The sequence below is a fragment of the Micromonospora sp. NPDC003944 genome (assembly GCF_053605225.1).
Genome location: NZ_JBSGIV010000001.1, coordinates 171,085 through 257,483 on the forward strand (window position 1 = coordinate 171,085; position 86,399 = coordinate 257,483).

General features: G+C 71.8%; 92 protein-coding genes, 1 tRNA gene, 1 pseudogene and 1 riboswitch (1 of these 95 running past the window's edge). Of the genes and pseudogenes, 35 read left to right on the forward strand and 59 right to left on the reverse strand.

The window, feature by feature from the left end:
* Positions 1 to 436 carry the end of an AraC-like ligand-binding domain-containing protein gene (locus ACWER9_RS00755; RefSeq protein ID WP_452299791.1) on the forward strand. The gene continues 569 nt to the left of window position 1, outside the view, so 436 of the gene's 1,005 nt are visible here — the last part of the coding sequence; the start codon falls outside the window, past its left edge; it ends in the stop codon at positions 434 to 436.
* Between the two features lie 13 nt (positions 437 to 449).
* On the opposite strand, the gene ACWER9_RS00760 is transcribed toward ACWER9_RS00755, so the two are convergent.
* Entirely contained in the window at positions 450 to 914 is a 465-nt protein-coding gene (locus tag ACWER9_RS00760; RefSeq protein ID WP_452299792.1) for a hypothetical protein, read from the reverse strand.
* Positions 915 to 1,031: 117 nt separating this feature from the next.
* Here ACWER9_RS00760 and ACWER9_RS00765 point away from each other — a divergent pair, with 117 nt between their 5' ends.
* The 6 genes from ACWER9_RS00765 (at position 1,032) to ACWER9_RS00790 (ending at position 6,668) form a co-directional block, all read left to right on the forward strand.
* On the forward strand, positions 1,032 to 2,006 hold the full coding sequence (locus ACWER9_RS00765) for an ABC transporter ATP-binding protein (RefSeq protein WP_452299793.1): 975 nt from the start codon (positions 1,032 to 1,034) through the stop codon (positions 2,004 to 2,006).
* Positions 2,007 to 2,023: 17 nt separating this feature from the next.
* Positions 2,024 to 2,782: an ABC transporter permease gene (locus ACWER9_RS00770; protein ID WP_452299794.1), complete on the forward strand. Its 759-nt coding sequence runs from the start codon at positions 2,024 to 2,026 to the stop codon at positions 2,780 to 2,782.
* A gap of 31 nt (positions 2,783 to 2,813) precedes the next feature.
* Positions 2,814 to 3,596 carry an ABC transporter permease gene (locus ACWER9_RS00775; protein ID WP_452299795.1) on the forward strand — a complete coding sequence of 261 codons (783 nt, stop codon included), beginning with the start codon at positions 2,814 to 2,816 and terminating at the stop codon, positions 3,594 to 3,596.
* Positions 3,597 to 3,855: 259 nt separating this feature from the next.
* A complete protein-coding gene (gene rox, locus ACWER9_RS00780) occupies positions 3,856 to 5,319 on the forward strand; it encodes a rifampin monooxygenase (protein WP_452299796.1) in 1,464 nt (487 codons plus the stop codon).
* Positions 5,320 to 5,481: 162 nt separating this feature from the next.
* On the forward strand, positions 5,482 to 5,976 hold the full coding sequence (locus ACWER9_RS00785; RefSeq protein ID WP_452299797.1) for a sigma-70 family RNA polymerase sigma factor: 495 nt from the start codon (positions 5,482 to 5,484) through the stop codon (positions 5,974 to 5,976).
* Positions 5,973 to 6,668, forward strand: coding sequence for a hypothetical protein (locus tag ACWER9_RS00790; RefSeq protein WP_452299798.1), 696 nt, complete (start codon positions 5,973 to 5,975; stop codon positions 6,666 to 6,668). The genes ACWER9_RS00785 and ACWER9_RS00790 overlap by 4 nt, the downstream gene beginning before the upstream one ends.
* A 72-nt stretch (positions 6,669 to 6,740) precedes the next feature.
* Here ACWER9_RS00790 and ACWER9_RS00795 read toward each other — a convergent pair whose 3' ends face one another.
* The 3 genes from ACWER9_RS00795 to ACWER9_RS00805 form a co-directional block, all read right to left on the reverse strand.
* Positions 6,741 to 7,481: a nucleotidyltransferase domain-containing protein gene (locus tag ACWER9_RS00795; protein WP_452299799.1), complete on the reverse strand. Its 741-nt coding sequence runs from the start codon at positions 7,479 to 7,481 to the stop codon at positions 6,741 to 6,743.
* A 237-nt stretch (positions 7,482 to 7,718) separates the two neighbouring features.
* Positions 7,719 to 8,183, reverse strand: a complete 465-nt coding sequence (locus tag ACWER9_RS00800; protein ID WP_452299800.1) for an HNH endonuclease — start codon at positions 8,181 to 8,183, stop codon at positions 7,719 to 7,721.
* A gap of 337 nt (positions 8,184 to 8,520) precedes the next feature.
* The gene (locus ACWER9_RS00805; RefSeq protein WP_452299801.1) at positions 8,521 to 9,453 is read right to left on the reverse strand and encodes a LysR family transcriptional regulator; all 933 of its coding nucleotides are present in this window, start codon (positions 9,451 to 9,453) and stop codon (positions 8,521 to 8,523) included.
* Between the two features lie 79 nt (positions 9,454 to 9,532).
* On the opposite strand from ACWER9_RS00805, the gene ACWER9_RS00810 reads away from it, so the two are divergent.
* Positions 9,533 to 10,819, forward strand: coding sequence for an MFS transporter (locus ACWER9_RS00810; protein ID WP_452299802.1), 1,287 nt, complete (start codon positions 9,533 to 9,535; stop codon positions 10,817 to 10,819).
* Positions 10,819 to 11,391 carry a GNAT family N-acetyltransferase gene (locus ACWER9_RS00815; RefSeq protein ID WP_452299803.1) on the forward strand — a complete coding sequence of 191 codons (573 nt, stop codon included), beginning with the start codon at positions 10,819 to 10,821 and terminating at the stop codon, positions 11,389 to 11,391. The genes ACWER9_RS00810 and ACWER9_RS00815 overlap by 1 nt, the downstream gene beginning before the upstream one ends.
* A 37-nt stretch (positions 11,392 to 11,428) precedes the next feature.
* Here the strand turns inward: ACWER9_RS00815 and ACWER9_RS00820 are convergent, their stop codons facing one another.
* Positions 11,429 to 12,169 (reverse strand): SDR family oxidoreductase, encoded by a 741-nt coding sequence (locus ACWER9_RS00820; RefSeq protein ID WP_452299804.1) that lies wholly within the window; start codon positions 12,167 to 12,169, stop codon positions 11,429 to 11,431.
* A gap of 113 nt (positions 12,170 to 12,282) precedes the next feature.
* Here ACWER9_RS00820 and ACWER9_RS00825 point away from each other — a divergent pair, with 113 nt between their 5' ends.
* Complete coding sequence (locus ACWER9_RS00825) at positions 12,283 to 12,765, forward strand: RrF2 family transcriptional regulator (RefSeq protein WP_452299805.1); 483 nt, start codon at positions 12,283 to 12,285, stop codon at positions 12,763 to 12,765.
* A 13-nt stretch (positions 12,766 to 12,778) separates the two neighbouring features.
* Here ACWER9_RS00825 and ACWER9_RS00830 read toward each other — a convergent pair whose 3' ends face one another.
* Entirely contained in the window at positions 12,779 to 14,332 is a 1,554-nt protein-coding gene (locus ACWER9_RS00830; protein ID WP_452299806.1) for an ArnT family glycosyltransferase, read from the reverse strand.
* 123 nt (positions 14,333 to 14,455) lie between these two features.
* Between ACWER9_RS00830 and ACWER9_RS00835 the strand changes: the two genes are divergently transcribed.
* On the forward strand, positions 14,456 to 15,487 hold the full coding sequence (locus ACWER9_RS00835; protein ID WP_452299807.1) for an aldo/keto reductase: 1,032 nt from the start codon (positions 14,456 to 14,458) through the stop codon (positions 15,485 to 15,487).
* Positions 15,484 to 15,990, forward strand: a complete 507-nt coding sequence (locus ACWER9_RS00840) for a DinB family protein (protein ID WP_452299808.1) — start codon at positions 15,484 to 15,486, stop codon at positions 15,988 to 15,990. Before ACWER9_RS00835 ends, ACWER9_RS00840 begins: the two co-directional genes overlap by 4 nt.
* Before the next feature lie 42 nt (positions 15,991 to 16,032).
* On the opposite strand, the gene ACWER9_RS00845 is transcribed toward ACWER9_RS00840, so the two are convergent.
* On the reverse strand, positions 16,033 to 16,431 hold the full coding sequence (locus ACWER9_RS00845) for a sigma factor (RefSeq protein ID WP_452299870.1): 399 nt from the start codon (positions 16,429 to 16,431) through the stop codon (positions 16,033 to 16,035).
* Positions 16,432 to 16,437: 6 nt separating this feature from the next.
* The gene (locus ACWER9_RS00850) at positions 16,438 to 16,734 is read right to left on the reverse strand and encodes a hypothetical protein (RefSeq protein WP_452299809.1); all 297 of its coding nucleotides are present in this window, start codon (positions 16,732 to 16,734) and stop codon (positions 16,438 to 16,440) included.
* A 203-nt stretch (positions 16,735 to 16,937) separates the two neighbouring features.
* Between ACWER9_RS00850 and ACWER9_RS00855 the strand changes: the two genes are divergently transcribed.
* Positions 16,938 to 17,708 (forward strand): DUF5753 domain-containing protein, encoded by a 771-nt coding sequence (locus ACWER9_RS00855; RefSeq protein WP_452299810.1) that lies wholly within the window; start codon positions 16,938 to 16,940, stop codon positions 17,706 to 17,708.
* Positions 17,699 to 17,890 carry a DUF397 domain-containing protein gene (locus tag ACWER9_RS00860; RefSeq protein WP_452299811.1) on the forward strand — a complete coding sequence of 64 codons (192 nt, stop codon included), beginning with the start codon at positions 17,699 to 17,701 and terminating at the stop codon, positions 17,888 to 17,890. Before ACWER9_RS00855 ends, ACWER9_RS00860 begins: the two co-directional genes overlap by 10 nt.
* Here ACWER9_RS00860 and ACWER9_RS00865 read toward each other — a convergent pair.
* Positions 17,838 to 19,118 (reverse strand): MFS transporter, encoded by a 1,281-nt coding sequence (locus ACWER9_RS00865; RefSeq protein ID WP_452299812.1) that lies wholly within the window; start codon positions 19,116 to 19,118, stop codon positions 17,838 to 17,840. The two genes, ACWER9_RS00860 and ACWER9_RS00865, sit on opposite strands and share 53 nt — an antisense overlap.
* A gap of 69 nt (positions 19,119 to 19,187) precedes the next feature.
* Between ACWER9_RS00865 and ACWER9_RS00870 the strand changes: the two genes are divergently transcribed.
* The 5 genes from ACWER9_RS00870 to ACWER9_RS00890 all read left to right on the forward strand — a co-directional run bounded on the left by ACWER9_RS00870 (position 19,188) and on the right by ACWER9_RS00890 (position 22,672).
* Entirely contained in the window at positions 19,188 to 19,703 is a 516-nt protein-coding gene (locus ACWER9_RS00870) for a MarR family winged helix-turn-helix transcriptional regulator (RefSeq protein WP_452299813.1), read from the forward strand.
* 54 nt (positions 19,704 to 19,757) lie between these two features.
* Complete coding sequence (locus ACWER9_RS00875) at positions 19,758 to 20,273, forward strand: DUF2087 domain-containing protein (protein ID WP_452299814.1); 516 nt, start codon at positions 19,758 to 19,760, stop codon at positions 20,271 to 20,273.
* A gap of 25 nt (positions 20,274 to 20,298) precedes the next feature.
* Positions 20,299 to 21,018 (forward strand): ATP-binding cassette domain-containing protein, encoded by a 720-nt coding sequence (locus ACWER9_RS00880; RefSeq protein ID WP_452299815.1) that lies wholly within the window; start codon positions 20,299 to 20,301, stop codon positions 21,016 to 21,018.
* Between the two features lie 158 nt (positions 21,019 to 21,176).
* Complete coding sequence (locus ACWER9_RS00885; protein ID WP_452299816.1) at positions 21,177 to 21,602, forward strand: Hsp20/alpha crystallin family protein; 426 nt, start codon at positions 21,177 to 21,179, stop codon at positions 21,600 to 21,602.
* Between the two features lie 71 nt (positions 21,603 to 21,673).
* Positions 21,674 to 22,672 (forward strand): tyrosine-type recombinase/integrase, encoded by a 999-nt coding sequence (locus ACWER9_RS00890; RefSeq protein WP_452299817.1) that lies wholly within the window; start codon positions 21,674 to 21,676, stop codon positions 22,670 to 22,672.
* A gap of 18 nt (positions 22,673 to 22,690) precedes the next feature.
* Here the strand turns inward: ACWER9_RS00890 and ACWER9_RS00895 are convergent, their stop codons facing one another.
* Positions 22,691 to 23,857: an outer membrane protein assembly factor BamB family protein gene (locus ACWER9_RS00895; protein WP_452299818.1), complete on the reverse strand. Its 1,167-nt coding sequence runs from the start codon at positions 23,855 to 23,857 to the stop codon at positions 22,691 to 22,693.
* A 31-nt stretch (positions 23,858 to 23,888) separates the two neighbouring features.
* Positions 23,889 to 25,592, reverse strand: a complete 1,704-nt coding sequence (locus tag ACWER9_RS00900) for an acyl-CoA dehydrogenase family protein (protein WP_452299819.1) — start codon at positions 25,590 to 25,592, stop codon at positions 23,889 to 23,891.
* Between the two features lie 146 nt (positions 25,593 to 25,738).
* On the opposite strand from ACWER9_RS00900, the gene ACWER9_RS00905 reads away from it, so the two are divergent.
* Both ACWER9_RS00905 and ACWER9_RS00910 read left to right on the forward strand, forming a co-directional pair.
* Positions 25,739 to 26,197 (forward strand): Rv0361 family membrane protein, encoded by a 459-nt coding sequence (locus ACWER9_RS00905; protein WP_452299820.1) that lies wholly within the window; start codon positions 25,739 to 25,741, stop codon positions 26,195 to 26,197.
* Positions 26,184 to 27,404, forward strand: coding sequence for a low temperature requirement protein A (locus ACWER9_RS00910; protein WP_452299821.1), 1,221 nt, complete (start codon positions 26,184 to 26,186; stop codon positions 27,402 to 27,404). The genes ACWER9_RS00905 and ACWER9_RS00910 overlap by 14 nt, the downstream gene beginning before the upstream one ends.
* Here ACWER9_RS00910 and ACWER9_RS00915 read toward each other — a convergent pair.
* From ACWER9_RS00915 to ACWER9_RS00930, 4 genes are all read right to left on the reverse strand, one after another.
* The gene (locus tag ACWER9_RS00915; protein ID WP_396792520.1) at positions 27,371 to 28,087 is read right to left on the reverse strand and encodes a thymidine kinase; all 717 of its coding nucleotides are present in this window, start codon (positions 28,085 to 28,087) and stop codon (positions 27,371 to 27,373) included. The genes ACWER9_RS00910 and ACWER9_RS00915 overlap by 34 nt on opposite strands.
* A gap of 56 nt (positions 28,088 to 28,143) precedes the next feature.
* Positions 28,144 to 29,538 (reverse strand): MFS transporter, encoded by a 1,395-nt coding sequence (locus ACWER9_RS00920; protein WP_452299822.1) that lies wholly within the window; start codon positions 29,536 to 29,538, stop codon positions 28,144 to 28,146.
* Positions 29,539 to 29,557: 19 nt separating this feature from the next.
* The gene (locus tag ACWER9_RS00925; protein WP_452299823.1) at positions 29,558 to 30,325 is read right to left on the reverse strand and encodes a glycerophosphodiester phosphodiesterase; all 768 of its coding nucleotides are present in this window, start codon (positions 30,323 to 30,325) and stop codon (positions 29,558 to 29,560) included.
* 549 nt (positions 30,326 to 30,874) lie between these two features.
* Positions 30,875 to 31,645, reverse strand: a complete 771-nt coding sequence (locus ACWER9_RS00930) for a lysophospholipid acyltransferase family protein (RefSeq protein WP_452299824.1) — start codon at positions 31,643 to 31,645, stop codon at positions 30,875 to 30,877.
* 151 nt (positions 31,646 to 31,796) lie between these two features.
* On the opposite strand from ACWER9_RS00930, the gene ACWER9_RS00935 reads away from it, so the two are divergent.
* The 3 genes from ACWER9_RS00935 (at position 31,797) to ACWER9_RS00945 (ending at position 35,700) form a co-directional block, all read left to right on the forward strand.
* Positions 31,797 to 33,209 (forward strand): cytochrome ubiquinol oxidase subunit I, encoded by a 1,413-nt coding sequence (locus ACWER9_RS00935; protein WP_452299825.1) that lies wholly within the window; start codon positions 31,797 to 31,799, stop codon positions 33,207 to 33,209.
* Between the two features lie 14 nt (positions 33,210 to 33,223).
* Positions 33,224 to 34,222 carry a cytochrome d ubiquinol oxidase subunit II gene (gene cydB / locus ACWER9_RS00940; RefSeq protein ID WP_452299826.1) on the forward strand — a complete coding sequence of 333 codons (999 nt, stop codon included), beginning with the start codon at positions 33,224 to 33,226 and terminating at the stop codon, positions 34,220 to 34,222.
* Positions 34,223 to 34,512: 290 nt separating this feature from the next.
* Positions 34,513 to 35,700, forward strand: a complete 1,188-nt coding sequence (locus ACWER9_RS00945) for a GNAT family N-acetyltransferase (RefSeq protein WP_452299827.1) — start codon at positions 34,513 to 34,515, stop codon at positions 35,698 to 35,700.
* A gap of 153 nt (positions 35,701 to 35,853) precedes the next feature.
* Here the strand turns inward: ACWER9_RS00945 and ACWER9_RS00950 are convergent, their stop codons facing one another.
* The gene (locus ACWER9_RS00950) at positions 35,854 to 36,294 is read right to left on the reverse strand and encodes a hypothetical protein (protein WP_452299828.1); all 441 of its coding nucleotides are present in this window, start codon (positions 36,292 to 36,294) and stop codon (positions 35,854 to 35,856) included.
* A 97-nt stretch (positions 36,295 to 36,391) separates the two neighbouring features.
* Here ACWER9_RS00950 and ACWER9_RS00955 point away from each other — a divergent pair, with 97 nt between their 5' ends.
* On the forward strand, positions 36,392 to 36,847 hold the full coding sequence (locus tag ACWER9_RS00955; RefSeq protein WP_452299829.1) for a MarR family winged helix-turn-helix transcriptional regulator: 456 nt from the start codon (positions 36,392 to 36,394) through the stop codon (positions 36,845 to 36,847).
* A gap of 28 nt (positions 36,848 to 36,875) precedes the next feature.
* On the opposite strand, the gene ACWER9_RS00960 is transcribed toward ACWER9_RS00955, so the two are convergent.
* The 3 genes from ACWER9_RS00960 to ACWER9_RS00970 form a co-directional block, all read right to left on the reverse strand.
* Positions 36,876 to 37,559: a hypothetical protein gene (locus ACWER9_RS00960; protein ID WP_452299830.1), complete on the reverse strand. Its 684-nt coding sequence runs from the start codon at positions 37,557 to 37,559 to the stop codon at positions 36,876 to 36,878.
* Between the two features lie 64 nt (positions 37,560 to 37,623).
* Positions 37,624 to 38,085, reverse strand: coding sequence for a peroxiredoxin (locus ACWER9_RS00965; RefSeq protein ID WP_357350456.1), 462 nt, complete (start codon positions 38,083 to 38,085; stop codon positions 37,624 to 37,626).
* Between the two features lie 45 nt (positions 38,086 to 38,130).
* Positions 38,131 to 38,964, reverse strand: coding sequence for a patatin-like phospholipase family protein (locus ACWER9_RS00970; RefSeq protein WP_452299831.1), 834 nt, complete (start codon positions 38,962 to 38,964; stop codon positions 38,131 to 38,133).
* Between the two features lie 79 nt (positions 38,965 to 39,043).
* Between ACWER9_RS00970 and ACWER9_RS00975 the strand changes: the two genes are divergently transcribed.
* A complete protein-coding gene (locus ACWER9_RS00975; protein ID WP_452299832.1) occupies positions 39,044 to 39,772 on the forward strand; it encodes an SDR family NAD(P)-dependent oxidoreductase in 729 nt (242 codons plus the stop codon).
* 33 nt (positions 39,773 to 39,805) lie between these two features.
* Here the strand turns inward: ACWER9_RS00975 and ACWER9_RS00980 are convergent, their stop codons facing one another.
* The 3 genes from ACWER9_RS00980 to zwf all read right to left on the reverse strand — a co-directional run bounded on the left by ACWER9_RS00980 (position 39,806) and on the right by zwf (position 42,920).
* Entirely contained in the window at positions 39,806 to 39,931 is a 126-nt protein-coding gene (locus ACWER9_RS00980) for an MFS transporter small subunit (protein ID WP_452299833.1), read from the reverse strand.
* Positions 39,928 to 41,352, reverse strand: a complete 1,425-nt coding sequence (locus tag ACWER9_RS00985) for an OFA family MFS transporter (RefSeq protein ID WP_452299834.1) — start codon at positions 41,350 to 41,352, stop codon at positions 39,928 to 39,930. The genes ACWER9_RS00980 and ACWER9_RS00985 overlap by 4 nt, the downstream gene beginning before the upstream one ends.
* 188 nt (positions 41,353 to 41,540) lie before the next feature.
* The gene (zwf, locus tag ACWER9_RS00990; RefSeq protein ID WP_452299835.1) at positions 41,541 to 42,920 is read right to left on the reverse strand and encodes a glucose-6-phosphate dehydrogenase; all 1,380 of its coding nucleotides are present in this window, start codon (positions 42,918 to 42,920) and stop codon (positions 41,541 to 41,543) included.
* 210 nt (positions 42,921 to 43,130) lie between these two features.
* On the opposite strand from zwf, the gene ACWER9_RS00995 reads away from it, so the two are divergent.
* Positions 43,131 to 44,732 (forward strand): beta-N-acetylhexosaminidase, encoded by a 1,602-nt coding sequence (locus ACWER9_RS00995; protein ID WP_452299836.1) that lies wholly within the window; start codon positions 43,131 to 43,133, stop codon positions 44,730 to 44,732.
* A gap of 232 nt (positions 44,733 to 44,964) precedes the next feature.
* Here the strand turns inward: ACWER9_RS00995 and ACWER9_RS01000 are convergent, their stop codons facing one another.
* The 3 genes from ACWER9_RS01000 to ACWER9_RS01010 all read right to left on the reverse strand — a co-directional run bounded on the left by ACWER9_RS01000 (position 44,965) and on the right by ACWER9_RS01010 (position 49,736).
* Positions 44,965 to 48,228 carry an NACHT domain-containing protein gene (locus ACWER9_RS01000; protein WP_452299871.1) on the reverse strand — a complete coding sequence of 1,088 codons (3,264 nt, stop codon included), beginning with the start codon at positions 48,226 to 48,228 and terminating at the stop codon, positions 44,965 to 44,967.
* A 207-nt stretch (positions 48,229 to 48,435) separates the two neighbouring features.
* Positions 48,436 to 49,188, reverse strand: a complete 753-nt coding sequence (locus ACWER9_RS01005) for a hypothetical protein (protein WP_452299837.1) — start codon at positions 49,186 to 49,188, stop codon at positions 48,436 to 48,438.
* Positions 49,185 to 49,736 (reverse strand): AAA family ATPase, encoded by a 552-nt coding sequence (locus ACWER9_RS01010; protein ID WP_452299838.1) that lies wholly within the window; start codon positions 49,734 to 49,736, stop codon positions 49,185 to 49,187. Before ACWER9_RS01010 ends, ACWER9_RS01005 begins: the two co-directional genes overlap by 4 nt.
* A 59-nt stretch (positions 49,737 to 49,795) precedes the next feature.
* On the opposite strand from ACWER9_RS01010, the gene ACWER9_RS01015 reads away from it, so the two are divergent.
* The gene (locus ACWER9_RS01015) at positions 49,796 to 50,785 is read left to right on the forward strand and encodes a tyrosine-type recombinase/integrase (RefSeq protein ID WP_452299839.1); all 990 of its coding nucleotides are present in this window, start codon (positions 49,796 to 49,798) and stop codon (positions 50,783 to 50,785) included.
* Between the two features lie 6 nt (positions 50,786 to 50,791).
* Here ACWER9_RS01015 and ACWER9_RS01020 read toward each other — a convergent pair whose 3' ends face one another.
* The 4 genes from ACWER9_RS01020 to ACWER9_RS01035 form a co-directional block, all read right to left on the reverse strand.
* Complete coding sequence (locus ACWER9_RS01020; RefSeq protein ID WP_452299840.1) at positions 50,792 to 51,427, reverse strand: fasciclin domain-containing protein; 636 nt, start codon at positions 51,425 to 51,427, stop codon at positions 50,792 to 50,794.
* Between the two features lie 88 nt (positions 51,428 to 51,515).
* Complete coding sequence (locus ACWER9_RS01025) at positions 51,516 to 53,624, reverse strand: M14 family zinc carboxypeptidase (RefSeq protein ID WP_452299841.1); 2,109 nt, start codon at positions 53,622 to 53,624, stop codon at positions 51,516 to 51,518.
* A gap of 165 nt (positions 53,625 to 53,789) precedes the next feature.
* Positions 53,790 to 54,590, reverse strand: a complete 801-nt coding sequence (locus ACWER9_RS01030; protein ID WP_452299842.1) for an alpha/beta hydrolase — start codon at positions 54,588 to 54,590, stop codon at positions 53,790 to 53,792.
* 78 nt (positions 54,591 to 54,668) lie between these two features.
* A complete protein-coding gene (locus ACWER9_RS01035; RefSeq protein ID WP_452299843.1) occupies positions 54,669 to 55,448 on the reverse strand; it encodes an endonuclease/exonuclease/phosphatase family protein in 780 nt (259 codons plus the stop codon).
* A 193-nt stretch (positions 55,449 to 55,641) separates the two neighbouring features.
* Here ACWER9_RS01035 and ACWER9_RS01040 point away from each other — a divergent pair, with 193 nt between their 5' ends.
* Positions 55,642 to 56,403: a sulfite exporter TauE/SafE family protein gene (locus ACWER9_RS01040; RefSeq protein WP_452299844.1), complete on the forward strand. Its 762-nt coding sequence runs from the start codon at positions 55,642 to 55,644 to the stop codon at positions 56,401 to 56,403.
* Here ACWER9_RS01040 and def read toward each other — a convergent pair.
* Together def and ACWER9_RS01050 are read right to left on the reverse strand one after the other, a co-directional pair.
* On the reverse strand, positions 56,400 to 56,909 hold the full coding sequence (def, locus tag ACWER9_RS01045) for a peptide deformylase (RefSeq protein WP_452299845.1): 510 nt from the start codon (positions 56,907 to 56,909) through the stop codon (positions 56,400 to 56,402). The two genes, ACWER9_RS01040 and def, sit on opposite strands and share 4 nt — an antisense overlap.
* A 28-nt stretch (positions 56,910 to 56,937) precedes the next feature.
* Positions 56,938 to 58,146, reverse strand: a complete 1,209-nt coding sequence (locus ACWER9_RS01050) for a chorismate-binding protein (RefSeq protein WP_452299846.1) — start codon at positions 58,144 to 58,146, stop codon at positions 56,938 to 56,940.
* A gap of 123 nt (positions 58,147 to 58,269) precedes the next feature.
* Here ACWER9_RS01050 and ACWER9_RS01055 point away from each other — a divergent pair, with 123 nt between their 5' ends.
* Positions 58,270 to 58,470: a DUF5999 family protein gene (locus tag ACWER9_RS01055; protein ID WP_007460326.1), complete on the forward strand. Its 201-nt coding sequence runs from the start codon at positions 58,270 to 58,272 to the stop codon at positions 58,468 to 58,470.
* 132 nt (positions 58,471 to 58,602) lie between these two features.
* Here the strand turns inward: ACWER9_RS01055 and gcvP are convergent, their stop codons facing one another.
* The 3 genes from gcvP to ACWER9_RS01070 all read right to left on the reverse strand — a co-directional run bounded on the left by gcvP (position 58,603) and on the right by ACWER9_RS01070 (position 63,690).
* Positions 58,603 to 61,425 (reverse strand): aminomethyl-transferring glycine dehydrogenase, encoded by a 2,823-nt coding sequence (gcvP, locus tag ACWER9_RS01060; protein WP_452299847.1) that lies wholly within the window; start codon positions 61,423 to 61,425, stop codon positions 58,603 to 58,605.
* 73 nt (positions 61,426 to 61,498) lie between these two features.
* A riboswitch (glycine riboswitch) is annotated at positions 61,499 to 61,597 on the reverse strand.
* Between the two features lie 75 nt (positions 61,598 to 61,672).
* The gene (locus ACWER9_RS01065; protein ID WP_452299848.1) at positions 61,673 to 62,515 is read right to left on the reverse strand and encodes an NAD-dependent protein deacetylase; all 843 of its coding nucleotides are present in this window, start codon (positions 62,513 to 62,515) and stop codon (positions 61,673 to 61,675) included.
* Positions 62,516 to 62,622: 107 nt separating this feature from the next.
* Positions 62,623 to 63,690, reverse strand: a complete 1,068-nt coding sequence (locus ACWER9_RS01070) for a MerR family transcriptional regulator (RefSeq protein ID WP_452299849.1) — start codon at positions 63,688 to 63,690, stop codon at positions 62,623 to 62,625.
* 100 nt (positions 63,691 to 63,790) lie between these two features.
* Between ACWER9_RS01070 and ACWER9_RS01075 the strand changes: the two genes are divergently transcribed.
* Positions 63,791 to 64,447 (forward strand): NAD(P)H-binding protein, encoded by a 657-nt coding sequence (locus ACWER9_RS01075; RefSeq protein ID WP_452299850.1) that lies wholly within the window; start codon positions 63,791 to 63,793, stop codon positions 64,445 to 64,447.
* Positions 64,448 to 64,517: 70 nt separating this feature from the next.
* Here ACWER9_RS01075 and ACWER9_RS01080 read toward each other — a convergent pair whose 3' ends face one another.
* The 16 genes from ACWER9_RS01080 to ACWER9_RS01155 form a co-directional block, all read right to left on the reverse strand.
* Positions 64,518 to 65,477, reverse strand: a complete 960-nt coding sequence (locus ACWER9_RS01080) for a methyltransferase domain-containing protein (RefSeq protein ID WP_452299851.1) — start codon at positions 65,475 to 65,477, stop codon at positions 64,518 to 64,520.
* A gap of 135 nt (positions 65,478 to 65,612) precedes the next feature.
* Complete coding sequence (locus ACWER9_RS01085; protein ID WP_452299852.1) at positions 65,613 to 66,308, reverse strand: DivIVA domain-containing protein; 696 nt, start codon at positions 66,306 to 66,308, stop codon at positions 65,613 to 65,615.
* A gap of 108 nt (positions 66,309 to 66,416) precedes the next feature.
* Positions 66,417 to 67,598 carry a globin domain-containing protein gene (locus ACWER9_RS01090; protein ID WP_452299853.1) on the reverse strand — a complete coding sequence of 394 codons (1,182 nt, stop codon included), beginning with the start codon at positions 67,596 to 67,598 and terminating at the stop codon, positions 66,417 to 66,419.
* Positions 67,599 to 67,600: 2 nt separating this feature from the next.
* Positions 67,601 to 67,999 (reverse strand): group I truncated hemoglobin, encoded by a 399-nt coding sequence (locus tag ACWER9_RS01095; RefSeq protein WP_452299854.1) that lies wholly within the window; start codon positions 67,997 to 67,999, stop codon positions 67,601 to 67,603.
* A 258-nt stretch (positions 68,000 to 68,257) separates the two neighbouring features.
* Positions 68,258 to 68,848, reverse strand: coding sequence for a MerR family transcriptional regulator (locus tag ACWER9_RS01100; protein WP_452299855.1), 591 nt, complete (start codon positions 68,846 to 68,848; stop codon positions 68,258 to 68,260).
* A 159-nt stretch (positions 68,849 to 69,007) separates the two neighbouring features.
* Positions 69,008 to 69,472 carry a bifunctional nuclease family protein gene (locus tag ACWER9_RS01105; RefSeq protein WP_030327706.1) on the reverse strand — a complete coding sequence of 155 codons (465 nt, stop codon included), beginning with the start codon at positions 69,470 to 69,472 and terminating at the stop codon, positions 69,008 to 69,010.
* Between the two features lie 186 nt (positions 69,473 to 69,658).
* Positions 69,659 to 70,360, reverse strand: a complete 702-nt coding sequence (gene ftsR / locus ACWER9_RS01110; RefSeq protein ID WP_452299856.1) for a transcriptional regulator FtsR — start codon at positions 70,358 to 70,360, stop codon at positions 69,659 to 69,661.
* A gap of 50 nt (positions 70,361 to 70,410) precedes the next feature.
* Positions 70,411 to 70,863 (reverse strand): oxoglutarate dehydrogenase inhibitor Odhl, encoded by a 453-nt coding sequence (gene odhI, locus ACWER9_RS01115; protein ID WP_007071101.1) that lies wholly within the window; start codon positions 70,861 to 70,863, stop codon positions 70,411 to 70,413.
* A gap of 214 nt (positions 70,864 to 71,077) precedes the next feature.
* Positions 71,078 to 71,458, reverse strand: coding sequence for a glycine cleavage system protein GcvH (gene gcvH / locus ACWER9_RS01120; RefSeq protein ID WP_196926700.1), 381 nt, complete (start codon positions 71,456 to 71,458; stop codon positions 71,078 to 71,080).
* Between the two features lie 60 nt (positions 71,459 to 71,518).
* Positions 71,519 to 72,514 (reverse strand): DUF881 domain-containing protein, encoded by a 996-nt coding sequence (locus ACWER9_RS01125; RefSeq protein ID WP_452299857.1) that lies wholly within the window; start codon positions 72,512 to 72,514, stop codon positions 71,519 to 71,521.
* Positions 72,515 to 72,525: 11 nt separating this feature from the next.
* Entirely contained in the window at positions 72,526 to 72,858 is a 333-nt protein-coding gene (locus tag ACWER9_RS01130) for a small basic family protein (protein ID WP_030327710.1), read from the reverse strand.
* The gene (locus ACWER9_RS01135) at positions 72,855 to 73,799 is read right to left on the reverse strand and encodes a DUF881 domain-containing protein (RefSeq protein WP_452299858.1); all 945 of its coding nucleotides are present in this window, start codon (positions 73,797 to 73,799) and stop codon (positions 72,855 to 72,857) included. The genes ACWER9_RS01130 and ACWER9_RS01135 overlap by 4 nt, the downstream gene beginning before the upstream one ends.
* On the reverse strand, positions 73,796 to 74,428 hold the full coding sequence (locus tag ACWER9_RS01140) for a CDP-alcohol phosphatidyltransferase family protein (protein WP_452299859.1): 633 nt from the start codon (positions 74,426 to 74,428) through the stop codon (positions 73,796 to 73,798). The genes ACWER9_RS01135 and ACWER9_RS01140 overlap by 4 nt, the downstream gene beginning before the upstream one ends.
* Before the next feature lie 293 nt (positions 74,429 to 74,721).
* Complete coding sequence (locus ACWER9_RS01145) at positions 74,722 to 75,183, reverse strand: MarR family winged helix-turn-helix transcriptional regulator (protein WP_452299872.1); 462 nt, start codon at positions 75,181 to 75,183, stop codon at positions 74,722 to 74,724.
* A 56-nt stretch (positions 75,184 to 75,239) separates the two neighbouring features.
* The gene (locus tag ACWER9_RS01150; protein ID WP_452299860.1) at positions 75,240 to 76,412 is read right to left on the reverse strand and encodes a PP2C family protein-serine/threonine phosphatase; all 1,173 of its coding nucleotides are present in this window, start codon (positions 76,410 to 76,412) and stop codon (positions 75,240 to 75,242) included.
* Between the two features lie 72 nt (positions 76,413 to 76,484).
* Positions 76,485 to 77,231, reverse strand: a complete 747-nt coding sequence (locus ACWER9_RS01155) for an SAM-dependent methyltransferase (RefSeq protein ID WP_452299861.1) — start codon at positions 77,229 to 77,231, stop codon at positions 76,485 to 76,487.
* Positions 77,232 to 77,347: 116 nt separating this feature from the next.
* On the opposite strand from ACWER9_RS01155, the gene ACWER9_RS01160 reads away from it, so the two are divergent.
* The 3 genes from ACWER9_RS01160 to ACWER9_RS01170 all read left to right on the forward strand — a co-directional run bounded on the left by ACWER9_RS01160 (position 77,348) and on the right by ACWER9_RS01170 (position 79,014).
* Complete coding sequence (locus ACWER9_RS01160) at positions 77,348 to 78,229, forward strand: universal stress protein (protein WP_452299862.1); 882 nt, start codon at positions 77,348 to 77,350, stop codon at positions 78,227 to 78,229.
* Positions 78,230 to 78,328: 99 nt separating this feature from the next.
* Complete coding sequence (locus ACWER9_RS01165) at positions 78,329 to 78,541, forward strand: phosphatidylethanolamine-binding protein (protein WP_088989541.1); 213 nt, start codon at positions 78,329 to 78,331, stop codon at positions 78,539 to 78,541.
* Positions 78,538 to 79,014, forward strand: coding sequence for a hypothetical protein (locus ACWER9_RS01170; RefSeq protein ID WP_357350397.1), 477 nt, complete (start codon positions 78,538 to 78,540; stop codon positions 79,012 to 79,014). Before ACWER9_RS01165 ends, ACWER9_RS01170 begins: the two co-directional genes overlap by 4 nt.
* A 5-nt stretch (positions 79,015 to 79,019) precedes the next feature.
* Here ACWER9_RS01170 and ACWER9_RS01175 read toward each other — a convergent pair whose 3' ends face one another.
* Positions 79,020 to 79,223, reverse strand: a complete 204-nt coding sequence (locus ACWER9_RS01175) for a hypothetical protein (protein WP_278146074.1) — start codon at positions 79,221 to 79,223, stop codon at positions 79,020 to 79,022.
* Positions 79,224 to 79,356: 133 nt separating this feature from the next.
* Between ACWER9_RS01175 and ACWER9_RS01180 the strand changes: the two genes are divergently transcribed.
* On the forward strand, positions 79,357 to 80,007 hold the full coding sequence (locus ACWER9_RS01180) for a hypothetical protein (RefSeq protein WP_452299863.1): 651 nt from the start codon (positions 79,357 to 79,359) through the stop codon (positions 80,005 to 80,007).
* Positions 80,008 to 80,012: 5 nt separating this feature from the next.
* Here ACWER9_RS01180 and ACWER9_RS01185 read toward each other — a convergent pair whose 3' ends face one another.
* The 8 genes and pseudogenes from ACWER9_RS01185 to ACWER9_RS01220 form a co-directional block, all read right to left on the reverse strand.
* Positions 80,013 to 80,198, reverse strand: a complete 186-nt coding sequence (locus tag ACWER9_RS01185) for a hypothetical protein (protein WP_036410487.1) — start codon at positions 80,196 to 80,198, stop codon at positions 80,013 to 80,015.
* Positions 80,199 to 80,271: 73 nt separating this feature from the next.
* Positions 80,272 to 81,549 (reverse strand): hemolysin family protein, encoded by a 1,278-nt coding sequence (locus tag ACWER9_RS01190; protein ID WP_452299864.1) that lies wholly within the window; start codon positions 81,547 to 81,549, stop codon positions 80,272 to 80,274.
* Between the two features lie 80 nt (positions 81,550 to 81,629).
* A complete protein-coding gene (locus ACWER9_RS01195; protein WP_088989536.1) occupies positions 81,630 to 81,827 on the reverse strand; it encodes a hypothetical protein in 198 nt (65 codons plus the stop codon).
* Between the two features lie 65 nt (positions 81,828 to 81,892).
* Entirely contained in the window at positions 81,893 to 83,647 is a 1,755-nt protein-coding gene (gene selB / locus ACWER9_RS01200) for a selenocysteine-specific translation elongation factor (RefSeq protein WP_452299865.1), read from the reverse strand.
* Positions 83,648 to 83,649: 2 nt separating this feature from the next.
* The gene (gene selA / locus ACWER9_RS01205; protein WP_452299866.1) at positions 83,650 to 84,954 is read right to left on the reverse strand and encodes an L-seryl-tRNA(Sec) selenium transferase; all 1,305 of its coding nucleotides are present in this window, start codon (positions 84,952 to 84,954) and stop codon (positions 83,650 to 83,652) included.
* Between the two features lie 23 nt (positions 84,955 to 84,977).
* Positions 84,978 to 85,073, reverse strand: a tRNA-Sec gene (locus ACWER9_RS01210).
* A 13-nt stretch (positions 85,074 to 85,086) separates the two neighbouring features.
* Complete coding sequence (gene nrfD / locus ACWER9_RS01215; RefSeq protein ID WP_452299867.1) at positions 85,087 to 86,229, reverse strand: NrfD/PsrC family molybdoenzyme membrane anchor subunit; 1,143 nt, start codon at positions 86,227 to 86,229, stop codon at positions 85,087 to 85,089.
* A pseudogene (locus ACWER9_RS01220) lies at positions 86,226 to 86,399 on the reverse strand (4Fe-4S dicluster domain-containing protein); the annotation flags it as partial. The gene nrfD and the pseudogene ACWER9_RS01220, both read right to left, overlap by 4 nt.

An 86,399-nucleotide genomic window follows, 5' to 3' on the forward strand; every position in this document is an offset into this window, starting at 1 on the left:
CCAGGCCGAGATCCTGGGCGGGGTGGCACTGGACCTGCTGGCTGCCGCGCTCGCCCAGCAGCTCGACATCGAGGACGCCCTGTCACCGGAGGCCCGGCAGACCACGCTGCGGGCCCGCGTCGTGGACTTCATCGACCGTCACCTCGACAGTGACGACCTCAGCCCTCGCAGTGTCGCCGCCGCCCACCACATCTCGCTGCGATCGCTGCACCGCCTGTTCGAAGCGGAGGCGACGACGGTTGCCGAGCTCATCCGCGCCAAACGCCTGGAGCAGTGCCGGCGTGACCTCGCCAACCCGCTGATGCGCCAACCGGTCCATGTCGTCGCCGCCCGGTGGGGGTTTCCGGACCGGGCCCACTTCAGCCGCCTCTTCCGTGCCCGTTACGGGTGTTCACCGCAGGAGTACCGGACGGCCGTCGCCCACCAGCGCCACTGACCCGCGCCGACACCTATCGCCGGTGGTCGGTCGGGTCGTCGGCGACGAAGTCACGCACGGCGACGCGGATGCTCTCGCCGTACGGGTCCTCGGGTAGCCGCACCAGGTGCTCCCGGGCTCGGGCGAGGTGTTCCCGGGCCGGGCCGACGTTGCCCAGGCGCCGGTGGCAGTCGGCGAGGTTGAGGTACAGCGACGGCAGGAACACCTGGACCTGGAGTGCGGGCAGGTATCGCTGGGCGCGTTCGTCGGTCAGCTCGGACGCGGCGGCCAGGGCACGTTCGTCCCAGCCCAGCTCCGCCTCGGTGGTGTCCTGTAGGTCGGCGAGGTAGTGCGCCAGGGTGCACCGGTGCAGGGCGTCTCCGGTGGGGCCCAGCTCGTCCCAGAGCAGGGTGAGCAGCTCGCGGGCGCGGCCGGGTGCGCCACTCTGGCCGAGCTGTACGGCCTCGATGATGCGGGTCATGGTCGGGTCGTCGGTCATGTCGCCGATGGTCGGGCCTCAACCCGGTCGAGAGTCAAAGCCCGCCACAACGTTCGAAAATTTCCGAGCGCTGTTAAATTCTTGCACTCCACTGTCGACTTTTCGTAGGCTGCCGGGGTGAGCAACCATCCCCTGGTCGAGGCGACAGACCTCACCAAGGTCTATCCACCACGTGGGTCCACAGCGGAGTTCCGGGCCGTCGACGGCATCACCTTCGCCCTCGAACGGGGGGAGTCCTTCGGGCTCCTCGGCCCCAACGGCGCCGGCAAGTCCACGACCATGCGGATGATCGCCGCGACGTCACCGATCAGCGGTGGCAGCCTGCGCGTGCTGGGCATGGACCCGACGAGACAGGGGCCGGAGATCCGCGCCCGGCTGGGTGTCGTCACCCAGGACGACTACCTGGACAACGAGCTCACCGTGCGGGAGAACCTGCACATCTACGGGCGGTACTTCGGCCTGCCGAGGGCCGTCATCCGGGAGCGCACGACCCGCCTGCTCGACTTCGCCCAACTGCGGGAGAAAGCCGGTGACCAGGTCGAGACGCTCTCCGGCGGTATGCGTCGACGGCTCACCATCGCCCGCTCCCTGATCAACGAACCGGACATCCTGCTGCTCGACGAGCCGACCACCGGCCTCGACCCGCAGGCCCGACACATCCTGTGGGACCGGCTCTTCCAGCTCAAACAGCAGGGCGTCACGCTCATCCTCACCACGCACTACATGGACGAGGCCGAGCAACTCTGCGACCGGCTCGTCGTGGTCGACCACGGCCGCATCGTCGCGCAGGGCTCACCCCAGGAACTGATCTCCCGGTACGCCACGCGGGAGGTTCTCGAACTCCGCTTCCGCCTCGACGAACGGGACACCGCAGCGGAGAAGCTCCGCACGTCGGTGCTGGCCACCGGCGGCAACGACGCCGAGGGCCGGGTGGAGCTGCTCCCTGACCGGGTGCTCGTCTACACCGCCGACGGCGAGGCCGCCCTCGCCACGGTGCACGCCATGTCACTGACCCCGCTCACCGCACTGGTCCGCCGCGCGACGTTGGAGGACGTGTTCCTCAAGCTCACCGGCCGATCGCTCATCGAGTAGCAGGGGAGAGAGCACCAGTGCTTCGCGTCTTCCGATACTGGCTCACGCGCTACCGGCGTACCTGGCGGGGCTCGATCGTGATCAACGTGTTGAACCCGTTGCTGTTCCTCATCGGCATCGGGGCCGGCCTGGGCGCCCTCGTCGACGACAACACGCCGGCCCAGATCGCCGGCGTCTCCTACGCGGCGTTCTTCGCCCCGGGCATGCTGGCCGCCGCCGCGATGCAGAACGCGTTCCTGGAAGCGTCCGCAGGGGTCGCCCGGGCTGCGGGCTTCGGGTCGTACCGCAGCGCCGCGCCGACACCGCTGAAACCGGAGCAGCTCGCCGCCGGGCACCTGCTCTTCATCACCTTCCGGGTGCTCATCGCCAGCGGCGCCTTCGTCGTGGTGATGGCCGCGTTCGGGCTGGTCGAGGGCGCGTGGGCGGTCGGCGCCCTGCTCGGCGCGACGCTGACCGGGGTCGCGTTCGCCGCACCCGCCGCCGCGTGGGCGGTCGGCGTCCGCAAGCTGCGCCACATCGACACGGTGTTCCGCTTCGTCATCATGCCGCTCTACATGTTCTCCGGCACGTTCTTCGCCGTCTCGCAGCTGCCCGAGTGGATCCGACCGGTGTCCTACCTACTGCCGCTCTGGCACGGGGTGGAGCTGTGCCGCACGCTCAGCCTCGGCACGGCGACGCTCACCGGCAGCTCCGTGCACATCGCGTACCTGCTGGCGCTCGCGGTCGGCGGTTTCCTGGTCGCCCGGGTCACCTACCGCCGGCGGTTGCACCCGTGACGACACACGTCCAGAGCCTCGTGGAGACACCATGACCACCGTCGCCGTACCCGCCTGGACGAGACGCCGCGCCCTGGCGCTCATCGAACGCAACTTCATGATCTACCGCCGGTCGGTGACGCCGCTGCTCAACGCGCTCGTCGAACCGATCCTGTACCTGCTCTCGATCGGCGTCGGCGTCGGGATGCTCGTCGGCACGGTCCCCGGCGTCGACGTCCCGTACGCCGCCTACGTGGCCCCGGCGATCCTGGCGACCACGGCGATGAACACGGCGTTCAACCAGACCAGCTTCGGCGTCTTCATCCGGATGAGGGTCGAGAAGACCTACGAGGCGATCCTGCCGACCCCGCTCTCCGTCACCGACATCGCCGTCGGCGAGGTGACCAGCGCGATGATCAACGGTCTGTTGACCTCGATCGGCTTCCTGACCGTCATGGCGGTCGGCGGTCTGGTCACCTCGGCCTGGGTGCTGGTGGCCCTACCGGCGTCGGTGCTGATCTCGTACGCGTTCGCCGCCGGCGGACTGGCCGTCACGACGTACCTGCGCGACTTCCCCGACTTCCAGTACATCCAGTTGTTCATGCTGCCGATGTACCTCTTCGCGACGACGTTCTACCCGCTGTCGGTCTACCCGGAGGCGGTGCGGCCCCTGATCCAGGTGCTGCCGCTCTACCACAGCATCGAACTGGTCCGGGAACCCGCGCTGGGCCACCTGAGCTGGGACCTGCTGATCCCGGTGGCCTACCTCCTCGCGTTCGGGTCGATCGCGATGTACGTCGCCACCCGCCGAATGACCCGGGCGATGCTGCGCTGACCCGCACTCCCGCCGGTCACCGCTGGGCCACGATGCTCTCGAGCACCGCGGTACGCCCTCCCGGACCCACCGGGAAAAGACGTCGACGAGATCGCGCCGAGGGTATAGCTTGCAGGTGACCGCGACACCTGCCCGAGGAGGTGAGACCCATGAACGTCGCAGCGATGTGGGTGCTCCCCCTTGCCGTCACGGTCGGGCGATCGACGTAGGTGTCGCCGGGAGTGCCCTGCCAACACGGCACTCCCGAAAGGCCACACCCATGCACCCTCAGACCGCCGACACCGGTCGCGCACCCCGCCCGTACGACGTGATCATCGCCGGTTGCGGGCCGACCGGCGCGATGCTCGCCGCCGAACTACGCCTGCACGACGTACGGGTACTCGTCGTCGAGAAGGAGACCGAACCGACGTCGTTCGTCCGCATCGTCGGCCTGCACATCCGCAGTCTCGAACTGATGGCGATGCGCGGGCTACTGGAGCGCATCCTCCCGCACGGCAGACAGCGTCCGGCCGGCGCCTACTTCGCCGCCATCGCCAAACCCGCGCCCAGCGGCGTGGACTCCCGGTACGCCTACCTGCTGGGCATCCCACAGCCGGTCATCGAACGTCTACTCGAAGAACACGCGACCGAACTGGGCGCGCAGGTCCGGCGCGGCCGCGCCGTCACCGGGTTCCAGCAGGACGACGACGGTGTCACCGTCGAGCTGTCCGACACCGAACGGCTGCGCACCCGCTATCTCGTCGGCTGTGACGGCGGGCGCAGCACGGTGCGCAAACTGCTCGGCGTCGGCTTCCCCGGCGAGCCCGCCCGGACCGAGACGCTGATGGGCGAGATGGAAGTGGGTGTGCCGCAGGCGGAGATCGCGGCCACGATGACCGCCGTCGGTCAGACCCACAAGCCGTTCTGGGTACGGCCGGCGGGCGGTCAGGCCTACAGCGTGCTGGTCCCCGCCGCAGGGCTCAGCGACCGAACGGAGCCGCCCACCATCGCGGATTTCCGCGACCAGTTGCGGGCCATCGCCGGAACCGACTTCGGTGTGCACTCGCCGCGCTGGCTGTCCCGCTTCGGGGACGCCACCCGGCTCGCCGAGCGGTACCGGGTCGGGCGGGTGCTGTTGGCCGGCGACGCCGCGCACATCCATCCACCCATCGGCGGACAGGGCCTCAACCTGGGCGTCCAGGACGCGGTCAACCTGGGGTGGAAACTGGCCGCGCAGGTCCGCGGTTGGGCGCCGGAGACACTACTCGACACCTACCAGGCCGAGCGTCATCCGGTCGCCGCGCAGGTGCTGGACAACACCCGGGCGCAGACGGAACTGCTGTCCACCGAACCGGGCGCCCAGGCCGTGCGGAGGTTGCTCACCGAGCTGATGGACTTCGACGAGGTGAACCTCCACCTCCTTGCGAAGATCACCGCCATCGGCATCCGCTACGACTTCGGCGCGGGCCCCGATCTGCTCGGTCGCCGCCTGCCCGACATCGACGTGAAACAGGGCCACCTCTACGGTCTGCTGCACGGCGGGCGTGGTCTCCTACTGGACCGCACCGAACGCCTGACCGTCGGCGGCTGGTCGGACCGGGTCGACCACCTCGCGGATTCCACTGCCGACCTGGACGCCCCGGGCGTCCTGGTCCGGCCGGACGGTCACGTCGCCTGGGTCGGCGACGACCAGCAGGACCTGGACGAGCACCTGTTCCGGTGGTTCGGCAGACCTGCCCACTGATCTCGCCGACCTGCCAGGTGCCGTGGCGACGTGCCGCTACGCCGGTACGTCGCCACGACACCCCACGGCGTACGGCCCTACGCCGAGCTGACAGGGGCGGGTGTGCAGCGTGGGGTTGCGGCCGATGCGTCTTTCTGGTGAGGAGCACTGACGGGAGCGGGCGTGTCGTTCGAGGACTTCGTGGCGGGGTATGGCCGGTCGCTGGTGCGCCTGGCGTTCGTCCTGAGCGGCGACCGGCAGGTGGCGGAGGATCTCGCCGAGACCGTGCTTGCCGATGCGTACCGGCACTGGAGGCGGGTGCGCGCGGCGGCAGACCCCGAAGCTTATGTACGCCGCATGCTGGTGAACGCGCATCTGAGCTGGCGTCGCCGACGTTGGACGACGGAGCGGCCCGTCGACCTGCGCCAGGAGACCGGCGCCACGGTCGCCGACCCGGCCGACGCGGTCGCCGCCCGGGACCAGATGCGGGTGCTGTTGAGCGGGCTCGCCCCGCGCGCCCGCACGGTGCTTGTCCTGCGGTACTACGCCGACCTAGACGACGCGGCCATCGCCGCGGCCATGGGGGTCAGCGAGAGCTCGGTGCGGGCCACCGCCTCGCGTGCCCTGGCGAGCCTGCGCGGGCCGGCTGCCATCGACGCACAGAGGGAGACCCGATGAACCAGTCGACGGAACGCGAGCTGCGCGAGCTGTTCGCCGCCGAGGCTGCCGACGCTCCCGACGAGCGGGCCGTGGCCGCCGCGGCGGTGCGCCGGGTCCACCGCAGGCGCCGGATTCTGATGGTGGCGGCGGCCTCGACCGCGGTGATCGTCGCGGCGGGTGTGTATGGCGTCCACCGGCCGGCCCCGACGCCACAGGCGCAGCCGCCGGTCACGCCCTCGTTCTCGGCTGGCCCTCCGGCGCCGGCGGCCGATCTGCCAGCCGGGGTCAGGCCGGGCGATCCGCTCGCCTTCGGCGCGGCGCAGTGCGTCAAGCTGTATTCCCCGGAGACGCTCGCCGAGCAGGCCTTCGCCTTCGACGGCACCGTGACCGGCATCGGGCCGGCACGAACCGGGCGCGGTGAGAATCCCCCGCTGGACCTGCGATCGGTGACCTTCCAGGTGCACACCTGGTTCAGGGGTGGGTCTGGGGGCACTGCCGTGGTGGACATGTCGCCGCCCGTCCCGGTCCCCGCGCCGGGCGACGCCACGTCCGAGCATGCCCCCGCCTATCAGGTCGGCACGCGGTTGCTCGTGTCCGGCACGCCCCGCTGGGGTGGCGCACCGCTCACCGACCCGATCGCGTGGACCTGCGGTTTCACCCGGTACTACAGCCCGGCGACGGCGGCCGAATGGGCCACCGCGACGAGATGAGCGGCACGCCGGCCGGCCCCACGGGCGACCTGGCCGGTGGTTCGGAGGACTCCTGGGCAGTCGCGTTGATGGTCATCGTTCTGCGGCGAGTTCGCTGAGAATCGGGCGTAGTCGGTCGGCCAGGGCCGGGTCCGTACGAGTGAGTTCGGTGCTCAGGGCCGCTACGGCGGCCGACAGTGCGCGGCGTAACTCGGTCTCGTCCAGGGAGCGGACAAGTGTCGTTTCGAGCGGGGCGGTGATGGTGGCGGGTAGGAGATGGGCGCCCTTGGCGTAGCTGATGGGGTGGCCCAGACATTGGCAGGCGAGCGCGATCGTCTGCGTCCGCAGCGCGCTGATCCAGTGCTCCGCCTGCCAGTACCTGCCGCGCTCGATGCTGATCCGCGCGTGTAGTGCGTGGTGCCAGGCCAGACCGGCGATGCCGTCGTGGCCGCTCGGCATGACCGGCTGCGCCGGTGTGGATCGTCCGAACACGAGTCGCCAACTCGGGCCGCGAGGCCCGAAGTCGGCTTCCGGGCTGAACGCGAGGTCGACCTCCAGGCCGTGCGGAAGCAGGAACACCCGGTAGATGACAGGCCCGGACGGCAGGTCCCAGTGATGGGCGGCGGCGAAGTCCCGGTACAGGTGTTGCGTCCACCGGTGCATGACGGCGTCGAGTGGTTCGCTGACCGCGAAGGCCAGGTCGACGTCTGACCAGCGGTCCTCGTCGTCAGTGGCGTGGGAGCCGGTGATCGCGGCGGCGACGACAGCGGGGTCGTGTTTGGCGAGGTGCAGGAGCCGTCGTCGGACCAGGTCCCGTTCCGCTGTGGAGAACACCGGCTCAGGCTGCTCTTCGACAGAGCCTCCCGCAACTCCGGTTGCGACCTCGCGAGGATTAACGGTTTACTGGTAACACTAATCCAATAATTACCCACCACATTTCGGGCAAACCGACCATGCACCATAATGACAGTTCTTGTGCGTAAGGATTTGCGCTGGTGTAAGCGTCTGGGACGTCCGGTGCGCGCGTGTTGGCGGGTAACTCAGGTGGCCTCTCGATGCGGCGGAGGGCCGCTACGACGAGCGGCCGTACGTGGCGCGGGCCTGGGCCACGGCGGCGGCCTCGCGTTCACGCCACCGCCGCTGCGCCTCTCGGTTGCACGTCCGGCAGACCCGACGGTATCGGCCGGTCGCCGGGTCGAGCTCACGGTCGTGGCCGTTGCGGCACTGTGCCGGTTGGACTCGGCTGCGGCAGGCGTCGGTCCGGCTGAGCTGTCGCAGATGAGTCGGCTCGATACAGTCGGCGGCGCCGCAGGTCTGGTCGACGTCGAGGGCGGGGTCGTACCCGCCGAGGAAGACGACGTACGCGGCGATGTGCGCCCACGCCCGGCCCGCGACCTTCTGGTGCACCCCGCGGCGCTGCCCGTAACCTTCGACGACCAGGCAGCCGGTCTCGGTGCGGTGTGAGCGCTCCAGCAGGTAGGCGCGCAGCGACTCCTCGGTGTGGTAGCGGGACAGACCCTTCACGGCCGCGAGCACCGTGTCACCGTACCCACGTCACGCACCATCGTCGAACGACGCTGACACGACGGCGCGCCCGTCTGGCGATTGGCCGCGCTCCGGCCGGTGGGCGGTCGTGCTGTCGGCAGACCGCGGCGAGCGGTCGGCGGTGGAGGTCTGCGCGATGTCCACCGCGCAGCCGGTGCGGGCTGGCCGGTGCGGGCAGCAGCGACACGAGTTCGTCACCTGTCGGCGAGGTGCCGCTCATCCTGGTTTCCCCTCTCAGCGGGAGCGTCAGATTTCTCTGACACCCCGTGTCACAGAGGTCTGACAGGGGAGGGTCGCGGACGTCAACCGCCCGATCGGGGTGGGCCGGTCACCGACCCCAGTGCGGCAGCCAGACCTCGGTGGCGGGTGCCTGTGCCCGTCGGGAGTCGAGGTAGTCGCGAAGTGTGCGCAGTGCGGGATGGGGGTTGTCGTCGCGCCAGATGAGCGACAGGGGATAGATCGGCGCGGGGTCGCGCACCGGTACGCGCCGCAGGTCGTAGCTGTCCGGCCACAGATAGCGGGTGCGCTCGCCCGCGAGGGTCGCCAGCTCCGCGGAGTCGGCGATCTCGGCCAGCAGCACCTCGTTGCCGAAGACCGGCCCGACCAGGTCGATGGTGAGGCCGAACGCGGCGGCGAGTTCGTCGTAGTAGTCGGCCCACTCGGTCCCGGGGGCCAGGCCGGGCATCCAGATGCGGTGCTCGGCGAGGTGCGCGGGCGTGACGCTGCCGGCGTTGGCGAGCGCGTGGCGTGGGCCGACGAGCAGCTCGTGGTGCTCGTCGATCACCCGCACGGTCCGGATCGCCGCCGGTAGGTGGCGCGCGGCGACGGTGACGGCGTGGAAGGTGGCGTCGACGGTGCCCGCCTCGACGGCGGCGGTCGCGGCGTGGACGTCGGCGTCGAGGGTGACGACGTCCAGCTCGATGCGGGGGTACGCACGGTGGAAGTCCTGCAACAGCACCGCCGGTGCGATCCGTCGGCTGTGCACGTCGACCCGCAGTGCCCGTCGGCCGGGGCGTACCGAGGCGTCGGCGCGCGCCTCGGCCCGGAGCAATTCACGGGCGTGTGGGAGGAACGTCTGACCGTCGACGGTCAGGTGGGTGCCGCGAGCCGTGCGGGTGAACAGTCGTACGCCGAGGTCCTTCTCCAGGGCGGCGATGCGCTTGGAGACGGCCTGCTGGGTGATCGACAGCGCGACCGCGGCGTCCTGGAACTGGCCGGCGTCGGCGGCGGCGACGAACGTGCGTACGGCGTCGAGATTCACCCGGCAACCCTACGGACACAACGTCGGGTTGTGACTCGCCCCGGCGTCGGTTGTTTGACCTGCGATCACCGGCGTTGCTGTGATCCTCGCGGTCAACGTCGAGTTGTCGGAGCGGGGGTGCGGCGTGTCGCTGGGGCGGCGGTTCGGCTGGTTGTGGGCGTCGTACGCGGTCAGCGCCTACGGCTCTGGGCTGGGGTTCGGAGCGTTGCCGTTGATCGCCGTGCTGGTGCTCCACGCCAGCCCCGCCCAGGTGTCCGTGCTGGCCGCGCTGGGGCCGGCGGTGGGCGCGCTGCTCGCGGTGCCGCTCGGGCCCTGGGTCGAGTTCCACAGCAAGCGGCAGGTGATGATCGCCATGGACCTGATCCGGTTCGCGGTCCTGCTGTCGATCCCCGTCGCGTACGCCCTGGGCCGGCTCAGCTTCGGGCAGTTGCTTGTCGTCTCGGCCGTGGTCGCCACCGCCCGGATCGCCTTCACCGCGGCCAGCGGCGCCCTGCTGAGGTCTCTCGTCCGACCGGATGACCTCCTGGTGGCCAACGCGCGGTTCGAGTCGACGACCTGGAGCGCGATCGCGATCGGGCCGCCGCTGGGCGGCGCGGCGGTCGGCCTGTTCGGGCCGGTCGTCACCGTCGTCGCCGACGCGTTCAGCTACCTGCTCTCGGCGCTGGGCATCACCGCCATCCGCGGCCACGGGGAGCACCCGGGGCGCACCGGCGGCAGCCGGGTCCGGACCGGTGAGCTGCTCGCCGGTTGGCGGCACCTGTTCACCCACCGCGGCCTGCGCGCGCTCTACCTCAACCAACTGCTCGTCAGCGGGCTGATCATGGCCACCGAGCCGCTGCTTGCCGTACTCCTCCTCGGCGAGCTGGGGTTCCCGCCCTGGCAGTACGGCCTCGCCTTCGCCCTGCCCCGCGTCGGCGGTCTCGTCGGGTCCCGTCTGGCCCGCCGGGTCGTGGCGCGCTACGGCCAACACCGGGTCATCCGCACCGTGGGCACGCTGCGCGCGATCTGGTTGATCGGCCTCGCCGTCGTCCAGCCCGGCGTGGTCGGCCTCGCCACGGTGATCGCCGTCGAACTGGCGATCATCATCGGGATGAGCCTGTACAACCCGGTGCTGGCCACCTACCGGCTGGAACAGACCCCGAAGGGTCACATCGTCCGTACCCTGTCGGCCTGGTCGATCGGCAGCGGCGTGGCCATCGCCGTCCTCAGCGCGCTCGGCGGGCTGCTCGCCGAGGCCACCAGCCCTCGCACGGCGATCGCGGTCGCCGGGCTGGTGGTCTTCACCAGCCCGCTGCTGTTGCCCCGCGTCCCTGCCGTCGGTCGGCCGGCGGCCGAGCACCCCGCGCCGGTCTCTACGATCGCGTGATGTTCCGGCCGAGCTACCCGATCCGTACCGCACGGCTCGTCCTGCGCCCGGTGACGATCGACGACCTCGACGACGTGTACGCGTTTCAGCGCCGACCCGACGTCGTGCGCTGGACGCTCGGCGGCGAGCCGCGTACCCGTGCGCAGTCGCGGGCGTCGGTGGTGGCCATGGCGGGCGAGGACGCGTGGCGCGCGGAGGGCGACTGTCTGACGGTGGCGGTGGTCACCGACGCTGGGGTGATCGGGACTGTGGAGTTGGTGTGGCGCAGCCGGCTCGACAGTAGCGCCGAACTCGGGTTCGTCTTCCACCCCGACCACTGTGGTCGCGGGTACGCCACCGAGGCTGCCACGGCACTGCTGGCCTGGGGGTTCGATGAGGTCGGGCTGCACCGGGTCTACGGCCGGTGCCACAGTCGCAACGAGGCGTCGGCCCGGATGATGGCGCGGCTCGGCATGCGGCCGGAGGCCCGCCATGTCGAGAGTTACCTGTTCGACGGGGAGTGGGCCGACGAACTCGTCTTCGCGGTGCTGGCGCGCGAGTGGCGGGCCGCAACCCGCACGCCGCCGTCGTGATCGTCTGCCACGGCGGCGTGCGGGGCGAGTCGACGCCTCAGGCCTGGCGGCTGAGCCACTCCCGGTAGGCGGTGGGCGCGATGACGGCGTCGTCGGCGCCGATGAGCACGTCGCCGGACACGGCGGCGAACATGCCGGCACCGTTGTCGGTGGTCACGGTGCGCTGGTCACCACGGGCGGCCAGGGTGATCCGCCCCAACTCGTCGAGGGCGAAGACGTCCGGGCCGGCGACGTTGCGCACGCCCTTGAGCGGGGCGCCCATGCTGACCTCGGCGACGGCCTGCGCCACGTCGGCGGCGGCCATCGGCTGCACCGGGGTACCGGGCAGCCGCACGGTGGTGTCGTCGGCCGTCCAGGACATGATCGCCTCGACGAACTCGAAGAACTGGGTGGCGCGGACGATCGAGTACGGAACGGGACCCGCCGTGAGGATGTCCTCCTGGAGGGTCTTGGCGCGGTAGTAGTCCAGGCCGGGCACCTGGTCGACGCCGACGATGGAGAGGATCACCGCGTGGCCCACGCCCGCGCGGGCGGCGGCGGCAAGCAGGTTGTCCATGGTCGTCTGGAAGAAGGCGGGGGAGGCCTCGTCGAAGGTCGGCGAGTTCGTCAGGTTGACCACGACCTCGGCGCCGGCGAGCCCGTCGGCCAGGCCCTGCCCGGTGAGCAGGTCCACCCCGGTGGACGGCGAGAGCGGCACCGCGTCGTGCCCCGCGGCCTGCAAGATCTTGACGACCTGCGACCCGATGAGGCCGGTTCCGCCCAGTACGGCGATCTTCATGCCAAGCACCTTCCCGTAACTGTGGGCCCGAGTGGCGAAACTCGGACCTTCCTTGTCCGAGAACTATACTCGGACAGAATGAGTCCGAGTAACGGGGTGACTAGGGTGACGTCATGAAGATGTCCGGCGGCGTGGAGTGGGCGTTGCACTGCTGCGTGGTGCTCACCGCCAGCCACACGCCCGTTCCGGCGGCCAAGCTCGCGGAACTGCACAACGTCTCCAGCAGCTACCTCGCCAAGCAGCTCCAGTCGCTGGCCCGCGCCGGCCTGATCCACTCGGTGCAGGGCAAGTCGGGTGGCTACGTGCTGACCCGCGCGCCGGAGAGCATCACCCTGCTCGACGTGGTCCGCGCCGTCGACGGTCCCGGCCCGAGCTTCGTCTGCACCGAGATCCGCCAGCGCGGCCCCTTCGCGACCCCGGCCGACGCCTGCACCACGCCGTGCCCGGTCGCCCGCGCCATGTGGTCGGCCGAGGACGCGTGGCGTCAGGCGCTCGCCGCGATCACCATCGCCGACCTCGCCCGCGACGTCGACGTCACCTCCGGCCCCGAGGCCCTGGTCGGCATCCAGGCCTGGTTGGGCGGCGGAGCCGGCTGACCGGCAAGGCCGGTCAGCCGGTGTGGCGTACCTCGGTGTCCCAGATCTGCGCCCACGGACGCCGCAGCCCCCGGCACACGAAGATCGGGCCGCCGTTCTCGTCGTTCTCCACCTCGACCCGCTGGTCCACCCGGCCGGCCTGCGTGCAGGTCTCGAACCATTCGTTCAACCGGGCGGGACCGTCCCAACCGACGGCGATGACCACGTCCGCGTCGGCGGGCGGCCGGCCGAAGTCGACCATGCTGTTGTGCCCGGAGTATGCCCGGGGCAGGCCACGTGCCGGCCCGTACCGGGCGACCGCGCCGGCCTCGCCGTAGTTGCCGGTCAGAATGACCGCCCGCGAGCGCTCGTCCTGGGGCAGGCCCCGATGGACGGCGGCGAGCGAGTCGGCGAACTCCGGCCAACCGATCGTCTCGCCAGCGTCGTAGTTGACGTCGACCACGAACCCGGGCAACCGGTCGGCCGGCAGCACCGGCAGCAGCAGCACCACGTTTGGCAGCAGGAACGGCACCACGCCCAGCGCGAGCAACCCGCGACGCCACCAGCGTGACCCGCGCGACGCCCACGCCACGGTGACGACCGCACCGGCGGCGGTGAGCACCAGCAACAGTGGCGCGTCGTAGTAACCCTTGCCGCCGGCGATCAGCACGATGCCGACCACCACCAACCAGGCCCAGCCCACCGCCCGGTAGGCCCGCCACCGCGGCCGACGCAGCAGCGCGACGAGGCCGGCGATCCAGATCGGTACGGCGTACGGGCTGATGATGACGAACTGGAGGGTGAACGCGTCGAGCCGACCACTGTAGGAGCTGTCGCCGTCGGAGATGGACGCGGCCACGCCGAGCTGCGGAAAGCCGTTGGCCGCCTGCCAGATCAGGTTCGGCGCGGCCAGCAGCACGGTGATCCCGGCGGCGGCGAACACCCATGTGTCGCGCAGCAGCCGACGCGGCCCGGCGATCAGCACCCCGGCGACCAGGCCCACGGCCAGCAACGCCGGCAGCAGCTTGCTGAGCATGCCCACACCGAGCGCCAGCCCGATGCCCAGCGCCCAGCGGCTGTCACCGGTGCGCAGCAACCGCACCGCACACCACGCCGCGACCAACCAGACCAGCAGGTCGACGGTGGTGGTGCTGAGCAGGTGCCCGCTGGCGAGCACGATGCCGGACAACCCGGCGAGCACCGCCGCGAACACCTGTGCGCCCCGGCCGGCGCCCAACTCCCGGGCGATGGCGGCGACCAGCAGCACCGCGCCGCCGGCAAGCAACGCCGACGGGGTACGCAGCACCACCAGGTTGCCTGGGGCGATCGCGTCGAGCAGCCGGGCAAGCGCCGGGACCAGCGGCCCCTGGTCGACGTAACCCCAGTCGAGGTGCCGACCGGCGAGCAGGAAGTACAGCTCGTCGCGGTGGTAACCGTAGCGGCCGGCGAGCAGCAGCAACGTCACCGCGGTGGCGGCGGCGACCAGCCACGGGCCGCGCGTACGCGCGCCGGGCTCGGGTGGGACCGCCGTCGGCGGCGACTGGGTGGGCTCGTACGGTCGGTCGATGTCGGTCGCGGACTCGCTCACGCGCCCATGATGACCGTCGACGTCGCCGCGTGGGTGCCCGTGGCGGTGTTCGGCACACTCCCGTATGCGGGTGGCCGGGGTCAGTGCGAAGATCGGCTTTGTCACTCGGACCGAAAGGACGATATGCGCTATCGCACTCTGGGCACCACCGGCACCGTGGTGTCGACCCTGTGTCTGGGCACGATGACGTTCGGCGCGGAGACCGACGAGGCCGGTAGCTTCGCCCAACTGGACCGGTTCGTCGAGGCCGGCGGCACCTTCATCGACACCGCGGACGTCTACTCCACCGGCGTCTCCGAGGACATCATCGGACGCTGGCTGCGCAGCCGGCCCGACGTGCGTGACCGCCTGGTGATCGCCACCAAGGGACGGTTCCCGATGGGGCCCGGGGCGAACGACGCCGGCCTGTCCCGGGTGCACCTCACCCGCGCCCTGGAGGCCAGCCTGCGACGGCTCGGCGTCGAGGCCGTCGACCTCTACCAGGCGCACGCCTGGGACCCGCTTACCCCCCTGCCGGAGACCCTGCGGTTCTTCGACGACGCGGTCAGCGCCGGCAAGATCCGCTACGCGGGTGTCAGCAACTTCACCGGTTGGCAGTTGCAGAAGGCAGCCCTGCTCACCCAGCACCTCAACCTCACCCCGATCGTGACCCTGCAACCGCAGTACAACCTGCTGGCCCGGGAGATCGAGTTCGAGTTGGTGCCGGTCTGCGAGAACGAGGGCATCGGCATCCTGCCGTGGTCACCGCTCGGCGGCGGGTGGCTGACCGGCAAGTACCAGCGCGACAGCACGCCCACCGGCGCGACGCGGCTCGGCGAGAACCCGCAGCGCGGCGTCGAGGCGTACGCGGGTCGCAACGCCGAGGAGCGCACCTGGCGGGTGCTCGACGCGGTCCGCCAGATCGCCGAGGACCGGGCTGTGTCCATGTCGGCGGTGGCGCTGGCCTGGCTGGCGGCCCGACCGGCGGTCACCTCGGTAATCCTCGGCGCGCGGACCACCGAGCAGCTCGACGACAACCTGACCGCCGCCGATCTGGTCCTCGACGCCGAACACCTGCGACTGCTGGACGAGGCGAGCGCCCCGCAGGTGGGCGACTACCCGTACGGCGGCGCGGGTGTGCGCCAGCGGGGCCGCGACCTGCCAACCGGGTCATGACGGCGTTCCCCGAGCCGACCGGCCCGGCCGATAGCCGCACCGAGGTGTTCCTGCGTTACCTGGACTACTTCCGCGAGTCCATGGTGGACAAGGTGTCGGCGCTGCCCGAGCCGGAACTGCGGCGCAGCCGCCTGCCGTCCGGGTGGACCCCACTGGAACTGCTCACGCACCTGCGCCACGTCGAGCTGCGGTGGATCGAGTGGGGTTTCCAGGGTCGGGACGTCGCCGAGCCGTGGGGTGACCGTCGCGACGACCGCTGGTACGTCGCCCCCGGCGAGACCCGCGCGGACCTGGTGGCGGCGCTGCGGGCACAGGGCGCGCACACCACGGCCGTGGTGACGGTACACGACCTGGCCGAGATCGGTGCGCCAGGCCCGCGGTGGAACGGCGCGGACCCGGCGTCGCTGGAGCGGGTGCTGTTCCACCTGATCCAGGAGTACGCCCGCCACCTGGGCCACCTCGACGTGGTCACCGAACTCGCGGGCGGCCCGACCGGCGAGTAGGACCAGTCGGTACGCGCGATCGGGCAGCGGTTCAGGCCCGTATCAGGAACCGACCGGGAGGCTGGTAGCTGTCACGGTGTCGGCGTGGTCGCGGGCGACATCGTCGTGGTCGCCCAGTGACTGCTCCGGACGGCGGGCACGCCACCGCCACCTGTTGATCGACCGATTGACAAGCGCGCGTCGCGCGTACACCTCCGGGCTGCTCTGCACCCGACGCCAGCGCACGTGCACCTGCTCCAGCACCTCCTGAAGCAGGTCCTCCGCAGCGTGCCGGTCCCCGGTTACTCCGCTCCACGCGAGTCCCTCATCTGACCTCCGGCCTCGTCGACAAGCAAGACACCACGGCGGGTCGCGAGGTTTACCGGTCCGGTAACTGCGGGTCCAGCTTGGTGGATTCGGTGACTCGACGCGGCCCAGCCGACGAAGCGCGGGTGCGGCGATCGGGCATCAGACGGCCCGCGGGGTGGCGCGACGTCGGGCCGGCGCGGGCGGGCGTGCCTTACCGGAGGCGCACAACCGCAGGCCCGCGCGCATCACGAACAGTTCCCGCCGGGCGACCGCTTCGCCCTTCGTGTTGAGCTGGTAGGCGTCGAGCCAGAGCCAACCGTCGTACGTGTGCCGGTCGGGGATCTCGCGAATGACGCGGACGACTATCGGTTTCCGGAACTGCACGCTCGCGGCGGTGGTCAGGAGGACCACGTCCCCGGCCCTGAGCCTGCCCGGCTTCTCTACCTTGTCCGGCACCGGTCTTCCCTCTGTTCGGCGTCTGGGAAGGGGCCGCTTCCGGGAGTGCTCGCCCACCGGAAACGGCCCCGCGAACGCGCCCGCCGGGTCGACATCCCTGCCGGCCGCGCCGCCTAAACCGCACTTTGCCGACAGTCGCTGGACAAGCACACAGCGTTACGTTATGTCTTCATCGCAGCCGCTTTGCACCAGGAGAGGACGGCATGAACCACGCTTTTGTCGCAGCGCTCGCCGCAGCGGGTCACACCGCCGAAAGCCTCGCCGACCGGATCGGGGTGCACCCGAAGACCGTCGCCCGGTGGGCGAACCCGGGGCACGTTCCACAGAGTCGGCACCGGGCTACCGTCGCTGACCTTCTCGCCAAGGGCGTCGACACGCTGTGGCCGGATGCGGGCCACCGCCGTGAGCCGGTGTGGTTCCGGCCGTGGGTCGATCTCGAACGCGAGGCGGTGACGCTGCGGTCGTTCGAGTTGGCGTGGGTGCCCGGGTTGTTGCAGACCGAGGCGTACGCGCGCGCGACCCTGGCCGGCGGGATGCTGGCGGCGGAGACGATCGACGAGTTCACCGAGGCACGCCTCCACCGACAGGCGATCCTCGCCGCGGGAGAGGGCGGGCCCCTGCTGGTGGCAGTGCTGGACGAGGGAGTGCTGCGACGGCGCGTCGGCGACGACCGATCCCTGATGGCCACGCAACTCGCGCGCCTGATCGGGCACGCCGAAGCGGGCACCATCCAGTTGCACATAGTCCCGGCGGACGCGCCCAGCTACCCGGGGCTCGACGGGCCGTTCACCATCGCGGACATGCCGGACGGTTCCCGGGTCGCGCACGTGGACAGCGCGGCCCAGGCGCAGATCCTGGACCAGCCATCGGACCTTGTTAATCTGGAGCGACGGTGGGAGCGGATTCGCGGAGAGGCACTGCCCCGAGGGCGTTCCCTGGCACTCCTCAGAGAAGCGGCAGCAGCATGGACATGACCGGCGCGCGCTGGCGGAAGAGCACCAAGAGCGGCGGCAACGGCGGTAACTGTGTCGAGGTCGCCGACAACCTCCCGGGTGTGGTCCTGGTGCGGGACACGAAGGATCGCGATGGCGCGACCTTGGCCTTCAGCCCCGCGTCGTGGCGGTGCTTCGTCGCGCGGGCACGCCACGCCGCCTGACCTCGTCACCGGGGTCGGCCGGTCGCGGTTGCGGGGTGGCCGGCCAGGTGAGCCGACGTACGCCGGGGACGAGCGCGGTGCCCGCGCAGGAGGCGAGGACCAGCAGGCCCGCGACGGCCAGCGGCACGGGTGCGCCGAACGCGTCGGCGGCCAATGGTGCCAGCGCGTAGCCCAGCGGCATGGCGCCCAGCGACACCAACCAGTCGTACGAGGTGACCCGGGCCAGGACCTCCGGTGGAAAGTGGTGCTGCACGACGGTCTCCCACACCGGGTTGAGGTAGCCGAGGGCGGTCAGCGCCACCGCGTAGGCGGCGATGACCGCGGGGGCGGGCGCGGCGATGGCGAGCAGGAACAGCGGCGCGGCGTAGCAGGCCAGCCCGAGGTTGGCCAGCAGCACCGGCCGGTGCAGCCGCACCCGACCGGCCAGCAGCGACCCGGTGAGCATCCCGACCGCGCCGGCCTGCAACAGCAGGACCCAGGTCGTCTCGCCGCCGAGGCGGTCGACGGCGACGGCCGGCCCGAGGGTCATCAGCACGGCGGCGGCACCGTTCCACACGCCGTGCCCGAGCAGGCTGGTCCAGAACCAGTCGCGGGCGCATACCTCGCCGTAGCCGTGCCGCAGGTCGGCGAGGACGGACCGGCGGGGCACCGGGACGTGGCGGACCCGTAGCAGCGCGAGCAGCGCGGCACTGAGCGCGAACGACGCACCATCCAGGATGAATGCCCAGCCGGGCCCGGCGGCCCAGATCAACGCGCCGGCCAGCGCCGGCCCGGCGAGGCGGCTGGTGTTGGCGGTGACCCCCATCAGGGCGTTGGCGCGTTGCCGGTCGGCCGCCTCGACGGTGCCGGCGACAAGCGGAGACGCGGTCGGGATGGCGAACGCCGAGGCGGTGCCGCCGAGCGCGGACGCCACCACCACGCCTGTCAGCGACGGGTCGCCCCCGAGCAACTCCACGCCGACCGCGAGTTGGGTCGCGCAGCGGACCAGGTCGGCGATCAGGGCGACCCGGCGGGCGTCGAACCGATCGGCCACCACACCGCCGAGGGGCAGCAGGAGCAGCCGGGGGACCATCGCCGCGGCGAGGACGACGGCCAGCGCGCCGGTGGAGTCGGTGGCGCGCAGCACCGCGAGGGCCAGCGCGGCGGGCACCACCGCGTCGCCGAGGGCGGAGATGGTGCGGCCCAGGAACAGCAGGCGGAAGGAGTGGTTGCGCAGGGGGTGAGCCATGCCCGACAACATACTTCGGCATCTAATATTTCGGCAACGAATATTTCGGTACTGAGGTAAGCTGACGCGGTGACCACTCCCCAGGACGCCGTCGATCAGCACATCGAGCGCTGGCTGCCCGTGGTTGCCGACCTCGACGCGGACGTCGAGGGGGCGGTGACCAGGATGATCCGGTTGACCCGGCACCTGCGGGCGGTCAAGGAGCGGGTTCTGGTCGACTTCGACCTGCCGGCCCACGAGTACGACACCCTGCACGCCCTGGCCGGCCGCGGTGGTCGGGCCGCACCGTCGGACCTCGCCGGAGACCTCACGATGGCCCCCGCCTCCATCACCGCGCGGGTGGACGCACTGCTGCGGCGGGGCTACGTGCGGCGCATCCCGTCGACAGTCGACCGTCGACGCGTCGACGTGGAGTTGACCGAGGAGGGCCGGGCCGCCTGGTGCGGGGCTATGGAGGTTCAGGGCGCGGAGGAGCACCGTCTACTCGGCGCGCTCACCGCGACCGAGCGACGAGACCTCTCCGACCTGCTGCGCCGGGTGCTGCTCGTCGCCGAGCAGCCGCACAGCGCGCCGGCGGCGGACTGAGCGCGCCGGGAATTGCCTGGCGGCCCGCGTACCGCTGATGCGAGGGTGACCGGCGTGACTGCGCATGCGATGGCCGGCGCCCTGGCCGACGACGGACGGCGACGGATCTTCGCCGCGATCGTGCTGGGTGCGACAAGCGCGACCGAGGTCGCCGAACGCGCCGACCTGCCGGCGCGGGTGGTGCTCACCGGCGTCCGCCGGCTCACCGACGCGGGCCTCGTCACCGGCGCGGACGGCGCGCTCGCGGCCGACGACGCGGCGCTGCGGGCCACCGCGCGCGACAGCCGCCCCGACGACGACGCCGAACCCGGCGTCGACCCGGTGCTGCGGACCTTCCTGCGGGCGGGCGCTCTGGTGGGCATGCCGGCGCAGCGGGGCCGGCGGCGGATCCTGCTGGCGCACATCGCCGAGCAGTCGTTCGAGCCGGGCACCCGCTATCCGGAGCGGGCCGTCGACGACGCGCTCAAGCCGTGGTGCGCCACGGGAGGCTCCGATCACGCGACGCTGCGCCGGTACCTGATCGACGAGCGGTTGCTCACCCGCGAGAACGGCATCTACCAGCGGCTCTGATCGTCCGCTGCGCGCGCCGGGCGTCGTGCAGGCCCTGAACCGGCAGCAGGACGCGCTCCAGGCGCACCGGATCGACGTACCGAAACCGCCGCCGACGCTACGGTTGCCCGACCTCGGCGTACGGTCGGGCGCGCCGCAGGTACGCGCGCAGGGCCTCGCCGTCGACGGGCGGCTCGCTGGTCCGGTCGACCTCACCATCGACGGCGGCGACCGGCTGCTCGTCACCGGGCCCAACGGCGCCGGGAAATCCACACTTCTCGCGGTGCTCGCCGGAGCGCTCGAACCCACCCACGGGTACGCCTGGACGGCGAGCAAGGCACGCGTCGCCCGGCTCACCCAGGAGACCGCCGGGCAGGCCCCCGACCTCGGCCCCGACGAGGTGTACGCCCGCCAGGTCGGACGACTGGTGTCAGCCGGGGTACTGGCCGACGCCGAGGTCGTGTCGCTGGGGTCGCTCGGGCTGCTGGACTCCGCCGCGATGCGCACGCCCGTCGGGCGGATGTCGCAGGGACAGCAGCGCCGCCTCGACCTGGCGCTGGTGCTTGCCGGGCGGCCCACGCTGATCCTGCTCGACGAACCGACAAACCACCTGTCGTCGACAGTGGCCGACGAGCTGACCGCCGCGATCCGCGACACCAGCGCCGCCGTCGTCGTCGCCACCCACGATCGGCAGCTGTTGCGGGACCTGGCCGACTGGCCGCTGCTGCGCATCGGCGAGCACTCGACACCGGGGACGACCGGATAAAGCCGTTGATCGGGCGGTGATGATCGACTGGTGACCGCCGAGCACTGGTTCGAGCAGCAGTTGACGTTCGCCTCCGCACACGCTAAATAAGAAGAGGAAGTTGAGTCACCACGGCTCAACTCATCACCTTCGGCCAGGAGAACCGAGGAGGCATGACCATGTTGATGCGTACCGACCCGTTCCGCGAGATCGACCGGCTCGCCGAGCAGTTCTTCGGTACGGCGGCCCGTCCCGCCACGATGCACCTGGACGCCTACCGCGACGGCGACCACTTCTACGCGGCGTTCGACCTGCCCGGCGTCGACCCCGACAGCATCGACTGCACGGTCGAGCGCAACGTGCTCACCGTCCGCGCCGAGCGACGCCGGCCCGCCGGCGACGGCGTCGAGCTGGTCGCCGCAGAACGCCCGATGGGCACCTTCACCCGGCAACTGTTCCTCGGCGACACGCTGGACACCGACAAGCTGGAGGCGGGCTACGAGAACGGGGTGCTGACGCTGCGCATCCCGGTCGCCGAGCGCGCCAAGCCCCGCCGGGTGACCATCAAGGCCAACGGCGACGGCCGCCGGCAGATCAACGCCTGATCGGCCACGGTGACGGGTGGGACCGGCGCGCCTGCGCGCCGATCCCACCCAGGGCTGAGAGCCTTTCTCACATGGTGTTCTCCGACGCTCCGGTGCTCGCCCGCCCACCCGCGCCACCAGCGCTGCCCAGCGGGCCGGTCGAGGTCACCGAGGCGTGGCTGCGCAACCGGCGGCTGTCCGAGCACACCCGCGACGCGTACCGGCGGGACGTCACCGGCTGGCTCACCTGGTGCGCCGGCCGTGACCTGGACCCGCTGCGGGCCACGTTCCTGCACGTCAACGAGTACGCCCGCGCCCTGGAGAACAACGTCGGCGCCCGCAGTGGGCGCCCCCTGACCCCGGCGACCGTCGCGCGTCGACTCTCGGCACTGTCCAGTTGGTACGACTTCCTGGTCAAACTGGGTGCGGTGCCGGCCAACCCGGTCTCCGGCGCGGACCGCCCCCGCGTCGACCGGGACCACTCCGCCACTGTCGGGCTCACCCCCGAGGAGGTGGACGCCCTCCTCGGCGCCGCCGACGCGGACACCGGCGCGACAGCCGTACGCAACCGGGCGGCGCTCGCGCTCCTCGCCGACCTGGGGCTGCGAGTTGGCGAGCTGATCTCGCTGGACCTCACCGACCTCGGCACCGAACGCGGCCACCGCAGCGTGCGCTTCGTCGGCAAGGGCGGCAAACAACGCCGCCGTGCCCTCACCCCCGGCACCGGGCACGCCCTGGACGCCTACCTGGCCCAGCGGGCCGCCGCCACCGGTGTGCCGGTGCCGCAGCTCACCGGCCCGCTGCTGGTCACCGCCAGCGGTGCCCGACTGGACCGGCACTCGGTGTTCCGGATGGTCCGTCGGCTTGCCCGCGCCGCCGGCATCCCGGCCTGGGCGAAGCTGTCCCCGCACTCGCTGCGGCACGCCTTCGCCACCACGGCGCGCTCGGAGGGCGTGCCGTTGGAGGACGTGCAGGACGCCATGGGGCACGCCGACCCGCGCACCACCCGCCGCTACGACCGGGACCGGCACAACCTCGACCGCGACCCGGCCTACGCGGTGTGGGCGGCCCGGTCACGGCGTCGCGGTTGAGTGGGTGATCAGGTCAGGTCAGGGGTCGTCGAGGGGCCAGAATGTCTGCCGTGCCGTGTCGTCGCGGCAGAGCAGCCCGGCGCCGGCCCGCCGGCAGTCGGTCACACCCGCCGGGAGCACCGCGGACACCCGGTGACCGCCGCGACCCACAGTCGCGACCAGGGAGCGCCTGCCGTCCGCCGCCATCCCCAGCACCAGCAGGGGTTCCGGGGCGCCCCGGGGGCCGGGCACGGTGCGCCAGCGTGCGCCGTCCGGCCACGTCCACAGCCGCGCCCCGGAGCGCGCGTCGATCGCCCAGCGTCCCTGCTCGTCCTGCCCGCAAATCAGCCCCTGGCAGGGCCGCAGGGTCAGCTCGCCGGACTGCGCCGGCACCTGCCAGCGCGGTGCTAGCCCCGGCAGGTCGTACCCGGACAGCGCCACCGCGCTGCCGCTCGGGTGGCGCAGCACCAGGTGCGCCCCGGCGACCTGGGGATTGTCCGGGCCGTAGTCGGCCGGCGGGAGCCGTCCCCGACCGCGCTCGGTGCCGTCATGGGCGTCGAGCAGCCGGGTCAGCCCGTCGTCCTGCACCAGCAGCACCCGCCCGCCGGGAAGCGGTCGCAGCACGGCGGTGGAGGGCAACGGCACCGACCACCGGGTTGCGCCGGTGGTCGGGTCGACGCCGTGCACCGTGCCCTCGACCCGTCGTCCCGGTTCGGAGGCGCTGCGTACCTCGCTCACCGCGACCGCCGCGTCCCCGGCCGCGTACACCCGCTCGGGTCTCCGCCACACCGGCTGGCCGGTCCGCATCGACCGCGCGGTGGTCGCCCGCGCCCCGCGCGCCTGGTCGCGTTCGACAAGCAGCAGCAGGTCACCGGCGGCCTCGGCGAACCAGCCGGCGGCGGGCGGCACGGTGACCCGCCACCGAGGTGGGCCGGCCGGCGCGGCCGGGTCGTAGGCGCTCAGCGTCGGTGGGTTCTGGTCGGGGTCGACGACGAGCAGTAGCGGCCCCGCACCGAGCACCGTCGCCCGGGCGGGCACCGCCGGCCCGACCTGGGGGGTCAGGCGCGCGGCCGGGGCGGCGCCGCCGAGCAGGGCACACGCCGCCACCAGCATCGCCACCCGCCAAGGGCGGGACACCGGCGGCGGTGGCGGGCGCTCGTCAAGAAGCGAGCCCCGGTCGTCTCCCAGCTCGATCAGCACCGACATGCGGGCCCACCCGTCCGTTCGCGCCGGCCGTTCAGCAGAGCAGGCCCAGGTGGTGGTGGGCGTCCTCGGCGATCTCCTCGTGCCGCAGCCAGCGGCGCGCCCACAGCCGGGCGGCCAACTCCGCCTGCTCGTCGCCCCAGGCGGCGTGCTCGACGAGCAACGCGGTGGTCAGCGCGTACGCCAGGCGCAGCGCCAGACCACGCGCGCCGGCGAGCACCGTCGGCGCGCCCGGGTCGACGGTCACCGCGGTGATCGTCTCGGCCAACTGCGCGGCGGCGGTGGCCAGGGTGTCGGCAAGCACCGGCGACAGCGGTCGCGCCAGGTCGACGGCGGCGGCGAGCCGGCTCAGCAGTGGCACCCCGGCGTCCTCCCGGGTCAACGCGCGCAGCACGTCCAGGGCCAGCACGTTGGTGGTGCCCTCCCAGATCGGCAGCACCTGGGCGTCGCGCAGCAGCCGGGGTACGCCGGTGTCCTCCACGTAACCGGCCCCGCCGAAGCTCTCCACGTACTCGCTCGCGGAGCTGACGGCGAGTCGCCCGGTGGCCAGCTTCGCCAGTGGTGCCACGATGCGCAGCTCCGCCGCGGCCTCTGGGTCGGCGCCGACCTCCACCCGTCCGAGCAGGGCGAACGCGTGGCCGGCGAGGGCGAACGCGCCCGCCGCGTCGACCGCGAGGGTGCCCAGGGTGGCCCGGTGCAGGGGCGAGGACGCCAGCGGGCCACCGGCGACGTGCCGCACGTCGGCGTACGCGCGGGCGTAGGCGAGACCCCGTCGCATCCCGCCGGCCGCCGCTGCGGCGTTGTGCACCCGGGTCACCACGACCAGGGTCATCGCCCGCACCAGACCGGGGACCGCCGGGTCACCCAGCGGCAGGGCGTACGCGTCACGCAGGCCGATCTCGGCGGTGGGTAGCGCCCGGGTGCCGAGCTTGTCCTTGAGACGGTGCACGGTGACCCCCGGGGCGGGTGCGCCCGGGGCCGCAGATTCGGACAGGGGTGAGTCGACCGCGTACCGGGGAACGAGGAACGGGGCGAGCACCCGGCTGCCCCGCCCGGCGCCCTCGGGCCGGGCCAGCGCCACCGCCATCGCCGCGTCGGCGGCGGAGCAGAACCACTTCTCGCCGGTCAGCCGCCACGAACCGTCCGCCGCCGGGCGGCCGAGGGTGCTGGAACGGCCCAGGTCGGAGCCGCCCTGCGACTCGGTCATCCACTGCCCGCTGGTGATCGCCGTGGCCGGGTCCGTGGAGGTCAACCGGGGCAGCCACGCGTCGCGGACCGGGGCGTCGACGTCGGGCATGCTGAGCAGCGCCGCCGCGCCGTCGGCCATCGCCACCGGGCAGGAGAACGTCGCCGACTCCGGCCCGTACAGGTGCAGCAGCGCGTGTTGCACGACCCGCGCGGCGGCCCCCCAGGTGCCCCGGGCGTCCGGCAGGTAGGGCAGCGCGACCACGGCGTGGCGGGCGGCGGCGGCGCGCTGCGCCTGCCAGCCGGCGGAGGTGTCGACGCGGTCGACCCGGGCACCCCACGGGTCGTAGCGGACCAGGGTCGGCGGGTGTGCCTCCGCGTCGGCGTGCGCCGCGCGCAGCGGCCCGGTCACGTCGGCGGCCAGGTCGGCGAGGCGGCCCTTCGCGGCGGCGTGCCCGCCCGGCCCGAGGTGACGCTCCAGCCAGGACCTCAGCAGAGCATCGCCGGCGTACGGGTCGACGGGGGGTGGTACCGGCTGCACGAAGCGGCTCATCGATCGGCTCCTGGCACTGCTCGGGGGTGTGCGCCGACGGTAGACGATCCGTGGCCACCGCGAACAGGGCACACCCACTCCTCGGGCGCACCCAGTTTCCGGCTTGTCGCCCGACGGCACGAGCGTGTTCTCTACGGTCGGTAGTCGTGGGTGCCGGCCAGCCGTGGAGCCGACCGGCCCGGCGTCACCGCCCGATGCGCACCGGGTTGGCGTTCGCCGGGTTCGGCGTGGCGCTGTGCTGCGTGGGGGTGGCCGGGCTGGGCGCCTGGAACCTGCAGACCGTCCGGCAGGCCGCCGGCCCGATCCGGGAGACCGCCGACGGTTTCCTCAACGAGGTGGCCCTCGGCGACAGCGACCGGGCGTACGAGCGGCTCTGCGAGGACGCGCGCAGCCGGTGGAGCGCGATCGGCTTCACCAGTTGGGTGCGCACACCGCCGATGGTCACCGACTACGAGATCACCGACGTGTCGGTCGCCACCCGCAGCGGACGACCGCAGGGCACCGTGACGGTGAAGGTGACCCGATCCGGCGGGCTCAGTGAGGAACGTCGCCTGCCGGTCATCCGCGAGGACGGCGACTGGCGGGTGTGCGGTGACCCCTTCTGAGCCCCCGGCCGTCGCCCCGGTACGCCCACAACTGCTGCGACCACGCGAGGGGGTGCAGCCGACCACCTCGACGGAGCTCTTCTTCGACCTGGTCTTCATCTTCACCATCACCCAGTTGTCGCACTACCTGATCGCGCACCTGGACTGGCCGGGCGCCGGGCGTACCGGCCTGCTGCTGGCGCTGGTGTGGCTCGTCTGGGTCTACACCACCTGGCTGACCAACTGGCTGCAACCGGACCAGGGGCCGGTGCGGACGATGCTGATCGGGGTGGGGCTGGGCAGCCTGTTGCTGTCGGCGGCGATCCCGCAGGCGTTCGGCGCGACCGGTCTGCTCTTCGCGGTGGTCTACGTGATCGTGCAGGTGGGTCGCACCGTCTTCGCGTTGTGGGCGGTGCAGGGCAGTCCGTGGCTGGTGGCCGGATTCCAGCAGTCGCTGCCGTGGATCGCCGGGACGTCGCTGCTGGTGCTCCTCGGTGGCCTGGTCGGAAGCCCCGCCCGGGAGGCGGTCTGGGCGGCGGTGATCGTCCTCGAGGTGGTTGGCCTGTCGATCGGCTATCCGCTGCCGGGGCGGGGGCGCAGCCGACCCGAGCGGTGGATGGTGGAGGGTGGGCACCTGGCCGAACGGTGCGCGGCGTTCGTCCTGATCGCGCTGGGGGAGTCGATCCTGGTCACCGGCAGCACCCTCACGTCGCACGTGGATCTGGTGACGTCCGGGGCGTTCCTGTTGGCGTTCGGTGGTTCGGTGGCGCTGTGGTGGGTGTACTTCGCCCGCTCGGCTCCGGCCGCCACGGAGGTCATCGCCCACGCCGGCGAGCGCACCGGCGCGTTGAGCAGGGTCGCGTTCAACTTCCTGCACCCGGTGATCGTCGCCGGTGTCATCGTCGCGTCGGCGGCCGACGAGCGGTTGCTGCGAGAGCCCGGCGCGTCGGCCACCACCGTCGACGTGCTGCTCACCCTCGGCGGTCCCGCGCTGTTCCTGGCCGGGCACGCCGCCTACCAGGCGCTGCTGTGGCGGAGCCTGCCGACGAGTCGACTCACGGCGGTGGTGGTCCTGGCGGCGCTGATGCCTGTCGGTGTGGCGCTTGGCGCACCGGTGGCGGTGTGCGCCGCGGCGGCGTTGGTGGTGACCGTCGCGGTGGTCGTGGCCGACCGGGTGGCGGGGCGGCGGATGTCTCAGTCGCGGGGGCCGAGGTCGCCGCTGCGGTAGTGCCGGCGGCAGAGCACCTGGTAGCGCACCTCGGCGGTGTCGACGGTGTCACCGATGACGACCTGGGCGCCCTCGCGCACGACCCGCCCGTCGACGACCCGGGCGTTGAGCAGCCCTTCACGGCCACACCAGCAGAGCACCTCGACCTGGATGCGGGCCACCTCGTCGGCCAGCTCGAAGAGGCGTTGCGCGGCGGGGAACATCCGCGACCGGAAGTCGGTGGCCAGGCCGAACGCGAACACGTCGACGTCGTAGCTGTCGACCAGCTCGGCCATCTGCTCGACGTGCTCGACGGTGTAGAAGCACGCCTCGTCGCAGATCAGGTAGTCGACGCGTACCCCGTCGGCCCACCGGCCGCGCACCAGGGCCCGCAGGTCCAGGTCGTCGGTGACCTCGATGGCCTCGTGGGCCAGGCCGATGCGGGTGGTGACCTGCGGCCCCAGCGACCTGTCGATGCGGGTGGTGACCAGCCCGCGACGGCCCTGCCGGGCGTGGTTGTAGTTCATCTGCAACGCCATCGTGGACTTGCCGCAGTCCATCGGCCCCCAGAAGAACTTCAACGCCGCCGCGTGCACCGGACGCCCGTCCAGCCCGCGCGCCGCCGCGCACCCGGCCGGAGCGTGCGGCTGGCCGGGGAACGGGTGGGCGAGGCAGGTCGGGGCGGTGGTGGCGTCGTCAGTCACGGTCGGGCAGCCTAGCCGATCGACCGCCCCTGATCTGTCGGGTGCGGGATGCGTGCTCAGAGCACCCGCGGCGGCGTGTTACCCGCGGCGACGATGGCACGGCGGATCGGTACGGCGGCGAGGAGCAGGAACCCGACCACGAAGAAGATCAGCAGTGAGACCAGGCCCACCCGGTACGAGGCGGTGAGTTGGAACACCAGGCCGAAGGCGAGCGGGCCGAGCCAGCTGGTGCCCTTGTCGCTGATCTCGTAGAAGCCGTAGTACTCGCCTTCCTTGCCGGCCGGGATGAGCTGGCTGAACAGCGACCGGCTCAGCGCCTGGCTGCCGCCCAGGACCAGGCCGATGGCCGCGCCGAGGACCATGAACGGCACCGGCGCCTCGGCCGGCAGCCGGAACGCGCCGATGATCACACCGGTCCAGAGGACCAGGCTGAGCAGCACGGTCTTCCAGGCGCCGATGCGCCGGGCCAACGCGCCCAGGCTCAACGCGCCACCGAAGGCGAGGAACTGCACCAGCAGGATGGTGATGATCAGGGTGCTCTGCTCCAGGCGCAGTTCCTCCGTGCCGTACTGGCTGGCCAGGGTGATGACGGTCTGGATGCCGTCGTTGTAGACCAGGAACGCCAGCAGGAAGAAGAGCGTCAACGGGTACGCCTTGATCTCGCGCAGGGTGTGGCCGAGCTGGCGGAACCCGTCGGTGAGCACGTTGCCCCGCCGCCCCGCCGCCGCCGCCACACCGGGGCGTTCCCGCAGCCAGCGCAGCGGCACGAGGGTGAACACTGCCCACCACACCCCGGCCGAGACGATCGACCAGCGGGCCAGGTCCAGGGTGCGCTGCGGGTTGTCGTCCTGGCTGAACAGGGTGACCGCGACCAGGTTGAACGCCAACAGCAGACCACCGCCGAGGTAGCCCAGCGCCCAGCCGCGGCTGGAGATGCCGTCGCGTTCGTCGGGGCCGCCGAGCTGCGGCAGGAACGAGTTGTAGACCACGACGGCCGCGCCGAAGGAGATGTTCGCGACCAGGAAGAGCGCCCCGCCGAGCAGGTAGCGGTCGCCGGTGACGAAGATCATCGCCATGGTGGCCCCGGCGCCGGTGAAGGCGGCGCCACCGAGCAGCCGCTTCTTGTGCGCCGACCGGTCCGCGATCGCCCCGATCACCGGCAGCACGAACACGGTGAGGAACACCGACAGCGAGATCAGGTACGGGTAGTAGGACCCTGCCGCCACCCGGATGCCCAGCGGGTACACGTACCCGTCGCAGGTGTCGGCGCCCAACTCGCAGCCGGCGGCCAACTCCGCGACGGTGGTGATGAACGGACCGAGGAACACCGTGATGACGGTGGTCTGGAACGCGGAGTTCGCCCAGTCGTAGATGTACCAGCCCCGGCGCTCCCGACGGGTGCTCGCGGGAGGCGGGGTGTCGTCCACCGCGGGGGTCACGGTCTCGGCCATCGGGGGTCCTTGGAATGGTTCAGGCGGCCCAGTGGCCGCGGCTGCGGTAGACGTCGCGCAGCACGCCGACGTGATCGGTCATGATGCCATCCACGCCGCGATCCAGTAACTCGTGCATCTGGGCGGGTTCGTCGATCGTCCAGACGTGCACCTGAAGGCCGAGTCGGTGGCAGTAGTCGAGGAACCGGCGGTCCACCACCGGCACCCGCCCGTAGCGCGGTGGCACCTGCGCGGCGACCACCGACGGCGGCAGCCGCAGCGGTCGTCCGTGCAGGGAGGCCAGCCGCAGCCGGGCGACGCCACGCATGCCGAGGCTGGTGGCGACCCGTCCCTGGGTGAGCGCCCGCAGCCGGGTCAGCCGGGCGTCGCTGAACGAGGCGAGCAGCACCCGGTCGCCGGCGGCGGCCCGGGTCACCGTCGCGACCGTCGGCTCGACGCCGCCGTCGGCCTTCACGTCGATGTTGAAGCGGACCTGCGGCCAGGCGTCCAACACCTCGTCGAGCCGGGGTACGACGGCAGCGCCACCGACGCGTACCGAGGCGAGGTCGGCCCAGCTCATGTCGGCGATGCGCCCCGCCTCGCCGGTGACCCGCAGCAGCGTCGGATCGTGGAAGATCACCGCCACGCCGTCGGCGGTGGCGTGCACGTCGGTCTCCACGTACCGGTAACCAAGCCCGACGGCCCGCGCGAACGCCTCGGTGGTGTTCTCGTCACCGTCGGCCGCGCCGCCACGGTGAGCGAACGCCAGCGGCGCCGGCGCGTCGAGGTAGCCGAATCGGGTCAACACGCGACGCAGTATGCCCGCGGTCGGTTGCCGGCGGGTGGCCGGCGGGCGTCTGTCGCCCGCTCGCGCCGCCGCCGTCGGGGATCAGCAGCGGGACGTCGGGGCTGCGGCACGGGTGGCCGGCGTGGTCGGCGGTTGTCCCTGCCCGCAGTGACGGCAGACGCCGCGTCGGCGCAGGTGGTAGGCGATCGTGGCGAGGCCCAGTCCGGCTCCCCACACCGGCCAGAAGAGGCTCGGAACCCACACCGCCCAACTGCCTCGTGCCTCTGCGGTCCACAGCAACATCAGTCCGGCGGGAATGATCGTCAGTGCGACCACCGTCGCCCTCGCCCGGACCGGCCGCGGGCACCCACCCCCGGCCACCCGTTGTTCTTCCTTTGCTCTGCACCCGCATAGGCGACAGTCACCGTGGGCAGGTGGTGCGTCCGCGGGTGCAGAGCAAAGGAAGAGGATGTGAGGTGGGGGTGCGGCCTCGGGGCTGAACTCGGTGCCGCGGGCCCTCGGCACGGACACGCCCTCAGCGTCGCGGCAACCTCGTCGGGAGCGGTGTCTTCAGGGCGAGCGGCGGTGGACGCGACTGAGGTCGGCGGGGCGGCTGGGGTCGACGTACCGGGGCCGGTCCGGCTCGTCGGGGCGCAGTGGGGCGAGGGTGTCGGTGAGCGCGTCGACGATCCGGTCGGTGGCCCGGCGGGCGGCGCCGGGGTTGGCTGCCGCCGTCTCGCCCAGGTCGACGGGCGCGCCGAAGTGCACCCGGATCACCGGTCGGCGCCACAGGGAGCGGGCGATGCCGCGCAGCATGCCGCGGGGCGCCTGGTAGGGCAGCACCTCGTGTGAGCCCCACTGGGCGACCGGGACGACCGGGGCGCCGCAGGCCAGGGCGAGTCGGGCGGCACCGGTCTTGCCGCGTTCGGGCCACATGCCGGGGTCCAGGCCGATGCGCCCCTCGGGGTAGATGAGGATCACCGAGCCGCTGGCGACGGCGGTGGCGGCGTCGTCGAGGGCCTGGTGCACGGCGCTGGTGCCCCGGTCGACCCGGATGTGCCCGGCCCGGCGCATGAGGGTGCCGAGCACCGGCGCGCGGAACAGCCCGGCGGTGGCCATGATCCGCGGGGCGACGCCCCGCGTCTGGCAGGCGGCGGCCAGCACCAGTGGGTCGAACGGGCTGATGTGGTTGGCGGTCAGCACCAGCGGGCCGCGCCGTAGGTGCGCCGGGACGTCGCCGGTGACCTCCAGGCGGGCGAGCAGGCCGACCAGGCCACGGGCCAGCAGCAGGGCGGCGCGCCAGATCAGCGGCGGCTGCCAGGTGGTGTGTGCGGTGTTCATCAGCGCGCCATCGTCGCACGCGGCGGCGGGCCCGCGAGGGCGGGTCGGGTGATCAGGGTCATGGCGTCCGGGCGAGTACGGGCCACCCACCCCTCTACGACGAGCAGTAGTATTTACTACGTCTCGTAGTACGAATGGTTGGGGGTTTCAGGTGGACGCGTTGGACGTTGCCCGCTGGCAGTTCGGTGTCACCACCGTCTACCACTTCCTCTTCGTGCCGCTGACCATCGGCCTCTCCGTGCTGGTGGCCATCCTGCAGACGATGTGGCACCGCACCGGCAACGAGCGCTATCTCAAGCTCACCAAGTTCTACGGCAAGCTGTTCCTGATCAACTTTGCCATGGGCGTGGTCACCGGCATCGTGCAGGAGTTCCAGTTCGGCATGAACTGGAGCGACTACTCCCGCTTCGTCGGCGACGTCTTCGGCGCACCCCTGGCCATCGAGGCACTCGTCGCGTTCTTCCTCGAGTCCACCTTCATCGGCCTGTGGATCTTCGGTTGGGACCGGCTGCCCAAGCGGGCGCACCTGGCCAGCATCTGGGCGGCCGCGATCGGCACCAACCTGTCCGCGTACTTCATCCTCGCGGCGAACTCGTTCATGCAGAACCCGGTCGGCTACCGGATCAACCCCGACAGCGGGCGCGCCGAGCTGACCGACTTCCCGGCCGTACTGACCAACAAGGTCGCCCTGGTCACCTTCCCGCACACCCTGGCCGGCTCGTTCCTGGTCGCCGGGTCGCTGATCGTCGCGGTGGGCCTGTGGCACGTCATCCGCAACCGCGACTCCGCCGACACCGGCGCGTACCGCTTCGCCACGAAGTTCGGCTCCTGGGTGGTCCTGGTCGCCTCCGCCGCCGTGCTCTTCACCGGCGACATCCAAGGCAAGATCATGACCGAGGTGCAGCCGATGAAGATGGCCGCCGCCGAGGGCCTCTACACCACCGAGAGCCCCGCCTCGTTCTCCGTGCTGACCATCGGCAGCCTCGACGGCACACGCGAGGTGTTCGCCCTCAAGATCCCGTACCTGCTGTCGTACCTGGGCACCGGCGACCCGCACGGCACCGTGCACGGCATCAACGACCTGCAGGCCCAGTACGCCACCCAGTACGGCGCCGGCAGCTACACCCCGATCATCCCGGTCACCTACTGGAGCTTCCGCTTCATGATCGCCTTCGGGATGGCGGCCGGCGCGATCGCCCTGCTGGTGCTCTGGAGCCAGCGCAAGGGCCGCACCCCGAGCAGCAGGTGGCTGCTGCGCGCCGGGCTGGCCATGCCGGTGCTGCCGCTGCTGGCCAACTCCTTCGGCTGGATCTTCACCGAGATGGGCCGCCAGCCGTGGATCGTCTTCGGCGAGATGCTCACCCGCAACGGGGTGTCCCGCAGCGTCTCGCTGGCCGAGGTGCTCACCTCCTTCACCGCGTTCACGCTGATCTACGCCACCCTCGCCGTCATCGAGGTCAAGCTGCTGCTGCGCTACGCCAAGGCCGGCGTACCCGACGTCAGCGAAGCGCCCCCCACCGACGACACCGACGACGCCGAGCGCCCGCTCGCCTTCGCCTACTGATCCCGGAGCCCATCGTGGACCTGACCACCATCTGGTTTCTCCTCGTCGCCGTGCTGTTCACCGGGTACTTCATCCTGGAGGGCTTCGACTTCGGCGTCGGCATGCTGCTGCCCGTCCTGGGCCGCGACGACCGTGAACGGCGCGTCCTGATCAACACCATCGGCCCGGTGTGGGACGGCAACGAGGTGTGGCTGATCACCGCCGGCGGCGCCATGTTCGCCGCGTTCCCCGAGTGGTACGCCACGCTGTTCTCCGGCTTCTACCTGCCGCTGCTGCTGATCCTGTTGGCCCTGATCGCCCGGGGCGTCGCCTTCGAGTACCGGCACAAGCGCCCCGAGGCGTCCTGGAAGCGCCGCTGGGACACGGCCATCGTGGTCGGCTCGCTGCTGCCGGCGTTCCTGTGGGGCCTGGTCTTCGCCAACATCCTGCGCGGTGTGCCCCTCGACGCCGACCACGAGTACGTCGGCGGCCTGCTGGACCTGCTGCACCCGTACGCCCTGCTCGGCGGCGCGACCACCCTCGCGCTGTTCCTCACCCACGGCGCGGTGTTCCTCGCCCTGAAGACCACCGGCGACATCCGCGAGCGCGCCGGCGCCCTGGCGGTGCGCCTGGGCGTCGCCGCCGCCGTGCTCGCGGTCGGGTTCCTCACCTGGACACTGAGCGTCCGTTCCAGCGCGGCCGCCGTCGTGCTCGCCGTCGGCGCGGCCCTCGCCCTGCTCGGTGGTCTCGCCGCCGCTCGGGTACGCCGGGAGGGCTGGGCGTTCACCGGCACCGCCGTGGCGATCGGGCTGGCCGTGGCGACCCTGTTCGCGGCGCTGTTCCCGAACGTACTGCCCTCGACCCTGGACCCGGCCGGCACGCTGACGGCCACCAACGCCGCGTCCACCCCGTACACCCTGAAGATCATGACCTGGGTGGCGGTGATCTTCACCCCGGTGGTGCTGGCCTACCAGGGCTGGACCTACTGGGTGTTCCGCAAGCGCATCGGCGTAGCCAACATCCCGCAACACTGACCACCCGCCGAGGCCCGCCCGCCCCCACGCCCCGTCGATCTTGCGCCCCGTCGATCTTGCAGTTGCTGTTGCCGAGATGCGCCGAATGCCCTGTATGCCGCGACAGTAAGTGCAAGATCGACGGGCCGTATTGGTCGATCATGGAGTTGTGGTGCCGATTCTGGTGTGTTTTTAGGTGTTTTGGTGCCCACCACAACTCCTTGATCGACGGGGTGGGGGTGGGGGTCGGGGCGGCGGGAGCTGGTCGAAAATCGGCGGTTGCCGGGAGGCGGTCCCGCTACGGTGTGCCGATGCCCGCCACCCTGCACGTACGCGAACTGACCGCCGACGACCTCGACGCCGCCTGGGAGCTGGGCCGGTTCGCGTTCGGCTCCGACCCGCAGCGTCCCGCGCCCACGTCCACCCCGGTGCCCGGCCTGACCCGTTACGGCGCGTTCGACGACACCGGTCGGCTCGTCGGCAAGGCCATCGACCTGCACCACGACCAGTGGTGGTCCGGGCGGGCGGTGCCGGCCGCCGACGTCGCAGGCGTGGCCGTCGCACCCGAGGCCCGTGGTCGGGGCGTGGCCCGCGCCCTGCTCACCGCACTGCTGCGGGGCGCCCGCGAGCGGGGGGCGGCGATCAGTGCGCTCTACCCGACCGTCGCCGCCCCGTACCGGGCCTGTGGGTGGGAGATCGCCGGGGTGCTGCGCACCGTCGACCTGGCCACCGCCGCGCTGCCCCGGCACCGGCCCGCGTCGCACCTCACCGTCCGGCCCGGTACGCCCGCCGACCTGCCGGCCGTCGCCGCACTGCACGAACGCGTCACCCGGCACCGCAACGGCCTGCTGACCCGCCGGGGCGAGCTGTTCGACGCCCCCGACAGCGGTCTGCCCGGTGATGGGATCACCCTCGTCGAGCACGACGGTGAGCTGGTCGGCTACGCCACCTGGCAGCGGGGTCGCGGCTACGGGGCCGATTCCGTGCTCACCGTCGACGAGGCCCTGGCCGTCAGCGCCGAGGCCGCCCGGGAACTCGTCGGGGTGCTCGGCAGTTGGGCAAGCGTCGCGCCGACCCTGCGACTGTGCCCGCTCGACGGCGACGCCGTCAGCGTCCAGCTGCCGTTGGAGTCGGCCCGCGAGCACGAGCGGGACGTGTGGATGCATCGACCTGTCGACATCGCCCGCGCGGTGAGCGGCCGGGGATGGCCGGCCCATGCCCGGGGCGCCGTCGACTTCAGCCTCACCGACCCGCTCGCCGAGTGGAACACCGGCACCTGGCGGTTGAGCGTCGCCGACGGCGCCGCCGAGCTGACCCCCGTCGACGGCGAGGCGGACCTACGGCTGGACGTCCGCGGCTTCGCCCTGCTGTACGCCGGAGCGGCCGGCGCCCGGTCGGTCGCGCAGGCGGGCCTGCTGCATGCTGCCGGCGACGCCGACCCGGCCGCCCTCGACCTGCTCGGTGTCGGAGGTCCGGCGCAGGTGCTCGACTACTTCTGACCGACGGCCCCGGCAACCGGGTCGCTGCCGACACGCCCGTTCCGACGCCCGCCGGGCGTCGAAGGCCCGCGCCCGCCGCGGCACGGAGCGGACGCCCCGTTGAGCGTGACACTCGACGCCCCCGTCAGTGGGCGCCCGGCAGGAGACGCGTCGTCAGGTCGGGGTTGCGGCCAGTTCGGCGTTCGCCCGCTGGGTGACCAGGGTGAGCGCCCGGGCGGCGGCGTACGCCTCGTCGGTCGGGATGTCCGCGTAGAGGCGGGCGGTGATGCCGGCGACGGCGTTGGCGATGCGGGTCTGCATGGCACGACCGGCGTCGGTGAGTCGCAGCCGTGGCGCGTCGGCGTCGACCTGGGCGAGGTTCGCGTCGACCAGGGAGGTGAGCACCCGCTGTACCTCCGGCTCGTCGACCTTGAGGGTGCTGGTGACCCGCTGGATGAGGTGGGCGCGGTCGACCGGGCCGTTGGCGAGGACGTTGAGGGCGAGCACCTGGTGGAACGCGACGCCCAGGGGAGCGACGGCCCGTTCGAGCAGGGCCCGGGTGGCGTAGTGGGCCTGGCCGATGACCTGGCCGTTGAGGGTGGGGACGGTGGACATGACGCCTCCTTCGAAACGTTGGAGCAACCAACGTTGGCAGAACCAACGTAACAGTCGATCGTGGGTTGCGCCAACGATTACTGGTAGTCTTCCGCCCATGGATCACGCGGCCCCGCAGTCACCCACCGGGCTCAGCACCACCCCGAGCTGGCTGCTGGGTCAGAGCGCCAGCCACGCCGCCCGCCTGATCAGCGAGGGTTTCGCCGCGCACGACCTGCGCGGCTACCACTACCGGCTGCTCGCCACCCTGGCCGAGGCCGGCCCGGCCAGCCAGGCCGACCTCGGCCGACGCTGCGGCATCGACCGCAGCGACGTGGTGGCCGCCATCAACGACCTGGCCGGCCGAGGGCTCGTGGTGCGCGCCCCCGACCCGGCCGACCGCCGCCGCAACGTCATCAGCGTCACCGACGCCGGCGTCGACGAGGCCCGCGCGATGGGCGCGACCGTCGACCGCGTCCAGGCCGACCTGCTCGCCCCACTGTCCACCACCGAGCGCGAGCAGCTGACGCGACTGCTCACCCGACTGCTGGAACACCACCGCAGGCGGGACTGACCCGCCTGCGGCAACCCCACACCCCGCCTCAGCGGGCCTCGCGCAGCTCCGCCAGCCGAGCCTCGATCTCGGCCAGCTCGGCGCGCAGCTTCTCGGCCTGCTGCTCCGCCTCGGCACGCTCGGTGCCGAGGATCTGCTCCACCGCCTCCTGCACCCCCGGCACGTCGACGAGCGCCACCATCTTCAACGCCTCCGCCGGCTTCACCACGTACGGCTTCGCCAGGGCCTTGGTGCCCTGCTGCGCCGCGACGGTCCACTCACCGTCGGCGTACGCCAGGGTCACGGTGAGGCCCGCGGGGCCCTTGGGCTTGACGGCCTTGACCGCCCGCCGCGCCGGCGGCTTCTCCGTCTGCTCCACCTTCGGCTCCTCCTGTCGCTGCGCGGGCACCCGCGGCGTGTCCAACACGAACTGCGGCTCGGGCGCCGCGGGCGGCTCCGGCTCGGGCTCCGGCTTCGGCTCCGCCACCCGACGGGTGACACCCTTGGGCGCCACGGCCAGATCGGCGGGGGAGAACGGCAGCTCGTCGCGACCGAAGCGCACCACCACGAACTCGTCGGACACCTCGGGGTCGGTCAGCTCGACCACCTGACCGACCTGACCGGCGATCTGCCCCGCCGACGCGGTGAACACCACCCGCGGTTTACGCCCGGCCGCCAACGACTCCCGGATGCTCTGCACCTCGCTAGTGGACAAACCCTGGCCGGCATCCATCACAACCCTCTTCCGTACACCTGTTTGATTGCTGTCTTGATACCAGCCCGCTGCGACACCACCCTCAGCCGCCCAGGGCCCGCAGCGCCCGGTCCGCGTGGTCGTTCATGCTGACCTCGCTGTGAATCACCTCGACGACCCGCCGGTCGACACCGATCACAAAGGTCATCCGCTTCATGCTCAACGGCCCCAACGGCACCCGCCGCTTGACCCCGAACTGCTGCGCCACCACGCCGTCGGCGTCCGACAGCAGCGGATAGTCGAAGCCGTGCAGCTTGGAGAACTCGGCCTGCTTCGCCACCGGGTCCCGGCTGATGCCCACCCGCGACGCGCCAAGCGCCGTGAACTCCGCCGCGAGGTCACGGAAGTGGCAGCTCTCCGCGGTGCACCCACGGGTCATCGCCGCCGGGTAGAAGAACAGCACCACCGGCCCGGCCGCCAGGAACTCCGACAGCCGCCGCGGTGTGCCCGTCTCATCCGGCAGCTCGAAGTCCTGCACCACGTCACCGACACCCACACCCGCCACCGCGCACCTCCGTCGTCGAATCGACCGCGCGGTGAGCGTAAGGGATCACGCCCAGAGCGCCGCCACCTCGTCGGCCACCCCATCGGCCTGGGCCCGCCCGGCTCGGGCCGCACCCGCCCGCCGCGCCGGGTCCAGCACGTTACGGCCGATCGCCGTGCGCGCCGCCGCGTCCGGTGTCACCACCACCACCCGCGACCCGGCCTCCCGCAACGCCTGCACCTGCGCCGACAGCCGCGGCATCGGCCCGAACGCCGCCGACGTCGGCGCGAGCACCAGCACCTGGCGCGCGCCCGCCGCCAGGTCGGCGTTCACCGTCGAGCGCATCCCACCGTCGACGAAACGGCGCGCGCCGATCGTCACCGGCGGCCACACCCCGGGCACCGCGCAACTCGCGCCCACCGCGTCCACCAGGGACACCCCGCTGTCGCTGTCGAACACCACGAACTCCCCGGACGCCGCATCCACCGCCGTGACCAGCAGCCGCCGCGCCGGCCACTCCCGGCCCGGCAGACCGGCCTCGATCACCGCCCGTCGCGACGCTTCCGACTGGGTACGCGCCGCCACCGCCATCGCCCCGATCCGCGCCCGTGACCGCACCGCGTCGCGGGTACGACCACCGGCCCAGACCAGCCGCGCCAGCGCCACGAAACCCAACCGTGCCGCCCGCTCACTCGACGGCGGCGCCACCTGCTCGGCGTAGAGCCGCTCGACGGGCAACCCGGAGCACACCCGCGCGCCGACGACCGAGCCCGCCGACGTGCCCACGACCAGGTCCGCCTCGGTGACCGCGACGCCCCGCTCGACCAACCCGGCCAGCAACCCCAACTCCCAGGCCACCCCGGTCACCCCGCCACCGCCGAGCACCAACGCCCGCTGCATGTGACCCTCCTCTCGACGACCGACCGGCGCCGGTCACGGTAGCGTCGACAGGGCCCTTGCGCAGAATCTGGGAGGCACCGTGGCACCCGTCACCGTCATCACCGGCGGCGGCCGGGGCATCGGCGCCGCCACCGCCCGCCGGCTCGCCGCCTCCGGTCACCACGTCGCCCTGTGCTACCGCCGCGACGAGGCCGCCGCCACCGGCGTCCTGGCCGACCTGCGGGCCGCCGGCGCACAGGCCATCGCGGTACGCGCCGACACCACCGACCCCGAGCAGGTACGCGACCTGTTCGACGCCGCCGCCCAGCTCGGCCCGCTCACCGGGCTGGTCAACAACGCCGGCGTCACCAGCCTCATCGGGCCCTTCACCGAGCTGCGCGTCGAGGACCTGCGCCGGGTCGTCGACGTCAACCTCGTCGGCTACGTCCTCTGCGCCCAGCAGGCCGCCCGGCGGCTCACCGACGGCGGGGCGATCGTCAACGTCTCGTCGGCGGCCGCGACCCTCGGCAGCCCGGGGGAGTACGTGCACTACGCCGCCGTGAAGGCCGCCACCGACACCCTCACCGTCGGCCTGGCCAAGGAACTCGCCGGCAAGGGCATCCGGGTCAACGCCGTCGCCCCCGGCATCGTGCGCACCGACATCCACGCCGACTCCGGGGTGCCCGACCGCGCCGACTCCGCCGTCGGCCGCATCCCGCTGGGTCGCGCCGGCGAACCCGACGAGATCGCCGCCGCCATCGCCTGGCTGCTCGGCCCGGACGCCTCCTACGCCACCGGCACCGTGCTACGTGTCTCCGGCGGTCTGTGAGCCGGGGCGCGCCGCGCGCCCCGGCTCACACTCTCAGTGGGTGAACAGCTTCGCCGCCGTGATGACCGTCTGCGCCACCCCGTAGCCGAGCAGCGCCGCCACCACCAACCAGGAGATCCACAACCGGGCCTGCTGCCCGGAACGGCTGTCCTCACTCATCGCGTGCCACTCCTCTGCGCCGTCGTGTCCTCGTCCACGGTCTGTTCCACGGTCTGTTCCGCCGCTGGTTCGTGGTAGCGCTGCGGCACCGGCCGCACCAGCAGGTTCGCCACGAAGCCCACCGCCAGCACACCCACCATCGTGAACAGCGCCGGGCGGTACGCCGCGGCGGTCAGCGAGCCCGGCTCACCCTGCGCGTCGAGGAACCCGTTGACGATCAACGGACCCGCGATGCCCGCCGCCGACCAGGCGGTCAGCAGCCGACCGTGGATCGCGCCGACCTGGAAGGTGCCGAACAGGTCCCGCAGGTACGCCGGCACCGTCGCGAACCCGCCGCCGTAGAACGACAGGATCACGCAGGCCAGGAGCACGAACAGGGCCGTCGAGGTCTGCCCGACCAGCGCCAGCAACGCGTACAGCACCATGCCGACACCCAGATACACCAGGTAGATCGGTTTGCGGCCGATGACGTCCGAGGTGGACGACCACACGAACCGCCCGGCCATGTTGAACAGCGACAGCAGACCCACGAACCCGCCGGCCGCCGCGACGGTCACCGCCGAGGTGCCGTTGTCGCGGAAGAAGTCCTGGATCATCGGGCTGGCCTGTTCCAGGATGCCGATGCCGGCGGTCACGTTGCAGAACAGCACCACCCACAGCAGCCAGAACGAGCGGGTCTTCACCGCGTTGGCCGCCGACACGTTCGCCGTGGTGACAAGCGGCTTCGCGGCCACGCTTGCCGGGTCGAAGCCGGCCGGCCGCCAGTCCTGCGCCGGCACCCGCACGTTCGCCACCCCGAACATCATGATCACGAAGTAGCCCAGGCCCAGCGTCACGAACAGCCACACCAGGGCGTTGCCCGACGCCGTCGACCCGGCGTTGGCCGGGTCGTAGCCCGCGTCGTAGAACGACAACAGCTGCCGCGACAGGGGAGAGGCGACCATCGCCCCACCACCGAACCCCATGATCGCCAACCCGGTGGCCAGCCCCGGCCGGTCCGGGAACCACTTGATCAACGTGGAGACGGGGGAGATGTACCCGATGCCCAGCCCGATGCCGCCGAGCAACCCGTACCCCAGATACAGCAGCCACAGCTGCTTCGTGGCGATGCCCAGCGAGCCCACCAGGAAACCCGCCGCCCAGAAACAGGCCGACACGAACATGGCCTTGCGCGGCCCGTTCGCCTCCACCCAGGTCCCGGCCACCGCGGCGGACAACCCGAGCATCACGATCGCGATGCTGAAGATCACCCCGATCGCTGTCTGACTGGTGTCGAAGTGGGCGATCAGGGAGTTCTTGTAGACACTTGTCGCATAGACCTGACCGATGCAGAGGTGGATGGCCAACGCCGCCGGGGGGATGAGCCACCGGCTGTAGCCGGGTGGCGCGACGGTGTGCCGACGATCGAGTGCGGAAAGCATGCGCTGCTTCCTCTCCGACGAGGACGAGAAACGTCGCAGACAACGTGCCCACACCACTCGTAAACGGCAAACCTCACCAGCGCCGGACGGTCGCTCCGCTGAGCTGAGCGGTCACTCAGCCCGCCGTGATCGACCCCGCGCCCCGAAGACGAGGGACGCGACCGAGTCGATCACGCGGGTCTGGCCCGCTAGCGCAGGTCCGGGGTGTGCCACCCGCCGGCCAACGCGTCGGCGTCCGCCGGACCCCAACTGCCCTTCTCGTACGACTGCACCGCCGCCGGCAGATCAAGGATCGGCTCGACGATGCGCCACTCCTGCTCGATCGTCTCGGCCCGCGCGAAACGCAGGTGCTGCCCGTCCATCGCATCGTCGAGCAACCGCTCGTACGCCTCCTGCCGGCGCCCCAGCGCGGCCCCGAAGTCGACCGACAGGTCCACCGGACGGCTCGCCACCTCGGCACCAGGGCTCTTCGCCTGGATCGACAGGGTGATGCCGTCACCACGCCCCAGGCGGAACCGCAGCAGGTTCGCGGCGGTCGCGGTGCCCCGCTCGGCCGGGATCAACGCACGCCGCGGCTGCTTGAACTCGACCACCACCTCGGTCGCCGTGCCCGGCAGGGACTTACCGGTCCGCAGGTAGAACGGCACACCCGCCCAGCGGGGGGAGTCGACGGTCAACCGGGTCGCCACGAACGTCTCCGTGTTCGAGCCCGCCGCCACGCCCGGCTCGTCGCGGTAGCCAGCGTACTGCCCGCGGACGGTGGACTCCGGCGACAGCGGCGCGACCTGCCGCAGCACCGCGGCCTCCGCCTCCCGGAACGCCGCGGTGTCCTCGCTGGCCGGCGCCTCCATCGCCAGGAGCGCGACGACCTGCAGGATGTGGTTCTGCAGCACGTCGCGGGTCGCGCCCACCGTGTCGTAGAACCCGGCGCGGCCCTGCGTGCCGAAACCCTCGGCGAGGGTCACCTGGATGTTGTCGACGTGCTCGTTGTTCCACAGCGGCTCGAACAACCGGTTGGCGAACCGGAAGGCGTAGAGACCCTCGACGGCCTCCTTGCCGAGGTAGTGGTCGATGCGGAACACGCGCTCCGGCGCGAAGGCCGCGCCGAGCGTGCGGTCCAGCTCACGGGAAGACTCCAGGTCACGCCCGAACGGCTTCTCCACGATCACCCGACCCCGGTCGGCCAGACCCACGGCCGCCAGGCCCTCCACGACGGAGCCGAACACCGCCGGAGGGATCGCCAGATAGAAGACCGGCCGTTCGGCGTCGCGCAGCCGCTCGGCAAGCCGCTGGTACGTCGTCGGGTCCGCGTAGTTGCCGGAGATCATCGACAGGTTGTCCGCCAGCCGATCGAAGGTCTCGTCGTCGACCGCGTCGTGCGCCTCGGTGACCGACTTGCGCGCCATGGTGACCAGTTGCTGGTCATCCCAGGCAGTGCGGGCCACACCGATCACCGGGACGTCGAGACGGTCGCGCCGCGTCAACTCGTACAGCGCCGGAAACAGCTTCTTCGAGACGAGGTCTCCCGTGACGCCGAACAGCACTACCGCGTCTGACCGCATGTGCATGGCACTTCCATTCGATCATCTGGATCTGATCTTCCGAACGGAGAACGGCACGACCTGCTCCGCCATTCCCCGCGAGCGACACACGTGAGGTCGGCGACAACGCCGCCTCGACACGCCCTTACCTTAAGGAAGGTTTACAGTACGGGCAGGGCGCCGGTAACCTGCGAATCAGATCGACAAGCGTCGATCATGACGAGGCCTGGAGGTACCGTGCGCCGCCGACACCCCACCACACGGCTACTCGCCATAGCCGCACTCGCCCTACCACTCACCCTGCCCGCCACGGCAACCCCCGCCACCGCCGCACCCACCACACCAACCCGGCACCTCACCGACGTCATCCCCGCACCCGTCGAAACCCGACCCGACACGCACAACGCGTTCCGGATCACCCCCCTGACCGTCATCCGCACCACCCCAGGCTCAACCGCCGCCCGGCACATCGGCAACCAACTCGCCACCACACTGCGCCCCGCCACCGGCCACCCCCTGCCCGTCGTCCCCGCACGCTCCACCCCGCTACCCGAGATCGCCCTACTCATCGGCGGCGCCGACAACCGCATCGGCCAACAGGGCTACCAACTCGACGTCACCCGCCGCGGCGTGACGATCCGGGCCAACACCCCCGCCGGACTGTTCGCCGGCACCCAGACCCTGCGCCAACTCCTCCCCGCCGAGATCGAGGCACCCAACCGGCAGCGGACCACCTGGACCGTCCCCGGCGGACGCATCGTCGACTACCCGCGCTTCGCCTACCGCGGCGCGATGCTCGACCTCGCCCGGCACTTCCACACCGTCGACGAGATCACCGCCTACGTGGACCTGCTCAGCCAGTACAAAATCAACTACCTACACCTGCACCTCACCGACGACCAGGGCTGGCGCATCCAGATCGACTCCTGGCCCCGCCTCACCACCGTCGGCGGAGGACCCGGCACCGGAGTCGACGGCGTCGGCCCCGGATACCTCACCAAGGCCGACTACCAGGCAGTCGTCGCCTACGCCGCCGCCCGACAGATCACGATCATCCCCGAGATCGACATGCCCGGCCACACCAACGCCGCCCAGTCGACGTACCCCGAACTCAACTGCGACGGCGTCGCACCACCCCCACGCACCGACATCACCGTCGGCTACAGCTCCCTCTGCATCAACGACGAACTCACCTACCGCTTCGTCGAGGACGTCATCCGCGAACTCGCCGCCATCACACCCGGACCATTCCTGCACATCGGCGGCGACGAAGCCCACGCCACCACCGACGAGGACTACCGCACCTTCATGAACCGCGTCCTACCCCTGGTCGCGAAGTACGGCAAACGCGCCTACGGCTGGAACGAGATCACCCAGGCCGACACCACCACCGAGCACGTCGCCCAGTTCTGGGGCACCGGCACCACGAACGCCAGCCTCGTCGCGGCCGCCGCCCGCGGCACCAAAGTCGTCATGTCACCGGCGAACAAGGCCTACCTCGACATGAAGTACGACGCCAACACCCGCCTCGGCCTACGCTGGGCCGGCCTGATCGAGGTGTCCGACGCCTACGGCTGGGACCCCGCCACCCGGGTCACCGGCATCGGCGAGGACGCCATCCTCGGCGTCGAAGCCCCACTGTGGTCCGAGACGCTGCGCACCCTCGACGACATCGAACACATGGCCTTCCCACGCCTGCCCGCCATCGCCGAACTCGGCTGGTCCACGACCGCCAGCCACAACTGGGAGTCCTTCCGCACCCGGCTGGGGGAGCAGGCACCCCGCTGGCGACTGCAAGAGGTCGACTTCTACCCGTCCCCGCAGGTGCCCTGGCTCTGACCCGTACCCCTGCCCGCTGTTCTGGGGGCACCAGCCGCGTCGGCCGGTTCTGTTGGCCGACCGCACACGCTGCGTGATGGCCGGGCCGAGCACTACCCGCAGTACGATCGTGCGGCACTATTGCAATCGTTAAGGCGCCGCTCGCATGACTGCCAGCTCCGTCGAGAGCCTTCGTCGCAGAGCCGCAGCGAAGGCAAGAGCCTCGCCATGAAGCTCGAACGAACGCGGTGTGTTAGAAGCGTTTGATGCGTACACATTCCGGGCGCGGGATGTCGGCAAGCTTGACACTTCGCGCGAGGTGTACGGTCATGCGCTTTCCACTCAATGGACTCAAGTCGATACCTGGCGCCGACTTCATGATCCAAAGATCCTTGAGCTTCGCCAGTCCGACAAGCGGAGTGAGATCGATCACGTGTTCGTTGCCGATATCCAGCCAACTAAGGTGGGGTAGCTCGGCCAGAGGGCCCAGGTCGGTGACGGACGTCCCTTCAATCGCAAGCTCGCTCAGCGTGTCGATCGAGGCTAGTGGGGCCAAGTCAGTCAGCCACGTGCAGTTGCCTAACGCCAGGTACGTGACCTGATTCAGTTGGCGAATCTTTTCCGCCAGCGCGTGGATCCCCCCGGCGGGCCCTCCGCTTCCCCAAAGTGCCAACTGCGTCAGGTTCTGCAGAGGATCGAGCATGCTCGGATTCCATGATAAGACTGGGCTGACATGCAAGTATTTCAGCGCCCCAAGCTTAGCGACGAGATTTTCACGGACCTCTACTCCATTCAGGGTGAGCCATTCGAGCTGCTTCATCTCGGTGACAGCGGTGAGGTCTTGGTCGGGTGCAAGGCCCCAAAAGAACAGGTGGGCAAGGTTGGACATACTCTGCAGCGCGTGAAGGTTCACCCGTCGCTGATTGGCGTCGAGCCAAATATGGGACAGCTCGCGGTTCTTGGCCAGATACGCAAGGTCGCCATCGAACCCCTTAGCCATCAGATTAACGCCGGTCAGATGCGGCACGTCCGACAGTTGGGCCAGGTCCAACTTCTGGTCGCTGCGGATGACCGTCTTGGCGAGGTGACGTAGCCGGGGCAGCGCAGGGAGCAGGGCTGCGCTGCGGATCGTCACCTCGCCACCCTCAAGAGGTGCGTCAGCAAGGACCCGGTCGGCATAGTCGATGGGGTCGAAATACTCCCACGCCGTGATGAGCTGCTGCTGGACACGAGGGCGCGGGTCGGTGCCGTAGCGGGCGAGGGTGGCGAGCGCATCGGGGCCATTGACCAGCGCCACAGCCCTCACCGTGGCGGCGGCCTGGGCCTCACTCAACGTGCTGAGATCCGCCGGCAGTTCGGCGAGCAGCGGTTCTCCGACGGCCGCCAGGGACCGGGCCTCGGCGACGGACCGGGGCAGCAGCTCGCGCAGGTGGGAACGGATCCGACCGAGGACTTCCGGCTCGACCGCTGGCGCGGTCTCCAGGCACGCCGCGGCGAGCAGCCGCAACCTGCGGGCCTGCTTCGGTCGCTCGTCGGCGAGCGTGAGCAAGCCGGCGAGGAGCTGCCTGCGGACCGGCGCGTTGGCGTGACCGGCGGCCAGAATGATGGTCTCGCGCCAGGTGTCGAGATGGGCGTGCTCAAGGAGGGCACCAGTGTGTCCCTGGTCGGCGGCCTCCCGGGCAGCCAGGTATTCCTGAAAGGTGCGGTGGACGAAATCGATGCGGTCGGGCACCGGCTCACGCAGCACGCCGCTGCGTTGGATCATGTGGTCGAGGACGGCGGCGACGGGGGCAGTGATGTGCCGGATCCCAGCCAGCCGGTGGTCGAAGCGCTGTGTCGCTTCGGCGCGGGTGAGTTCGGTGCGGCTGTTCTGGGTCATCCACCAGGCGACCTCCTGCAAGAGCTGCGCCTGGTCGCGGCTGGTCAGTTCCGGCAGTGCGGTGGGGACGCCGCGCTGGGAGTCGCGGCGATGCAGCAGCATGTCGATGGCGGCCTGGTAGATGTCCATCCGGTTGCGGGGCAGGTTGCTGTCCCGGTCCAGGTTGAGCGCGCACAGCATCGCGCAGAGCAGCGGGCTGCCGGCGAGGTTCTGCAGGTGGGCGCTGCCGTCGAGTTGGGCGAGCAGCCGCTGTTCGTAGCCGGGCAGCAGATGGGGTTCGCAGGGCAGGTCGGCGGCGCGCCGGACGGCTTCGTGCCAGTGCCGGATCAGCGCCTTGACGTCGGCCGGCCCCATCCGCTCCAGAAACACCGAGGTGAACCCTTCGGTGTCCAGCCAGCGGGCCGACGCCGCAGCCGGCCGGGAGGTGACCACGACCCGCAGGTCGGGGTAGGCCGACAGGATCCCGTGCAGCCAGTCGCGGACCGTCCGCCGCTGGCCCTCGGGCACCTCGTCGACGCCGTCGACCAACAGGATCGCCCCAAGGCCGAGTTGGCGATGCACCCAGCCGGGAGGCATCAGCCCGGCGATCGTGGCGGCGATCAGGTCGAGGAACCGTTCCGGGGGAGGCAACGGCTGGGCGACGTGGTCACGCAGCCGGATCAGGAACGGGGTACGCCCGTTCCAGCTGGCGAGTTCCCCGGTGAATCCCTGTCGGGCCGCGGTGACCGCGATCCACTGCATCAGAGTGGTCTTGCCGGAGCCGGCGTCACCACGCAGCAGGACCCGCGCCGCATCGCCAAGGGCCTGCTCGGCCCGCACCGAAGCGCTGTCACCACCGCCGTCCGAGCGCAGCAGGCCGGGATCCCAGCGGAACCCTCCGCGGCGCAGGCTACGGGTGGTGCCGCCGGTGACGGCCAGGCTGATGTACGCGATGCTCAGCGGGGTACGCAGCCGGTAGCGGTGCACGTCGACGCCGAACAGTTCCAGATGATCCAGCACGGTGAGCAGATGGGCCAGGTACCGGGTCTGGAACTGGGCGTCGTGACTGGTTCCGGTCGGGGCGTCCAAGCTGGTAACCGGTAGCCGGGCCAGGACCTCGGTAAGACTGTCGGCCACTGCGGACAGCCGTTCCAAGGTCTGCACAGTGGCGCGGCCCTGGAACGGGGGGAGTTGCACAACCAACTGGGTCAGACAGGTGCAGCATTCGTCGAGGACCCTGCCGTACAGGTGGGTTGCCGCCTCGCTCAGGCCCGCCCGCGCGGAAACGTCGGGCAGTTGCCGACGCAGTCGGGTGGCCATCAGCGCGGGGTCGACGTCGTCGGCGAACACCGCGGCGTCGGACAGGTCCGCGTCGCGCAACGTGTCGGCCACCGCGTTCAGCGCGGCGGCGATCTCGTTGTCGGGGAGCGCCGGCTCCCGGCGGCGAACCAGTGGTTGCAGGCGTTCGTAGACGGTGTCGACGATGTCGTCCAACCGCCGGCCCGCCCGGCGCAGGCCGAGGTCGTCGGTGATTCCCGAGCCGATCAGCTCGACGAGCGGCGTCTCACGTTCTCGCTCTTCCCGGCGGCGGCCCAGCCACCGTTTCACCGCCGGTGTCACCACTGAACCGGCTAGGCGCAGCAACGCTGTCTCGACCATCCCCACGCCGCGTGTCCTCCTGGTCTGCTGTGAGGTCTGACTGGGAACGCCGGCTCCGGGTGTCGAGACAGCGACCATTGATGAAGCTACGTCGTACAGAGATTCATGGCTGTCCCCTGTCCAGCCGTTCCTCGACCGATTCGATAATGCACATTATGTAAAGTCGACCTTATCGGAGGGTCCCCTCGCGCGGTGAGCCGACAGGGGTCAGTCGCGCGTCAGGCCCGGCGGACACGCGTCCTCGTCCGGCCCCACGAGACGCGCGTTGACAAGCGGGTTGCGGTGCAGGGCCGTGAGAACGGTGGCGCTGGCGCCGATGTCGGTCCAGGTGTCGTCCCACAGGGCGGAGACAAGCCAGGAACGGTCCGCCGGGAAGAACAGGTCGGGCAGCGCTCCGTCGCCGCGCATGTGACCGGTCCGCCAGGTGAGGGCCTGTTCCGGCCCGGCCTCGACCAACACGTACGACCAGCCCCAGTAGAGCGACACCCGCCGGGCGTGCGGGAAGACCACGTCGTGGGCACCGGTCTCGAGGAAACCCAGCCACCAGGGCTGATCGGGCGTGCACCCCGCCAGTTCGTCGATCACGGCGTGTTCGTGGGCGTCGAGGTCCACGTCGGCGGGCGGGTGGAACGTGCCGTACGCCTCGAACACCGGCGGGATGGCGGCGGTGACCGAGAAGCCCTGCGTGGTACGCCCGGCGAGCCAGGCGACGTCGTTGGCCGTGCCGACCCGCCAGCGCCGCCCGTCCCTGTCGACCCGGGCCGGGCCGTTCCGGATCGTGGTGTCGTGGGGTGCGGCGACCGATCCGGGTGTCGCCGACGGGGACCACCCGGATCGGTCGGTCGCCCGCCAGCGGTGCCCCTCGGGACAGACCCGTTCCACGAGATCGCCCGAATCCCGGTACACGCTGGGTGCGCCGGGTCGGCCACACTCGGGGCAGGTGGCAGCGGGCGGCGTCATGTTCCGCACGATACGTGTTTCTCGATCAGGGCCACCCGTGTCCGCACCGGTCCGGCCGGTATGGCGACGAGGTGGTGCCCGTGCTCCTCGTACACCTCCTGGTGCAGGCGGGCGAAGGCCCGCGCGTCGGCGTAGCTGATCCGGCGCGCTGCGGTGTGTCGAATGAAACCCAGTGGGCTGATCAGGAACACCAGACGTTGGTAGGTGTGCTCGCGCATGATCCGGTCCACCTCGGCGGTGAGCGCCGGGCCGATCGGTCTGCCCAGGTGACGGGCCAGTGCCAGGGTGCACAGTGGCGAGCGGTCGTAGAACTGGACCGGCTGACCGGCGTCGGTTCCGATCTGCCGGTGGTGTTGCAGCGTGGCGACGGTGTCGACGAAGTCGTTGTGGTGCCACGGTTCCGCGTACCCCTGTGCCTGCCTTTCGGCGATGAGGTCGGTGGCGGCTTCTCGGACGGTGGGGTGTCCCCTGCGGTGCAGGGCCTCGATGGTTGTTGTCTTGCCGGCGCCGGGCGCTCCTGTGAGGACGTATCGCCGGGGTTCTGGCATCTTCTCCCCCTCTGCCGGTCCCCTTCCGGGGAACGCGAGAATGCTGCATAATATCCCTTATGCATGACAAACAGGACGAATCGCTCACAGTGCTGATCGAGGAGTTCCTGACCGCGCGGGCGACCCGTAAGCCCTCCCCGCACACGCTGGCCGCGTACCGCAGGGATCTGCTCGCGGTCGCGGCCCTGGTCGGTGAGGCCCCTCCCCTCCCCCTGGCCACGTTGTCGATCACCGACCTCTCCCCCCGGGTGATGCGGGCGGCCTTCGCCCGGTTCGCCGCTCCCCGGGCTCCCGCGTCGGTGCACCGGGCCTGGTCCACCTGGAACAGTTTCTTCACGTTCCTGGTTGCTGACGGGTTCGTGGCGGGCAACCCGATGCCGGCGGTCGGTCGGCCTCGGGCGCTACTCCCCCAGCCGAAGCCGCTGCGCGGCGCGGACACCCCCGAGGTGCTGCTCGCGTCCGTCGCGCGGGACGACGGGCGGCAGCGTGACCCGTGGCCAGAGCGGGACGTGGCGGTGGTGGCGGTGGCGCTGTGCGCCGGGCTGCGCCTGTCGGAGCTGCTGGCGCTGCGGGTCGACTCGCTCGGCGGTCGGCCAGGTGAGCGGCGGGTCGAGGTGGCGGGAAAGGGCGGGCGACCCCGGGTGGTGCCGATCGAGGCGGACCTGGACCGGGTGCTGCGGGACTACCTGGACAGTCGGGTGCGGCGCTTCGGGTCCCGGTCGGTGCGCCCCGACTCGGCGTTTCTGGTGGATCGGCGGGGTGAGCCGTTGCGCCGTGGGGGCCTGCAGTATCTCGTCGAGTCGTGTTACCGGCGGGCGGGCATCGGTGACCGGGTGCCGCGTGGTGCGCGGTTGCACGCGCTGCGGCACACCTTCGCGACGCGGTTGGCGGAGGACGGTGCGAGCGCGGCGGAGATCATGCGGTTGTTGGGGCACGCGTCGTTGGCGTCGTCGCAGACGTACATCGAGGTGACGGCCGGTCAGCAGCGCGATGCGGTGCGGGCCAACCGGACCAACCGGGCGTTGGCGGGTCTGTTGCCGCCGGGGTGAGTGGGGTCAGTGTGCGCGGTGGCCGGTGCCGTCGGCGGTGACGGGTAGTGGGCCGAGGACGGCGTTGATGATGTGGATGCGGGCGTTGGTGGCCTGGTAGTCGGCGCAGACGGTGTCGGCGCGGTCGGCGAGGCGGGCGGTGGGCCCGGTGCGGGTGACGGTGACGGTGACGCCGTCGAGGGTGGTGGCGGTGCCGGCGGTGGTGAGGTCGGCGATCGGGTGGGTTCCGGTGATGAGGTGGGCTTTCAGCAGGGTGCGGAGCTGGTCGGTGTGGTGGGTCATGAGGTCGTCCCAGTTGTCCTCGGAGAACGTGGCGGCGAAGGCGTCGTCGGAGGGCGCCAGGACGGTGACGCCGGTGCCGGCGGGCAGGTCGGTGAGGACGCCGCTGGTGCGGAGGGCCGCTTCGAAGGTGGTGAGGGTGGGGATCCAGCGCAGCGCCGCCTCGACGGGTTGGCCGGCGAGGTAGCTCGGGTTGCCGGGGTCGGTGCCGGTGGGCAGTGCGGCGCAGAGTGGCCCGGTGACCTGGGGTGCGGTGGTCGGTGGCGCGGTGTCGGTGCGGGGTGCCGCGGGGTTGGCCGTGCAGGCGGTGAGCAGCAGCGTGGGTAGGAGCAGGCCGAGCGTCCGTCGGCGGGGGTGCGACACGGCGGCCTCCACGGTGTGGGGTTGGTGAGGTGCCGGCGGCGCGGGCGTGGGGCCCGCGCCGCCGGCGGGGCGGTTCGTCAGGTGTCTGTCACAGGGTTGCGCACTGGGTGGTGCGGGGGCCGTGGACGGTGTTGGCGATGCCGAGGTTGTGCGGGGTGGGGTTGTTGCCGGTGCAGGTGAGGGGGCCGCGGATGGTGGTGCCGGCCAGCACGGGTGTGTCGGTGCCGGTGGCGTTTGCGGACAGGTCGACGGGCCCGGCGATGGTGGCGTCGATGATGGAGATCGCGTCGGTGGTGGTGGTGATGCGGACCGGGCCGTTGACGGTGCTGTCGGCGAGCAGGACGCCGGCGGCGCCGGTGGCGGTGAGTGGGCCGCCGATGGTCGTTGCGGTGGTGACGAGTGCCGCGCCGGCCCGGACGGTGACCGGGCCGTTGATGGTGGCGTCGTCGGCGCAGGTGAAGCCGGTGACGGCCAGGGGTCCGTTGCGGCGGCCGGTGAGGGTGGGGTAGACGCGTTCGCCGTCGGTCAGTTTCTCGACGGCCGTGGCGTCGAGGAGCAGCGGGATGAGGCCGCGTTCGGGTTGGTTGAGGGGTACGTAGTGGTCGTCGCCGATCGTGATGACCTTCCAGCCGTGGGCGGCGATGCGCGTGGCGACGGTGGTGCCGACGCCGCCGGGTCCGTCGGTGCGGGCGCCGTTGTACTGCGCGTCGGTGAGTTTGTAGGCGCAGGGCGGGTTGTCGAGGATCAGGTCGGCGGGGGGCGCGTCGAGTGGTGGTGGGCTGTCGCCGGGGTGGGGTGCCGGGTGGGCGGGGATGGGGCGGGAGCCGCGGAAGACGAGCCGGCCGGTGTTGGCGGCCTGGGTTTCGATGGCGTCGCTGCGGGCCTTCAGGATGTCGGCGCGGTCGGCGCGGTGGTAGTCGAGGAACTGCTGGAACGTCCACAGGGCGGAGTACGTCTTGCGGCGTCGGTTGTTGGCGGTGTTGCCCTCGTCGGGGCGGGTCTGGCCGCCGGCGCTGCGCAGTTCGAGCAGGGAGTTGGTGACGTTCTTGAGCCCGAGGGTGTTGCGCAGGATGGTTTCCTCGCTGAGGCCGACGTTGCCGCCGCCTTCGCAGCCGTAGGGGCAGGCCCACCAGCCGGCTTCGGCGCCCTTGGCGTACATGTGGCCTTCGATCATGTCCTGGGACTGGTCGAAGATGGGTTGGGCGACGTTCTGGTGTCGGGGTGGGAGCATCGGCAGGTCGCCGGCGCGGGAGTTGCCGAACTCGTGGCCGTCGTAGCCGGCGACGGGTCGGTAGTCGCGGACCATCTCGATGTACGCGGTGGTCTCGGGTTGGCGGATCAGGGAGTAGTCGCGGTTGAGGTCCTGGCCGGTGGAGTTGCCGCGGGTGTTGTTGGCGCGGCCGTCTCCGTTGATGGTGGGGACGATCAGGACGGTGGTGTGGCTGAGCAGGTCGGTGATGCGGGGGTCGGTGCTGAAGGCGAGTTGGCGGGCCATGATGAGGCAGGCTTCGCGGTCGCCGGGTTCGTTGCCGTGCACGTTGCAGTTGATGGCCACGGGTGCGGTGGCGGCGACGGCCGCGGGGGTGGCCGGTGGGGTGGGGTGGCCGATGACGAGCATGTTGATGGGTCGGTTCTGCACGGTGCGGCCGAGTTCGACGACGCGTACGCGGTCGCTGAGGGTGTCGATGGCGGCGGTGTAGGCGTACTCGTCGGTGTCGCTTGTGTACTGCGCGGCGTGGGTGGTTTCCCATTGGGTGCGTAGGGCTTCGCCGGGGGTGTCGGGGTTGCCCCAGGGTGCGGTGGTGGTGGCGGTGACCGGGTCGGAGTAGGGCTGTTCGGTGGTGCCGGTGCGGGCGCGTACTCGCCATTGGAAGGTGTCGCCGGGGTTGTAGCCGGCGTCGGCGAAGGTGGGTGCCTGTTGGTTGATCTGGCGGTTGGGTCGCCAGATGCCGACGATCGTGGGTGCGCCGGTGGGGGTGGTGGTGGCGTCGACGGGGGTGCGTTCGATCTGGTAGTCGGTGGCGCCGTCGACGGGTTGCCAGGCGAGGGTGGTGTATCCGTCGGCCTGGTGGGCGGTGAGGGTGGTGACCTGCCCGGGTGGGGCGGCGCGGTGGGCGTTGGCGGGGGTGGGCGCGGTGGTGAGGGTGACGGCGATGAGGGTTGTCACGGCGATGGCTGTGGGTCGCTGGCGTCTCATGTGGCCTCCGACGAGGGTGATCGTGGCGCGTATCGACCAGCATGATCGTCGGAGTTCGCCGATGCAATGATCTTGAGGGAATCTTGCGGCTCGGTGGTCCGCTCCCCCGCCGCGCCTTGTACGACGCGGTCTTCAGGGAGGGGGTTGGGGGCGGTGTCAGGCCGGTCAGCGGGCGTGGCGCAGGGCCCAGTCGAGGGCGTCGTCGGCGATGCGCTGCCAGCCCTGCTGGGCGGGGAGCAGGTGTGCGTACCCGTGGTAGAGCGTGACCTCGGTGAGGGTGTCGCCCCGGTAGAGCGCGGCGTTGGCGCGTTGCACGCTGGGCGGCATGATGTGGTCCTCGGAGCCGGAGATGAACAGCAGCGGCGCGCGCCCGTCGTTGTGGTAGTCGACGGCGATGTCCTGGGGGCCGGGCAGCAGGTTGGCCAGGACGCTGTCCCAGAGGATGCCCCCGGCGGCGGGGATGGCGTAGCGCTCGTACAGGGCGCGGGCCTCCTGCTCGTCGAAGGTGTTGGTGAAGGCGTAGTTCCACTGTTCGAAGGTGAAGCCGACGGCGCGGTGCCGGTTGGCGGGGTTGCGCAGCACCGGGAAGGTGGAGCGCAGCTGTGAGAACGGGATGTTCCTGACGCCTTCGGTGGGTGCCGAGTTGAGGGCGACGGCGCTGGCGCCGTACCCCCGGTCGAGTAGCACCTGGGTGAACGCCCCGCCGGCGGAGTGGCCCATGATGATCGGTGGCGTGGGCAGCGCGGCCACCACCGCGCTGAGGTGGTCGATGACCTGCGGCGCGGTCAGTGTCTCCAGGGGGCTGGGGTCGGCGTTGATCGCCTCGACCTCGCCGTCCAGGCCGGGGTAGGTGGGGGTGAGTACCTGGAAGCCCTTGGCCTGGTAGTGGGTGACCCAGTTCTCCCAGCTTCGGGGGGTGACCCAGAACCCGTGGATGAGGACGATCGTGTCTGGCGTGTCGCTCACGGTCAGCTCCGTTGGTGTCGGTGAGCCCACCTTAGACATTCGTGGCACACCCTGGCGGTTGTTCGGGGTGGCGGGTTGTCAGCCGAGGTCGACCAGCAGGGGGCGGTGGTCGGAGATGGTGGATGGTGGTGCGGTGACGGCGCGTACCGGTGGGAGGTCGGCGAGGGCGTGCCGGTCGGCGAGGATGTGGTCGAGTTGGACGCGGGGCTGCCCGGAGGGGTAGGTGGGGCGGCGGCCCAGGGGGTGCCAGCCGGAGATGAGGCGGGCCGCGCCGGCGGGCAGGTTGAGGTCGCCGAGCAGGACGCGGGGGGCGGGGAGCGCGCGTAGGGCGCGGATGGTCTGGCGGAGTTGGCGGGCGTTCCAGCCGGGGACGAAGGACAGGTGGGTCGCGGCGACGGTGAGGGGGCCGTGTGGGGTGTCCAGGACGGCGGCGAGGACCACGCGGGGTTCGTCGTGCAGGAGGATGAGGCCGCCGCGGGGGCCGGGCACGTAGACCGGTGAGCGCACGGGTGCCGGTTTGAGGCGGGTGACCTGCCAGCTGCGGACGGGGTGTCGGCTGATCAGGCCGATGCCGTAGCAGGGTTCGCCGTGGCCGTCGTCGTCGTGGCGCAGTGGGCGGAACTGTTCGCCGGGGGTGCCGACGACGGCGGCGGCGAAGCGGTGGTGCGGTGCGTCGAGGGCGCGGGCGGCGATGGCGGTGAGGTCGAGGTTGCCGCTGCGGTGTTGGTCGCGGTCGACCTCCTGCAGGGCGAGTACGTCGGCGTCGAGGGCGCCGATGGCGGTGGTGAGTCGGGCGGGGTCGACGAGCCCGTCGGTGAGGGATCGTCCGTGCAGCATGTTGAAGGTGGCCAGGCGCACTCCTGCACCTTACGTCCCCGTGGCATGGTTGCCGGGTGGTGAAGGTGTTGCTGTGTTCGGTGCTGGTGTTCGTGGCGGTCGGGGCGTTGGGGGTGTGGTTGCGGCGTACGCGGGGGCGGTGAGCGGGTGAGGCTGGCCACTCGCGTGCCGGTGGGGAGCGCCCCGGTGGGCAGAATTGCCGCCCGTGGACGCCATGACGCTGAGTACTCTGCTGGCCGCCGCGGCGATGGCCGGGTGGGTCGATGCCGTGGTGGGTGGTGGTGGGTTGTTGCTGCTGCCGGCGTTGCTGGTGGCCGCCCCGGGGGTGCCGGTGGCCACCGCGCTGGGCACGAACAAGTTGGCCGCGATCTTCGGTACGTCCACGGCGGCGGTGACGTACGCCCGGCGGACGACTGTCGACTGGCGGGTGGCGGGGCCGGCGGCCGGGTTGGCGGTGCTCAGTGCGGGGGTGGGCGCGGCGTTGGCCGGGGCGGTGCCGGCGTCGGCGTACCGGCCGGTCGTGCTGGTGGTGTTGGTGGCGGTGGCGGTGTTCGTGTTGCTGCGTCCCCGGATGGGGGTGGTGGCGGCGCCGCGGAGACGGACTCCGGTGCGGGTGGGCGTGGTGGTCGCGGTGGCCGGGGTGGGCATCGCCCTCTACGACGGGTTGATCGGTCCGGGTACCGGGACGTTCCTGGTGTTGGCGTTCACGACTGTCGTCGGGGCGGACTTCGTGCACGGTTCGGCGATGGCGAAGGTCGTCAACGCGGGCACGAACCTGGGCGCGCTGGTGGTGTTCGGGGTGACCGGGCACGTGTGGTGGTTGCTGGGCGCGGGCATGGCGGTGTGCAACATCGCCGGCGCGGTGCTGGGGGCGCGGATGGCGTTGCGGCGCGGCTCCGGGTTCGTCCGGGTGGTGCTGCTCGTGGTGGTGGCGGCGTTGGTCGCGAAGCTCGGCCACGACCAGTGGGTGGCCTAGCTGCGGCGGCTGGGTGAGTCGAAGCGCCCTGCGCGGATCTCGCGCAGGGCGCGGCGGCGGGTGTCGCCGCGCAGGGTGTCGACGTAGAGCCGCCCGCCCAGGTGGTCGGTCTCGTGTTGCAGGGCGCGGGCCAGGAACCCGCTGCCAGCGATGGTGAGCGGCTCGCCGTTCTGGTCGACGCCGTGGGCGGTGGCGTGCAGGGCCCGCACGGTCGGGAAGTACAGCCCGGGGATGGACAGGCAGCCTTCCTCGTCGTCCTGGAGTTCGTCGGACAGTTCCAGGGTGGGGTTGATGAGGTGACCGCGGTGTCCGTCGGCGTCGTAGACGAACACCTGGGCGCTGACGCCGATCTGTGGCGCGGCGACGCCGGCGCGGCCGGGCTCGCCGAGCAGGGTGTCCATCAGGTCGGTGACGAGGGCGCGCAGCTCGGCGTCGAAGCTGGTGACCGCTTCACATTCGGTGCGCAGGACGGGGTCGCCGATGATCCGGATGGGCCGCATGGTCATGACCGGCAGCTTATCGCCGGCGGCGGGTTCAGCGGCCGGCCAGGGTGGCGCGGATCGGGGTGACCTTCGCGGCGGCTTCGGCGACCTCGGCGGCGGGGTCGCTGTCCCAGGTGATGCCGCCGCCGGCCCAGGTGTGCAGGCGGTGGCCGTCGGCGGCGGCGGTGCGGATGGTCAGGCCGAGGTCGACGCGGCCCGGGGCGACCCAGCCCAGCGCGCCCATGCTGGCGCCCCGGCCGACGGGTTCGAGGGCGTTGATCTGGGTCAGCGCGGCGTGTTTCGGTGCCCCGGTGACCGAGCCGCCGGGGCAGGTGGCGCGCAGCAGGTCGGCGAGGCCGAGGCCGTCGGCGGCGGCGGCGCGCACTGTCGACTCGGCCTGCCACAGGTCGCACCAGCGGCGGACGGTGAACAGGTCGTCGACGGTGACGGTGCCGGTGCGGGCGACGCGGGCGAGGTCGTTGCGTTCCAGGTCGACGATCATGACGTGTTCGGCGCGTTCCTTCGCGCTGGTCAGCAGTTCGGTGCGGCCGGTGGCGGTGGCCGGGCGGGTGCCCTTGATCGGTCGGGTGATCAGGTGCCCGTCGGTGACCTCGACGAGGGTTTCCGGGGAGGCGCAGCCGATGGCCCAACCGTCGCCGGTGAGGACGCCGCCGTAGCGGGCGCCGGGCAGCGCGCCGAGGCGGGCCAGGGCGGGCAGCGGGTCGCCGCTGTAGGGGGCGGCGGCGTGCCCGACGAGGTTGGTCTGGTAGACGTCGCCGCGGCCGATGGCGGCGCGGACCGCGTCGACGGCGGCGGCGTGCTGCTGGGGGGTCCAGCTCTCGGTCCACTCACCGAGCCACCACGGCCGTGCTGCGGTGGGTCGGGGGGCCGGGGTGGGGCCGTGTTCGTAGACGACGACGGCGAGGTCGGGCAGCCTCGGCGCGGGTTCGGGTGCCCCGGTGGGCGCGCCGGCCAGCAGCGCCCCGGCGGCGGCGGACAGGTAGAGCGCCGCCCCGCAGACCCCGGTGGTGGTGTGCGGGTGCGCGGGTGTGGGCCGGGACAGGTCGTGCAGGGGTAGGCCGTGCGCGGCGAGGAACTCCTCGGCGAGCGCGGCGGGGTCACCGCCGTCACCGCGGTGCCAGTGCAGGCGGGCGCGTTCGGTGCGGGCGCCTCGGCACGCGGCCGGGGCCGCCGGCGCGTCGATCAACGCGGGCACCACCTGTGGGAGCGTTTCCACGCCGTATGGTCCGACCTTCCTCATCCGTTAGGTGGATTTCCGGTGCGACAGACGGGCACCTGCTCGATGCTGGACACTTTCGCTTGGTACTGTGCGTCACTGGTCATGTGAACCATGACACAGTGCCCCCACAGTCCGGAGAACCCGATGTGCCAGCACCAACCGACCTGCCCCTCCGCTGAAGCCACCGACCGGGAAGCCGCGCGAGTGCTCGCTTGCTTCCGTGAGCAGGGCTGGAGCCTGCTCTGCAATGGTGTCATCGTCTTCGAGGACACCGGCGAGCTGCTCCCCGACGGCAGCAGCATCGCACCGCACCGCGGCCCCGCCCGCCACGCTCTCGTGGCCTGACCGACCACTCAGCGTCACCGACTAGCCGCCTTTCGATCCTGGCCGCGTCCCCCGGTAAGGGACGCCACGCCAGGTCGCAGCGGCTGCCGGGGCGGCTCGCAACCGCCCGCCCCGGCACGCCCGTCGCCAAGCTCAGTCTTCGAACGCCTCCGGCGACGGGCACGAGCAGACCAGGTTCCGGTCGCCGTACGCGCCGTCGATGCGCCGCACCGGAGGCCAGTACTTCCCGGCCCGGTCCACCCCGGCCGGGTACGCGCCCACCGAGCGCGGGTACGGGTGCGACCACTCGTCACCGCTGACCATCGCCGCGGTGTGCGGCGCGTTCGCCAGGGGGTTGTCCCCCGCCGGCCACTGCCCCGAGGCGACCTGCTCGATCTCCGCGCGGATCGCGATCATCGCGTCGCAGAACCGGTCCAGCTCGGCCAGGTCCTCGCTCTCGGTCGGCTCCACCATCAGCGTCCCCGCGACGGGGAACGACATCGTCGGCGCGTGGAAGCCGTAGTCGATCAGCCGCTTCGCCACGTCGTCCACCGTCACCCCGGTCGCCTTCGTCAACGGCCGCAGGTCGAGGATGCACTCGTGCGCCACCAGGCCCTTGTTACCGGCGTACAGCACCGGGAAGTGCCCCCGCAGTTTCGCCGCCACGTAGTTCGCGGCGAGGACCGCCACACCTGTCGCCCGGGTCAGCCCCTCGGCGCCCATCATCCGCAGGTACGCCCACGGGATCGGCAGGATGCCCGCCGACCCGTACTTCGCCGCCGAGATCGCCGGCGTCGCGTCGACGTGCGCGCCCAGCGGGTCACCGGGCAGGAACGGCGCCAGGTGCGCGCGCACCGCCACCGGACCCACACCGGGGCCACCGCCGCCGTGCGGGATGCAGAACGTCTTGTGCAGGTTCAGGTGCGACACGTCCGCCCCGAACTTGCCCGGCTTCGCGAACCCGACCAGGGCGTTGAGGTTCGCCCCGTCGACGTACACCTGCCCGCCGGCGTCGTGGACCTTCGCGCACAGCGACGCGATGCCGGTCTCGTACACGCCGTGCGTCGACGGGTACGTCACCATGATCGCGGCGAGCGCGTCCCGGTGCTTGTCGATCTTCGCGTCCAGGTCGACGAGGTCGACGTTGCCGTCGTCGTCGCAGGCCACCACGACGACCCGCATGCCGGCCATCACCGCCGACGCCGCGTTCGTGCCGTGCGCCGACGACGGGATCAGGCACACGTCGCGGTGCGACTCCCCCCGCGACGCGTGGTAGGAGCGGATCGCCAGCAGACCGGCCAGCTCACCCTGCGAACCCGCGTTGGGCTGCACACTGACCGCGTCGTAGCCGGTCACCTCGGCCAGCCACGACTCCAGCTGACCGATCATCTCCCGGTACCCGGCGGTCTGCGTGTCCGGCGCGAACGGGTGGATGTTCGCGAACTCCGCCCAGCTGACCGGCTCCATCTCGGTGGTCGCGTTCAGCTTCATCGTGCACGACCCGAGCGGGATCATGCCCCGGTCCAGGGCGTAGTCGAAGTCCGACAGCCGCCGCAGGTAGCGCAGCATCGCCGTCTCCGAGTGGTGGCTGCGGAACACCGGGTGGGTGAGGAAGTCGGTGCTGCGGGTCAGGCCGGTCGGCAGGGCCGCGTCCACGTCGCCGTCGAACGCCGGCACGCCGAAGGCCTCCCACACCTGGGTCAGGTGCGTGAGGGTGGTCGTCTCGTCGCAGGACACCCCGACCCGGTCGGCGTCGACAAGCCGCAGGTTCACGCCCCGCTGCGCGGCCGCCGCGACGACGGACGCCGCCCGGCCCGGCACCGACGCGGTGACGGTGTCGAAGAACGCGACGTCCGCGACGTCCACGCCACCGGCGCGCAGCCCGGCCGCGAGCCGCGCCGCCATGTCATGGGTACGCGACGCGATGTCCCGCAGCCCGTCGGGGCCGTGGTAGACGGCGTACATGCCGGCCATCACCGCGAGCAGCACCTGCGCGGTGCAGATGTTGCTTGTCGCCTTCTCCCGCCGGATGTGCTGCTCACGGGTCTGCAACGCCAACCGGTAGGCCGGGTTGCCGGCCGCGTCACGCGACACCCCGACGAGGCGCCCGGGCAGCATCCGCTCCAGGCCCGAGCGCACCGCCAGGTAACCGGCGTGCGGCCCACCGAAGCCCATGGGTACGCCGAACCGCTGGGTGGTGCCGGCGGCGATGTCCGCGCCGATCTCCCCGGGGGCGCGCAGCAGCGTCAACGCCAACAGGTCCGCAGCGACCGTCACCAGGGCACCCACGGCGTGCGCCGCCTCGACGAGACCCGCGTGGTCGCGCACCGCACCCGACGCCCCCGGGTACTGCAGGTGCAGGCCGAAGAACTCCGCCGGCAACTCGTCGCGCGCGACGTCGAGGACCCGCACGTCGATGCCGAGCGGCACGGCCCGGCTGGTGATCACCGCGATGGTCTGCGGCAGGGCGTCGGCGTCGACGACGTACACCGGGCTCTTGGTCTTGGAGGCCCGGCGGGCGAGGGTCATCGCCTCCGCCGCCGCGGTGCCCTCGTCGAGCATGGAGGCGTTCGCGGTGGCCAGCCCGGTCAGGTCGGTGACCATGGTCTGGAAGTTCAGCAGCGCCTCCAGGCGGCCCTGGCTGATCTCCGGCTGGTACGGCGTGTACGCCGTGTACCAGGCTGGGTCCTCGAGGACGTTACGGCGGATCACCGCCGGGGTGTGCGTGCCGTGGTACCCCAGACCGATCATGGAGACGGCGACGGTGTTGCGCGCCGCGAGGGCCCGCAGCTCGGCGATCGTCTCGGCCTCGGTGGCCGGGTCGGGCAGGTCGAGGGTGCCGTGCCAGCGGATCACCTCGGGGATCGCGGCGTCCATCAGCTCGTCGATCGAGTCGTGCCCGACGACCTCCAACATCCGACGCTCGTCGTCGGGGCCGGGACCGATGTGGCGGGTGGCGAACTGCTCTACGGTCATCAGGGGCACTCCCGGGGCGAGGTCGACGTGTCGGCCTCCCCCTCTGTCGCACCCGCAGGGGCGCTCCACAGTGCCTGCCCACGAGGTCCTTTTGCCTGAGAGGTTCCGGGGAGGATTTGCCCCTTCGGCGCCGCCCTGCGTGCTGTCGGGCGGTCTCTCCCACGTGGGTGTTACCGGCGTTCCCAACGCTACCAGCGTTGGTGTTTCCGGCAGATGTCCTACCCCCGCCGCCGGCTGGGGCCGGCTGTCACACCCCCAGCGGTGTCCCGGCGCCGACCCGCGCGGCCACCTGCGGCAGCACCGCACCCAACGGGGCGTCGACGCACAGGGTGGCGTGGCCGTCACCCCGGGTCGGCCCCTGGTTGACGATCACGACCGGGATGCCCCTTTTAGCGGCCCGAATCACGAAACGACGCCCCGACATCACCGTCAACGACGACCCCAGCACCAGCACCGCGCGAGCCTGCTCCACGGCCGCGAAACACCGCGCCACCCGCTGCGGCGGCACCGTCTCACCGAAGAACACCACGTCCGGTTTCAACATCCCGGTGCCGCAGATCCCGCAGTCCACCGTCCGGAACGCCGCCACCTGCTCATCGGGGAGATCAACATCACCGTCCGGGTTGACGGCGGCGGCGCGGGCCACGAAGTCCGGGTTGGCCTCGCGCAGCCGCCGGTCCAACTCCTCCCGGGAAGTCAGGTTGCCGCAGTCCAGGCAGGTCACCTCGTCGAGGCGACCGTGCAACTCGATCACCGACGTGCTGCCGGCCGCGCCGTGCAGACCGTCGACGTTCTGGGTGATCACGGTGTCGACAAGCCCCGCGTGTTGCAGCCCGGCCACCGCCCGGTGCCCGGCGTTGGGCGCCGCGCCCGCGATCAACCGCCACCCCAGGTGACTGCGCGCCCAGTAGCGCCGCCGGGCCAGGGGATCACGGGTGAACGCCTGGAACGTCATCGGCGTGTGCCGGCGCGCCACCCCGCTGGGCCCCCGGTAGTCCGGAATACCCGACTCGGTGGACAGGCCGGCGCCGCTGAGCACCACCACCTGACCACCGGCCACCAGCGAGGCCAACGCGTCGAGACTCTCCATCACCTCTCCATGCTGCCTCAACCCGTCCGCTAACGCCGAACCCCGCACCGGGTGATCGGACCCACCCGGCGCGAGGTTCGGCGACGGCGGCCGGATAAGGCCGACGGCTACGCCGCGACGACGTCGGCCACGACGCACGCGACGTTGTCCGGTGCACCCTCGGCCCGCGCCAGAGCGATCAACTCCCGCACCGTGTCCTGCGGCGCGGCAGCAGCCACCAGCACCGAACGCAGGTCGGCCCGGTCGACGACCGCGGACAGCCCGTCGGAGCACAACAGATACCGGTCACCGGGCAACGCGGTACGCAACGCCAGGTCCGCCTCGACCTGCCGACCACCACCCAGGGCCCGCACCAACACCGCGCGCTGCGGGTGCGTCGCCGCCTGCTCCCGGTCGAGCCTCCCCTGATCCACCTGGGCCTGCACCCAGGTGTGATCCTGCGTGAGCAGGGACAGCTCACCACCGCGCAGCAGGTACGCGCGGGTGTCACCGACGTGCACCAACGCCAGCCGGGAACCGCTGAACAGCAGCGCGGTCACCGTGGTGACCGGCTGGTCGGCGTCGGTCGCCAACCCCTGAACGGCGCGGTCCGCGTCGCTAACCGCACCGGCCAGCACCGTCAGCAGGTCGGTGGCCGGCACGTCGGCGACGCCCAACGGCTTCAGGGCGTCCACCGCAGCGGCGCTGGCGGCCGCGCCACCCGGCCCCCGCATACCGTCGGCCACCACGAGCAACCGCTCACCCGCGTACGCGTTGTCCTCGTTGCTGTCGCGCACCAGCCCGGTGTCACACCCGGCGGCGCCGCGCAGCGCAACCGGGGAATTCGGCTCAGACACGGTGGTACCTCCTTCAGACAGGTGGTCCACGAGGACAGTGGCGAGCCGGGCGCGCGCCGCGGTGTCGGCGCTGACCTCCCGCCAGTACTCGGCGATCGCCGCAGCCGCCGCCGCGGGCTCCAGAGCACACACGACCCGGACCGTCGCCAGCGGCATGCCGAGCCGACGCAGCTGCGCGACCAGCCGCGCCACCGGCACCTGAACCGCGTCGTAGAGCCGGTAACCGGACTCCGGGTCGACCGCCGCCGGCACCAACAGCCCCACCCGGTCGTACAGGCGCAACGCCTTCGGCGTCAGCCTCGCCGCCCGGGCGAACGCCCCGATGGTCATCAGCCCCACGTCGACACCCTCCTCGTGCCGGCCACGGCGACCGGCACCCGCCACCCTCAGGGTTACCCGAAGGTCAAGGTCAAGCCGCCCACCCCGATAGGTTGGGCGCATGCGCGTCGTCATCGCCGGAGGCCACGGCAAGATCGCCCTGCTACTGCAGCGTCACCTCGTCGATCGCGGCGACACCGCCGTCGGCCTCATCCGCAACCCCGACCAGGCCGCCGCGCTGCTCGCCGCCGGCGCCACCCCCGTCGTCTGCGACCTGGAACACACCGACGTCACGCAGCTCGCCGCGCACCTCGCGCACGCCGACGCGGTGGTCTTCGCCGCCGGCGCCGGCCCCGGCAGCGGCGCCGCCCGCAAGGACACCGTCGACCGGGCCGCCGCCGCGCTGCTCGCCGACGCCGCCACCCGCGCCGGCGTGCACCGCTACCTGCTCGTCTCCTCCATGGGCGTGGACAACCCACCCGCTCCCGGCAGCGACGACGTGTGGGCGGCGTACCTGCGGGCCAAACGCGCCGCCGAGGACGACCTGCGCGGCCGCGACCTGGCGTGGACGGTGCTGCGACCCGGCCGGCTCACCGACGACCCACCCACCGGACGGGTCACCCTCACCCCCCACGCCGGCCGTGGCGGGATCAGCCGCACCGACGTCGCCCACGTCCTCGCCGCCCTCCTCGACGAACCACGCACCACCGGCACGACCCTGGAACTCGTCGACGGCCCCACACCCATCGCCGAGGCCATCCGCGCCGCCACCACCTGACGCACTGCCAACGGCGGGGTCAGCCGTGACGACTTACCTGACGCCGGCCCGCCGGCGACGGGAAGCGGCGTCAACCGCCCAGGCGGTGCGCGGCGACCAACACCGGCCCACCCGGCACTGTCGGAAACCGGCGGACACCACCCAACCCCGCGCCCGCCAACACCTGCGCCATCCGGTCCGCGTCGAAGGCGTTACCACCGTTGCGTACGGCGTTCCACCTGTTGACGGCCGCCCGCAACGGATCCTCGGCCGGCGGGTTGGTGCCCGCGACCAACCACCCACCGGGTCGCAGTGCCTGCACCAGCCGGGGCAACGCCACCGTCAACGTCTGCTGAGGAATGAACGGCGCCGGCAACCACACCAGGTCGTAACCGCCCGGCTCGGCCACCTCCGCGACATCCTGACGGCGCAGACTGATCCGGTCCGCGACGTCACCCGCCTCGGCCAACTCCCCGCGGGCCAGGTCCAACGCGCGCGCCAACACGTCGATGCCCACCACCGACGCCCGGGGCAACGCGCGCGCCAACGCGACAGCCAACGCCGCCACCCCGGTGCCCACATCCAGCACCCGGGCGTCCACCGAGTCCAAACGCTCCGCCAGCCCCGGTAACTCGGGCACCACCCGGGTGGCCAACGCCCGGCCCGTCGCCGCCGACGCACGCCCCTGATGCAGCAACACCTCGTCGTCCACCTCCGCCCACCCGGCCCCGCGCGGCCCGGACGGCTCCTGCGCCGCCGCGGCGACCGCCTGCCGCAGTGAACTCAACCGCGCCTGCACGGCGCTGCGCCCGGTCGGCTCGTCGGAGGCCACCAGCGACGGGTGCGCGACCGGCACCCCACCATCGAAGGAGAGCAGACCAGCAGCCTCCAACACGGCACTGCGGTGCGGGGACGCCACGAGGACCTCGGCGAGCGGAGCCGACAGGGCATCACTCATGGTGCCGACAGCAGCCGCCAGAGCCCACGCCGACGCCTCCAACGCGGCCAACGGGTCCGGCGACCCGCCGGGCGGAGACGATGAGACAGACACGGCGCACCTTCCCCAGGGGCGGGCCACGGGTCAACCCCGCTCGTGGGTCACGAACCCCGCCTGGCCCCTCCGACTATGCCACCGCCACCAACACGCCGGGTGGGGTCCACCGCAGCGAACCCCACCCCGCGACGATCAGCGCTGCTGGTGCCGCGGCAACGCCGACTGGCCCACCACACCACCCACGAACGGCGCCCCCGGCGTCTCCGCGGCGATCCGGTCCATCGTGCGCGCCAACTGCTCACTACCGTCGTCGAGGTGCCGCGCCGCCGCCTGCATGTGCGACACCATCATCTCCCCGAAGATCCGCAACGCCTCCCGGGTCGCGACCGTGTCGTCGAAACTCGACCCGGCGGTGCTGCGGTACTCCGCCACCGCCCGTTCCGCCTCCTGCTTCGCCTCCGCCTCGGCAGCATGCAGGTAGCTCTCGTACTGCACCCGGGCGTACTCGGCGACCCGCCGCGCATAGTCGTGCGCCTGCGCGATGATCTGCTCCGCTTCCCGCTGCGCCGCCGACAGGAGATTCACCTCCCGCGCCGCCGGGACCTTCGACGCCGCCCCCGCACTCGGGATCACCCCGTGCCGGTGCAACTCCACCCGGTCGTTGAGCCGCTCGTTCTCCGCCCGCAACGTCGCGATCTGCGTCGCCAACAGATCCAACTCGTCAGCGACCTGCATCCGGAACCGGTCCACGTCAGCGTTGTCGTAACCACGCCGAGCGAACGACGCGGCACCGAACTCCCACCGCCGAACCCGATCAGCGGTGATCCGCACCTGCACACCGCCGGAAACCTGTACACCGTCATACCGACTGATCGGCGTCGCGCTCACCTGTACAAACCCCCGTTCGCGACTGCGGGGCTCGCAAGCTCACTCCTCGCGCTCACCTGACCCGCCCTCCGTTCGCGACTGCGGGGCTCGCAAGCTCACTCCTCGCGCTCACCTGTGCCCACCTCCCGAAGCGTCACCCGGAGCCGACTGCTGCACCGCCGTCCGCCACGCCGGGCCGTACCACTGCGCACCCAGGCCCTCGTGGTGCACCTGACCCGCGTGGAAACCCGCCTGAACCAACGTCCGCACCGCGTACGACACCATCTCGTCCGACCCACACACGAACACGTGCCGGGAACGCCAGTCACCGTCGGCCAACGCCCGGTCCACCGCCTGCACGAACTCCCCCGGCCGGTGCACGTCGGCACCCACCACGTACGTCACCGTCAACCACGGGTACGACGACGCCAACTTGTCGATCGCGTCGCTGTCGTAGAACTCGCTGCGGGAACGGGCACTCACGTACAGGTCCACCCGCCGCCGGGAGCCCTCCGCGGCCACCTGCTCCACCAACGCCTTCACCGGCGCCCAGCCGGTGCCCGCGACCAACAGCAGCAGATCACTGGAACCCGCCGACCACAACCCCAACCGGTCCCCCACCGGCGCCGCCAGATGGATCCGGTCACCCACCGCCGACCCGTACACCAGCCGCGACGACACCGCGCCACCCGGCGCGGCCCTCACATGCAACTCCAACGTGCCGTCCGCCCGCGGCGCGTTAGCCGGCGAGTAGTACCGCCACGACCGCACCGACGGGTGCGACACCCCGATCGACTGACCCGGCGTGAACGGCAACAGGTACTGCGGACGCACCGTCACCACCGCCACGTCGAACGCCCGCCGCTCGTGCGCCACGATCTCCGCCACCCACCACGGCGGATTCACCGCCTCGGCGGCCTGCGCGGCGTCCATCATCACCTGGGCGACCAACCCGTACGCGGCCGTCCAGTCCGCAGCCAACTCGTCGGTCCACTGCTCGGCGAGGAAGTGCTGCAACGTCGCCACCAGCGCCTCACCGACCGCCGGGTAGTGCTCCGGGCGGACCGCGAACTTGCGGTGGTCCGCGCCGAGATCCTGCAGAAAACTTACAAGCCCATCCACCTGGTCCACGTTGGACACGATGTGACCCAACGCGGTCACGAGGCGGTCCCGCTGACCGGCCATGTTCGTGGGGAACATCTGCCGTGTCTCAGGGTGGGCGAGGAACAACGTCGAGTAGAAGTAGAGCGGCACCTGGTCGCCGTGACCGGCGACCACCGACCAGCTCTGCTTGAGGCGAGCCGCGTCCACGCTCAGGCGCCCGACCGGTCTCCGGCAGCCACCACCTGGTCCTGCACCTGCCCCAGCACTGTCTGCACATCGGCAAGGATGTCCGCCGGCACACCCAGCTCGGTCAACGTCACCGTCAGGTACTCGCCCACCTTCACGAAGTGCCCCAACGGAATGTTCAACGGCTGGTGCGCCTCCGCCAGCCCACGACCGGCGTACTCGTTGGGACCACCCAGCACCACCGTCAACATCAACGCCAGGTGCCGACGCTGACCCGCCATGTCCACATTGGCGAAGTAACCGGCCAACTCCGGGTCGGCGAGCACCTTCTCGTAGAACAGGTCAACCGCGGCCTTGACCGAGCTGGCACCACCAATGCGGTCGTAGTGCGAAGCGGGCGCCGTCTCTTCCGTAACCGTCACGGTCGTTCCTTCCGGGGATGAAGGGTCCAGAACCGTGAGGGACCATAGCGTGTCGACCGCCTCCGGTCAGCGCCGCCTTATCGGATTCCCGACAACACGACGACACGGTGCGTCACCGTTACCGATCGGTATCTCCACAATCGGCCACCGGAACGACACCCACCGTATCCACAAAGGACCATCGTGGCCGGCACAACCCCGCCACCGTCACCGACGGTCGCGATGAAACCACCGAAAAAAAACCGAAAGTGGGGCCGGTCAGCCGGCGCGCCGCCGCGCCCGCCGCGCCGCCAACTCGTCACCCACCGGATCCGACGCCACCGCCGGCTCCACCGGGCCACTCACCGCCGGCTCCGCCGGCAGATGCGACAACGACCCCTGGATCTCCTTGAAAGCGCCACCTATCGCGATGCCGAAGACACCCTGGCCACCCTGCAACAGGTCGACCACCTCCTCCGGAGACCGACACTCGTACACCGTCGTCCCATCAGAGATCAGCGTGATCCCCGCCAGATCCTCCACACCACGCGACCGCAACGCCTCGATCGCCTTACGGATGTTCTGCAGGGACACCCCCGCATCCAACAACCGCTTCACGACCTTCAACACCACCAGATCCCGGAACGAGTACAACCGCTGCGTCCCCGAACCCGACGCATCACGGACGCTCGGCACCACAAGCGTCGTACGCGCCCAGTAATCCAACTGCCGGTAACTGATGCCCACCGCATGGCAGGCCGTCACACCCCGGTAGCCGACCGAACCGTCACCCTCAGCCGCCACACCTGGCGACGAGGCACCCGGCCCGTCGAAATCTGCACCCGGATCGGAATCCTGCGGCTCGTGCATCCGGACAACCTCCCCGTCAGTGTGGCGACGCATCGTTTCCGGGACGCGCACCCCTCGACATGGAAACCCTATAGCCACCGCCAGGGGTTACCACGGAGGAACCGACGCGACACGCCGCGCAGCCACCGAGAAAGATCACCAACCGAGCCCGGGCACACCTCAGCCCGCGAAATCCTCCGGACGCACCTGCTCCAGGAACTCGCGGAACTTCTCCACCTCGTCCTCCTGCTCGTCAGGGATGACGATCCCCGCCTCACTGAGGACCTGCTCCGCACAACGAATCGGCGCACCGACACGCAACGCCAACGCGATCGAATCGCTCGGCCGCGCCGACACCCGCACCCCATCGCCGATCAACAGATCCGCGTAGAAGACGTTCTCCTTCAGCTCGGTGATCTCCACCGCCTGCAAGGGCGCCTTCAACGCCGCCAACACATCCCGCAGAAGATCGTGGGTCAACGGCCGGGCCGGCTTGACCCCCTGCTGCTCATAAGCGATAGCCGTCGCCTCGACCGCACCGATCCAGATCGGCAGATAGCGGTCCCCCTCGACCTCCCTGAGCAGGACGATCGGCTGGTTGCTGGGCAGCTCCACCCGAACTCCGACCACGCTCAGCTCGCGCACCGCCGCCTCCGTGTCGTTGTCACCTACGCCGCACCGCGCCCTTCCCTGCACGGTACACGGACCGCGACACGGCCGTCCCATGCGCTACAGCACCACGCCCGCGCCGAAAAGGGGTTACCCCGGCAAGCCTACGGCACGCTTCCCCGAAGAGATCTTTCCGCTCAGCCGCCACCCACCGGGCACCCGTCACCGACCCAACGTCGACCGCAGACCCACCCGCACCAACGCCGCGTGCAACTGCTCCGACAACGCCACCAACTCACGCGCCGTCTCCGCCGCCCGCGCCCGCGCCGCCGGATCACTCTGCCGCGCCAACGGCGCCACCAACTGCGCGAACAAACCGACCTCCCGGTCCGCCGCCGTCCGATAACCCCGCAGGTGCCGCGGCTCCAACCCGTACGACGCCAACCCCGCCACCGCCGACGCGATGATCAGAGCATCCGCGTCATACCACCCCGGCGGATCCGACACCAGCACACCGAGCCGTTCCAACTCCACCAACGTCGACTCGTCGATCCCACTGCGCGCCACCAGATCCGCCCGGCCGAGCCGCACCTGCGACGACTCGGCCGGCTCCGCGACCTCACGACCCGGCACCGCACCATCAGGACCAACCGCCACCAACGCCGGCCGCGACCGCCCCGGCTGCTCACCAGACGAATCCCACTGGGCCAACTGCTCCCGGATCACCCGCAACGGCAGGTACCTGTCCCGCTGCGCGGTCAACACGAACCGCAACCGCGCCACATCGTCCCAGCTGTACTTCCGGTAACCCGCCGCCGTCCGCTGCGGCTCGACCAAACCCTCGGCCTCAAGAAACCGCAGCTTCGAAATAGTGGTATCCGGAAAATCCACCCGCAACTGCCCAAGCACCTCGCCGATGCTCATCAGCGGCTCAGACCGAGCCGCCCCGGGTGACGTGGAGGCCGCAGGCTCGTTCACCCCCGGCCGGCCTCCTCCTCCGGGCGCGGACCGGCGATGAACACCACCCGGAACTTACCGATCTGGACCTCGTCACCATTGCTCAACGTGGCCGCCTCAACCCGCTCACGATTGACGTACGTGCCATTGAGGCTGCCCACGTCCCGCACCGTGAACGTCCCACCATCACGGTGGAACTCCGCGTGCCGACGCGACACCGTCACGTCATCAAGGAAAATGTCACTGTCCGGGTGCCGGCCACTGGTCGTCACATCGTGGTCCAACAGGAACCGGGCACCCGCATTCGGGCCTCGACGAACCACCAGCAGCGCCATACCCGGCGGCAACGAACCGGACATCCGGCTCGGCACCACATCGGTATCCGGCCCCTCCAGCACTTCGTCGAGCGAACCGAGATTGAGCGTCGAAGTGACGTCGAGTGGGGGGAACTCGTCGTCTGGCCGCGTCATGGGACCACCTCACGGATCTGTTCGGTCGGCGTCGGGTAATGGCGGGTCTGGCCGCCGGGCACGTGCACACCCGGCGGCTGGCTCCCCGTGCCCGGGAAGGCAATTCCGCAACGCTCAACTATTGGGTTCTCGGTCGACTGGGCGAGCCTAGCCAGCGCCGAAATGCAGGGCAACCGGACGCGCGCAGACATCCCACGCGCCGGATCAAGCACACTCAGCCTTCGGTGATCTTCTGATACGCAGCCGCCGTCAGCAACCCATCCGTCGCCGTCGGATCATTCGGCGTGATCTCCACCAACCAACCCTCACCGTACGGATCAGTGTTGATCAGCTCAGGCGTGTCACCCAACGCGTCGTTACGCGCCGCCACCGTACCGGCCACCGGCGCGTAGATCTCCGACACACTCTTGGTCGACTCGATCTCACCCAACGAGTCACCGGCCGCGACCACCGCACCCGCCTCGGGCAACTGCACGTACACGATGTCACCGAGCGCGTCCTGCGCGAAGTGCGTGATGCCGACCCGGACCGAAGCCGTGCCGTCACCCGCCACCCACTCATGCTCGGCGGTGTATCGCAGATCCTCGGGAATCACCAGACGCGTCCTTCATCCATCGGTGCCCCGGACCACCCGGGTCCGGCGCGGCCGCGCCGGTCAGGAGACCGGACGGGCGTGTTCCAACTTGATCGGCACGTGCAGCGCCGAAACCTCGGCAACCTCACGCTCCCCAAACGTCACGTTACCGCCGTCACCCCGGACCGACGCCACCACCCCACCAGGAATGTTCAACGCCGTACGCATCGTCGCCGGATCACCGATCACCGTGATCGTGTACGGCCCCGTCAACCGACGCCCCTCCACCACCAACGACCCGTTGTCCCCATCGAGGAAGTACGTCGACGCGATGATCCGCACCGTCGCCCGATCCCCACCGGAAATCTGCATCGCCTCGGCGCCCGCACCCCGCAGCTCCTGCACCGCGTCCAACACCCGGTTAGCCGAGATCGGCTTCACCCCGGCGTCGAACTGCACCGTCAACCCCGGGCCCACCGCCGGCAACGTCCCCGCCAGGATGCCCAGCTCGTCCGCCCGCCGCGTCGCCTCGTCCAACGCCGCCTGACGACCCTGCTCACCCGAGCGCAACTGCCGCTGACTGTCCTCCAGAGCACGGATGTCCTGCTGCAGACGATTCTCCCGCGCATCCAGGTCCGACAGAATCCGGACCAGGTCCTCCTGCCGGGTCGCCCCCAACGTCGGGTCCGTCGACGTCGTCTTCAACTGCACGACCAACGTGAACCCCAGCAACGCCAACAACGCCGCGATCATCACCCCGGCCGTACTCCACCGGGACCGACCCGCCACCACCGGCGCCGCCGGCTCCTGCACCGGCTCGGCCACCTCGTCGGAAGCCGCACCCGGCTCCCCCGACCGCGACACCGCGCCCAGGTCCACCGTCGCACCGTCGTCGACCGGCTCCACACCCGGCTCCGCAGCAGGCTCGTCATCCGACGGCTGCGGCGCCAACGGGCTCAACTCATCCGGGTCCGGCGCATCCGGCCGCGGATCCGGCTCACCCGCCGGACCACCCGGCCGCACCGGTCCCGCCGGCTGCGGCCACCCGGTCCCCGTGTCGGTCTGCTCGTCACTCATCGCAACCCAACCTACGCCCGGAACAGGTGCCGGCGGATCGCCGCCACGTTGCCGAAGATACGCACACCCAACACAACGACCACACCCGTGGACAACTGCCCGCCCACCCCCAACTGGTCACCCAGATACACGATCAGACCAGCGACCAGCACGTTCGAAATGAACGACACCACGAACTGCTTGTCGTCGAAGATGCGGTCCAACCGGGCCCGCACCCCACCGAACACCGCATCCAACGCGGCCACCACCGCGATCGGCAGGTACGGCTGCAACGCCGCCGGCACCGTGGGGTCAAGCCACACGCCCAGCACCACACCGGCGAGCAACGCCAGCACCGCGATCATCGGCCACCTCCGGAGGGGCTAACAGTCGTCCCCGGACCGGACGACCCGGGACTGCCGGACCGGACACCCGACGCGGAAGGGCTCGGACTGACCGACGGCTTGGCGTAGCGTAGCTGCGGCTCCGGCGCCGCCGGCAGGGTGAGGTCGTCCGACTCCCGCACACCGAACGACAACCCGGTCCCCTGCGCGACCTTCCGCATCAACGCCGCGTTGCGGCTCTCCTCGAACTTGCGCCGCATCGAACCCGGCCCGATCGCCGACACCTCGTACGGCCCGGTCACCGGCCGGAAGTCCACGAGCATCGCCTCACCCGCCGACCGGATCGTCGACGTCGACGTCAACCGCTGCCCGTTGATGGCGATCGCTTCCGCGCCCGCGCTCCACAACGCGTTCGCCACCCCCTGCAGGTCGCTGTAGAGCACCCGCGGCGGCCCCGCACCGGCACCGGTCACCGCATCCGCGTTGTCCGGTGCGTCCGCCAACCGCACCACCACACCGTCACCACGCACCCGACCAAGCCCGGTGCTCGCCTCCAGGTTGCGCAACCGCGCGGCGGCCGACCCACTCAACGCCGCGTCACGCTGCCGACTGACCTCCTCGCGCAGCTGGTCCGCCCGCGTGGACAACCTGTCGGTCTCGCTCTCCCGCTCCTTGATCTGCGTCACCAGACCCGAACGGGCCTGGCTACGCCCCGGCTCGTCGGCCATCGTCTGCCGGTACGCCACCGCGAACAGGAAGCCGAGCATCACCACCACGACCAGGCTGACCGACCGCGTCGACCGGGCCCGCCAGCCCCGTGCCGCAGGGGAATCCGCCGAGCGCCGACGGGCGGCGGCCGCGTCCGCGTACCCCGGATCCAACGGGTTACGAAACAGCTCGGTGAGGAAGTCCGGCGCGTACACCCGGTCCTGGCCGGGTTTTCCCAGCCGCGGCGCGCTCACGCCGCCGCTCCCCGGCCGCGCGACGCGCGCACCAGCCGCGCCGCCTGTACGACGTACATCCCGCCGGCCACCCAGTAGAGCACCAACCCCCACCAGGCCAGCCCCCAGCCGATCGCGGCGGTGGCCGTCGCCGCGGCACTCCACTCGGTGGCCAACAGCAGCACCGGGAACGCCGCGAGCAGCAGGAACGTGGCGGTCTTGCCCACGTAGTGCACCGGCGGCGGCCCGTACCCGTAGCGGCGCAGCACCGCCAGCGACGCGAGCAGGAGCACCTCACGGGCCAGCAGCGCCACGGTGAACTGCCACGGCACCACCTCCCGGGCGGTGAAGGCGACCAGGATGGCGAGGATGTAGAGCCGGTCGGCGAGCGGGTCGAGCAGTTCACCGAGGCGGCTCACCTGGCGCAGGCGGCGGGCTATCCAGCCGTCGACCCAGTCGGTGGTGCCACCGATGGCCAGCACGACGATCGCCGCCACGTCGGCCCGCGCCACCAGGAACAGATAGAGGAACAGCGGCACGCCCAGCAGCCGCCCGAAGCTGATCAGGTTGGGCAGGGTGAGCACCTGGTTGCCGGGAGCCTCGTCACCGGTGTCCGGCGGTTGCTCTGCCCGAGCCGGCAGACGCGACACCGATCCTCCTCCACGGCACGTGGGCCCCCGGCCGACGCCGGGCGCGGCTGAGGGTCGTACGCGCTGTCGGGCCGACCAGCGCCGGCTCTCCCCTACGGCCCCGGACGGGGCCCCTTCCCCTGACACGGCCCGCGATCTCGGTGATCGCGGGCCGGGTAGGTGCGCTGCCACTATATCGGGCTCCCTCTGCCTGGCCGGGGCGCTGCGGGCTGTCGGTGCGGCTGTGCCGCACTGTGGCGTGGATCACCACGCGTAGAGCGTCCTAGGACACTAGTGGAAGGCGGGGGCGGCGATCAGGCCGTCTGGACTGCGGAGTCGGTCTGCTGCTCCGGCGCCGAGGTCGCCGCCCGAGCGAACCCGACAAGCGCCAGTAACAGGTCGTGCTGCATGCGCGCCGGCATCCGGTCCAGGACCGCCTGCACCGCGCGCTGCCGCCGCTCGGCCAGCTCCCCCAACAGGGTCAGCGCGGCAGCCGTCGGCACCAACCGCACCTCACGCCGGTCACGCGGGTCGGCCACCCGGCGCAGCAGCCCGGTCGCCTCCAGCCGGTCGCAGAGCCGGGACGCCGACGAGGGCACCACGTCCAGCAGCTCCGCCAGCCCGTTGACGTTGGTCTCCGGTCGACCGCTGATCAGCATGAGCACCCTCAGCTGAGTGGGCGGCACCTGGTGCCGCGACCCGGCCGAGTCGAGCACGGCGATCAGCGTCTCGGCGGCCGCGTTGATCGCCGCGGCGAGATCCGCAGGTCGCTCCACCTGATGTCCCCTGCCGTTGTCGCGCTGGTGCCCGCCCGGCAACGCGGCGGCGAAACTCACCCCACGCCCCGCTCACGTGGACCGTGCCAGTCGAGACAGACCACGACGGCGTCGTCCCGCAGATCGGACTCCGCATGGTAGGCGTGCAGTTCGCGCATCACCGTACCAACCGCCTCGGCCGGTGGCTGCAACCGCGTGGCGCGTAGGGAACGCGCCATCATCCGCTGCCCGTACGGTTCCTGGCCCGGCGGCTCGGCCGCCCACACCCCGTCGCTGACCACGAAGAGGCGGTCACCCGGCGCGAGTTGCAGCTCCTGGAGCTCGTAGCGGGTCTCGGCGAACATGCCCAGCGGCAGTTGCTGGTCCAGCTTCAACGGCTCGACGGTGGACCCACGCATCCGCAACAGGTGGGGGGAGCCCGCGTCGACCGCCCGTACCCGGCCGGCGCGAGTGTCCACCTCGAGCAGCAGGGTGGCGACGTACCGGGCGCCCCGGTGTTGGTAGAAGACCGTGTCCGAGGCCAACTCGGCCTGCTCCACCAGGCCGCCGCCGGAGCGACGCGCGTTGCGCATCGCGTTGACCGTGACGGCGGTCAGCAGGGACGCGGTCAGCCCACTGCCCTCTCCGTTGAGGACCGTCACGGTGAGACGGTCGCCGTCGAGCGACCAGTCGAAGTGGTCGCCACCCACCGTGTACGCCGGTTCGAGCTGACCGGCCAGGTCGAACGCGCGGTGCGCCACACCCCGACCGGGCAACAGGTCCCACTGCATCTCGGCGGCCATGGTCAGGCGCTCCCGACGCCGAGCCCGCCGGTACCTGTCGGTCTCCCGGTCCGCCGCGCGCATCGCCACCGCCAGGGCGCCGGCGATGTCCGCCGCGAGACCGGTGACCGCCGCGTTCGGTACGGTCGGCAGCTCGATCATCAGCACGCCCAGCCGTTCCCCCCACACGGTCAGCGGCAGGTAGAGCCGGCACGGGCCCTCGCCGTCGCGTACCGGCTGCTGACTGCTGAAACACCGCTGCGCCATCGTGTGACAGGACAGGAACCCGCCCGCCGGCAGGTCCGGGTCCAGCACCGGCCAGAGGCCGCTGATCCGGTAGTCGGCGACGAACACGTCGGTGCGCAGCGCCCCCATCGCCGACCGGATCGCCCGGTCCGCCGCCTCCGCCAACTGGTCGGGCGGGGCCTCGCGCAACGCGCGCGACACCACGTCCGGCGCGTCCACCATCGTCGTCCTCCCCCAGAAACTTGCTATAGGGCAAGTATCATACGGACGCCTCCGGATCGGCGATCAGCGCGGTCAGTCCCCCGTGCGGGTGGCGAGCACGCCGTGGAAGGCGTCGGGCACCTGCGCCGGCGGGCCCTCCGGCCGCCACTCGGCGACCGGGACCACCCCGTCGGCCGTCGGCGCCCACCGACCCAGCAGAGGGGTGAACGCCGCCGGTGGACGCATCCGGAACTGTGGGCCCATCATGGCCAGCGCGCGCGGATGACCGGCCAACTCCTCGGTGTCGAAGTCCACCGCGAGCAGGCTGCCGGGCGCCGCGGCAGCGTACAACTCGTCGAGGGTGCGGCTCAGCGTGGCGTCGTCGAGGAACGCGGCCAACCCGAGGAAGACCACCCCGACCGGCCGCCGGCCCCAGCCCGGCACGAAACGGTGCAGCTGCGCCGGGTCGATGGTGCCGATGTCTGTCGCGTCACCGAAGCCGTAACCGGCCCGGTCACTGCCGGCGAGGATGCTCTGCCCGAGTCGGATGGTGACCGGGTCGACGTCGGTGTAGAGCACCGTCGCGTCGGTGGCGACCTCGTGCACGTTGCCCATCGTCGGCACCCCGGCGCCGAACACCAGGAACCCGTCGACGCCCTCGGCGACCATGGCCCGCACGGCCCGGCCCAGGAACGCCCGCAGCTCCCGGAACACCGGCGCGCACGGCCCGTACGCCTGCTCGAACGCGCTGGCGGCGGCCACGTCCACGGGGAAGTGATGCTGCCCGCCGAGCCAGAAGTCGATCATGCGAGCGGTGCTCGGCTGGTCCGGTTCACCCATCGGCGGCGCTCCCTTCCCGGCCGGTCGTCGCCAGCGTACCGACCGGAGCGCGCTCAGCGGTATCGCGGCGCGGAGGCGTCCGGGCCCGCGATACTTGCCGCGAGCGGAGGTGGGCGGTGAACTCGGCGAACAACGCGGCGGTGGTGGTCGGCGTCGACGGCTCGGAGTCGGCGCTTCGTGCCGTACGACTGGCCGCCACCGAGGCGGCGCGCCGGCACCGACCGCTGCGGATCGTGCACGGCTTCATCTGGCCGCTGCTGCACGTGGCGGTCTCCCCCGCACCGGACGCGCCGCCCGGCGGCGGGCTGCGCCACCGGGCCGAGGAACTCGTCGAGGCCGCGGTGCGCGAGGCCGAGGCGACGGTGCCCGGGTTGTCGACCTCCGGCGAGATCATCGACGGTGAGGCCGCCGCGGTGCTGGTGGGCGAGTCCCCCACCGCCGCGCTCATCGTGCTCGGCGACCGCGGGTTGGGTGGGTTCTCCGCGCTCGTGGTCGGCTCGGTCGCGGTGCAGGTCGCCGCGTACGCCGACTGCCCGGTGCTCGTCGCGCGCGGCACGCAACGCCCCGACGCGCCGGTGCTGGTCGCGGTGGACGGCTCGGAGGCCTCCCGGCGGGCGGCGGACTTCGCCGCCGAGACCGCCGTCTCGCTCGGCGTGCCGCTGGTGGCGGTGCACGCCTACCGCCATCCGGGCAGCAGCGGACCGGGCGACATGCAACCCCTGGTGTACGACGAGGCGACGCTCCGCGGCGAGCAGGAGCGGATGCTCGCCGGGTGGCTGACCGGGCTCACCGAGGAGCACCCGGGTCTGCGGTTGACCTGCCAGGTGGTGCACGGTCGGACCGGAAGTGTGCTAGCCGAGGCGTCGCGCTCCACCCAACTGGCGGTCGTCGGTGGGCGCGGGCGCGGCGAGGTGACCGGGTTGTTGCTGGGGTCGGTGAGCCAGTCGATGCTGCACCACGCCGAGTGCCCGGTCGTCGTGGTCCGCGCGCCTCACTAGCCGGCCGGGGTTGGTCGGCCGCCAGGCGGGTAGACGGCCGCGGTACGCCCAGCGGACGGCGGGCAGCAGCAGGTGCCCAGACCGACGAAGGAGGCACAGATGCCAGGACCACGGCCGGGCAGTAACGCCTACGACAAGCAGCGCGCGCGGTTGCGCAACGCGATCGACGACTCCGGTCGCCGGGTGCCCGACGGCAAGGCCAACCAGGTCGCCAACCGGATCCTCCAGGAGGACCGCGGCCAGCGGGGCGTGGTGCGCGGCGACCGCACGTACGGCCCGAAGAGCGAGCGCGAACCGGGCGACCCGAAGTGAGCAGGGTCGACGTTGCCGACGGCGCGATCGCGGGCGCCGTCGGCAGCACCGCGCTGAACGTGGTCAGCTACCTGGACATGGCGCTGCGCGGACGGCCGGAGAGCGACACCCCCCAGGAGACCGTCGACCGGCTGGCCGGTATCGCGCACGTGGACCTGGGCAACGGGGCCCGGGCGGCCAACCGCCGCTCGGGCCTCGGGCCTCTGATCGGGTACGGGCTGGGCATCGCGGCGGGGGTCGGTTTCGCCCTGTACGCCGGTGGTCGACGTCAGCCGTTGCCGGTGGCCACCGGCCTGCTCGGCGCGGGCGTGATGACCATGACCGACGGGTCGATCACCGTGCTCGGGATCAGCGACCCGCGTACCTGGCGGCGCTCCGACTGGATCTCCGACATCATCCCGCACCTGGCGTACGGGTTGGCGGCCGCCGCCACCTGGAACAGGTTGCGGCGACCGCCAGGGCGCGGTCGCTAGGTCCGTCAGCGGGTGTCGCTGTCGTCCTCGGCCACCGGCTCGCCGGCCGGGCCGTACGGCGACACCTGCCCCTTGGGCACCGGTCGACCCGCGTCGCCACGCGACGTGCCACGGTTGGCCGGATGCCCACCCGGGGCGGGGCCCTTGTTGTCCTGGCTGGTGGCGCCCAGTGCGTTGCGGCGCAACTCCTGCTGCTGCGGGTTCGTCACGGGGTGTCTCCCTCCGGTACGGCAGGCGGCAGGAGCCGCCTCCGCCGCGGGCATACCCGCCCGCCCCGGTGGCATTCCGGCCACGGGCACCGGTGCGACGGCTAGCGCGTCCGTAACTGGGTAACCCGCCAAGATGGGCAATGAGCGACGGGTGGTGCGGGTCCTGCTCGACCGGCGCAGCCGCACGTACGCCGAGGAGGCCGGTATCCGGCTCTCCGACCGACCGGGGCCGCTGTACCAGCTGTTGGTGCTGACCACGCTGCTGAGCACCCGGATCCGGGCGTGTGTGGCGGTGGACGCCGCGCGCGAGCTGTTCGCCGCCGGGTACCGCACCCCGCAGGCCATGGAGGCGGCCAGCTGGCAGGACCGCGTCGACGCGCTGGGGCGGGGCCACTACCGCCGCTACGACGAGCGGACCGCCACCATGCTCGGCACCGGCGCCCGGCTGTTGCTGGACCGCTGGCACGGTGACCTGCGACGGCTGCACCGGGAGGCCCAGGGTGACCCCGCCGGGCTGCGGCGGCGGCTGACCGAGTTCCCCGGCATCGGCCCCACCGGCGCGGACATCTACCTGCGCGAGGCGCAGGCGGTCTGGTCGGACGTGCGCCCGTACGCCGACCGTCGGGCGCTGGCCGGGGCGAAGAGGCTGGGCCTGCCGGGCTCCCCGGACCGGCTCGCCGGGCTCGTCGACGAACCGGACTTCGGCCGGCTCGCCTCAGCGCTGGTGCGGGTGGCGCTGGGCGAGGAGTCCGCCGGCGAGGTCACCCGCGTCGCCGCCGGGTGAGGCGCTCACTTGACCGTCTTGTCTCCCGGGCGGGTGAGGTGCCACACCAGCAACGCGGCGAGCAACGCCAGGACCACCACCCCGCCGGAGATGCCACGGCCCTCCTCGGGGCTGCGGCCGGCGCTGCCGAAGTAGATCACCGCGAGGCCGGCCAGCACCGTGACGAACGTACGCAACCCTCGGTCCTTCACGTCTGGCACGCTAGGTGCGCCACGGTTGCCGTCGTACCATTTTGCGGTTTTTGTCAGTCTTCTGGGTGAACGGTCACCGCTCGGTGACGAACCCACAGAGCCGTACCCGGCGTACCGCCCGGTCGGCGACCTCCACCACCTGCAGGGTCAACCCGGGCAGCCGCACCGTCTCGCCCGGCCCCTCCGGCAGGTGCCGCAGCCGGGCCAGCACCAGACCAGCCACCGTCGTGTAGTCCCGCGACAGCGGGAAGCTCAGCCGTACCCCCAGGTCGGGCAGGTCGTGCAGCGGGAAGTCACCGGGCACCAGCAGCGACCCGTCGGCCTCCCGGACGACCCCGTGCACGTCACGGTCGGTCTCGTCGTACAACTCGCCGACCACCTCGGCCAGCAGGTCCTCCATGGTGACCATGCCGTCGATGCCCCCGTGTTCGTCGACGACCAGGGCCAGTTGCTGGTGCTCCTGCCGCAGCTGACGCATCGCGTCGGCGACCGGCAGGGTCACCGGCAGCAGCAGCGGCGCGCGGACCCGCTCCCCCACCCGGGCGGTGCCGGCCCGGACCAGATCGCGGATGTGCACCACCCCGAGCACCTCGTCCAGGCCGCCCGGACCGGTCACGGGAGCGCGGGACCGCCCGGCGGCGGCCAACTGCCGAACCCCCTCGTCGGCGGCCAGGCTGGCCGGCAAGGTCGTCACCTCCCTCCGGGCCACCAGGATCTCGCGCAGCGTCCGGCCGGCGATGTCGAACGCGCCGGTCAGGATCTCGCGCTGCTGGGCCGACAGGCCGCGCTGGCTGGCCAGCACCTCCCGCAGCTCCTCCTCGGTCATCTCCTGCCGGTTGGCCCGCGGGTCACCACCGGCGAGCCGTACGACCGCGTCGGTGGCCCGGCTGAGCAGCCACACCGCCGGCCGGGACACCCGGGCCAGCAGGTCCAACGGGCCGGCGCTCAGCAGCGCCCACCGCTCGGCCCGCTGCATCGCCAGCCGCTTCGGGGCCAACTCGCCGAGCACCAACGTGACGAACGTCAGCAGCACCGTCACCAGCAGCACCGCGGCGGGACGCGCCGCCGCGCCGAGGAACCCCAACGGGCCCACAAGCGGGCCGGCCAACGACACCGCGGCCGCCGCCGAGGCGAGGAACCCGGCCAGGGTGATGCCGAGTTGGATGGTGGCCAGGTAACGGTTCGGGTCGCGGGACAGCCGCACCAACCGGTCGCCGGCGCGGCTGCGCCGACCCAGCCGCCGCAACTGCCCCTCGCGCAGGGTCACCAGCGCCATCTCGCTGCCGGAGAGCGCGGCGTTGACGAGCACCAGCACGGCCACCAACGCCAACTGCCCGACCTGACCGCCCATCGCACACCCCCGTCCGCCTCCTGAGGCCACTCAACCGCAGCAGGGCGCACCGCGGGTCCGGTTTGCGGGCGCGCCCCCGCTCAGTCGACCTCCAGGTCGTCGAGCGAGATGGAGTGCGTCATCAACCACCGGGCCAGCGCCGACATCCCGAACAGCCACAGCGGCACAGACTCGGTGGGGCCGTTTGTGGCGTAGATGGCGAAACGGAGGTCCGGCGCCCGGTACGCCTCGATCCGCCACTGGTGCTGCCGGTCGCGCCAGACCGCCGAAGGGTCCATGGCGTCACCGTAGGTGACCGACGTCGACCGGGTGGCCGGTTGGCCCAGCACGGCTGCCGCAGCGCTCAGGTGACGACGATCCGGGCGTCGTCGGGCAGTCGGCGGGTCGCGCCCCGCCGGTCCAGCAACTCCAGCAGAGGCACCGCCACCCGGCGGGTGGTGTCCAACGCCTGCCGCGCCGCGGAGAGGGTGAACGGCTGCGGCAGCCCGGCCAACACCCGGACCGCGTCGTCGAGCACGTCGGGCAGCAGCACCACGTTGTCGGCCAGCCGCAACAGAGCCCCGGCACGCACGGCGGCGCCGATCTCGCGGGGGCCCAGACCGAGGTCGACGAGGTGGTCCGTTTCGGGGGCGCGGAAGGGCCGGTCGCCGTACTCGGCGCGGACCCGCTGCACGGCCCGGGCGACCGCCTCGGGCAGCACGTCGACGCCGGCCGCCCCGACCCGACCGGCGTGGATCCGCAGCGGCGGCCGGACCAGCGCCTCGACCAGCACCCGGTCGGGCAGGGCGAGACGCTGACGCAGCGCGTCGACAGGCATGCCGGGCTCCAGCGGGTGCTCCCGCGCGTACCGGGTGACCTCCTCGGTCAGCCGCTCACCGAGCCCCCGCCAGTGCGCGGGGTCGGCCAACCAGTCGCCGGCCACCGGCTCGGCGTGCACCGGCACACCCATCCGGATCAACGCGCCGGCCCTGATCAGCCGGCGACGGCGCAGCTCCCCCGCCAGGTCGGGTCGACCGTCCAGGTCGGCGAGGACCTGCGCGCGGGCGGCGGCCGCACCCCGTCGGCCCAGCGGTGGGGGTGCCACGTCAAGCACCCGCACCCCGCCGCTGACGTGGTGACGGCCCGGGTCCCGCAGCAGCGCCCGGTCGCCCACCAGCAGCGGCAACGGGCGGGCCAACCGCAGCCGCACGGTGTCCGGACCGAGCGGGCGCACCCGTACCGGCACCGCCGCCGACCCGACGTGCAGGGTGAGGGTGGCCGGCAGGTCGCCGACGGGATCGCCGGTGAGCCGGACGTCGACGAGGTCGGTGTGGTGAAACCGGCCCGGGGTGAGCAGCGCGTCACCGCGGCCGAGCCGGTCGCGGGGCGTACCCCGCAGGTTGACCGCCACCCGGGCGACCGCCGTCGCCTCCGGGCGGGCCTCGCCCAGGCAGTGCAGGCCACGGACCCGGACCGGTTCGTCGGCGCCGGCCAGCTCCAGCTCGTCGCCGACCCGCAGCCGGCCACCGCCGAGGGTCCCGGTGACGACTGTTCCACTGCCCCGCACGGTGAAGCTGCGGTCCACCCAGAGGCGGACCGGGTCGTCCACGACCGGCGCGGGCAGCTCGGCGGCGAGACGGTCCAGGGCGGCCCGCAGCTCCGGCATGCCGGCGCCGGTCAATCCACTGACCGCCACCGCCGGCACCGCGCCGAGGCTGGTCGCGGCGATCTCGGCGCGGGCACGGGCCGTGGCCGGGCCCGGGTCGGCCAGGTCCGCGCGGGTCACCGCCAGCAGGCCGTACCGGACACCGAGCGCGTCGAGCGCGGCCAGGTGCTCGGCGGACTGCGGCATCCAGCCCTCGTCGGCGGCCACCACGATCAGCGCCGCCGGAACCGGGCCGACCCCGGCGAGCATGTTCGGCACGAACCGCTCGTGCCCGGGTACGTCGACGAAGGCGACGGTGCCGCCGGATGGCAGCGTCGTCCAGGCGAAGCCCAGGTCGATGGTCATCCCCCGGCGGCGTTCCTCGGCCCACCTGTCGGGTTCCATCCCGGTCAGCGCCCGGACCAGTGTCGACTTGCCGTGGTCGATGTGCCCGGCGGTCGCGACGACGAACACGCTCAGTCGTCCCCGGGTACGCGCAGCACCGCCGCGCGGACGGTGTCGTCGGCGTCGGCGGGCACACAGCGCAGGTCGAGCAGGAGTCGCCCGCGCACCACCCGGCCGAGGACCGGCCGGTCGCCGGTGCGCAGCGGGAACGCGTACCGCTCGGGCAGGCTCAACGCCCACGAGTCCAACTCCACGCCGGGGGCGCCGCCCCCGCCGACCACCGCGACGGCCGGCACCACCTCCGCCTTACGGCCGTCCGCGCCGAGGCGGTCCCGCAGCCGCTCCACCCGTTCCCGCAGAACGCCCGGGTCGGCGTGCAGCGCCGCCCGGGTGGGGGTGTCCGGTCGGTGCAGGGTGGCGGCGAGCGCGGCAAGGGTGAGCTTGTCCACCCGCAGCGCCCGGGCCAGCGGGTGACGGCGCAGCCGGTCGACCACCTCGGCGTCGCCGAGCAGCAGCCCCGCCTGCGGCCCACCGAGCAGCTTGTCGCCGCTGGCGGTGACAAGTGCGGCGCCGGCGCGCAGGGTGCTCGCCGCGTCTGGTTCGTCGGGCAGCAACGGGTCCGCGGTGAGCAGACCGGAGCCGATGTCGGCGACCACCGGCACCCCGAGGGTGGCCAGTTGCCGCACCGGGGTCGCCGAGGTGAAGCCGGTGACCTGGAAGTTCGACGGGTGCACCTTGAGCACGAAACCGGTCTGCGGGCCGAGCGCCGCCGCGTAGTCCGCGAGTGTGGTGCGGTTGGTGGTGCCCACCTCGCGCAGCCGCGCGCCGGTGCTCTCCAGCAGGTCGGGCAGGCGGAAACCGTCCCCGATCTCGACCAGCTCGCCCCGGCTGACCACGATCTCCCGGCCGGCGGCCAACGCGGTGGCGGCGAGCACCAGCGCGGCGGCGCCGTTGTTCACCACGTGCACGGCGGCCGCGTCGGGCACGGCGGCGGCCAACGCGTCGAGCGCGCCCCGGCCGCGGCGGGCCCGCCGGCCGCTGGCCAGGTCCAACTCGACGTCGGTGTGCCCGGCGGCGGCCACCACCGCGGCGACCGCGGCGGACGACAACGGCGCCCGGCCCAGGTTGGTGTGCAGCACCACACCCGTGGCGTTGAGGACCGCCCGGGGGCCGGGCGCGGGCAGCGCGGCGACCGCGTCGTCGCGTACCTCGTCGGGGTTGATCTCACCGCGGCGGGCGCGGTCCTGCGCGCGGGAGACGACCGCCTTGACCTGCTCCCGGCCGAGAGTCGCGGTGGCGGCGGCCAGCACCGGATCGGCAAGCAGCGTATCCGTACGGGGTACCCGGCGTCGCGGGTCCACCGGGCCGTCGCCCATCACGTCATCTCCTGCAAGCGGTGTGGCGGAGACGGACGGGAATCGAACCCGCCTGGCCCGGGTCCCGGACCACTCCGGTTTTGAAGACCGGGAGGGGCACCAGCCGCCTGAACGCCTCCACCGGACATTCGATCACACCGCGGGCGGGTCCGCCCGATCAGATGGAAGATCCATGGCGGCCCGCCGCGCTTCCACCCGCTCGCGCTGCGGCACCACCGTGTACCGGGGGTCGCGGGCCGAGGCGACACCGCCGTAGAAGATGCCGAACCGGGTCAGCACCGACGCGGCCAGCAGCGCGCCACCGGAGAGCGCCCCGACCAGCCGGTGACGCCGCCCCAGCAGCGCGCCCGCCACCCCGCCGACGGTCAGCATCCGCGCGGCGCGCAGCATCCGGCCCGGTCGTCCCAGTCGGTAGGGCTCGCTGAGCAGGCCGAGGCGGCTCTCCACCCGATGCGTGCCGTACAGCTCCAGGGCCGCGCCGGCCACCGCCATCCGGCGGGCCGGCCCGGCCTGGGCCGGTGGCGCGGCGAGCAGACCCACGCCGGCGCCGCTGGCCAACGCGCTGCCCGCGAAGATCACCGGCAACTCGGGGTACGCCTCGTGCCACGACGGCACCGCCGTGTCGGCGAGCAAAACCCCGGTGTACGTGGCCAGCGCCGGCGCGGTGCCGGCGGCGAGCAGCCCGGCGGTGTGCCCGACCGGCGGCAACGCCCGGCCGACCAGCCCCAGCAGACCGCGCCGGGGCAGCAGCCCGGCCGCCTCGGCGATCGCGGCGACGCCCGCCGCCGGCCCGTACGCGGTGAGGATCCAGGTGCCCATCGACATCGGCGAGGTCGGCTTGGCCACCCGGAGCATGTGGTGGAACCGCGCCGGCCGGCCCAGGTCCTTGACCAGGAAGACGGCGCTGGCGCTGACCGCGGCGAGCGCGGTGACCCGACCCGCGCGCCGCAGCGCCGGCCGCCCGGTGAGCTGCCCACCCGCGGCGAGCAACGACGAGCCGGCGGCCAACCCACCGGTGAACAGGTACGCGGCGATGTCCCACGTCCAGACCGGCCCCTTGAGGATGGGCCGACCGTAGTACGACGTGAACTCGGCCTCCGGCACCCGCAGTTCCTCGCTGCCGCCGCCGCGCCGCCGACGCCGCCGGCCGTCGGCGTCTCGCCGTACCGTCAGGTCGCCCCGGGGGTTGCTCACCCAGGGCCGGTTGCCGTTCTCGTCGGCGAGCCGCTCCCGGAAGCGACGGAACCGATCGCCCACGGGGCCTGGTGAGGTCATGAGGAACCTCCGACGAACGCGGCGACGGTCGCCGCCGCCATGGCGAGCGCGGCGAGGCCGGCGTGTTTCCACATGGCGGGTAGGTCGCGGGTGGTCACCACCGGGTCCGGCGGCAACCCGTACACCTCGGGCTCGTCCAGGAGCAGGAAGAACGCCCCGTCACCACCCAC

What these genes read in the sequence shown, in the direction of transcription:
- rox (WP_452299796.1), top strand. Translation starts at nt 3,856, where the DNA reads ATGCACCCTCAGACCGCCGACACCGGTCGCGCACCCCGCCCGTACGAC.
- odhI (WP_007071101.1), bottom strand. Translation starts at nt 70,863, where the DNA reads ATGACGCGGCCAGACGACGAGTTCCCCCCACTCGACGTCACTTCGACG.
- ACWER9_RS01125 (WP_452299857.1), bottom strand. Translation starts at nt 72,514, where the DNA reads ATGAGTGACGAGCAGACCGACACGGGGACCGGGTGGCCGCAGCCGGCG.
- ACWER9_RS01040 (WP_452299844.1), top strand. Translation starts at nt 55,642, where the DNA reads ATGACGCTGAGTACTCTGCTGGCCGCCGCGGCGATGGCCGGGTGGGTC.
- ACWER9_RS00760 (WP_452299792.1), bottom strand. Translation starts at nt 914, where the DNA reads ATGACCGACGACCCGACCATGACCCGCATCATCGAGGCCGTACAGCTC.
- ACWER9_RS00775 (WP_452299795.1), top strand. Translation starts at nt 2,814, where the DNA reads ATGACCACCGTCGCCGTACCCGCCTGGACGAGACGCCGCGCCCTGGCG.
- ACWER9_RS00955 (WP_452299829.1), top strand. Translation starts at nt 36,392, where the DNA reads ATGGATCACGCGGCCCCGCAGTCACCCACCGGGCTCAGCACCACCCCG.
- ACWER9_RS00865 (WP_452299812.1), bottom strand. Translation starts at nt 19,118, where the DNA reads ATGGCTCACCCCCTGCGCAACCACTCCTTCCGCCTGCTGTTCCTGGGC.
- selA (WP_452299866.1), bottom strand. Translation starts at nt 84,954, where the DNA reads ATGGGCGACGGCCCGGTGGACCCGCGACGCCGGGTACCCCGTACGGAT.
- ACWER9_RS00825 (WP_452299805.1), top strand. Translation starts at nt 12,283, where the DNA reads ATGAAGATGTCCGGCGGCGTGGAGTGGGCGTTGCACTGCTGCGTGGTG.
- ACWER9_RS00980 (WP_452299833.1), bottom strand. Translation starts at nt 39,931, where the DNA reads ATGAGTGAGGACAGCCGTTCCGGGCAGCAGGCCCGGTTGTGGATCTCC.
- ACWER9_RS00930 (WP_452299824.1), bottom strand. Translation starts at nt 31,645, where the DNA reads ATGAACACCGCACACACCACCTGGCAGCCGCCGCTGATCTGGCGCGCC.
- ACWER9_RS00855 (WP_452299810.1), top strand. Translation starts at nt 16,938, where the DNA reads ATGAACCACGCTTTTGTCGCAGCGCTCGCCGCAGCGGGTCACACCGCC.
- ACWER9_RS01005 (WP_452299837.1), bottom strand. Translation starts at nt 49,188, where the DNA reads ATGACGCCGCCCGCTGCCACCTGCCCCGAGTGTGGCCGACCCGGCGCA.
- ACWER9_RS01180 (WP_452299863.1), top strand. Translation starts at nt 79,357, where the DNA reads ATGGGCAATGAGCGACGGGTGGTGCGGGTCCTGCTCGACCGGCGCAGC.
- ACWER9_RS00815 (WP_452299803.1), top strand. Translation starts at nt 10,819, where the DNA reads ATGTTCCGGCCGAGCTACCCGATCCGTACCGCACGGCTCGTCCTGCGC.
- ACWER9_RS00970 (WP_452299831.1), bottom strand. Translation starts at nt 38,964, where the DNA reads ATGCAGCGGGCGTTGGTGCTCGGCGGTGGCGGGGTGACCGGGGTGGCC.
- ACWER9_RS00820 (WP_452299804.1), bottom strand. Translation starts at nt 12,169, where the DNA reads ATGAAGATCGCCGTACTGGGCGGAACCGGCCTCATCGGGTCGCAGGTC.
- ACWER9_RS00835 (WP_452299807.1), top strand. Translation starts at nt 14,456, where the DNA reads ATGCGCTATCGCACTCTGGGCACCACCGGCACCGTGGTGTCGACCCTG.
- ACWER9_RS00945 (WP_452299827.1), top strand. Translation starts at nt 34,513, where the DNA reads ATGCCCGCCACCCTGCACGTACGCGAACTGACCGCCGACGACCTCGAC.
- zwf (WP_452299835.1), bottom strand. Translation starts at nt 42,920, where the DNA reads ATGCACATGCGGTCAGACGCGGTAGTGCTGTTCGGCGTCACGGGAGAC.
- ftsR (WP_452299856.1), bottom strand. Translation starts at nt 70,360, where the DNA reads ATGAGCATCGGCGAGGTGCTTGGGCAGTTGCGGGTGGATTTTCCGGAT.
- ACWER9_RS00890 (WP_452299817.1), top strand. Translation starts at nt 21,674, where the DNA reads ATGGTGTTCTCCGACGCTCCGGTGCTCGCCCGCCCACCCGCGCCACCA.
- ACWER9_RS01165 (WP_088989541.1), top strand. Translation starts at nt 78,329, where the DNA reads ATGCCAGGACCACGGCCGGGCAGTAACGCCTACGACAAGCAGCGCGCG.
- ACWER9_RS00920 (WP_452299822.1), bottom strand. Translation starts at nt 29,538, where the DNA reads ATGGCCGAGACCGTGACCCCCGCGGTGGACGACACCCCGCCTCCCGCG.
- ACWER9_RS00885 (WP_452299816.1), top strand. Translation starts at nt 21,177, where the DNA reads ATGTTGATGCGTACCGACCCGTTCCGCGAGATCGACCGGCTCGCCGAG.
- ACWER9_RS00895 (WP_452299818.1), bottom strand. Translation starts at nt 23,857, where the DNA reads ATGTCGGTGCTGATCGAGCTGGGAGACGACCGGGGCTCGCTTCTTGAC.
- ACWER9_RS00960 (WP_452299830.1), bottom strand. Translation starts at nt 37,559, where the DNA reads ATGGATGCCGGCCAGGGTTTGTCCACTAGCGAGGTGCAGAGCATCCGG.
- ACWER9_RS01055 (WP_007460326.1), top strand. Translation starts at nt 58,270, where the DNA reads ATGTGCCAGCACCAACCGACCTGCCCCTCCGCTGAAGCCACCGACCGG.
- ACWER9_RS00900 (WP_452299819.1), bottom strand. Translation starts at nt 25,592, where the DNA reads ATGAGCCGCTTCGTGCAGCCGGTACCACCCCCCGTCGACCCGTACGCC.
- ACWER9_RS01050 (WP_452299846.1), bottom strand. Translation starts at nt 58,146, where the DNA reads ATGAGGAAGGTCGGACCATACGGCGTGGAAACGCTCCCACAGGTGGTG.
- ACWER9_RS01100 (WP_452299855.1), bottom strand. Translation starts at nt 68,848, where the DNA reads ATGCACGAGCCGCAGGATTCCGATCCGGGTGCAGATTTCGACGGGCCG.
- ACWER9_RS00790 (WP_452299798.1), top strand. Translation starts at nt 5,973, where the DNA reads ATGAACCAGTCGACGGAACGCGAGCTGCGCGAGCTGTTCGCCGCCGAG.
- nrfD (WP_452299867.1), bottom strand. Translation starts at nt 86,229, where the DNA reads ATGACCTCACCAGGCCCCGTGGGCGATCGGTTCCGTCGCTTCCGGGAG.
- ACWER9_RS00985 (WP_452299834.1), bottom strand. Translation starts at nt 41,352, where the DNA reads ATGCTTTCCGCACTCGATCGTCGGCACACCGTCGCGCCACCCGGCTAC.
- ACWER9_RS01075 (WP_452299850.1), top strand. Translation starts at nt 63,791, where the DNA reads ATGCGCGTCGTCATCGCCGGAGGCCACGGCAAGATCGCCCTGCTACTG.
- ACWER9_RS01195 (WP_088989536.1), bottom strand. Translation starts at nt 81,827, where the DNA reads ATGGACCCTTCGGCGGTCTGGCGCGACCGGCAGCACCAGTGGCGGATC.
- ACWER9_RS01000 (WP_452299871.1), bottom strand. Translation starts at nt 48,228, where the DNA reads ATGGTCGAGACAGCGTTGCTGCGCCTAGCCGGTTCAGTGGTGACACCG.
- ACWER9_RS00950 (WP_452299828.1), bottom strand. Translation starts at nt 36,294, where the DNA reads ATGTCCACCGTCCCCACCCTCAACGGCCAGGTCATCGGCCAGGCCCAC.
- ACWER9_RS01065 (WP_452299848.1), bottom strand. Translation starts at nt 62,515, where the DNA reads ATGGAGAGTCTCGACGCGTTGGCCTCGCTGGTGGCCGGTGGTCAGGTG.
- ACWER9_RS01025 (WP_452299841.1), bottom strand. Translation starts at nt 53,624, where the DNA reads ATGAGACGCCAGCGACCCACAGCCATCGCCGTGACAACCCTCATCGCC.
- ACWER9_RS01190 (WP_452299864.1), bottom strand. Translation starts at nt 81,549, where the DNA reads ATGGGCGGTCAGGTCGGGCAGTTGGCGTTGGTGGCCGTGCTGGTGCTC.
- ACWER9_RS01130 (WP_030327710.1), bottom strand. Translation starts at nt 72,858, where the DNA reads ATGATCGCGGTGCTGGCGTTGCTCGCCGGTGTGGTGCTGGGCGTGTGG.
- ACWER9_RS01015 (WP_452299839.1), top strand. Translation starts at nt 49,796, where the DNA reads ATGCATGACAAACAGGACGAATCGCTCACAGTGCTGATCGAGGAGTTC.
- ACWER9_RS01150 (WP_452299860.1), bottom strand. Translation starts at nt 76,412, where the DNA reads ATGGTGGACGCGCCGGACGTGGTGTCGCGCGCGTTGCGCGAGGCCCCG.
- def (WP_452299845.1), bottom strand. Translation starts at nt 56,909, where the DNA reads ATGACCATGCGGCCCATCCGGATCATCGGCGACCCCGTCCTGCGCACC.
- ACWER9_RS01010 (WP_452299838.1), bottom strand. Translation starts at nt 49,736, where the DNA reads ATGCCAGAACCCCGGCGATACGTCCTCACAGGAGCGCCCGGCGCCGGC.
- ACWER9_RS00840 (WP_452299808.1), top strand. Translation starts at nt 15,484, where the DNA reads ATGACGGCGTTCCCCGAGCCGACCGGCCCGGCCGATAGCCGCACCGAG.
- ACWER9_RS00860 (WP_452299811.1), top strand. Translation starts at nt 17,699, where the DNA reads ATGGACATGACCGGCGCGCGCTGGCGGAAGAGCACCAAGAGCGGCGGC.
- ACWER9_RS01155 (WP_452299861.1), bottom strand. Translation starts at nt 77,231, where the DNA reads ATGGGTGAACCGGACCAGCCGAGCACCGCTCGCATGATCGACTTCTGG.
- gcvP (WP_452299847.1), bottom strand. Translation starts at nt 61,425, where the DNA reads ATGACCGTAGAGCAGTTCGCCACCCGCCACATCGGTCCCGGCCCCGAC.